This is a genomic window from Fodinibius halophilus (assembly GCF_011059105.1).
Taxonomy (GTDB): Bacteria; Bacteroidota; Rhodothermia; order Balneolales; family Balneolaceae; genus Fodinibius; species Fodinibius halophilus.
Map to the genome: position 1 here is coordinate 57,672 of NZ_JAALLS010000005.1, position 115,343 is coordinate 173,014.

The window sequence follows — 115,343 nt, forward strand, 5'->3', positions numbered from 1 at the left end:
GGCATTTAAATGCCGTTCAGCTATCTTCTTCTCTTGCCCCTGCTTTTGGTTGATAAAGTACCTGATCTTATTAATATCAGAATAACTGAACAGCATCAGACAGTTAGCCTGTAACCCATCGCGGCCTGCTCGCCCAATCTGCTGATAGTAGGACTCAATATTCTGCGGCATATCATGATGTATAACAAAGCGTACATCCGGCTTATTAATCCCCATTCCAAAAGCGACGGTCGCCACTATAATATCCACATCATCGCGAATAAAGGCTTCTTGATTCTTGCTACGCTGTCTTTCTGAAAGCCCTGCATGGTAGGAACGCACCGAAAAATTTTCAATCTCCAATTCTTGGGTCAACTCATCCACCTGCTTGCGCGAAAAACAATAAATGATGCCTGATTGATCTTCGTGCTGTTCTAAGAAAGTCAACACTTGATCCAATGGACGATGCTTGTCCTGGATTTCTACGAACAAATTCGTTCGGTTAAAACTGGCAATAAATGTTTCCGTTTCCTTTAGCTCCAAAGTCGCCTTGATATCTTCCTGTACCCGAGGCGTAGCGGTGGCTGTAAGACCGATAGCGACAGCATCAGGGAAATTTTTACGCACCTCGGCCAACTTTCGATACTCCGGACGAAAATCGTGCCCCCATTCCGAAATACAATGCGCTTCATCAATTGCGAAAACATCTATGTCAAGTGATTCAAGCAGCTTTTTTGTACGTGGCATCATCAATGTTTCCGGGGCGAGGTAAAGCAGTGAAACCTCCCCTCGCTTTATCAGGTCGATATTGTGCTGGTAGTCTTGCCGAGAAAGCGTACTATTGAGTTGGACAGCCGAAATATCATACTCCCGTAATTGCTCCACCTGGTCTTTCATCAAAGAAATAAGTGGAGAAACAACGATTGTAAGTCCGTCGAAAACAAGGGCAGGAATCTGATAGCACAGCGACTTTCCGCCACCGGTGGGCATAACAACCAAAGCGTCCTTTCTTTCCAATACATGATCTATTACTTCTTCCTGAAGGGGACGAAACTCTTTAAATCCAAAAACATTCTTGAGCGTCTCTCGAGCTTGTTGTATCATCAATTACAATTAAATATTAACGGGATATTTGAATCAAGAATACGATAAGTCGATTTTTATCTCAACTTTGAAACTACTTTTATCAGTTTTATTAGTAATATTTTATGAGATCATTAGTTGAGAGAATTTTGCCTGACTACCCTTACTAAAAAAAACCTTGCCGAATTTCACCTATTATTTTGGTGAGAATTTACTATTTTAAAATCAGGATTGAGCAGATAATTTATTTACAACTTAGATATGACCTCTTTTGTTATAAGGTCTACTGGCAAATATTTTGGGTATTTTTTCCCGTTTGCTTTTGCACGATGCCAGTACTACTTTCGTTAAAAGAATATGAACTAAATAGTTCGCTCACTCGTTTTACCGATTGAAACATAACCCTAAAACTACAAGAAGGTTCGATTTATATGGAGGGTAATTTCTCTAGCAAAGTTCGAGATGTTATTCAATTTAGTCGCGAAGAAGCATTGCGTCTTGGACACGATTATATCGGAACAGAACACCTCATCCTTGGAATTGTACGTCTTGGAGAAGGTGTCGCCGTCAAAATACTCAAAAATTTAAATTGTGATCTTTTCAAACTAAAGAAGACTGTTGAAGATACCGTGCGCGGAACAGGCGGTTCAGTAAAAGTGGGTAATATTCCACTTACCAAACAGGCTGAAAAAGTACTGCGCATTACCTATCTGGAAGCTAAGCTTTATAAAAGTGATACTATCGGCACGGAACATTTGTTGCTCTCGCTGTTGCGCGATGACGAAAATATCGCCGCACAAATCTTACAGCAATTCAACATTTCGTACGATGCCGTACGTGAAGAACTTGATCTAATTATTTCAGGAAAATCTTCGGATGACAAAAGTGCTGACTCACGCTCTGTTTCTGCCAGCCTATCTTCATCCAAAGGTTCACAATCCTCCGGAAGCTCTAGAGAAAAGAAAATGGAAAAATCAAAAACACCAGTACTCGATAACTTTGGCCGTGACTTAACACAATTAGCTGAAGATGGTAAGCTCGACCCAATTATTGGAAGAGATAAAGAAATTGAACGCGTAGCCCAGGTACTAAGCCGAAGAAAGAAAAACAACCCCGTACTTATTGGAGAACCCGGAGTTGGTAAAACAGCTATTGCCGAAGGACTGGCCTCGCGTATCATTGAAAGAAAGGTATCGCGGGTACTCTATGACAAACGAGTAATTGCTCTTGACCTTGCTGCCCTCGTTGCCGGTACCAAATATCGCGGACAGTTTGAAGAACGCATGAAAGCGGTAATGGGCGAGCTCGAAAAAACAAAGAATGTTATTCTCTTTATTGATGAACTCCATACTATTGTAGGTGCAGGTGGGGCAAGTGGTTCGCTAGATGCTTCTAATATGCTCAAGCCAGCACTGGCACGAGGCGAAGTTCAGGCTATTGGTGCAACAACGCTCAATGAATACCGCCAGCATATTGAAAAAGACGGGGCGCTTGAGCGTCGATTCCAGAAGATTATGGTCGACCCCACTACTCCTGAAGAAACTATTGAGATACTTAGCCAGATCAAGGATAAGTATGAGAGCCACCACAGCGTTGCTTATTCAGAGAAAGCCATCCAAGCATGCGTTAGCTTAACCGATCGCTATGTCACGGATCATTTCTTGCCCGACAAAGCTATTGATGCTCTCGATGAAGCCGGGGCTCGTGTCCACCTTTCCAATATCCATGTGCCGCAACACATCATCGATCTGGAAGAAAAGATCGAAGAAACCAGTGAAAAGAAAAACGGCATGGTTAAAAAACAGCGTTTTGAAGAGGCCGCACGTCTCCGTGATAAAGAGAAGCGCTTAAATGAAGAACTTGATGAAGCCCAGAAAAAATGGGAAAAAGAGTCGGAAGAAATCATTTATGATGTTGAAGAGAAAGATGTGGCTCATGTGGTAGGTATGATGAGTGGCGTTCCTGTCAGCAAAATAAATGAAAGTGAAAGCAAGAAGCTGGTCAAGATGAAGGAGGAACTCTCCAAGCAAATTATTGGCCAAAATGAAGCTATTGTTAAGCTTACAAAAGCAATTAAACGAACACGTGCAGGACTTAAAGATCCCACTCGACCAATCGGATCGTTTATATTCTTAGGTCCTACCGGAGTTGGTAAAACGGAAATGGCCAAAGTGCTAGCCGAATATCTCTTTGACAAAGAAGATGCTCTTATCCGTATTGACATGAGTGAATATATGGAGAAATTCTCCGTATCACGTCTTGTAGGTGCGCCTCCGGGTTATGTTGGATATGAAGAGGGCGGTATGCTTACGGAAAAAGTTCGTCGAAAACCATATAGTGTGGTTCTTCTCGATGAAATTGAGAAAGCCCATCCCGATGTCTTCAATATCCTGCTACAGGTTCTTGACGATGGTATTCTTACAGATAGCCTGGGACGTAAAGTTGACTTCCGAAATACCATTATCATCATGACATCCAATATTGGTGCTCGTGATATCCGCAACCTCGGAGAAGGTATTGGTTTCTCTACCGGAGATTCCAACTTTAGCTATGAACAGATGAAGTCAACAATACAAGATGCCCTTAAAAAGGTATTTAATCCTGAGTTCTTAAATCGTATTGATGATGTCATCACTTTCCGTGCACTCGAAAAAGAAGATATCTTCCAGATTATAGATATCCTATCTGACGATCTCTTCAAACGTATCCACAATCTCGGATACGAAGTCTCGGTTACGCAAGGTGCCAAAGACTTCTTAAGTGACAAAGGGTTTGACCAGAAGTACGGTGCTCGTCCGCTAAAACGTGCTATCCAAAAGTATGTTGAAGAGCCGCTTGCTGAAGAGCTACTTGAAGCCGATCATTCCGAAGGCTCAGAGATCAGAATCAAGATGAACAAGTCGCGAGACGGCTTAACCTTTGATTGGAATGAAACTGATGAGTCGACAACTTCGGACGACGGTAAAGAAGAAGCCAAGTCTTCAAAAGATGGGGCTTCTGATGACGATGAAGAATCGAAATCCGAAGCAAAAGCTTCTGAATAACTGTTTGGATAAACTTAAATAAACAAAAAGGCCTCCGTCAGGAGGCCTTTTTTATTGGTACATATTTTTTACCGACTGCTAAAAATCTGCTCGAATACGTACTCTTTTACTTCCTCCGTTCAGCTGATAGTTATCAGCCGACAACCGATCAATATCTGCATCTAGTCCTTTTATAAACCCAATGGAAGATCCGAGCTCTTCACTTGTTATCGATCTCTTTTTCAAATTTATACCACGAAATTCAACATTATTTAGAACGCCTGCGCTTTCGGAGTAACTTCCTGTGAGTGCTAAGATCAAGTTATCTTCAGGAAAATAATCAGCCAAGAACACAGGAGATCTGAAACTGGTAGCTCCAAGGCTTTCTCCACTCAACACATTGTGTACCATTACCCGTCCGCCGGAGTAAAGCGTAATATACTTGCTATCCGCTGAAAAAGATGCTCCAATCAAATTCTCATCAGCAGAAATAGTATTCAACTCATTGCCAAATCGATCCATAATAATTGCCTGGTCATCGGTACCCTGCTGTGCAGTAATAGCAACCATCACATCCCCATCATCTGTAAGTTTTATGCTCTTTATATAGCGGTCACTGCTATAAAAAATATCTTTAAAACGCCCATTGGTCATCTTTAATTTAACTTGTGAACCAAAATTATTACCCCTTTTTATTTTGGGACTGTAAATAATTACTGTCTTTTGATTAACACTGATAGCTACCTCAGAAATTTTCTCTCCCCCTTTGCTTTGTGAACTACTAGACATGTTAGCCGTTATATCTCCGGCTCGTCCATAGAAAGTGAAATTAGCAATATTATCCCGAAGTAAAACGTCTCCGTTATTGGCGAGATAAGTGGCAATTGAAGGGTCGTTATCTCCCAGACTTATAGTAGAGTATTCATCTAATTTTTGACCCCCAGAGCTATAAATACCAATATCCCCTTTTTTTCCATTTCGTTTCAGTATGCTAACAATAGAATGGTCCGGGGCAACACCCACCGCCTCATAACCATTAATAGTAGCACCGGATTCGAGGAACCGTATATTCGAGGATTTTATGACTACCTCTGAACCATCCAACACAAAAGTGGATGTAGAATTATTTGTGGTAGGTGATACAACCGAGAGATCAAGAGATTGCCCAAAAACTACTGCAGGCAACAAAACAAACATTAGCGTTCGAAAAATATGGGTAGCCATAAATCAATGTACATTTCATGTTAAAAATTTGACCTTTAAAGAACGCAATTATTTACCAGAGTTTCAGCAACGATCAACTATAATTCCATAATAATTATTTGTAGTTTTGCCCTACTCAAAATCTTAAAACCTGATTATGTTTTTCTCTGTTGTAATCCCTGTTTATAATCGGCCTGAAGAGGTTAATGAACTACTGGAAAGTCTTACTAAACAGACGTATAAAAATTTTGAGATACTGATCATTGAAGATGGCTCAGAAGAGCCCTGCAAAGATATTGTTTCCCAATATAAAAACACGCTTAATATCCGGTACTTTTATAAAGAAAATTCCGGACAGGGATTTAGTCGTAATTATGGTTTTGAGAGGGCAAAGGGCGATTATTTTATCGTATTCGATTCCGATTGCCTTATCCCTTCTCATTACTTCGAAACCGTAAATAGCTTTTTAAAAAAGCAGCCCCTTGATGCCTATGGCGGCCCGGACCGTGAACACGAAAGTTTTACACCCATACAAAAGGCCATAAGCTATGCCATGACCTCCCCCATTACTACCGGGGGCACCCGAGGAAATGAAAAACACCTGGGTACTTTTCATCCCCGTAGTTTTAATATGGGAATATCCCGTGAAGTCTATGAAGAGACCGGTGGATATCGCATTACCAGGATGGGCGAAGACATTGAGTTTAGCATTCGTATCATAGAACACGGTTTTACGACCGGTCTAATTCCGGATGCCTATGTTTACCATAAACGGCGCACTGATTTAGCACAATTTTTCCATCAGCTTCACTTTTTTGGCAGAGCCCGTATCAACATCAGTCGATTTTATCCATCAGAGTTAAAACCCATTCACACTTTACCTGCCCTTTTTACCGTAGCGACACTGGTGATGTTTAGCCTTCCATTTTGGGCTCCATCTCTATTCGAAATAGCAATACTTCCGTTCCTCGCACTGTTCATTTTAATTTTCGCACATGCATCAATAAAAAATAAAAGTGTAGAGATCGGACTACTCAGTTCCGTTGCTTCATTTATCCAGCTTACAGCCTATGGCATTGGTTTTATGGAGGAATTAGTTGTAAAACTAAGAGAGTAAATTCATTTCAATTTGAAATTGATTTGAGACTAGAAGACTCTTATATTTGACATCTTTCTGAAACACGGGGAGTAGCGCAGTCCGGTAGCGCATTCGCTTTGGGAGCGAAGGGTCGCAGGTTCAAATCCTGTCTCCCCGACAATATGTCTTTTGAGAAGATATATCATTATCAAAGGACAGACAGGAGCGCCCGTAGCTCAACTGGATAGAGCAACTCCCTTCTAAGGAGTAGGTTACAGGTTCGAGTCCTGTCGGGCGTGCTGAAGACGCCTTTATAATATGGCGACGTGGCCGAGTGGTCAGGCAGAGGTCTGCAAAACCTCCTACGGCGGTTCGATCCCGCCCGTCGCCTCTTCAAAACTAGATGCCGCGTTCGTCTAGGGGTTTAGGACGCCGCCCTGTCACGGCGGTAGCACGGGTTCGAATCCCGTACGCGGTACTCAAAATAAAAGCCTTTGCAAGTACTAACTTGCAAAGGCTTTTTTGTTTAGGTGATTACCTCTTTTGGGGAATCAACCAAACTGCCCTACCTGGTATTTTCCCGGAACGGTTCTAAAGACTTTATTGATCCTGTTCCAGGTATTTATCTGGGTAATAGCAATGGTCAAAGCTGCAATTTCTTGTTTGGAGAAAAAGCGCTGTAAGGGATTGAAAACATGGTCCTCAACCTCCCCGTCGATCGCATTCGTTACGGCCTCAGCAAAGGCTAGTACCACCCTCTCCTTGTCACTATAGAACGGACACTCTCTCCATGCGGGTAGTGAATGCAGCCGCAACTCCTCTTCTCCCAGTTCCAACGCTTCTTTATGGTGCATATCCAAACAAAAGGCACAGCTATTGACTTGCGAAACCCGGTACTTTACCAGCTCTAATAATTTCAAACTAAGGCCAGATTTTTTTAGTTGTTGTTCAATGTTATTTAAACTATTCATGAATGCTGGTGCTACATCTTGATATGAAATACGTTCTGTCATAATGCTATTTAAATAAATTGGAAATGTTAGTTTGCATAGGTAAGACGAAATAGAAACCTAAAACGTGACATAGATCAAAAATCACTATCTCCGTCTTTGGCAGCTATCTCCAATGCCAGTTTTTTTCTAAGCTCCATTCAATGATTTTTTTGAATGGAATATTGAATCAATCTTTTCTTTGGCTTGCTCGAGAGAATCTTCCAGTTTTACTCCCCCAAACTCATCATTACCGCTATAGATAAATGTGATTTCTTTTACGCCTATAAAACCAAAGGCGGTACGAATATGGGGTTCAAGATGATTCATTGATGCAAACCTCTCCCCTTTTCTATAACCGCTGTCTCCCGTCATGATCACCACAAACATTTCTTTATCTTCAACTAAAGGGGTATAAGGTTGAGCGGCATCCGGATCAAATAGGAACGTGCGGCCCACGCGTACAATATTATCTACATAGGCCTTAAGTACACTAGGCATACCAAAATTATACATGGGAACTCCCAGCAAATAGACATCAGCAGCTAAGAATTCATCTACAAAAAAATCACTTAGCTCAAGAGCTTGTCGCTGTTGTATAGACCGATCGGTTTTCGGGGTAAAGGCAGCGTCAATCCAGGGTAGGTCAACATGTGGAGGGGCTGTAGCATTTAAATCCCGGTAGTTAAGTTGGTAGGCGGGACATTCTTTCAGCCATTTATCCCTGAATAATTTTGATAACATCCGGGAATAGGATTGTTTTTTGCGAGGGCTACTGTCGATATGTAAAAGAGTTTTCATCGGTTGATATCTTTGGTTATAAATTGATATCAAAACCTACCTCTTCTCTTCATAAACCTCGTTGATCTATATCAATAAACTAACCAGATTTTTGCGATACCTTTTTTCGTATTCTGCTTAGGTGCTCGGGACTCACATTTAGATAGGAAGCTATTTCATATTGGGGCAAGCGATCCCAAAATTGGGGGTATTGGCTAATAAACTCAAGATACCGTTCTTCAGCATCCTTACTTAATAGGGAAAGCAGAACATTAAATAGTGTTACCATATGACGCTCGTTCATACAGCGATAGAAGTGTTCATACTTAGAGTCTTTCTCAAAAAGTGCCTGCAAGAAATTATAATCAACCTGGAGCAGCACAGAATCTTCAAGCGCCACGATATCCAGCTTAGCCGGTGTTTGATTGGTAAAGCTCTCAAAATCGGTAATCCACCAATCTTCAATGGCAAAATGCAGAATGTACTCTTTTCCTTCCTTATCTATATAGGAAGATTTTAGTGCTCCTTGACATACAAAAGAATCATACTTTACCACCCTACCCTGCTGATGCAGATATTGGCCTTTCCCTACTTTATGGGTCCTCAAATGAGATTTTAGCTCTGCTTTATCGTCCTTTGTTAAATGAATATACTTCGAAATATTATCAAAAATCAGATCGTACATTGGTTATATCCTATAGTTGGAATAAGATTCTCATATTTTGCGACTCTTGTTAACTATCACATAAACTATTACCTGATCTGACTGTGAGTGACTAATGATAAAATTTGCTTTCTCAAGAAGGTGCTTGACCTGATCAGCTGATAATCGAACTTTTTATAAGGGGGCTTTGCAAAACTAGTCACACCTTGTCATGCTGAACTTGTTTCAGCATCTCATATACAGTTATTAACCTTAAAACCGAGATCCTGAACTGAATTCAGGATGACATGCCGGGTTTTGCAAAGCTCCCTATAAACACTTTTTCTAGCTTTCAGGAACCTCCTGTTCATAAACTATGATTATGGACAAACACATAATCAGTTACATATTCAAAGAACACGGTCATAATCTTATCTTGGTCATTTTGGGCCGGAATAAACCAATTAACCCCGGTAAGTTCAGTTTTACACACTTGTATTCCTTGAACTGGTTTAATATCGTATTATCAGTTAAAAAGGTTATTTCTACCTTGCTGTAGCCTATCTTGAAATATTACCAATTGCCATATCTAACAGTGCATGCTGGATGCTAAGAAAATTGCCCATTTCTTTTTAATACTAATCCAATACACTAATTTTATACGCACACCGCCGGGCTCCTTTGATGATATGTTCTTCGCGATTCACTTCTACGTCTTCTCCCAAGACTTCCCGAAAAATACTCAGTTCTGCCCGGCAGAAACCCTGACATACTTCTGCCGCATCACAAATGGGACAATGATTTTCTACCAACAGGAACCCATCACCGGACTCCTCATATTCAGCCATATAGCCTTCATTACTGCGAATTTCGGCTAACTTTTTAACCCGCTTTTCTACCTCCTCAACTCCTTCAAGTTCTTCTTGGTATCGTTCTAAGGTTCTGCTTTCATTTGCAGCAATCACTTGATCCAGTGCCTCCTGACCCAGCGTTTGTCGCATCATATCAATTAAGTCGACAGTAAGATCTGCATGCGCATTAGGAAATCGATTGTGGCCTTTTTGAGTAAGCGACCACAACTGTTTGGGGCGTCCGCGGCCTTCTGCTACAGACTCTGACTTCACAAGCCCCTCCTTTTCCAGTTTCATGAGGTGGAAACGTGCACCCTCGACTGTAATATCCATCGAATTGGCAAGAGCCTTCACCGTTTTAGCTCCTTCTGTCTTCAGATACCAAACAGCTCGCTCGTGATCCGGTAGACTATTTTTCATAATAAACAAAGTATTTAATTGGTCAATTCATTAAAAGTACAAGTTTCACTGTCAAATCCAAACTACCTCCACTTAACATTCACGCTGACAACCATCAGAGAGTATTTGGTATTACCTATCAGAGGTATAAAAAATAGATATCATAATATTCCAAGTGTTTATTTTGTTTATTATCGAAAGTTCTTAGGTTAGCCAGTGAACTCGAACTAATACCTAAGATTATGACACATCAATTACCTACACTTTCATTTGAATACGATGCCCTGGAACCCTTCATCGATGCCGATACCATGCGTATCCATCACTCCAAACATCACCAGGGATATGTAAACAAGTTTAATAACGCCATCAAAGGCACAAAGTATGCCCACCAATCTATTGGCGACATCCTGACTTCTGCTTCGGTGTTGCCCACGGCTATTCGCAATAACGGCGGTGGACATTACAACCACAGCTTATTCTGGGATATACTGAGTCCTAATCCCCAGGAAAAGCCACAAGGCAAACTGGCCGAAGCTATTGAGAATGCTTTCGGATCGTTTGACTCATTTAAACAATCCTTTGCCGATGCGGCCGGCTCCCAATTTGGTTCCGGATGGGCCTGGCTGGTCGTTCGACGCGACAATAATAAGCTGGCCATCTCCTCTACTCCCAACCAAGATAATCCCCTTATGGATACGACAGAGATCCAGGGAACGCCCATCCTGGGAGTAGACGTCTGGGAGCATGCCTACTATCTCAACTACCAAAACAAACGGGGCGATTATCTTGATGCCTTCTGGAATGTGGTGGATTGGGAGGCCGTAGCTAAAAGATATGAACAGGCCAGCGAAACATCTTAGGATCAATTACTCCGGTATACTACAGCAACCTTCCGCGAACAAACAATGATTATTTAATTACAACCATTAAATCTTAACCCGATGAAAGTAGCCATTTTACTGGGCAGTACCAGGATGGGACGACAAACCCACAAAGCTGCTCACTACATCACCCAAGAACTCACAAATCGTAATATTGAAGCAGACCTTATTGACCTCGCTAAAAATCCCCTACCCGTTCTCAAAGAGCGGGTAGGCCACCATCCCGATCCTCCCGAAAATGGGGTGAAAATAAGTAACCGACTTGATAGGGCTGATGCCATTCTTTGGATATCACCGGAATATCACGGCAGTATTTCGGGTGGACTCAAAAACGCCATCGATTATTTCTGGAGCGAATTTCAGAAAAAGCCTATTGGAGCGGTCACCACTTCAGCCGGAGGGTTTGGAGGTATCAATGCTTCTCATCACCTGCAGCAGATCATCTTGAGTATTGGTGCCTTTCCAATGCCACAGAAACTGCTTATTCCACAAGTGCATGCAGCTTTTGATGATTCGTATGCCCTCAAAATGAAAAGGTAGTTGAATCCACCGATAGCTTCCTTGACGAATTTCTCTGGTTTGCCGATGCGATCTATCAGAAAAAGAATAAACATCACAACAAGGAGGTCGCATGAGTTCTTCCATCGATTTAGATAAGTATTTTCAGCGAATTAACTATGACGGATCTACTACCCATAGTCTGGCTACCCTAAAAGCTCTACAATACAGACATACGCAAGCCATTCCGTTTGAGAATCTCAATCCCCTGCTGGGAATCTCGGTCAACCTTGATCTGGAATCTCTGCAGGCCAAGATGGTTGATAACAAGCGGGGCGGTTATTGTTATGAGCAGAACCTGCTGTTTAAACATGTTCTGGAAGAGCTTGGATTCCAGGTAAAGGGATTATCAGCACGTATCCGCTGGCAAAAGGATGCGGATGAAATCACAGCCCGTACACATATGCTGCTGCAGGTCAATATTGATAATGACCGCTACCTGGTTGATGTTGGTTTTGGCAATTATACAATGACTGGTCCACTTAGGCTGGAAACGGAGATCATCCAAGAAACGCCCCACGAAGAAAGGCGACTAATCAAAGAGGGAGACATTTATACAATGCAGGTGCAACTAAAAGATAAGTGGGAACCGCTATACCGGTTCGACCTTCGCCCGACACATCTTGTGGACTATGAGCTCAAAAGCTGGTACCTGTCTAATAATCCCGGCTCCCATTATGTGACAGGGCTTACTGCTGCACGTCCAACCCCGAATGGGCGCTATACACTTAAAAATAACAGACTGTCATTTCATCATTTAGATGGTAATACAGAAAATAACTATCTAAATACGGTGGCTGAACTACAGTCAATTCTTGAGGATATCTTTCTGCTGGATCTGCCGGATCTGCCAACATTTGATTCAAAGTTTCTGCAGATTGTCAAACAGGAAAAGGAGGCAATATCAAGAATGTAAATAACCTCAATACCAAAGTTTCTTTGTTGCTGATTAACCATCACAACACCTGTAGTAATTACCCTTAGAACACTCCTTTTTTTATTACTGCAAAAAGAAAAAAGGACAATACACCAAATTCATTCAGTTGCTAATATTTGCACAATAGAAAACACAATCAAAAATAACCTTAAATCCATGCCTACACTACAACTAACTGTTCCAAAAAATGATTTAACCGACAATGAAAAATCACAATTAATTAACCGTCTAACTGAAACAGTGGGAAACTTCTATGAAAAAGAAAAGGACGAACAGATACAAGAATTTATAAACGTTCAAATCCGGGAGACTACCAAAAACGGCTATGCCATCGGTGGTGATATCATTGGATAAAACCCAGTCACTAGATAAACATCCCTCCTGCTTCGCGGCACTCCCTTCAAAGGGAGACTACCGCGTTCTTCCCCGATGGATGAGAATATTTTTAACCCTTTAGGTACTATGCCAACTTTAAACAGGAGATCCTGAACCTAGTTCAGGATGACAAGATTTTTAGTTTTTTTAAAATGGGGGTTCGGGGGAAAGCTTGGGAAAAGTTTTTTAGGATAATGACTAATCAGGAAGAGCAGTCCCTGTTTTAGAATTGTAGAAAGACCAAAATCTAGCTTTCCCCCGATACTTTTTTGGTTTTTTTGGGTAACAAAAAAAGAACAGAAGAGTTCTTGAAGGCATCCTCCGCCACTACGTTAAAACTTCGAGGCGCATAGCCGCACCTCCTTCGGTTCATACTCCCAGCTCTTTCACCGATAGAGCCACAAAAAAGACTTTTTCTTGCTCTTCAACGGCTGTCATCGCGAGTGAAGCGCAGCGATCTCCATAAAACAACTGGCTGATGTATGAAGGGGGGCTTTAGGTTTTACGCACACCTGCGCCTTCCAGCTTCGGTAAACCTATTCATCGAAATCCTTTCTCTGGCAGCCGGCGGATCTCGATAACAGATGGGGAAAAGAGCTCCCTCCTGGGGGCAATTCGTGGACTTCGAATTGGTCGGGAGGTGTATTATCTCCCGGGAATAGCTTTATGATGTTATAAGGGATATCCTTTTAGATACTACGCGATCCTTTTCAGGGAGATCCCTCGACTCCGCTCGGGATGACACTGCTTTTAATGGGGAAAGGAGTTCTCCTCCCTGCGCCGTAGGGAGGGATCAAGCGAGCACACCGAAACTTTCTTGATCTACGAAGCCATACCTGCACCTAAGGGTTTCGGCAGATTAGCACTTTAGCATAGTAGATAGTGCAGGTGTGGGGCAGCAAAGGGGGCTTTCGATACTTTTGCTCATACCATTCGCCGGACGACAACCCCAGTCGCCCGACGAGAGCTGGAAGCTCATCCCAAACACCCAGCCAACCAAAAAGTTTTCTTCTTTGCCCCGCTGAAAGGGACCATGGCAATTGGGCCGCCCCCAAAAGTTAAAGACATTAAGGTCCTTTTAACTATCTTTACTCCCGGAATGTTTTTATCATGTTGTAAGAAATAATAAACCCCGTGGATTATGGAGCAGGAACTAACATTTATCTGGGATCTCTTGGCAGCGCTGGGTATCGGTTTACTCATCGGTATTGAACGGGGCTGGAGCGGTCGTATGGAAGATGAGGGAGATCGCGTAGCAGGTATCCGCACCTTTAGCTTGGTCGGACTTCTCGGTGGGGTTTGGGCGAAATTAAGTAATATACTCGATGCGTGGACGTATGCTCTCGTTTTTCTGGGATTAACGGCTCTGATCATCACTTCATACATCACCGAAGTAAAGGTAGATAAAGAGAAAGATCTTGGGATAACTACGGAGGTAGCCCTGCTCCTTACGTTTTCACTTAGCACCTGGGCTGCTTTGGGTTATCACGGTTATGCACTCGGCGTAACGGTTGTGGCTGTTGCGCTACTCAGCTTAAAACCTACCCTGCATAAATGGCTCAAAATTATTGAAGTAAAAGAGATTTATGCTGCCGTCAAACTGTTGGTTATATCAGTAATTCTCCTCCCTCTGTTACCAAACAAGGGATATGGCCCCTGGGATACCATCAACCCGTATTGGATCTGGTGGATGGTTGTACTTATTTCGGGACTCTCTTTTATAGGATACATTCTCATTAAATATATCGGGGAGGATAAAGGCACAATATTGACAGCCATAACCGGGGGACTTGCTTCTTCGACGGCCGTGACCATTAGCCTGGCTCAGTTTGCCCGGCAACAAAAAAAGTCTGCCGGACAAATCTTTATTGCCGGAATCCTTGTAGCCTCTTCTATTATGTTTATTCGTGTAGGGATTGAAGTTGCAATTGTTAATAAAAGCATCTTGCATCCACTGTGGATTCCATTAACCGCGATGTTCCTGGCAAGTATAGGTGGTGGCCTTTGGCTATGGCGAGGGCATAGTAGTCCAGAAGAATCTCAACCCGATATTACCTTGAATAACCCTTTGCAACTTATGACTGCACTCCAATTTGGTTTGCTCCTGGGGCTCATTTTGTTGCTCACTTCCACAATGAAAGAATGGTATGGTGACCAAGGCATTTACCTGCTCAGTTTTCTTTCAGGCCTTATGGATGTAGATGCTATCACTCTTTCGCTTTCCAAAATGGCCCAAAACGGCACACCCCCTACCGTTGCTATATCCGGCATCATCATTGCTGTAATAAGTAACACTTTAGTAAAAGCAGGGCTTTTTACATTCTGGGCAGGCTTTCAAAAAAGTATCAAATTGATATGGTTCGTAACTTTAGTATCAGTAATTGGTGTTCTCTGTTTATTCCTAATCTAAAAAATGCATTCCCGGGTCCCGGATATTACCTAGACTTGCGTGTAGGAAAATACACCACATAAAATGTAAGTGAGTCACTTACGACGTCAATTCATAAAATAATGATATGTTGCAGTAACATATTAACCAAACTATTACCCTCATGAATAATTCATTCAACCATATACTTTTTCCTACTGATTTCTCAAAAAATGCAAACCGTGCCCTGCCCTTTGCTGCCGAAATAGCTCACCACGCCGGTGCTAAGCTTACGCTCTTTCACAGCACCCAGGAATCGATGGATATGCTGCCCAGCTTCGAGGGAAGTCGCGATAAGACTATCCAAGACACCTCAGACCTGTTTGAACGGCTCATAACTGATCTGCGTAAGAAAGAAGCGTATGCTGACCTGGATATATCCACTATATTACAATCAGGACAACCCACTACCAGTCTCATAAATAGGATAGAAGAAGAACAACCCGATCTTGTAGTAATGGGGACCAAAGGAGTTACAGGAGATCGAAATGCTGTCTTTGGCAGCGTTGCCTCCAGCGTTATAAAAAAATCAGCCAGCCCTGTATTAGCAATTCCCAACGGTTGCACCCTGGCGCAGATGGAGAAAATTATCTTTTCTACAGATTACAAAAGCGGAGACCTGGGAGCTCTAAAGCAAACCGCTGGATTTGCCAAACTTTTCAATGCTTCTGTGGATGTACTCCACGTTTCTGACCACCGAAACCTGGAAAGTGAGATAAAACATCGAGGATTTCGTGAACTCGTTAAAGAGCAAATCACATATCCGAACATTAATTTCCACTTGACTTATGAGTATGATTTCTTCCCTGGAGCTGCTGACTTTTTAATTGAGCATCCCAATTCCATGCTTGTAATGGTACGATACAAAAAGACATTCTGGGAAAAACTTACAAACCGCAATCACTCCAAAGAGATGGCCTTCTACTCAAAAGTACCACTCTTGGTATATGAGGCATCTACAGTTAAAGCTGATGAACTAATATCAGTGTAGCAATATGGTAATGAAGTGTTATACTCCCGGGCAGGTCATTTAAAGATCTACTTGGGAGTATCTCTTTTGCGAGCTAATGCATAAATGCCGGTTCCTTTGACGTTAGGCTCGTTGAGATCAAGCCACATAAGAGAGAGTCCAACAGGAAGGGTAAACAGGTAATAAACTGCCATAATAGGCAGTGCCCACAGTTTTATCCTGTTAAGCCAAAGCATTGGGTATTTGATGAGCATTTTCCATGCCATATGTCCCTTTTCACCGTAAGTGTAGGCAACATGCAGTGGTTCAAAACCCGCCGTTTTTAACTTCTCTTTAATATCCTCTTTTGAATACCCGGCACGAGCATGTTCATCCACAAAAGAATCGTCGCCATCAGCATCTTCTTCAGAGAAGATTGAGGGCGAGTGCATTAGAAAGTAGCCCTCCTCTTTCAAAGCATGCTGTATATTGGTCATTACTTTAACATCCTCTTCTATATGCTCGAGTACATCAATGCAGATTGCAAAGTTAAAGTCCCGATCATAATTGATATGCAACAGGTTTTCTTGCTGAAACTCAATACAACCTGCCGCTATATCCTCCTGAAAATAATGCTGCGAGTCTTCCAGATAATCGGCTTTTACATCAATCGCTTTTATCTTTACATGATCAAACTGTTGTAATATAAAACGATCATATTGCCCAAAGCCGGAGCCGGCATCAAGCAGCGTCCATCTTCCCTCGCGATCTAATGGTGTTCCGAACTTCCGCAATACGGCACGTACATACCAACTGCGAAGAAAAAACAGATCTAAAATCATATAAAAAAGTGTTCGTAAAAACCGGAACCGACGGATTATATCGGCAAACCGGTCTTTAACCGGATCGTAGGCAATGCGACTCATGTAATACTTAAATAATCTCTTTAATATTAGGTTTTTGTTGCTTTTCGTTGCGCTTCTGGATGAGTTCTCCCAAGAAACCGATAGAAAAAATCTGGGCCCCCAGTACCATAAGCATCACCCCCAGCAACAAAAGTGGACGATCGCCCAAGGGCTCTCCAAAAAATATTTTATCTATCGACAGGTATACATTGATAGCTCCCCCAAAGAATAAAAACAGAAAACCCAGGGTTCCAAAAAAGTGCATAGGACGCTGCAGGTATCGATTAACGAATAACAAGGTCAACAGATCCAGGAAACCGTGCATAAACCGCCCCATTCCAAATTTTGTGGTTCCATATTTTCGGGGATGGTGCTTCACTACTTTTTCACCAATATTATCATAGCCTTCCAGCTTGGCTAAAAATGGGATATAGCGGTGCAGTTCACCATAAAGGTAGATATGATCTACCACTTCGCGTCGGTATACTTTAAGCCCACAGTTAAAATCGTTAAGATTAATACCGGTAACCATAGAGGTAACGCGGTTAAAAAACCGTGACGGAACCGTTTTGGAGATCGGATCGTGCCGTTCCTTCTTCCAGCCACTGACAAGATCAAGCTGCTGCTCTTTAAGTTGCTGCAACATCTGGGGTATCTCAAAAGGATCATCCTGCAGGTCGGCATCCATTGTAGCGATATAGCGGCCCTTTGCTTTCTCAAAACCGGCTTGTAGCGCAGCACTTTTGCCATAATTGCGTTGCAAACGAATGCCAAATAAATTGGAATGGGTATCGGTAACTTGTTCAATTTCGTGCCACGACCGATCAGAAGAACCATCATCAATAAATATAATTTCAAAGGTATGTTGTTCGGCAAGGGCCTCCCTCACCTTCTCGGCCAGTTCCGCTATCGATTCCTCCTCATTATAGAGGGGAACCACAACGCTAAGTTCCACCTCTGATGTATTAGATTTTTGTTCAGGCAACGTTTTGTTACTTATTTTATGACAAAGAGTTAGAAATAATCAACCAGATCATGTATAATTAGCAATAAAGATACGCTTTTAGATCTCCTATGAAAAAACTTTATTACTCAATCGGTGAAGTTAGTGATATTACAGAAGTGGAAGCCCACGTTCTGCGCTACTGGGAAACCGTATTTAATGAACTCAATCCCAAAAAGAATAAAGCCGGCAACCGCATTTATAAAGAGGAAGATATTGAGACTGTTTTAAAGCTCAAAGAACTGATACAGGAGAAAAAATACAGTACCGAAGGCGCCCAGCAGGTACTTGAAAAAGGCGGGCTGGAAGATGAAGAAAAAATACCTGTGAGCGTTAAAAAAGATCTCAAAGAAATTCGTCTTTTCCTTAATAAACTCCTCGAGAAACTTTAGATACCTCTTTTCTTTTAGTGCGGCCTAACGATAAACAGCAAACAGTATTTAAAATCACTACAGACTTTAACAATGAATCTATCTGATGTTAAACTGGGACCGTTCCATTTATACAGTATTGAAACCGGTCGATTTCGTCTTGATGGCGGAGCTATGTTTGGGGTTGTTCCCAAAACATTATGGTCGCGATATATAGATGTTGATGACAATAACCGTATCAATATGGCGATGCGCTGCCTGCTCATAACTTCTGAAAATACCGACCGGGTTTACCTTATCGACAACGGTACAGGCACAAAATTTGATGATAAATTTGAATCTATCTACCAGATCGATCACGAACACAGCAACCTGTTAGGTTCTCTTGAACAGCACGGTTTTGAGCCGGAAGAGGTCACCGATATTATCTTTTCACACCTGCATTTCGATCATTGCGGTGGTACTACCTATTACGACGAACAGCACAATCTGAAGCATACGTTTCCCAATGCCCGGTACCATGTCACCAATAAGCACCTGCAAACGGCTACCGATCCTAATGCTCGGGAGAAAGCCAGTTTTCTGGACGATAATATAACTCCCATCAAAAACTGGGATAAGCTCAACCTGGTGGAAGAAAACCATACCTACGAAAAAGGCTTTGATGCCCTGCCGGTAAACGGGCATACCATCAGCCAACAGCTGCCGCGCATCACCGCGGATGGTAAAACAGTAGTCTTTATGGCCGACCTCATTCCCACGCACGTCCACCTGCCCCTTCCCTGGGTTATGGGATATGATATGTACCCCGTTAAAACATTAAACGAAAAAGAGCGTTACCTGAACATGGCTGTAGATGAAGGATGGTATCTGTTTCTGGAACACGATGCACAAGAAGAGCTTATCACAGCAAAAAAAGAAGAGGGTAAATATGCTGTTGATCAGCAACTCACCCTGGAAGACCTCGGGCACTAACAGATCCCCAGAAGAAATGACACGTTATTTTCAGCTGATGATGTTATAAGGTGCTAAATCTGTTATCTTTTATAATGGACACCGTACATATTCGTTTTAACAATCCGGTGCACGCCATATACGCCGGCGTTCATTAACTCATTGCTTCAATACCAGCACCATGAAATCGCCCTCGAAAGAGCCTACATACCAGATGATGCAACAGTACCTATCGGTACTAAAAAAACATTACCGCCAGCTGTTGCGCAAACAACGGCTCTCTGTGGCGCTCCTTTTCTTTGCTGTTCTTTTATTGGGATTTTTTATTGCCGGAATTACAGAACTGTTTTTTTATCTCCCGGCTCCAGTTAAAATAACGGTTGGACTGACCCTTCTTGTCCTCGCCTCAATAGCTGTTTACTTGCTTTACCACCGGCTGGAATCTCCCACTTTTAAACAGTTTTACCAGCGATTTTGCAGTACACACGCCTTGCCACAACTGAGTGATGCCCTGGATCTCTATCACGACTCTGAAAACAAAGATCGACCGCTGCAGCAGGCAGCAATAAAACAGAATACAGAGCAGCTCAATCCCGAAGAGGTAGAAGCGAAGATTAAGCATTTTTTGAAGCAGCACCCATCTTACAAATATTATCAATCGGGCATAGCGGGATTAGCCGGCACGCTCCTGCTGTTCATCACTCTCTCAACACTGCAACCCGGAGCTGTAAATAGGATGGCCCACGTTTGGATCAATTATACGCCCCCAAACCCCTATAGTTTTACCATAGAACCGGGAACCACCACTATTGAACAGGGAGAATCGATAATCCCAAGGATAATTTTTGAGGATGAAATTCCGGAAAACCTCAGCCTGGCTTTTAAAACGGATATCGAGAACGATTACCGAAAACGAGAAGCAACTCAGATCAACGAAAACCAAGCCTCTTTTGCACCTATTTCGCTGACGACCTCTGGTCGATACTATTTTAATATGGATGGGTTCAAAAGCCCCACACACCAAATTTCAGTACAACTACGGCCAAGACTTGAACAGCTTACGGTGCACATTATCCCTCCCTCTTATACCCGCCTCGATACCAGTTCGTACAGCTATCCTTTCTCACAAATTAAAGCGTACCAGGGATCTCGGCTGGCATTGAGCGCTACTACCAACAAGGCCATTTCAGAACTTGAAATCAGCCATAGTGCTCGTACTGATACAGTGCTGCACATTGACAATTCATCGGACTCACTTATCGTGCGCGACCAATGGGAAATCACACAGCCCGATACTGTATCCTTTAATATGGCTGACGAAGCGGGGCTTTCAAATAAAAACAAATTCCGATTTGTAGTTAATCCCCGCAGGGACCGCTCCCCCTTTGTTAACATTACAGCTCCTGAAAATAATATCCAGATGAAAACTGCTGAGGATATTCTCATTCAATATGAGGCTGGGGACGACTTTGGCTTAACTTCGGCCACGCTGAACTATGAGCTCCAACAAGCCTTTAAAAAAGAACCAGAACACGGTAGTATTTCGCTGGGACGGCCATCGATGAGTAAACAGGAACAGTACCGTTGGGCTATTCCTGAATTAAATCCTAAACCGCGGGATGTTATTACTTATTGGATAGAAGTTACCGACAATGACGGGTACAACGGGTATAAAACCGGTCGTTCGCAAAAAATGGTCATTAGCTTTCCTTCGATGACAGAGTATATGGATGAGCTGGAAACAGAAGAAGAAAAAGTGACTGAGTCTCTTGATGATATTTCAGAATCTTTTGAACAGATGGAACGGGAATACGATGAGTTCAAAGAAAAACTAAAAAAGAACCCGGAAACCAACTGGGAGCAAAAGAAACAGCTACAGCAAGTTGAGCAAGAACGGCAAAAAATTGATAAAAAGGTTGACGATCTCAATAAGAAGTTTGAACAGATTCGGGAAGAAATTGAAAAAAGTCATGCGATGTCGCCGGAAACCTTGAAAGCTTACGATGAGCTCCAAAAACTGATGAAGGAAATTAACAACCCGGAGCTACAAAAAGCATTAGAGGAGCTGCAAAAATCGTTGGGAGAGATGAGTCCCGATGAAATGCGGAAAGCATTGGAAAACTACGAGTTCAATGAAGAGATCTACAAGCAACGTATCAACAGGACCAAAGAACTGTTTAAGACGCTGAAGCTAAACAGCGACCTCGACAAGATGGCAAAATCACTGGAAGAGCTGGCCAAACAAGAGAAAGAAGTCAGTGAATCAGAGCAGTCGCCTGCAGAAGATCTGGAACAACAGAAAGCGATACAAGATGACTTTGAACAGCTCCGGGAGCAGCTCGAACAGCTTGATAAAAATGCTCCTGAAAAAACTAAAGACCGGGTGCAAAAGCTTAAAGAGACCTCTCAACAACGGATGGAGCAGACCAAACAGAAACTTCAGGAGAATATTGAAAAGCTCCAAAAACAGCAGCAAGCCCCAAAATCGGACCCCAAGACACGTCAGCAGCAACAAAATATTCAAAAGCAGATGCAACAGATGGCGCAGCAGATGCGATCTGCCAAACAACAGATGAGCCAACAGCGGAAAAAAGTTAATAGCCGGGCCTTGGAATATATTCTCTATTCCCTGATAAATTTATCTACGAACCAAGAAGAGTTGACCAGAGAAACAGAGAACCTACCCCCACGTTCACGGGCTTTTGTAACAAAAGCCCGTAAGGAAAAAAATATTTCTCAACAGTTTACTGTACTTTCTGATTCGTTATACAAACTCTCGTCGGAGATCCCCAGCTTTTCTAACCGGATCAATAAGAAGAAAGTGGAGATTGAAAACAAACTTAGTCGTGCAGTAAATACCCTGTCGGAGCGCGATAAATCGAATTCTATATACACGCAACGTCAATCCCTGGGAGGTATCAATGAACTCTCCTCCATGATTGCTTCCCTTTTGGAACAGCTCCAGAATCAGCAGAACGGTGGTTCAGGAGGCGGCATGAGCATGCAACAGATGATTGAGCAGATGCAAAAGATGTCGGGGCAACAGCAGAAGTTGAATCAACAGATTCAGAATATGATTAACGACATCCAGGGGAACCGCCTCAGTAAAGATCAGACGAAGCGCCTGAACCAACTTTCGAAGCAGCAAAACAGAATCCGAAAGCAGCTGAAGAAGATGCAACAAAGTGGCGAGTTGGAATCCGGAGACCGCGTTTTAAGTGAGCTCGAACGGATGTCGGACCAGATGGAAGATGCTATTAATGATCTGCGGGGAGGCCAACTGGATCAACAACTTATGCAACGGCAGCAAAATATTTTATCACGGATGCTGAGTGCGGAGAAGGCGGTGCAGGAACGCGGTAAGGAAGATCGTCGCGAGGCTACAACGGCCAAAGAGCAACAACAGTCGAGCTCGCCTGATATTACCCTTGAAGAACTGCAACAACGAATTCGCAAAATGCTCAATGACCCGAATCGCACGAAGTTTTCGGAAGACTATCAGCGTCTGATTGAACAATATTTTGAGCTTCTTGAGGAGCAGGAGAATGGTGTTATAAACTAAAAAAGTCCCTCTCTACAAATAAATCTTGTTCTAATAATTAAAACCTTACAGCTGACGGATAAATCCGTCGGCTGTGGCATCCTGTTCTTATTACCAAAATAATAACATAGATCCCATCACTAGTTACAGCAAAATATGTTGGCCGATTTGGCAAATCGTCCAACATGCTATCTCTTTTGGACTTCACTGCCACCTGCTAGGTCTGTCCTCAAAACGAGAAGTAGCAACTACTTTTTTTAGGGGTTTCATCAGGAAAATACCAAAGCATACCCCATTTAGTTTATACCTCAGCCAATATTTTTCTATTATGCTGGATAATACGTCTATAAGCCATCAACACCGCATCCGTAACAGAGGCATCCAATACTTCGGCTTTATCTTTGACGATATCTGCAGCATTTTGTGGAGCAAAACCATGGCCAACAACTCCTAGCCCCGGAATATCACCACTACTGTCCCCTATATAGGCCACCTCTTCGGGCTTTACATCTATAAGCTCACAGAGCCTTGTAATACCTGCTCCTTTATTGTTATTCTTTAAAATAATATTAATTGAAATCTCCGTCTTATGGACTTCAAACCGAGGGTAATGCTCTTCCACATATTCTTCAAAAAGGGGACACAGCTCATCAATAATTTCCGTATCCAGATGGATAATTCCGGCATCCATTTTTTTGGTAAACTCTATAACCATATCGGGATATTGAGGAATAATCTCCTGGTCGAGCCAATTTTTTAGATCTCTAATCTGTTTTTCAGCCTCTTCGTCAAAAGAGCTTAAAAATTCTACCCGGTTGTTTTCCAGCTCATATACCCCACCGCTCTCAAATACGCAGGGCAAGTCTACATGCAACCACTGGGCTACCGCCTCAACATACGGCATGGGGCGCCCCGAACATAATGTTAATGGAGGCACAGCCATATCTTGCCTGCTCTGTTCGTTAAGTCGCCGAACCTGAGCAAGCAGATCCCAATCCGGGGTCGTAAACGGCTCAGAAATACAGCCATCGATATCAGAAATAAAAAGTTTTATCATTATTTATAGTTTCAAAGTGACAAAGTCACATAGTTATAAGTTCAATTCTTATGTTTCAGACTTCTCATAAAACTGCTCAATATTCGCTCAATTTCTTGACTTAATTCGTACAATCTTTCTCTATTTTCTGCATCCCTATATTCCAAATTTTCAGAAATTTGAAGCTGAGTCTACAACTCAAACAACGATCCCATGAAGACCTTTAGAAACCTATTAAATTCATTATTCGAATTTTGGCCATAGCCTTCTGCAATATTTGATGGTATCGAAATTGCAGATCAACGAAGCTGAGAAACAAGTTTCTATTTCTCAATATTCAAATCACTCCACCACCCGATACTTGGGAAAGACCATCCCAATCAGTAAAAAGAGTAGCCCAATACCCGCCAACCACTGGTATTGATTTTTAAAATCGGCATACTCCTGGTTGGCAAATTCTCCTTGTTGCAGTTCATCCAGGCGGCCCAGAAAAGCATCAATACCAGACCCTCCACTTCGTATTTCATAGAATTCCCCGTTTCCATCTTCTGCAATAGATTGTAATACCTGTGGCTGTAGCTTCGATGTTACTACTTCGCCAGTCTCGTTGCGTTTATAGCCCAACAACGAACCGGAATCATTATAAAGAGGGATGGTAGTACCGGCATCAGTACCAATACCCAAGGTATATACCGACACATTCTGGTCTTGCAATTCCTGTAATGCCCCTTCGTACGATTCGCCGTGGTTTTCACCGTCAGAGATAATCATCAACACTTTGGCCGCCTTTGTTTTTTTATCCTCTTCAATAGAACCAAAGGCTTCGGAAGCCGTCTGCATAGCCGCACTGAAATTAGTAGAAGAAGAAGGCATCTGGTCGGTCTCCGCAATATTGAGAAACAGGCGGAGAGCAGAATAGTCTAGCGTCATTGGAGATTGCAAATACGCCTCACCCGTAAAAACAATGAGTCCAACTCTGTCGCCATCCAGGCGATCGATAAGGCGCGAAATTTCATACTTGGCCTTCTCCAGTCGGCTAGGTTTAACATCTTCGGCATTCATGCTCGCAGAGAGGTCCAAAGCAATAAGCAAGTCAACCCCCTGTCGCTTAACCTCGCGCACCTCAGTACCCAGCTTAGGGCCTGCAGCAGCTATCATCAAGAGAGCTATGCCGCCATAAATACTGGCATTTCGAATTCGTTTACCCAAAGGCCAAAAGCCAGATCGCAACTTTTCAAAAAGGTCAGCTCCAAAATACTTTTTCCTTTTTTCATCAAGCTGCTTGTTGTACCACCAGCTTGCCGCCAATAGTATGGGAATAATCAATAAAAACCATAAGTAGATGCCGTCCTGCCAAATCATAGATATCTGTGCTTAGAGATTTTTTATCAGACAGAGAATAATTAACTCGCAAAGATAAACCAAATTGCCCGAAAACTGAACTTTTTTACCTATAGAATAACACTGGTCTTGAAAATAGAAATGACACTCGTTATCACGCCATGCCCCGTTCTATGGAGGTTCGCCTTCGGGTAACAAAAAAGAAAAACATTGTTATTGCCAATCATCCTCCTGCCCCTCCTTCTGTTCCCATTGTCAGCTCTATCACAGCCATTGCCACAAGGGGGATCTTTTCTTGCTCTACCAACGTCTGTCATCGCGAGCGAAGCGTGGCGATCTCCCTGACATAGCTACTTGATACTTTTAAGGATATCCTTTAGATCCTACGCCATAAGGCTTCGGTGCACTTCGCGAACTAAGAAAGGGAGACTGCCGCGGCCTTCCGAAAAGCCACCGGAATCCCTCCCCGTAAAACGGGACACGGCGCAGTGACACTGCTTTTTTGGGTTTTTAAATCGGGGGATTCGGGGTTTAACGATTAACATCCCCCAAGCCCCCTTCAGATTACACCCAGTGCCTTTCATTTGGATAATACCCAAAGGGGGAAATTCTCTTGCTCATTTCACGGTTCCCAACCATCCGGCATAACGAATTCTGAGCGAAGAACAGAAGGCGACCAGGACCATTTAGTACCTGTGCTACGAAGCCATACCTACACCTAAGGGTTTCGGCAGATTACACCTTGGCATAGTAGTACCGGTGTATTCTCTTGGTGCCACCTCTCAACGCAACGGACCATTAGAATTATCCCATTCCGACAGCTGTCGGAACGTAACGATTTCAGAATTCTCAGCCGGCGACTTTCACCCCGTTTTGGGGTCGATTAAAAAACGGGAGAATACACAAAAAAATGCACCACAAAACGGTAAGAAATGCGTTCCAACGCAGAGCATTGGAACGAGATAGCAGGCAACTAAAAACCGTCAGCGGTTAGCCGGTGGTCCTCCATCATTTGACTTACTTTGTAAGTTTGTCACTTACTCTCTCCTTCTACAAGTACCAGTACAATATCCATCAAATTATTGCCCGATGGTCCTGTTTTCAATAGCGTACCCATCTGCTGGTGAAAATGATACGAATCATTATCCCCAAGATACTCCTCCGGCACTAGTCCATACTCTCGCGCACCAGGTACCGTATTTCCATCCACAATAGCCCCCGCCGCATCCGTAGGCCCATCAATACCATCCGTCCCCGCCGAAAGCCAACAGATCTCTTGCCGGCCCTCAATTTCCATAGCCCCACGTAACGCCAACTCCTGGTTCCGTCCGCCCTTCCCATCCCCTTGCACCGTCACCGTACTTTCCCCATAAAACACAAACAGCTTGCTGCCTGCTCCCCCATACCGCCTGACCTCAGCTGCTACCTGTTTTGCGACCTCCTCTACATCGGCATTAAAAGCCTCATCAGCGATATGCGTTTGTATACCTTCCTCCCCCGCTATTGCCCCGATCTTGTGAGCAAGACGAGAAGCCGAGCTTATAACATAAGAACTATGCCTTCTTAGAGATGCTCTATTTTGTTTCAACGTTTCCGGTACCTCCCCGGCAATCCCCTTCAAAATATGATCTTGCACCGGCGGGGGTAAATCTCCCCACAACCCATACCCTCGTACCACCTCATTAGCCTCCTCAAAAGTAGTGGAATCCGGCACGGTCGGTCCACTTCCAATATTCATTAATTCATCCCCCGGCACATCCGAAACAACGAGATTAATCAAGCGCACCGAATCATCCAGCCTCTTCAAAAGCTGCCCTCCTTTTATTCGCGAACAATGTTTCCGCACCGTATTAATCTCCCCAATAGTAGCCCCCGACCTATTTAACAGTTCAAAAGTAGTGGTGAGATCATCTATGGAGATCCCCTCTGCCGGCAGACACATCAGCGACGAAGTTCCCCCCGAAATAAGCGTTATCAGTATGGCATTTTCGGGCAGCCCTTTCACAAATTCAACAGCTTGCCTCCCCGCTTGCCAACTCTTGCTGTTTGGGGTAGGATGCGAAGCTTCCAGTACAATATCAGCGCTACATTCAGGTATAGTGCCATGGGCCAGGTAGATTACGAAACCTCTATTAATATATTCACCCAACACCTTATTTGCTGCCTTATACATCGGTACGGCCGCCTTCCCTACCGCAAACAGATAGATAGGGCGATTACGAATAGCATAACGCTCATCTGCTATTTTCAGCTCTCCATCCCTTAAAACCATGGCCTCTTCTACCGCACGGCCGGGAAAACAGAACTCCAGGCCTTGCAAAAATAACTCTTTTAGATATACTTTGGGATCCATTTTGAACTATTCCAATCAGCATTATGAGATGTTTCAAATTATAGAAGATTCCCAAGAAGATTGCTAATTCTAGCCCAATAAAGAAACCTCTCTCACATACCCCATTCGTAATAACAATTCTAACAGGCCCTGCTCCCAATTCTTTCCTCAGACCCTTCTGCAAGGAATTATCATTTCCCCTTTAGATACTACAAGAGCCAAAATATGAAATTCCTCAACTTCCTATTGTTGTACTCGGGGTGATATTGCTTTTAATAGGCTAAAAAATTAGGGAGGGACAAAATAGGATCTATTGCAGAGCTCAACTACGCTAAGACATTCGAAGGATATAAAAGTGGCTATCCTCCGCCTCTACCTTAAAACTTCGAGGCGCATAGCTGCACCTCCTTCGGTTTCCATTATTAGCCCTATCATCGTTAGAGGCGAAAAGAGGACTTTTTCTTGGTCGTTAGATGCTACGCGATCCGATACGTCAATCGCTCCTGTCCGCCTTCCCCAAGGAGGAGCACATGGAAAAACTTCTGTACAGGAGTTTAGGATGAAAGGTGATTTATCCGATTACTATTCTTAATAGTCGATTAGAAGTGAGAGATAATTGACCATCAGTTCAAAATTCAACACTCAGCCTTCTACATTGATCTTGGTTTCCAATCACCTAATCCCATCAATCAATTCACTTGCGACTCCAAATAATCAAACACCATCTGTACGCCCTCTTCTACAGAAATATTGGTAGTATCGATCTCAAGTTCCGGATTCTCAGGCTCTTCATAGGGATCACTGATGCCGGTAAAGTTATCGATCTCTCCTTTTCGAGCCTGCTCATAAAGCCCTTTGACGTCACGCTCTTCACAAACTTCTAATGGAGTTGAAATATGAACTACGGTAAAGTCTTCACACATATCACGGACAAAGTCGCGGGCATCCTGGTAGGGCGAAATAAAAGAGGCAACCACAAAAACGCCGTGTTTCTGTAGCAAGCTGGCAATAAAACCAACACGCTTCACATGGGCATCCCGCTCCTCTTTTGAAAAACCTGTTTTCGGAAATACCTCTCGCACCGCATCGCCATCCAGATGTTCCACTTCATATCCCTGCTCTTTTAGCCGGGCATATACCTCTTCTGATATCGTACTCTTTCCTGATCCCGATAGCCCCGTAAACCAAAGAACGGTGGGTTTCAGGTTCTTTTCTTGCTCTGCATTCATAGTTAAAAGTGTAAAGTTTTAAGTGTTAAGTTTCTTATCTATACTCTTAATTAAGCCTTGCATCATTGAAGAAAGTTCTTTCAATTCTTTGATCATCCGTAAACACAATTCCTTTTCAAGTATTTTTGTTTCCATTCCAATATAAAGCTGTGTTCTAAGCTCTGCTGCTGATCCTTTAGCAACGTTTAAAAAGTATCTAAATTCCTTATCAGATTGACGTTCTGCCCCTTCTGCAATATTTGAAGGTATTGAAATAGCTGATCTTAAAACCTGATTTTTAAATGCATAGTCGCTACAGTCAGTCAAGTAATTTGTAAGCTCAACAGACAACCTTGTCGACCTTTTCCAAACTTCTAAATCTTCAAATGATTGATAAGCCATAAAACTTAACACTTAAAACTTTACACTTTGGTCCTTAAGACCAACTATAAAAGAACCATTCTTCAAATTCTCCTTATTGTATGTTAGCGGTGAGGTATGTACGCCTTCTTTAGTTGAATAGCGATATACCGCATCTCCTGCCGCAACATCCCACTCCATTGTAGGCCCCATTCGCGGGTAGATATCCGCTTCCCCTTCGGCTACCATGCAAAATTTGAGGGAACTCCCGGCGGGAATAGTTTCTACCACATTTAAGCCTTTCTCTTTCAGCTGTTCAACAAGCTTTCCGGATCCGTGAGATCGGCTTTGCATTGCTATTAATTCATCACTTGCTTTACTGGCTTTAGAAATGATACGTTCCTGGGCTTTGGATCCCACTTGCTTAAAGGCGCCCTTCCCCTTTTCAGCATAGTATAAAGTTTCTTTATCGGGGACATACACCACGCCCAGTACCGGTACACCATCATCTATGAGGGCGATATTTACAGTAAATTCCCCATTCTTCTTAATAAACTCCTTGGTCCCGTCCAGGGGATCTACAATCCAGAAAGTATTCCACCCTTTTCGCTCTTCATAGGCAGGCACCCCGGACTCTTCCGATATAATGGGCGTATCGGGATCTAACTCTTTTAGAGCATCAACAATAATATGATGCGAAGCCAGGTCGGCCTTCGTAAGGGGCGAATCATCATCCTTTCGGCTGATTTCAACATCCTGGGAATCGTTATAAATCTCCAGCGTTGCTTCGCCGGCCTCTTGTGCAATTCCAATAATCTCTTTCAACATATTACTTCTATAATTTTTTATTTATGATATTCGTGACCTTTGTAAGATTACTTCTATAAAACAAAATCCTGAGCCGAATTCAGGATGACACCTGCACTATCCAAAGTTAACTGTTTTCTAAAAATTGTAACCCTTTCTAGCTACACCGTGGCGGGAGTGCAACTCCCTCGGAGCTAAAAGATGCATTTCGGTTCTTCGCTCCCCCGTCCTCGGTCGGCCGTCCTGCTATTACAACGGCCAGATTTGAGGCACCAAAGATATTGTAATTATGGCTACCATCAAATTTAATGGGAGACCAATCTTGGTGAAATCAGTGAACTTGTATCCGCCGGGACCATAAACCATCAGGTTGGTTTGATAGCCAATAGGCGTTGAGAAGCTGGCCGAAGCCGCCATGATAATCGTCATCACAAAGGGCATATAATCTACCCCATAGGATGCTGCCATAGAAATGGCAATGGGAAAAATTAATACTGCAGCTGCATTATTGGTAACCATCTCTGTTAATATCCATGTGGCCAGGTATACTCCTGCCAATGCTAAATAGGGACTTCCTTTTGCTAAGTGCAGGAATTCTTCTGCCAATACGGTCGCGGCACCGGTCACCTGAAGAGCGTTCCCCAACCCCAGCGAAGCTGCTATAACAAGTAACACCGACCAGTCGATATAATCTTTGGCAGTAGCCGTTCTGCAACAGCGGGTGGCGATCATCAGTCCCGCTGCCAAAAAAGAAGCCTGGAACATAGACAGTAAGCCGAAACCAACACTGGCAACCATTCCGCCTAAGATAGTCCATGCATATCCCGATCGTTCATAATCCGGTGGGCTGGAATCACTGATCCCGCTTATCAAATAATAATCGCTGGAGTTTTTATACTGATCCAAAAAGGTCGGGTGCGCTTCCAATAGCAGCGTATCACCGGTGTTTAACCGGATATCTCCCACCTTTTCTTTTATTCGCTCACCACTCCGTGAAACCGCGAGTACTACGGCATCATACTTATTGCGAAATCCACCTTTTTTAATCGTATTACCATTAACAGGATGGCTGGGCGAAACCACTGCTTCAATTAAAAGACGTTCGCGCCGCGATGAATTGAGCTTAAAGATCTGATCAGTGGCTGGTGTTAGTCCTTTAATCTGCTGCAGGTCGACAATAGAATCGACTACACCGGTAAAAATCAGACGATCTTCGGCTCGTAATTCTTGCTCGGGATCAACGGCAGCTATAATATGCTCCTCCCGATATATTTCTGCCAAAAACAGTTCCGGCAAATGGCGAAGCCCAGCTTCTTCGATCGTTTTACCGGGTAAAGGGCTATCCCCTTGAACAATCATTTCAATAGTATATTCGCGGGGATCCTTGAAGGTATCATATCCTGATCCGCGGGCAGGCAGTAGTTCATCCCCAAAAAGGGCCAGGTATAAAAAGCCGACGATAGCACAAGGAATGCCAATCAGGGCAGGTTCAAAAATACCAATCGTCTGTGTCGACACTTCTTCAATGAGTAAGCCATTAACAATAAGGTTAGTACTGGTGCCAATAAGGGTGCACGTGCCGCCAAGAATAGCCGCATAGCTTAAGGGAATAAGAAGTTTGGAAACCGCAACCTGGTTTTTACGGGCCCAGTCTTCCAAGGCGGGAATAAATGAGGCCACCACGGGAGTGTTATTCAGAAAAGCGCTGACCACCATAACCGGTGCCATTATTCGTATCTGGGTCCGGCGAATACTGTTAAACCTGCCCACAATAGTTTCTACCACATATTGAATGGCTCCGGTTTCTTTGAGTCCGGCCGCTACCACATACAGTGCTGCTACGGTAAGCATCCCCTGATTTGAGAAACCTACAAGGGCCTCCGACGCAGGTACAACCTGGCTTACAATAAGTGCTGTCAAACCGCCAATAAAGACCACATCAGCCGCTATGCGCGTACCAATGAGTAATACAATACAAGCTAAAATAACGGCTATTACCGTCCATCCGGCAAGGGTCATTATATAGTATTTTAGAGTCTCTGTTCTCTTGAGGCCAAAGAAAAAGAATTATAGACTGCTTTCAAATTGAGAATGATTAATAAGGAGAAGAGCTATAAAGGCATGTACTGCAGAGCGGCATTAACCCCATCCCAGCCCAGAGCATTGGAACGAGATAAAAAACGATCATCGGTCACCACTCACCAACCATTCAAAATCCAACATTCAACATTTGAAACCCAACATTGCCCCTTCCTATAACGGCCAAATTATAGGAACAAGAATAATTACTACCGCCCAAAGTACTAACTGCAGAGGAAATCCCACCTTAAAGAAATCAGTAAACTTGTAGTTACCCGGTCCATATACCATCAGGTTGGTCTGGTAGCCGATAGGAGTAAGCAGCGACATTGAAGCAGCAAGGGTGATTCCAATAAAGAGCGGACGTGCATCGAGCCCCTGGGTTTCGGCTATTGAGAGAGCAATGGGGAACATCAAGGCAACAGCACCATTATTAGTGATGAGTTCCGTCAGTATTACCGTAACGATGACAATCCCTGCAAGAACCGTTCGCGGCCCGTAAGCACTTGTAAGATCCAACAACCCCTGCCCAATAATTACAGCGGTACCACTCACTTCCATCGCCTTTCCCAGCCCCAGTGCAGAACCTATCACTATAAGTACAGTCCAATCAATAGATTTACGGGCTTCACCGGCCTCAATAACATTGAAGGCCATGAGTACTGCAGCTCCCAGCACCCCTGCCAGGGCGATATGCATAAATCCCATTACTACAGACCCGACAATACCAATCAGTACAGCAATAGAAATATATAAGTCTTTTCCACCGGGCCGTTCCTCTTTAATCTCGGAAATATCCCCCGGTGCTTCTCCCCCGGCTTCACTGGTAAGAAAAAAATCTTCAGTATCTTCATATGCGCCCCGGAATCCCCTTCCCGTATCCAAGAGTAACATATCACCGGGATGCAGTACAAACTCTCCCAAAGGTTGATCAATACGTTCTCCTTTTCTGCGCACACCCGTAACAGCAGCCCCAAATCGTTCTAATAGCTTTGCTTCACCTACTGAAGTTCCAACCAGTCGTGACCCCTCTTTAACAACGACTTGGTGTAGTTCACGATCTTTTTCGTTACGTCTTATCGTTCTGGGTGGTTGAAATGCCAGCCTTAACCCGGGATAACCGGTAATATTAGGCTTCTTAGCTGCAATACCGCCCTCAGCAGCATAAAAAAGGTGATCTCCTGAACGTAACTTTTCATCTTCAGGAACGGGAGCAATCTCTTGGTCTTTGCGATTTATACGCGAAAGATAAAAGCCAGGAAAAGCGGTAAGCCCGGCTTCTGAAACTTCTTTACCAATTACATCAGCACCATCGGTAATTTCGAGTTCTACCAACAGCTTTCGTTTTAATTCTTCCTGGATACGAATATCCCGGCGTGCAGGGGTCAGCTTAGGCGAAATAAAAACCAAATAAATGAGCCCGGATATCGCACAAGGCACTCCTACCCAAGCCAACTCAAAAAAGGAGAATCCCTCAAAACCATGATCCTGTAACAGTCCGTGCGTAATTAAGTTTGTGCTGGTTCCTATCAGTGTACACATCCCTCCTAAAATAGCAGCATATGATAGAGGCATTAACAATTTTGAAGCCGGGATATGTTTTTCTTTGGCCCAACTCCTTATCGCTGGGATCCCCATTGCCACAATGGGTGTATTATTAAGAAAGGCCGAATATGCTGATACACTGGGACAAAGTCGCAACAAAATGCGTTGTACACTTCTGGTTTCACTACCCAAAATAAATTCACTGGCCCGATCTAAGGCTCCACTTTTTCGAAGAGCTGCTCCTACCACATATAAACTGCCCAATGCAAACAAGGTGGTATTCCCAAACCCCAAGAAAGCCTCCTCCAAGCTTATGACTCCACTTGCAGTTACTAAACCCAAAGCCGTTAACAGCACGGCATCAGGACTCCAGAGGTCCACTGCCAATGCAATAAAGGCTAACGTTAATATTCCTAGTATTACAATCTGTTCAAATCCCATAAAAAGGAAAAGGGTACAATTTAATAGTATAAATGATTGGGTATGCTAAGCTTAGCAGCAGTTTGAAAGTCCTTCCAATATGCCGTCTCACTGATTGTCTATTATCGACAATAATAACTACCCTCAAATAAAAGAATTATCCGATGCTTTCAAACTTCTGTAAAAGCATTTTTTGAACGGTAAATAAGCTTCTCTACAGAACCTTATAATTCCAAGAGCAATGTTGTTAGCCTGTCCAGGTCGCGATGACATTACTTTTAAGGGACCTTTGCAAAACCAGGCAGTCATCCTGAATGTAATGAAGAATCTCCCTTCCAACGGCAGCAGATTGATACTGGAGATTCTTCGACAAGCTCAGAATGACGAAATCAAAGGTTTTGCAAAGCCCTCTTTTAAATAAATGGGAGAGAAAAATCCCCTCTTGAGTGTTCTGTTCCAAGGGGTGGGCTTCCGGCGATTGCCCGGAAGGTCGGGGTTGTTTGGAACAGGTGACTTACGTATCCCCTCCCCGACGCAGAGCATTGGAACGAGATAGCAGGAGACTGAAAAGCCGCAGTGGTCAACCGTCAGTTAACTTTACAGCCATTGCAAAGGAAAAAAAGTTAGAACTTTAGCCTGGCTTGAATTCCCACTTCACTGCGCGTATCCCCTTCAACCTGATTTAACCCACTGCCAATAACCTGTTTATCTTCATAAACAGTAATTCCAAACTTAGCCCAGAGTTCCAGGAAATCGAACGGTTCATAATTTAACAACGCATACATTCGCTGTCCCTTATCAAAAAGAGCCTGGCTAGCAAAAACGTAGAGCAGATCGTTTTCAAACTGGTATACCCTGGTGTCAAAACTTTCGGTATCAAACATTGACAGCCTCGCATCTAGCTGAAGGTTATCGCGAAGCTGAAATCGAATATCCTGGTAAATCAAATACCCAAGCTCCAGTTCTTCCCCCGCTTGCTTACTTTGCACCAGCTCTCCCCTGCTGCGCAATCGCACTTTGGGATTCACCTGGTATTCCAAATGCGCCCTGTAGGTACTTCGTCGTGATGAGCCAAGCCGCTGCTGTTTACGTCCAAAACGATCGGTTACTTCATATTCGTCATCTTCAATCTCACTGCGAAATTGCAAATAGAAATTAAGATTTGATGAAACCTCTACTTCCGCTTTTCCCAACCAATCGTATCCCTGAGTCGGCTGATTTGTACCAAAGCGTGCACTGGGGAACCGAAACTGATCGAAATACCCAAAAAGCGTTACTTTATCTCCAATCGTATGTTGTATGCCAAGATAAACTCCCTGTTCATTTTTGGGTTGCCCCGAAACCTCTCCAAATCCATTACCCAAAATAGACTGAAAATTTTTCTGATAATGTCGGTACGCTAAGGTCATTTCGGTATCTTCTCCTATGCCACTTTCTACACCTGTAATAAAACCCAACCCGCCATTTTCAGTTCGTGCCGCCTCCCCGAAAACAACAGCCGGTCCTAACAACAACGTATAATCGACTCCAAAAGCGGAATTTTCACGTCCCTCAAAATCATATTGTGCATATGCCCTGTCACTTGCTGCAATCACATGATCAAAAGTAGTTTTATAGCCCGTAGCCCCGACTATCCCAAAAGGAAACTCCATCTGGATGTGTCCACCATAGAGTTTATGTCCTAAATTATCCTCTTGTCGAAATTCATTGGCTGTTCTTTTATAGCCGTCCGTTCCGGGAAACCGGGTTGTGTCATCACTTATGACGCTGGCACTACGCCGTCGGTTTGAATAAAAACCCGTAAGCTGCAACTTACCCCCGTAGGTAACAGCCCCGCCCCGGTAAAAGTTTGTTTCCTGGGCCGAGGTATAGGGCTTAATTCCCCGACCATTTCTACTTACTGCTCCGATAACATCACTGCCTTTTCCAAAGGCTGCTCCGCTCCAAAGTACCAATCCCTGGCCAAAAGCAAGACTATAATCTCCGCCTACCAACATTTGTAGCTTCCCATTATCTTCCAGTGCTACATGCCAGCTACGGTGATCAAACTTGGTGGGACCCACCAGCTGCTCTCCAGGATCTTTTTCCTGCGTTAGATTTAAAGAAATATGGTCACTTTGGTAACCAAATCGTTGATAATACTTGATACGATTCCCCACATATCCCCCATCATCCGGGTGTTTATTATACCCTTCTGCCTTTTGAATATCCTGTTGATACCGAGAAAATGCCTGGAACCGCCCATCGGTCGTCCAATACCGGTAATCTGTAAATAGTGCCTTACTTAATTCTATGCCCCTGCCCGGTGTTACATAGGGTCGCATTTTTTCCAACGTAACACGCCCAATTCCAGAAACTTCATCCAGCTCATTTACCGTCTCGAACGGTTTAACAGAAGTGCGATAATCAATAATTGCCCGAGCCGTTTTCAGATTTAAACCCGGCACCTGTAATAAGGCATTAATACCAGCAGAATTAATATTCACCGGATTGGCCGCTAACTCTTGTAAAAGCTGTGTTAATTGTTCTGCATCTGCCCCCGAACTCTGGGGATCGAATACTTCCAGGGCCTCTTCCAGGTCATCCTGCACCTCCGATTGGGTAGAGTCTTGCTGTTGACCCTGTACTACCAAGGGTCCCAGAAACAGGAGTACGACTATAAAATAGAACCTTTGTTGCATCACCAGGAAATTTTAAAATCCAGGGCCGGACTATATCCCAATACCTGATTCTCGTGGCGCTGTACAGCAATATTAGCACTCCAGGAAGACATTACATATCCAATACCGGCAGTAAACGTCTGTGGAGAAGTGGTAACCCCGACCCGTCCCTTTAATCCACCAATAATAGCCATTTCTACCCCCGCACGATACGATATTGGGAACTGAACATCTTTATAAACATCAGCTGAAAAGAGCGCAATATCTGAAAGGTAATAAGACAACCCGATACTGAGATCACGAGGCAACTTTTCATTATTGCGAGAACCATAGGCAGGCTGATTAACATTGGTTGCTTTAGCCCCCAGCCATAAATCAGAAGTAATTGGTGCTGCCACCCCAACATCAACTCCCAGGGCCCCGGCAGAACCATTATTAATATCCTGAGCAACATGGCTGTAATTGAGGATGACACCGTAGTGGAACCCCATCAATTCGTTTTTATATCCCAGCCGAAGCCTATTTTCGTTAAAAAGATCAAACCCATAACGGTGGGCCCCGGCCCCAATCACTCCAAATTCAGTAGGATAAGTAACCGAAACAGCCATATCTGTGACCTCAGAAAATCCAAAATAGCGCACCCCGAAAAAGGCGGCATTGGGGTTCTCTTGCGACATCATCGCGGGATTGGCAAACATCGACCAGCTCGTTTCTTGTAATGCTGTTGTTGCTTGCCCCATAGCCAGTTCCCGGGCACCTATTACCGCTTGTGCTTTTAAATGCTTACCATAAGCATGGATAAACAGGTAGCATATAAAAACGATCAGTATATTCTTCGTGTTGAGTTTCTTCAGCTTTTGTATCATTGCTTACGTACAGTTGCCATATTTTTAAAACAAGATAGCTAAAATGAGTATTTCTCGTGTACTTTTCCTATTAAAAAAATATTATCTCTTTCTGGCCTTCGTGATACTGCCCTGTTTCGTACAAGCCCAGGAAGTTGAGGCCGAGGTATCCATAGATCGTAGCCAATTGAGCAGTACTTCGCTGAACTACCTGAATGATCTGCCGAATAAGATTGAGGTTTACATCAACGAATACAACTGGATCGACGCCGAGTTTCGAGAGCATGAGCGAATCAAGATGAATATTCAAATTACCCTGCTCAGCGTTGATAGTGACTTTAACTTTGAGGCTCAAATTGTTGTACAATCGCGTCGCCCCATTTATAATACAACTCAAGAAACCGTCCTGTTTATCTTTAATGACAGCAACTGGGGATTTACATACACGCCCAACAGCACCTTTATCCATGATGAGCTCCAATTTAACCGGCTTACCGGCCTCATCGACTTTTATATCTATACCGTTTTGGGATATGATTTTGATTCGTTCGAACCAATGAGCGGAACCCCTTACTTCAACCGGGCACAAAATATCATCTCGTTAGCCCAAAGTACTTCTGCAAGCGGATGGGCGCGAAGCAGTAATAACCGGCGTAATCGCGTACAACTTATCAACAACTTGCTAAGTGCTAATTATGAAGGATTTCGTACCGCAGTATACCAGTACCATCGCAAAGGACTTGACACCTTTGTCAACAATCCCCCAAAAGCCCGACAATATGTATTAGATTCCTTAGAAAAGATTCGACAGGCCCAACGAAAAACATCATCCAACCTCGTATTCGATACCTTCTTCAATGCCAAGTACCGCGAGATAGTCGCTATCTTTGAAGATGCCGACCCACAAGTTCGTCTCGAAGCCTATAACTTACTTTCAGATATTGATCAGGGACACCTTAGCGAATATCAAAAACTGCAATAAATACCCACAAATAGATAAAAGACTTTCTACTCTCTTTTTGATAACTTGCAACACTTTTTCATAACTATCTAGAATTAAAATAAACAGCAAACTCACAACTGAACATTTAAGCTCAGGTTTTGTATATTCTTCGCCTGATGATCTGAAACTTTTCCCATAATAACTGAAAATATTTTCATCGCATGAAATTTTACGTCTGTATAAAACAAGTTCCCGATGTTGATGCCCCCATCCAGATTAAGGATGGCAAACTTATCCAAGACACCGACCGCATGGTGCTCAATGCCTATGATGCTTCGGCTGTTGAAGAAGCACTGGTACTCAAAGAAGAGCACGGCGGCGAAGTGGAAGTAGTGCTCGTCGGGCCCGACAAGGCCAAAGAAACGATCCGAAAAGCACTGGCCATGGGAGCCGATAAAGCGACCCATATTGCTACCAGTGGTGACGAAGATTACGATTCTGCCACATACGCAAATATTTTAGCTACTTTCTTTTCTGATAAGGAGTACGATGTAATTTCATGTGGTAAACAGTCTCAGGATACTGATGCCGGGCTGGCAGGAAGTATGCTGGGCGAACACCTGGACCTGCCGTATGCAACGAATGCTGTAGGGCTTGAAGCCGAAGAAGGTACATTGGTAGTGAAACGTCAGGGCGATGCCGGACAAGAGATCATCGGCCTCCCTACTCCCTGCCTGGTAACATGCTCTAACGATATGAACGAGCCACGCATCCCCAGCCTTAAGGGCATTATGCAATCCAAACGTAAGCCGGTAGAAGATGTGGCACTCAGCGACTTGGATATTGATGAATCCAGCCTGCAGCCCAAAACCAAGGTAACCGGTCATATGGAGAAGCCGGAGCGCGAACCCGGTCAAAAGTTTGAAGGCGAACCAGAAGAGCTTGCTCAGAAGGTTGCCACCCTACTTGATGAAGAAGAAAACGTTATTTAATGAACAGCATATAATGAGCCCGATCTGCTTGTAGCTCATCCGTTGTTCCCCAAGAATTTAGAACGAAAAAACAATTTCCTACAATGAGTACTCTTTTAACCCATATTGCCATCAGCGACGGAAAAATTAAACGTTCTTCGCTGGAAGTATTATCCCACATGCGTCAACTTGCGGAAGCAAACCGTCATACTGCAGAAGCAGTTATTATCGATGCCGAAGCTTCTAACTATGTTGATGAAGTAAAGAAATACGGCCCTTCTACCATCTATACGGTTGAAGATCCGATTTTTGAAAATCATATGAATACTCCGCTCCTTAAAGCGTTAACCAAAGTGATGGACGAAGCGGAACCCTATATCTTCGGCTTCGGATCTACCGAAAGCACCAAAGATATTCTGGGTGCCCTAGCAGCAAATCAAGATGCGGCAGTACTCTCAGACGTTTCGGAATTTGAGCTTACCGATGAGGGGATTGAAGCAAAACGTCCCGTTATGGCGGCAAAGATTTTGTCTGACAATGTTGCTGAAGGAGATCGTATTTTAGTATCCGTACGTTCAGGTTCTTATGATCTGGATGAAGGGGATGCTGATGCCGATGTTGTAGATATCGATTTCAGTATAGACGACAGTGAAATCCAGGCCACACTCCGTGAAATTATCGGTGCTTCCGGCGATAAGATTGATCTCGCTGAAGCAGAAACAATTGTTGCTGCCGGTCGTGGTGCTAAAGATGAAGAAGGACAAGATCTGATTAATGAATTGGCTTCTGTGCTTAATGCCGGTATTGGCGCTTCTCGAGCTCTTACTGAGGCAGGTATTATGGACCCAAGCCTGCAGATTGGACAGACCGGGAAGGTTGTTTCCCCACAGCTATACATCGCTGTCGGTATTTCGGGGGCAATCCAACATGTTGCGGGTATGACCAACAGTAAAGTTATTGTTGCTATCAATAAGGACCCCGACGCTCCAATCTTCGATATTGCCGACTACGGTATCGTCGGCGACCTTTATAAGGTACTGCCACCCTTTATTGAAGAACTGAAAAAGATTAAGGGCTAACGAAATACACGAACTGCGCAATACGAAAATATTTCTCTCTACTGCGTACGCTGTTTGTATTTAATATCAGACTGTATCTAAAACTTAATTATTATGATGGACGAAAAGTTTGATTGTATTATTGTGGGAGCAGGTATTGCCGGCTTGGCAGCTGCGATGACGCTGGCCCGCAATAACATGAAGTTTCTACTTATCGAAAAAGGGGAATTTGCCGGGTCTAAAAATGTCTCCGGTGGCGTGCTCTGGGGACATGACCTCGCAAAGCTCGTTCCCGAATATTGGAAAGAGGAAGACGGAGGCTGGGAACGCTTTATCAACCACCGCCGCCTTACCTTCATGGACGACCAATCAACCTTTTCGGTCGATTTCAAATCATCTCACTTTAATGAACCTCCCTATTCCGGGGTTGTTGTGCTGCGTTCTAAATTCGATCGCTGGCTGGCCGGTAAGGTTCAGGAAGAGATCGACAAGAGCGATTATGCCATGGAATCGTTCATTGCTACCAATATCAAGGTGGATGAAATCCTGATGGAAGATGACAAAGCCGTGGGCATCCGTACGGGAGAAGAAGAGTTTCATGCCCACAGTGTCATCATTTCTGAAGGCGTCAACAATCTTCTGACCCGCCAGGTTGGCCTGCAGGATGATTATGTACCTGCCGACCATATGCTTACGGGCATTAAGGAAGTCATACGCTTTGATCAAAAGGTGCTGGAAGATCGCTTCCAACTCAATGGTCTCAGCGGTATGTCCAATGAGTTTGTGGGCTATGCCACCGACGGTGTTGAAGGCGGCGGTTTTCTCTACACCAACCGCGACACTATTTCGCTGGGATTGGTGGCCGGTATTAAAGATATGCGCGAAAAACAGAAAAGCCCCCATGATATACTCAACACTTTTAAAAGCCACCCGGTGATACAAGACACCATCAAAGGAGGCGAAGTTGTTGAATACTCGGCCCATGTGGTTTCTTCCGGTGATAAACGGGTCATGCCAAAAGAACTTTATAAGGATGGCGTTTTAATCTGTGGGGAGGCTGCTAACCTGTTAATGAATGCCGGCAAGGCAATACAAGGAATGGACTACGCCATGCGATCGGGAATCCTGGGAGCCGAAACCATCGTTAAAGCTAAGGAGCGCGACGATTATACCAGCAATACGCTTAAAGAGTATAAGCAGGCACTGGCTAAAAGCTATGTGATGAAGGATATTAATAATTTCCAGGATGCCGTGCATATGCTACACAATCCAAAGATGTTTAAAGATGTGCCGAACCTGATCTGCGACTTCGGACGCAAGTTCTTTACCATCGACAATGAGCCTACGAAGAAGTCACGTGAGATGATGGCCGAATCAATCAAAGAACACTCTTCGTACTGGGATCTGATCAAAATAGGACTTAAAGGAGCAAAATCATTATGAAACTACTCGATCTACCAAAACGCTTGGGCTTAGTTAGTTATCGCAACCAGGCTAAGTCAGAAATTAAGCCTCATATTAAAGTTGATACGGATATCTGTAACTCTACCTGTCCGCATAAGTGTACCACCTATGTGTGTCCGGCGAACTGCTATACTATGGATGATGAGGGCAAAGTGCATTTCCAGGTTGAAGACTGTATTGAATGTGGCACCTGTATGTATGCCTGTGACCAAGGGGCAGTAGACTGGAATTACCCGGATCCAGAGATTGGTCGTGGCGTCACCTGGAACTTTGGATAATATCTATCACGAGGTCGCAACGCAGAGCATTGCGACCAGATTAGGTAATTAAATAGTTTATCTGACTCCTACGCTCTGTGGTGGAACCAGTAAAAAAGATTGTAGATCGAGATAGCATCTCGATCTACGTACCTAATATTTAATATCATCGCCCCCACTAGCTATTATAAATAGACAATCTGGTTCCGATGGTCTACGCCGGTATCGGTACCCTTATCTCGTTCTTATGCCTTGTTCAACGAAGCTTTAGCATAGTTGGGCTCTGCGTCGGAACCAACGAAACCAATGTCATCCTGAACTTGTTTCAGGATCTCATTGAATAAGTTCGCGTAATATCTATAGTTCCAACGCTCTACGTTGGAACCAGAAACAATGTACACCTCATATATCCCTCTCCTTTGCTTTCTCAACAATTCACTTTATTTAATCCAAAGATTCTGAGTTTTATATCATTGCGACCAGATTAACATTTTAAAACCTAGCAGATAAATGAATTGATCGAGATGGCATCTCGATTTACATATTTTTTAATATCATTCCAGCCCCAACTAGCTATTATAAACAACCTAGTTCCGACGCAGAGCCTTGGAACCAGAGTCGCTTCAAAATAAAAAGGCTACCCTCCCGGGCAGCCTTTCTAACTTTAATAATATTTAAGAACTCGTCTTACTCTTTCTGTGGTTTTAGCTTAATCATAAGCTGTTTACCTTCTGCTGTTACATTCACTTCCTTCTCCCATTTCTGGTATCCGTCCGCTTCAATAACAACAGTATAATTACCGGCCTCGAGGGATTTAAACGCATACATGCCTTTATCTCCGGTAGTGGCTTTCTGATCGGCTCCTTGTAGCGTTACTTCAACACCGGAAAGAGCTTGACCGGTCGCTTTATCTACGACTTTACCATAGAGCTTACCATTTGCTTTTTCCTGAGCTGAAGCTTGATTACTAATCAACCCTACTCCTAAAACTAACATAAGCGCTGAAAAGAGAACTTTTTTCTTGAATAAATACATATCGTCTCTATAATTTTTTAATTAATCCTAATTAATGTTGTGAGCGGTTAATTTTGCTCATCAACGTTCAACAATACATACCAGAGACCTCTGTTTTTTGTTCCTCCTTCAACACTCTGTAATCCCTGTTTCATGTACTTCCCAACCTAAACTGTGCGACAAAAGCTTTTGTTATAAGGTCACCTTACTGCCGGCCAAGCCAAACACTATTAAGGCACAATTGTTTGCTGAAAAATTTTTATCTTTATGAAAAATTCCCAACCTATCATTGATATCATCTTATGAGCACCGACGTATTACAGAAGTCATCCGGCCTAAATTTTGAACTCTCCGAACAGCAGCAACTTATCAGAGACAGTATCAAAGATTTTGTAGAACGACATGTTGCCCCGAGTGTAAAAAAGCGAGATGCAAATAAGGAATTTCCCCACGATATCGTTAAAATGCTTGCTGAGCAAGGCTTTATGGGGATGGTTCACCCCGAAAAATATGGGGGCGGCGGCGTAGGACATGTCAGCTTTTGCCTGGCTATCGAAGAAATTGCCCGTTGGGATGCCTCCTTGGCCCTCACCGTAGCTTCGCATACCTCCCTGGGATCCGGACATATTGCCCTGGCAGCTAATGAATCCCAAAAAGAACAGTATTTAACCCCTTTGGCCAAAGGAGAAAAGTTAGGCGCATGGTGCTTAACCGAACCGGGTTCAGGAAGTGACGCTTCGGGGATGAAAACTACAGCGATAAAAAAAGATAACCACTGGGTACTGAATGGTACCAAGATATTTATTACCCAAGGATCGGTTGGAGATGTCTATGTGGTGCTCGCCAAAACGGATCCCGATAAGGGAACCAAAGGCATTAGTGCTTTTATTGTAGAAGGAGATTGGGATGGCGTACAGCCCGGTAAAGGGATGGAAAAGCTGGGAATGAAATCCAGTGATACTACGGAAGTGGTTTTTGAAGATGTGAAAGTGCCGGAAGAAAACCTGTTGGGCGAACTGGGTAAAGGATTTGTTGATACTATGAAAGTGCTTGACGGCGGACGTATTGGTATTGGGGCGCTCTCCGTTGGTATCGCTCGAGGAGCTCTTGAGGAATCAATGAAATACTCAGGAGAACGAAAACAGTTTGGCTCGCCTATCGGTGACTTCCAGGCTATTGAAACCAAACTGGCTAATATGGCTACCGAAATTGATGCAGCTCGCATGTTGGTCCACCGGGCTGCATGGCTCAAAGATCAGGGTAAGCCTTTTACCCAGGCCGTATCCAAAGCAAAACTTTTTGCTTCTGAACTTTCGGTTCGTGCTGCCAACGAGGCCGTTCAAATTCACGGGGGCTACGGCTATATCAAAGAATATCACGCAGAACGCCTTTTACGTGATGCCAAACTTATGACTATTGGCGAAGGCACCTCTGAGGTACAGCGGATGATTATTGCCCGTGAACTTAAAAAAGAGTTTTGGGGATAAAGATTATATATGAATAGTTATTGAATTTCATCCAGCATTAATTCCTGAAAATCATTAACTGTTCACCAAACTTCATTTACATTTATTGGCTAAGCACTTACCTTAGCTAAAAGAAAAAATGCACACAGAAAATTATTACCTCTATGGCCAGTAACAGCTTTAATATTGACGACCCTTTCCTTTTTGAATCTGAGCTCGGTGAAGATGATCGCATGATCATGGAAACTGCTCGTGAGTATGCTCAGTCTAAGCTTGAACCAAGGGCACTAAAAGGGAACCAGGAAGAATATTTTGATCCTGAAATTGCTAAAGAGATGGGCGACCTGGGACTGCTGGGTTCTTATCTTGATCCCAAGTATGGCGGAACCGGAGCCAGCCAAACCGCTTATGGACTCATCGCCCGAGAAGTGGAACGTGTTGACTCGGGTTACCGCTCTTTTATGTCGGTACAGTCTTCGCTGGTTATGCTGCCCATTAATGAGTTTGGTACAGAAGAACAAAAGGAACGGTTTCTGCCAAAATTAGCAACCGGTGAACTCATCGGGTGTTTCGGACTTACCGAACCTGATCACGGTTCAGATCCCGGATCCATGAGTACGACCGCAGTAAAAACAGACGGCGGCTGGATTCTCAATGGGGCTAAAATGTGGATCACCAACTCTCCTATTGCTGATGTGGGTATTGTCTGGGCAAAGGCTAAAGAAAGCAAAGATGATGACGGTGAAATTCGAGGCTTTATTGTAGAAAAAGATATGGACGGCTACAGCGCGCCGGCTACCAAACATAAAATGTCGCTCCGTGCTTCTGAAACCGGCGAAATGGTTTTTGAAGATGTATTTGTTCCCGATGAAAATGCATTCCCTGATATCCGCGGACTCAAAGGGCCTTTTACCTGCCTCAATAGTGCGCGTTATGGTATTGCCTGGGGAACAGTGGGTGCTGCTGAGTTTTGCTATCAGAAAGCTCGTCAATATGTGGGGGAACGCAAGCAGTTCGGACACCCTATTGCGGCTAATCAGCTTCCGCAAACAAAGCTGGCTAATATGCTGACCGATATCACCCAGATGCAACTACTGGCATGGAGGTTGGGTAAACTTAAAGATGAAGGCCGTTCTCATCACTCAATGGTATCGCTGGCCAAGCGTAATAACTGCGGTACGGCTCTTAAGATTGCCCGTATTGCTCGCGATATGCATGGCGCTAACGGTATCACCGGTGAATACCGGGTTATTCACCACGTAATGAACCTGGAATCCGTTAATACCTATGAAGGCACTTACGATATTCACGGCCTGATCTTGGGACGAGAAATTACCGATATCCAGGCTTTTGTACCGCGCGGTAATAACCTGCCGGAATAACTGCAGATGTAATTTAAGTCTTCTAGTATTTGCTATCCCCTGCCAGGGCTCTAAACCCTGGTGGGGTTTTTATTTCTTACCCCTCCTACTTGGAGCTCGGGTGGATTCGAATTGACAAGCCTGTTCCAAGGGGTGAGAAGAGATCCTGAAACAAGTTCAGGATGACATGAAATATAGTTACGAGTGTAGCGCTCGACTCATAAATCGAGCAAGGAAATAGCAACTTCTTAACTAGTGATTTAAGATAAGTTCTTCCATAGATTATTAAGAGTTGGGTTTTTACTCTTAATTAAATTTAACTTCCAAGATCGGTGCCAGTTTTTTAGTTGCTTTTCGCGAGCAATTGCTTCATTAATATTTGGGTACTTTTCATAATACAAGAGAATAGTACAATTATATTTGATAGTAAATTTTGAGCCCTGCCCATACTTGTGCTCAATTATTCTTTTATCTAATGTGCTACTAACTCCGATATATAAAACTGATTTCGACTTGTTTGTAAGAATATATACATAACCACACTTCCCTGATGAGTTTTTGTAGCCCATAAAATTATGTCTTTTAGAAGTAAGACTAATTTATGAGCTAAACCTTACAAATATAATCTATATGTCATCCTGAACCATGTACTGAGCTTGTCGAAGTATCTCTTTCAGGATCTCCGTCAATGTAAAATGAGAGACAAAAAACGGTAGCAACAGACCACAAAATACCGAATTAGATATCACGGGAGGCAAAATACGCTCTGTCTACCAACCAGCTAATAAATTGTAAGCCCCTATCGGTCCTCCGGGGATACCTCCTAGCTGCTTCTTAATCACCTAATCACTCAGGTTCTCAATTAGCTAATGTACTAGTCACTGTATCGCTCAATATACCACTGCACGGTCTCGCGCAGGCGCTCCTCAAAAGAGTGTTTTTTCTGCCAACCAAGCTCCTCTTTAATTTTTGAAGCATCAATCGCATAGCGGAAATCGTGACCGGGACGATCTTTTACGAACGTAATCAAGCTTTTAAAATCATCTGACGGAGCCTCCCCGACCTCTTCATTCAAGATATCGCAGATCTTCTTAACTAAATCGATATTTTTCCACTCGTTATCTCCGCCTACGATATAGGTTTCACCTGAACGACCATCCCGAAAAACGAGATCCAGGGCTGCACAATGGTCTCGAACATACAACCAATCCCGAACATTTTCCCCTTTGCCATAAACGGGTATATCATCATGATTCAAAGCCGTACGAATAACCGTTGGGATCAATTTCTCATCATGCTGGTGGGGACCAAAGTTATTGGAACAATTGGTCGTTACCACATTCATCCCGTAGGTATGATAGTAAGACCGGATAATAAAGTCACTGCCTGCCTTTGATGCAGAATAAGGAGAGTTCGGCGCATAAGCCGTCTCTTCCGAAAAAGCCCCTTCATCACCCAGCTCTCCATACACTTCATCGGTAGACACATGAAGAAATCTGTTTTGCTTCCAAGAGTTTTCATCTTCCTGCCACAACTGTCGGCACTCTTCCAATAAATTAAAAGTGCCCAGCACATTCGATTTAATGAAAGGCTCGGGTCCTTTTATCGAATTATCGACATGCGATTCAGCTGCCAGGTGGAAAACCGCTTCAGGCTTAAACTCTCTTACTACCTCTCTTACTGCATCACGATCAACAATATCTATTTTCTTAAATGTATAGCGATCTGAATCGCTGATAGCCGACAAATAAGTCAAGTCGGAAGCATAACTCAATTTATCGATATTCAAAAAATGACAGTTCGGATACTTTTCATGCAAATACAGCAATAGGTTAGACCCAATAAACCCGGCTCCTCCTGTAACAAGAATACGTTTATTCATTTAAAAGAGATCTTTATTTGCAATTTCTTTGAACCTCGGCTGATGCTGATCCTTCTCAGAAATCACAGGGTCATCAACCTGCCAATCGATATCGAGCTCAGGATCAGCCCAATAAAGGCCACGTTCTCCATCAGGAAAATAATAGTCGCTACACTTATAATAAACGAGTGCGTCTTCAGATAATACTGAAAATCCGTGAGCAAAACCCTTGGGGATAAAAAGCTGATTTTTAGCCTCACTGGAAAGCTCTGTGGCCGTGTACTCCCCAAAAGTATCAGAATCGCGCCGTAAATCAACGGCTACATCCAGGATTCTTCCTTGCATCACCATGATAAGCTTATCCTGCTGCTGTTCAATCTGGTAATGCAATCCCCGAACCGTACCCTGCTGAGATTTCGAAAGGTTATCCTGTACAAAATTTAGCTCTAATCCATGGGCTTTTAACAGTTCCTCGCGATAGGTTTCAAGAAAAAAACCTCGTTCATCCCGGTACACCTCAGGTTGCAAAAGCAGTACATCTGGGATCTTAGTTGCCGTAATCTTCATTCAATAATGCTTAGAATTGTTTAGTACTCTAGTTAATGTATCACCTATTTCACATCAAGCTGTTTCAGCAGCGAAGTAAGCCCCTCTTTCCAGTCTACCGGCTCCGATCCAAGTTCGTCTGCCAATTTTTGAGTATTCAGCTTTGAAAAAGAAGGACGCTCAGCTTCGGTAGCAAATACCGATGAGTCAACTGCCTCCAGGGTAATATCGATCTCGCTTAAGGTAAAAATTGTTTGGGCGAATTCGTACCAATTTATCAAACCCTTGGAACAGAGATGATAGGTACCTTTGGTATCCTTTTTCAAAAGAGCCAAACTTTTTTTTACGACCTCTTCCGTAAAGGTCGGGCTCCCCCACTGATCATCCACAACTTGTAGGCTGTCGCGTTCCTCCGCCAGTTTAAGCATCGTCTTCACAAAATTGCTCCCAAACTGTCCGCACAGCCAGGACACGCGAATAATCAGGTGATTTGCGGTAGTATTTCGAATAGCCTGCTCCCCCTCCCACTTTGTCTTGCCATACCAGTTTATGGGATCTGCGGGATGGTCCTCCGGATATCCCCGTGGACACTCCTGCTTATCAAGCTGAGAGCCCGGAAATACATAATCTGTAGAATAATGCACCAGTTTAAATTCCAACTGCTGGCTTAATTCCGCCAAATACAGCACAGCTTCCACATTAATTTTTTGAGCTTGTTTTCGATGTTTCTCAGCCCCATCAACATCGGTGTAGGCGGCACAATTGACTACCACATCCGGCTTTTGTTTCCTAAGCTCATCCGATACCTCCCGGTAGTGTGTAATATCAAGTTGAGAAGAAGTATAGCTTAATAGTTCGATATCATCAGTTTCATTCTGTGCTAAAAAGCTTTGCCACTCTTTGCCCAGCTGCCCGGTAGCTCCCAACAATAATAATTTCATGCTGTACTACTGCTTACAAGTTTATTAGCTCTCTTATATGACTTCGGCGTGCCGGCATCAGTCCACCAACCCTCCATTACAGAAAAGCGCATTTTATCTTCCTGGATATAATGATTATTGACATCGGTAATCTCCAGCTCTCCCCTGTCGGAAGGCTCCAAGGTGCGAATATAGTCAAAAACTTGAGCATCATACATATACATCCCGGTCACTGCTAAATTGCTCTTCGGCTGGTCCGGTTTTTCTTCGATGCCAATAATTTTATCTCCATCTACTTCAGCGACCCCAAACCGCTCTGGGTCTTCTACTTCTTTTAACAAGATCTGTGCCCCTTGCCCCGGATAAGAATTCACTGCTTCTTCCAGCGAAGTTTGAAAAATATTATCCCCTAAAATAACCGTCATACTGTCATCTCCTACAAAGTTTTCAGCCAACCCTAAAGCCTGGGCAATACCGCCTGCCTCATCTTGCACCTTATAGGTAAAACGACAACCAAAATCTTTGCCAGACCCCAAGAGGGTTACCACATCTCCCATGTGTTCGGTACCGGTAACAATCAGGATTTCATCAATCCCGACCCCCGTTAACTTTTCGATAGGGTAGTATATCATCGGCTTATTACCAATCGGTAATAAGTGTTTATTAGTAACCTTTGTGAGTGGATATAAACGGGAACCCGTGCCGCCAGCCAGTATAATGCCTTTCATTAAAGTATACCTAAGTTCATTAAGTTTTATTTAAATGTTCCGATAAGATGAATACTAATGATATTATTACCGTTTTAAAAAGTAGATTGACAAATTATTATTGAGATTTCTTAACAAAACCGCTGCTCAAAAACTCCAACAAGAGCTATACTCACATTTAATGCCCCATCTAACAATGGGCCCATATATCCGGAGCAACTACAGGTTTTGCAAAATCTTCTAAGAGATTATTAAATACCAACAAGATATGATCCATTCACTAAAAGACCGAAATATATTCCTTGTGGTCTTTATTGGAGGATTGCTCTGTCTTTTTTCGACCCAAACATTTGCCCAAAGCAAAACATGGGTTGGAACAACTGATGCCGATTGGCATAACCCTAATAACTGGAGCCCTTCCGGTGTACCATCCAGTAGTGCATCTGTGACTATTGAGCCCAATGGCGGAAATCCCTTTCCGGTTATCTCAAATTCTGATGTAACTGTAGCCGACATCCAAATATCGAACTACAGCGGAGGGCAGCTTACCGTTAACAATAATCAAACACTTACCATCACGAACGGCCTTGAAATAATATCCGGGGGAACTCTTTTTATTGAAAGCGGCGGCACGGTGCATCTAAGCGGCGGGGCCTTTTCAATGGATTACAGTAATACTCTGATCGATATCTCTACCGGTAGTTTTATCAGTGATGTTGATGTTACTATTAAAGGTAACGGCCTTAATGCAGGATCAGGAACTGTAACCTTTAATGGCAATTTTAATCTGCCAACCAGCAAAGTATTTAACACCGAAACAGCTGATGTCACTATAGCAGGTGTTTCAGAAATAAACGGTACCTATAACGGAGATGACGGGGACACCGTTTTTGATAATGATGTAGAGGTACGAAGCGGTGGAGTTATTAACCTCGATACCGGTACCATTACCTTTAACGGGCAGGGCTATGTTCGCAGTAACGGAACCCTTAATATGGGAAGTGGCACCGTTAACGTGAATACAAACTTAACGGCCGAAAGCAATGGTAACATCCATGTTGATGACGGAACCCTTAATGTGCAGGGAAATGCTAACTTTCAAAGCAACGGGAATTTATCAATTGATACGGGAACTGTAAACGTAACCGGCGATGCCTCTCTTGAAAGTGGCGGAGATTTTGATCTCAACACCGGCTCGTTCAACGTAGGGGGCGATGCCTCTTTTACCAATGGAGGTACTGTTAACGCCGGTGGTTCCGATATGAACCTGGAAGGGGACATAACAGTTCAGAGTGGTGGCGACTTTAATGCTGATACCAGTACGGTTGTTTTTAGTGGCGACTCTACGCAAACCATTAATACCAACGGGAATGACCTTAACTTTTATGATGTAGTGGTCGATTCCGGTTCAACGCTACAAACCGACGGCTCTTCAGAAAATACGATTACGATTGAAAATGACTTAACCATTGAAGAAGATGGCACTTTAATCGTAAATGATGACGACAATATTGACGTACAGGGGGACTTGAACAATAACGGTACTATTGACAGCGGCGACCCTTTTGTATACGAAATAACAACCCCCTCACTAACAGAAGTCCTGGTAGCGTACGACCAGAAAATGGATCCCACGACCTCAACCAACACTTCTAATTATTCCATCAATAAAGGGATCTCAATAACCAATGCTACCCTCAATGCGTCCGACTCTACCGTAACCTTAACAGTCACCCCTCAACTCACTGAAAATACCGAGTATACGCTTACCATAAATGATGTAGAGTCAGCTGACGGTGAAAAAATATCGCAGGACCATGTAAAACGTTTTACGGTCCTTATTGATATAACATATTACAGCAGAACAACCGGCCAATGGGATGCCCCCAACTCATGGTCTACCGACAGCCATACCGGACCGGCAGCCTCCAGCATACCCAATGCCCAGAACGGAGAAAAAGCAATTATTGGAAATAACCATACCATTACGCTGGGTTCTACGCAGGATATCAGTAACCTGGAGCAACTGGTGATAAACAGCACCGGCAATTTTCATATTGCCAGTGGCGATACCCTTATCACGAAGAATTTTGTGGTCGAGGGGGATGGCACCTTTGCACTCCAAAACGGGGGAACCTTACAAATAGGTGCCTCCGACGGTATTACTGCAGTTGGAAATAATAAAGGCAATATTCAAACCGGTACCCGACAATTTAATAATGCCGCAAATTATATTTATGACGGCAACAGTTTACAGCACACCGGGTCCGGGCTACCCCAAAATATTAATGATCTTCGTATCAATAACAGTTCAGGAGTGATCGCCACCGGAAATATTCAAACCAATGGCACCCTCTACCTGGAAAATGGTACACTTACCATTCCATCGGGACAAGGTATAATTGCAAACACCAAATCGATACAGAGTGGCAATTTAAAATTCACCCGTATTCTTTCGGGATCTCGAGGCTGGCGTATGCTTAGCTCACCAGTGGCAACCAATTATAATAACTTATTGGACGGCCTCATCACTCAAGGATATAATGGAGCACATTATGATGCTTCTACCGCCCCTTATGATACTTTGCAACCTAATGTATTGTACTATGATGAAACCCATCAGGGGACCGATAACCAGCGGTGGCGAGTCCCCAGCTCGGCCTCAACTTCGGTACCCTCAGGCTTGGGGCATAACGTATACCTTTTTGGGGATGTCTTTGGGGATAGTCGTTACAATGATACCCTCCCGGATACGATCTCTGTTGTTGGACAAGAAAATGAAGGAACCGGAAATAAAGTGAACCTCAATATCACACACACGGCCGCTGCAGATACCGGATGGAACTTGGTCGGAAATCCTTATGGGGCCTCTATAGACTGGGACAACAGTAGCGGATGGACGAAAACCAACGTGGATCAAACCATCTATGTATGGGATGCCAACTCCAGCTCATATAAAACCTGGAATGGTACAACCGGAAGCCTGGGAAATGGGCTCATCCCTCCTTTTCAGGCTTTTTGGATAAAAGCCAATGCTGATAATCCCGAACTTACCGTCACCCAGGATGCTAAAACTTTCGGGGGCAATTTTGTAGGCAAAGTGCCCGGTAGCGCTCCCCCCACTATAGAAATTGCATTGCAGCGCAATGGCACTAAAAACAGTATCCATTTCAGCTTTCACGAAAATGCACGAGTTGGAAAAGATCAGCTAGACGGATACTATCTGCAACCGCCCCCTGAAATTGGAACCTATTCAAAACTTTTCTCCATTGGTCGTAATCATAAGCAATTTTCAATCAATGCCTTGCCACTCAATTTTGGGGTCCCAATCGAAATTCCAATCAGTGCTGCTGTTTTCAAAAAAGGTCAAAAGGTTTCAAAAACAGTATCACTGAATATCGCCGAGGTTAAAGAATTACCCTATAGTTGGTCTGTCACCCTAATTGATCGTAAAACTGGCAAAGAGATCCCCCCTCAAAAAGGATTTACATATCAATTTCGCACCCCGGGTGCTCCTGCAAAGGCTAATACAGCAGATGAACAGATCCTCGAAAAAGAGTATCACATAATAGGCGAATCGGACCCCGCCAAAGCCCGATTTGCACTTCGTATCGACCCGGGCACAGCTGCTTCAGGACTCCCCAAGAAAATTGATCTCAAGCAAAACTACCCTAATCCCTTTAACCCGGAAACAACCATTCGGTTCACCCTGCCTATCCAAAATAAAGCTACGCTGGAAATCTATGATATCCTGGGTCGTAAAGTAGCTACTATCTTCAATGACAAATCATTCCAGGCCGGTTTACATAGTATCAATTGGGATGCTTCAAAAGTCGCAAGTGGCACATATATTTACAGACTAATAGTAGAGGACCGAGTCATCACTAAAAAAATGACTCTCATCAAATAATAGACGGTCTCACGCAACTATTATTTGAAATCTATCCAATCTAATAGAGTTTTTATTACGTAACTTTAATGAGAGTCAATGGGCCACTAACCCCAGCGCAGGCAATCTGTTAGTGTCTATTTGACAAAAATTTGGAAGCCATACCCAAATGCAGGCTGTATTCAATTAAAAAATTTTAATTGAATAGTAAAGCTTTTACATTACTGGTGTATAATAGTGCTAAAGGGTTACTAAATAATTACTTCCAGACGGCTTAATAAGAAGAAAGGTATTTGTAGGAAAGCCATTGAAAAAAAAAGGTTACATATTATGTATAACTATGGGTATCCTATTTTTGGGATTTTCTCCATTAAGGGCTCAGACTGCTGATGTCATTAAAGCATCAGGGGCTACCGAACTCTCAATTGATTCGGTTGCCACTCAAGGATTCACATCTATTGACGGACCCACAATTCGTGAAACGGTTTCCGGTCAACTGGCCGCGGGAGGAACTATTGCCTTAACTCTACCCGACGGTTTTGTATGGAACACTGGTTTAACCGGTAGTGACATAACTATCACTATTGAACCAACCGGAGCAGCCAATACGAAACTTCAGGTAGGTTTCACCTCCATCACCTCTTCGGCTGCAACATTTACCGTCGATCGCCAAAGCACCACTAATGGAAATGGTCAAGGCCCCGGCCGGGTAGAAATACAGGGTCTGCAACTACGACCAGACACCTTGGCTGTACCTTTTGAAAAACAGATTACTAATACCGGGTCTACCGGTCCCGATAAAAACTACGGTAATCTTAGTACAGCGGTTGGAGCTATTTCTCAGGTCAGTGTAGAAACTGCTTCTGATGGCAGCGGGCAAGTAGTCCCAAGCCAAGATATACTGGCCGGTGATTCATTTACTGTATATGCTATCGGTCGAGATGTGGGAGATAATTTCGTAGAAAACGTTAGTCTTGCAAATACCAGTGACTGGTCATTGGTTGGTGGTAACGGGAATATTCCCCAAACAGCCATCACCTCATCAAATGACCGTAAAAGTGCCACTTTTTCTTCTCAAACAACCGGTACCACCAAAATAAAAGCTGTATACAGCGAAGTTACCAATGTCACTTCTGATCTCATTACTATGCTCCCTCGACCTACTGATGCCGTTACCATCAATACTCAACCCTCTGGCACTGCCACTGCCGGCTCTGCGTTCAGTACCGCTCCAGTCATATATTTGCGCGACCAGTTCGGAAACAAAGTAACCACTGACAACAGTACACAGGTTACCGCAAGCATCGCTTCGGGTAATGGAACGCTATCCGGTACGCTCACGCGAACAGTTTCCGCTGGAGAAATTACGTTTACCGGACTGTCTGCTAATATTGCTAATACCATCACCTTGCAGTTTTCAAGTAGCGGGATAACATCTGCTACTTCTAACGCTATCGTTATTGAACCGGCAGCCGCATCCAACCTAACATACATTCAACAACCCACCAATACGGCTGAAAATAAAACCATTGATCCTCCGGTAGAGGTACAGCTATTAGATTCCTTTGGAAATAAAGTTCCACAAAGCGGAGTATCAGTAACTATCGGAAGCGAACCCTATTGGCACAACAGCACACTTTCAACCACCACAGATGGCAGTGGTATTGCTACTTTTAATGACCTAAACGTTGCCAATAAAACGGCTCCTGATACCGTACAACTTACAACCGATTTTTCCAACTCTTCGCCTGTTAGCAGTGACCCATTCACGATAATCAGTAAAAATGCCTTAGCCAAGTATAGCATTAAAACCACCTCCGATACCGATATCGGCACCCAACAAGCCGGAACGCCCTTTACCGTCAGGATTACAGCTCTTAACGGAAATGATAATCCCTTTACCTTTTCGGCGGATAGCACGCTTACCATTACTGCCGATAATACGTTGGAAGGCGACAGTTCTAATGTCACTATTTTAAATGGAAATAGCAGTATAGATACAACCCTGACATTTACTTCCACAGGAAGTACCCGTCTTTATGCTGATTCGAGTGAAACTATTTTTGGACGCAGTAACACCTTCAACGTTACTCCATCCGATTCAATTGATACAAATACAACCATTGTATCAGCAGATCCAGGCCAAATCACCGCTGACGGCAGTAGTAACGCTACCATCACCGTACAGATAAAAGATGAATTTGGAAACAATCTTGTAAGCGGCGGCGATACCGTTCAGTTGACAACTGATGCCGGCACCTTTAATGGCGGTGTACAAACAATCACAGCAAATGATAATGGTGATGGGACCTATAGCGCCGTTCTAACCGCTCCTACCACTGCCGGCACCACTGCTAATATAAATGCCACTGTAAATGGCCGATCAATTTCTGACCAAGCGGCTGTATCATTCGAAGCGGGAGAAATAACCGGATTTTCGTTTCAACTACCTCAAAATAGTGGTAGTCCTGCGACACAAACAGCAGGTGTCCCTTTTGATATTGATGTCAATGCCATCGATGCCAACGGTAACACTGTACCGGATTTCAATGGTTCGGTTACCTTTACCACTAACTCCAGCCTTACTACAGGTGGGACAGCCACTTTTTCAAACGGTCAGTTACTAAACCATTCGTTGACCCTTACAAAAGCTGATTCTAATGTTACAATTACGGCAACAGCTGATAACCTATATAACATTACAGGCACAAGTGCGAGCTTTATAATTCAGCCGAACAGTCCGGATGCTTCTAAATCCACATTGGTAGCTACGCCAAATGTTCTGCAAAATGATAACTCTTTTGAAACGGTCATTGCTGTTATACTCAATGACACCTACAATAATCGGGTTTACCAACAGCAAACGGTATCTCTAAATCTTACTCAGCTTGAAGAAAACAACAGCAGTTCTCCCGATGGAGTCGCAGAAGCTTCCCTGGCGAATGGGTCTAACATTCCTTTTAATAATTCAAAAGCGGTATATAGAGATACGCTTACGGCTACCACAACTATTGAAATTGTAGAAATTACGGGCGCCTTTGGTAACTCCCCTTCTACAACTATTGCCCAAACAGATACTGTTGATATTGTAGTCCCTAATACCTGGACGGCTGGCGCCGGGGGGCCCAGTGGCAATCGCACTGATTGGACCAACCCTGAAAATTGGTCCCAAAACCAGGTCCCTGACAGTACCGACTTTGTTATTATACCAAACATCAGTGACCTACCTATACTAGATTTAAATATTGATGTAGGCAGCCTCGAAATTCAATCAGGGGTTTCCCTAATCTTATTTGGAGGCAACGCCATTACCTTATCAGGCAACCTTAACATAGACGGAACGCTTGATATTGAAGATAACACCGAAATTGCCGTTGGTGGTGATTTTTTAGGCTCCGGCTCGTTTTCGGCCGGGCAATCTACCGATATTCTAATAGATGGCGATATTTATGTCCCCAGCTTCTTAGCCCGTACCTCCGGCTCACATATTACTCTGGCGGGTAGTACCCCACAGGTTATTTCATCCGCTAATATTCTTACCCAAAACCTGAATATCCAAAATGATGTCAATGTTAATTCGGCTAACGATCTAATTGACACCTCGGTATTAACTATCAATAGTGGTAAAACACTTGAACTTAACACCGGTGCAAATGATACACTCGATGTTTCCCAAGAAATAACAGGCGATGGAACTCTTCTCATCAATGACAATGCCATCGTCATGAGCGGAAACTTTAACCTACAAGATATAGATGCTTCACAAGGCACCGTTATTTTTGGGGTCCGCCCGGGCCAAGATCCCAGCAGCTCATCGCTGTCTGAACAACAGGTTTCGAATTTGGATCAGATGAAAAATGCGATAGTCAATAACAACTTTGGGGTCGAAACATTTGCTGATGTTGTTGTCGATGGTACCCTTACTCTGGAAAACGGCCCCCTTACTATCAGTTCGGGAAAAAGCCTGATTGCTCCAAACCAGGTGTACAACAACGGTAATTTAAAATTACAGCGGACCATAAGTTCACAACAGGGCTGGCTCATGATAAGCGCTCCCATCAATACCGATTTTACCGACTTTTTCTCGGGCTCAGACACACTTACTGTTCAGGGCATAACCGGATCTACATACCCTAGCCGACAACCAAACCTGCTCTACTATAACGAAACTATCCCGGGTACCGACAACCAGCGCTGGCGTGCTCCTTCTTCAATGAGCAGCTCGATACAAGATCCTGACTCTACAGGCCGAGGTTTCTTCTTCTATGTATTCGGAGATGTATCAAGCGACACTGATTATAATGATACACTTCCAGTAACACTGGAAGTCAGCGGCCAAGAGTATAAACATGCAAACAGCTCTTTCAACTTTAGCTCAGTAACATATACTGCAGCCGCAGATACCGGGTGGAACTTGGTAGGCAACCCCTGGGCCGCTACCCTGGACTGGGATGCTGCGGGCTGGACAAAAACCAATATTGACAATGCGGTTTATGTTTGGGATCCATCTACGAATAGCTATTTAACCTGGAACGGCATAGATGGTTCACTTAACGATGGACTTATCAAACCATTTCAGGCATTTTGGATTAAAGCCAATGGTGAGAGTCCCGTATTATCCATCGATAAATCAGTTAAAACTACGGGCGGAAACTACCATGGCAAATCTAAAAAGAAACCCGCTTCCATCGGTTTTCTTCTAGAGACGGATAGTCTTTCTAATGAAATGCATCTGACGTTAACCTCCGATGGGAGTCAAGGGTATGATCCCCGCGATGCCTACCGCCTGTTGCCCTTTAATACCGATACCTATCTTGAATTCTATACTACCCTTGAGGACGGAACTGAACTTGCTATCAATAACCTGGCCCGTAGTTTTGGCAAATCGGTTACGATACCACTTCACCTAGGAGGATATAAGAATGGAACACCCATTAATGGAGAGTATACGATATCTTGGCCCAACTTCGGTAAGGTTCCCGAGGCTTGGACCATAAAACTCATAGACCGTGAAAAGGATAAAAAGATTGATCTCCGAAAAAACACCTTTTACAGCTTCGACCTGTCTCAATCAAAAAAGAAAACCGTCTCAAAAAACACCCTAGAAAACTTCCGACTTACCAAAAAGTCTCCTGCTAAAAATAAAATGAAAAATGGATCCGGAGACAGCCGGTTTGCAATCCGAATAGAACCCGGTGCTGATGGTGCAGGTATCCCTGATGAGTACTCACTGGGTATAAACTATCCCAATCCATTTAGCGAATGGACCAAAATAAAATATAATACCCCTGTAGAAGGCAAAGTAAAACTACTCATTTATGACATCCTTGGCAGACGCGTAAAAACCCTCCTCAATGAACGCCGCAAAGCTGCCTACCACGAACTAAAATGGACACCAACTCAACTTGCCAGCGGGGTCTATATTTGTGTAATGCGGGCCGGCGGAAAACAGTTTACCAAGAAGCTGACATACTTCAAGTAGCATCAATATTAAAATTAACAAATAGTTATTAACTAATTATAACTATTTAGCAGGGCTCTGTTCTTTATATTAGTTACTAAATATACATATCAGGCCTATTACTTTCGTTGATGCAAATAAACAACAGTTTATACCAACGGTATTGGAATCATCTACTTTCTGGAACCCTGCTATTCTTTTTCATCCTATTTTTGGGTGAAACAGTTTTAGCACAATTTAATAACGGATACAACTTTCGAAAACGTATCCAGATCAACGATTCACAGGTTTCCGGCACACAGCCTCTCTCAAACTTTCCTACCCTCGTTAATATCACCAATACTGATTTAAGATCCGCAGCCAATGGGGGGTTCGTTGAAAACGGCAATGGTTTTGATATTATCTTTACCGCCGACGATGGGAGCACCCAACTGAATCATCAGCTGGAATCGTATGACGCTACGACCGGTGAAATAACCGCCTGGGTACAAGTTCCTGCTCTCGCAGCACAAAACAATACTTATATCTATGTCTATTATGGAAACACCAGTGTAAGTACAGATCCTTCGGTACCAACAACCTGGGATTCCAACTATCAAATGGTACAACATTTTAATAACAGTTTTCTGGATGCAACTGCTAATAACAACGACGGAACAAATAATGGCACTACCGATATAGCCGGTCAAATTTTGCGCGCCCGTGATTTTAATGGTTCTAACAATTTTGTTGAAGTTGGTGATGATCCATCCTTATCTATTACAAATCAGATTACGATTTCAATGTGGGTATATGGGGATACCTTCTCTAACACCCCGGACCTAGTAACAAAAGGGGATTACACCCAATCATATTCAACATGGATACGCAGCCAAGAAACTGTACGTTTTGCAATTAACAACAACTTTTTCACTAGTAATAGCACTATCAATGTAGGAACCTGGAATTACTTAACCTTTACCTACGACCAAAACCAGTGGAATATCTTTATTGATGGAGCCCAAGACGCCACTGGTAACTATACTGCCCCCATCAATGACCCCAATAACACCCCGCTCTTTATATCAACTGGCCCCCCTCCCAATGATTATCCCCTGGATGGACGCATAGACGAAGTTCGAATCTCAAACACGGCTCGTTCAGCGGATTGGATCGCCACCGAATACAATAACCAAAATAATCCGGGTAGTTTTCTCTCACTTGTTAACGACCCTTCGGAATTAAGTAATATTGAAAACCTGGCCAAAGCCTATAATGTAGGCTCTCCTCCCATTAATATTACATCAACATTGACCGTAGATGATTATGATGATGCCACTATACAAAGTGCAACCGTCCAGATAACCACGAATTATGCTACAAATGATGTGCTGGCATTTAGTGATCAAAATGGGATCACCGGCTCCTGGAATTCAGGATCGGGCACACTAACCCTCAGCGGAAATGCTACCCCGGCCGAATATGAAGCAGCATTACGTTCGGTAACTTTTGAAAACAGCAGTAGCTCACCCAGTCAGTCGCCCCGCACCATTGAGTTTAAAGTAAATGACGGTACTGATGATAGTAACGTGCAGAGCAGGCAAATCTACATCCCTTCTATTAATGATCTGTCAGCTGATATTAATAATGTTGTATTTCACTTTTCTGCATTAGATGTAGATGGAGATCTAGACACAAATGACCAACCTGCTGACAACACGTCCATAACCCCTTGGTCCGACCGATCTGTAAGTGCCGCCGGCAGTACCGATCTCTCTTTCAGCAACGGGACATCAGCCGAACAGGCATTATTTTTTGATAACAGTGCAGCAATGGGCGAGCGGGGAGGCTTACTGTACGACGGTACCGATGATTCGTATACCCGCAGTTCAGATAGTGAAATAAACATAGGTAACTTTAATCAAAAGTCATTCGCTGCAGTTTTTAGAACCGGTAACGACATATCAAGTGATCAGGTTATTTACGAGCAGGGAACCACAAATCGAGGGTACCTGATAGGGATATTTAATGGCCACCTCTATACTTATGCCTGGAACCACAACGGTTGGTCTGCCGGAGAACAGGATAAATCAATAGATTTGGGCCAAGTACAGCCCTATACCAGTTATATCGTTATTGCCAGCCACGATGCTACTGCAGGCTCACTGTCGAACCGAACTTGGTCGGCCAATGTTAACGGAGGCACAATCCAGGTTTTAAATAATACCGATATCCAACAATCTCATAATAGTGCTCCTGAAATAGCTGCCTCCAATGGAGCCTTAGACCCTGTAAATTTTCAGAGCGTAACTGGGGCAAACTTTGACGGCTACATAGCAGAATTTGTCTCTTGGAATCAATCACTTTCCAACGCTCTTTTTTCGGAAGTATTCAACATTCTCGACCAGCGATGGAGTAACGAAGCTCCTCAGCTTTCCAATATCGAAAGTAGCAGTGTCAGTTACACCGAGGGAGACCCGGCTACTTCTCTCACATCAACAATTACAATATCCGATAATGATAATACTGTACTTGACAGTGCCCGCGTTGTCATAAGCAACAACTTTGTGTCCTCCGAAGACGTCCTTTCTTTTACCGATGCCAATGGCATAACAGGCACCTACAACAGTTCCACCGGGGAACTGTTTCTAAGCGGTACCAGTTCACTCAGCAATTACCAGGCGGCATTGCAATCTATTACCTATGAAAATACGAATAATGTTGATCCCGCTACCAATAGCCGTACAATAAGTTTTACCGTATACGACTGGGACGACCCAAGCAATACCCTGACCAGAGACATTACCATCACCCCGATAAACAGCCTGCCCTCGCTAAGTAATATCGAGACTACTACCCTTACCTATACCGAAGGCGATGGAAATACTCCGGTAACCTCCTCTATTACAGTTAGTGATACGGACAACAGTTCCATGCAAAGTGCCACCATCCAAATTACCGCCAACTATTCGCAGGGAGAAGACCTCTTGGATTTTGTGGATGCAAACGGAATCACCAGCAGCTGGAACAGTTCAACAGGCACCCTTACTCTTTCAGGCAGTGCATCAACAGCTGATTACCAAACAGCATTACGAAATGTAACCTACAATAACCTGAGCGCAGTTCCATCCACCGACAATCGCACCGTCACCTTTACGGTAAATGATGGACTTGATCCAAGCAACAGTCAAAATCGTACCATATCAATAACCCCTACCAACGACATACCTGTACTTAACAATTTAGAATCAACGCTTCTTCAAGTTAAAGCCAGTGATCCGCCTGAACAAATCACCTCTGCTATTACCGTTGAGGATGCCGATGACCAAGATATTGAAAGTGCTACTATCCAGATATCTAACAACTACCTAAGCAGCGAAGACCAGCTCAACTTTACCGACATCCTGGGTATCAGTGGCAGCTGGAACTCCAGCACCGGTACGCTCACACTCACGGGAACTTCGAGCTTGAGTAACTATACCACAGCTTTGCGTTCCATAACGTATGATAATACCGCTTCGACCCCCTCTCCGGCAACACGTACCATTAGTTTTACCGTTAACGATGGGGATGCAAACAGCAGTACCGTAAGCCGAGATATCGCACTAAGTGCCGTGCGTTCCATTTCTGGATTACAGCTTTGGCTCAAAGGAGATGCCGGTGTTACTCTTAGTGGAAGTGATGTTACTACCTGGGAAGATCAAAGTGGAAATACCCGCCACTTCTCCTCTGCAGCAGCCTCTAACAAGCCCCAGTATGCTACCAATATAACCTCGCTTAATAATCAATCAGCTATTGAATTTGATGGCGGCGGCGACTTCCTTGAAGATGCTGACGGAGAAGCTTACATCAATGGACTAACAGAATATACCCTTTTCTTCGTTATCCAATCCGACCAAACCAATGTAAATCGCGGTTTTTGGGATACAGAAGACCCGGACAATCGAGATGAGGTTTTTACTATTCGATATGATGCAGCAGGTGCTAATGCCGGAGCTAACGATCTCATAAAAGCCGGTATTCTGGGTAACAGCCCCGACAACCAACTTGAAAGTTTTTCTGACATCCAAACCACCCAGGGGCAGATACTCTCCTATGACTGGAAAAGCAATGAAGAATACAACCTGGTCGTGGATGGGGTTCTCAATAATCCCAGCGCCATTAGTTCTCCCCCCACTGGTACTTTATCTAATGCTACCAAAGTGCTGGTTGGCCAAGGAGCTAAAGACGGAGCATCCCAAAGCTGGGATGGATATATCGCTGAAGTTATTTTATACGATCGTTTTTTAAGTGAAAACGAACGCGAATCCATAGAAGATTACTTGTCCGAGAAGTATAATATTTCTATCCGATTAATAGGCAAAGCTACCGGTGGCGAAAATATATCTGCCGACACTTATAGCTCGGGTACATATACCTCACTCTCGGGACCACGCCTGCGAGAAGATTTTCGAGGCGAACTCACCCAGGGTAATACCATTGTCTTTGAAGCACCCAGTGGGTTTGAATGGGATACCGGCGGTTCTAGCCCAAGCGTTAGCATCCAACCGGCCTATGGCAACAGTACTAACCTGGATATCTCTTTTACCAGCCGTACAGCCCAGCAAATTACCTTTACGGTAGACGCAGAGTCAAACTCACCCAGCAAACCCGGCGAGGCTCTATTCAGCGGGTTACGTATACGACCAACTACAGGTACCCTGCCCAATTCCGGTACTATTACCAACAGCGGCAGCACAGGGCCCGGGGGCACTACCAATTATGGAAACATCATTATGGTGCCTGGTGCCCCGGCATTACTAAATTATGTACAGTCTCCAACCGATAGTCCTGTCAATCAAGCAATTTCACCGGCTATTGCCATAGAAGTAACCGACCAGTTTGGTAATACCATTGAACAAAGTGGTACCAATATTTCAATTACACTAAGTTCGGGAGCAGGAAACCTCACAGGTACTACCACCCAAGCAACCAATGCTAATGGTCTTGTCTATTTTAATGATCTTAAAATAGATCAAACAGGTACAAAAAAATTAACCGTAAATTCTTCCGGTCTTCCGAACAATGAAAGCAGTGCTTTCGACATCAATATGCCGGGCGCCCTGGCAAGTTTTGAGATTGAAAAAGTTGGAGGCGGCATAATTCCACCACAAACAGCCGGCACTTCATTTGATATTAAGATATCCGCTATTGACGGTACCGGTTCTGTTGATACTGACTTTAACGGAAGTGTAGATATCTCTTCCAGCGGTATGTTAAGTGATGGCGGAGGCACCACCCCGTCATTTACAAATGGAGTACTCTCTTCACACGCTATTACAATCTCCAACACCGGAGACTTTACCATCACAGCCACGAACTCCAATGGCAGTGAAAATGGTACCAGCAACTCATTTACCGTTAATGCCGGTGCTGCCAACAAAACAACATCACTAATCTCAGCCAGCCCCACCTATATAGCTAATGATGGATCTTCAACATCAACCATAACCGTACAACTACGAGACTCTGAAGGAAATAACTTGCAATCCGGTGGCGAAAACGTTTCCCTTTCTACAAATGCCGGTTCGCTGGGCAGCGTCACCGATAATAGTGATGGCACATACACAGCTACTCTTACTTCGTCCACTAATAACGAAACAGCAACCATCACCGGAACCCTCAATAGCGAAACCATTACTGATAATGAAGAGGTAACCTTTACCCAATTTGATGCCATCTGGGAAGGAACACTGGGGGGCGACCCTTCAGCTGAACAATGGAGTAATGGGGCAAACTGGAACACAGGTACTGTTCCTCAAACCGGTGATGCGGTGCTAGTTCCTGCAGATCCTGCTGTCGGTAACCTGTACCCGGTAATTCAGAGTGCAGACCAGACCGTCAACGTATTGATTATTGAAAATGGAGCTGATGTAAGCGTTGGCGGCGGACAAACACTCACAGTAAATGACGATTTAAGTGGAGGCGGCGATATAAATGGAAGTAACAGTGCTAATCTTGAGGTCGGCGGCGACCTTACAATCCAGGATCTGCAAATTGGTAATGTTCTGCTCAACGGAACTTCATTACAGCAGGTAGAAAACACCAACCAGTTTACAAATCTCGAGATCGATAATTCCAACAATGTTGAAGTCAATCAAAATATATTCGTAGACGGCACCCTCACCCTAACAGCCGGCAACCTTATTATACCATCAGGGTATAACTTAATTGCCAACGACCAATCGGTAACATCAGGTGCCCTTACATTTAAAAGAGCTCTCACAGGGGTCGAAGGTTGGCGTATGATATCCTCCCCGGTAGCCTCTACCTATAGCGACCTCCTCGACGGCACTATTACCCAGGGATACTCAGGAGCATTTTACGATGCCGATGTAGCTCCCCATGATACCCTTCAACCCAACGTGCTTTGGTATGACGAAACCCACCAAGGTACCGACAATCAGCGGTGGCGGGCCCCTGCCAGTGCATCCCAATCATTAACAGAAGCCAGAGGATTATTTGTTTACATTTTTGGGGATGTTCAAAACGATAGCCGCTACAACGAAGAATTGCCCGACACCCTCGAAGTTACAGGCACCGAATTCAATGGCAACGGAAGCGAAGTTGATTTCGGAATTACCTATACGGCTACGGCCGATACCGGTTGGAATTTAGTAGGTAACCCATATGGAGCCACTCTTGATTGGGATGAAAAAGCAACATGGACAAAAACCAATGTTAATCAAACTATTTATGTTTGGGATCCCAATGCTAATGGCGGCAATGGAAACTTTCTTACCTGGAACGGGCAAATTGGCTCACTCGGCAGCGGTCTCATTGCCCCATTCCAGGCATTCTGGGTTAAAGCCAGCGGCACCACTCCATCCTTGACAGTTTCAGAACAAAACAAAACAACAGATGGGATTTTCAGAAGGAAAGAACAAATACAAAACCCCCTGCCCAAACTCACTTTTAAACTTGAAGCCGAACAACTGCGAGGCATCCAGCAGAAAGTTTACATGATGTTTGATGATAATGCCAAACGTGGGCTGGATAAAAAAGATGGCTACCGTATGTTCCCCTTCGGGCAAAATTTTTTAGAGTTGTACTTTAAAAAAAGTAATGGGGCACAGCTTAGTATCGAAAATCTCCCCCGCGATTTTGACCACCGGTATGAACTAGCTATGCAAGTAGGTGGCATAACAGAAGGCAAACCACTAGACGGTAACCTTAGCCTATCCTGGCCAACAATAGAAAATATCCCGTCAGAATGGATGCTCAAACTAAAAGATAATCTGACCGGCAAAGAAGTTAACCTACGCAAACAATCGTTCTACTCTTTTCACCATCAGGGGCAGAACTCAAAACAAAAAGCGCGTATTGCCAAAAACGTTAATACCACCCCCGATAAGCCCATAGTACTGCTCGACCCTTTGGCACGTTCTAACAAGCCCATCTCAAAAGAAAAATCAACTGGTAATAACAGCCGCTTCACGTTGATAATTACCACAAAAGAAATTGAAGCAAAGATTCCCAGTAAATTCAAGCTCAAACAAAATTACCCCAATCCTTTTAATCCCGAAACAAAAATTGAGTTTGGATTACCCGAAAAAAGTAGAGCCACCATTGAGATATACGATATCTTGGGACGACGTATTGTTACCTTAGCAAGAGATAAAACATATCCCGCAGGATTTCATACCATTTCCTGGACCCCTAATAACCTGGCCAGCGGGGTCTACTTATACCGAATTCGTACAGAGCAACGTGCTATCACCAAAAAGATGACCTATATAAAATAATTTAATCTTTATTATTGACTTCTAATGAAGATTCTGTTCTAACAATGTTATAGTTAAATGTGGATTGGAGTCTACCATACCGCATGTACTAATAAACGTCTCGCTACATTTCTCTAAAAATTATGGGAAACTTTGTAACATCTTGCACGTTCACTACTCTTGTTAATAGGGACAGTCGTATAATCATCTACAGACAATATGAATGACTACTCTGATATAATATTTTTGATGGGAGCAATGATTGTATTTTCAATGCTCACTGTACAAACTTTTCATTTATTTCAAATGAACAACCAAGTAAAAATAAATGGAGAAGTAGAGTACAATGCTATTGCCGTTGCACAAGACCAGGTTGATAAATTACGGTGGGCTCGAAATGAAACCGAATTTGATACACTTAGATCCCAATATCCAAAAACGGTACGGGTACCTGTTCAAAACGAATCAATGAATTACAATGTAGGCATCGATGTAAATCAAACTACAATTCCGAACTCAAATGTTGATACGCGGAAGATTACTATTGAAGTAACAAATAAGTATATGAAAAACAGGCCCAATGCAGCTGACGGTTCTCGGTCTGTGAAACTAGAGTTTCTTAAAAGCTTTGAAAATTAAATAGGTTAATAAAACTATGAATGCCGGAATAACAACCAGTTTTATCGTTGGAGGCTTGCTTCTGTTGGCCATGCTACAGTTTAGTGGCAAGGTGTTCCAAAATTCTGCCGAAATCACCCTCGACATGAACAACAAGAACCAGGTCGTCACCATACGACATATGTTAGAGCACGATTTCAGTCGTATCGGTCTTGGTACGAACAGTAGTATAAATAGTTTTTCTCCCCCCAATAGAATTAACTTTACTGCAGATATTGCAGGGAATGGACCGCGAACTATTGTCTGGAACTTTCAAGAAAATGCACCTGTCAATAGTACTTCTAACCCAAATGACCGTAAACTAATACGAACAGGGCCTGTTGACAGCACTCCCGGTAATGCGAACACACAATTTGCAGTAGTTGATTTTTCTATTACTGCATTTAGTGATCATATTGGGAAAGATACTACTACAACTACAAACGATATTAAAAGCATTCTTGTGGAAGTCGTTTATGAATCACCTGAAGCTATTGCACGAGATGCTAATGAAGCGCATTATTCAAGATCTACCTGGCGTAAACTGTTTGTGCCTGGCAACTTAAATTTTTAATCCAATAATCCTACTGTTATGGGACGTGGACTTTTAATTTTAGTATCCGGATTTGTACTCATTGTTGGACTGGTCCAAAAATCTATATTAGATAGCCTGGAATATCTTCCAGAACGAACCACGGAGTACCACCAAGAGATGACCGCCCAAAATATATCCAGTAGCTTTATGGAATATGCTATTACAGAACTAGACAATGACCAAGACTGGGATAACGGGTTTTCATCTAATGACTACATGGGAGCTGAGGTCGACCTCTATGTATTTGATTATGATGACTTTACTTCCGGCCTACCCCCTATTGCACAAAATAACAGTATCCAAAATTGGGACGAATATACCATATTACTGGTTTCCAGGACAAAAACTGAACATGCAATAGCTATTACCGAAGCAGGAATCACAAAAGATGCCTTCTCAAGATATACCTACTTTACCGACGAAGAACCCAATAGCATCCGATTTTATGATGCTGATGTCTTTGACGGCCCCGTTCATACCAACGATACTATGCGCATTGCTGGTAACCCCACCTTCAGAGGAGAAGTAACGAGCCCATACCAGTGGATAGGTGATGATCAAAATAGTCATCCCAAACTTTTAGATGATCACAATTTTCATGCTAAAAAACGGGAAATGCCTTCCGAGAAAAACCTTGATCACCTCAAGAATAAAGGGCTAACTAATGGACTACGATTTGACAACCAAGAGGTATGGGTTGAATTTAAAAATGATGGGACCGTAGATATTAAAACTCGTAATACCGGCTCGTCACTTGGTGATGAAGAAAATTGGAGCTCTCCACAGAACTATGACCTACAGAACACTAATGGAGTTATCTCTTCTTCTGAAAAAGTATTTACCAAAGGTACGGTAAAAGGACAGGCTACGCTCCATTCTGAAAAAAATGTCGAAATAATGGGGGATATCTATTACAATACCGACCCGAGTCAAGACTCCACATCCACCGACCTCCTTGGTATTGTTAGTGAAGAGGAAGTAATTGTGGACTATGGAGCAGAAACAGATCATGGCACAAAAGATCTTGAAATAAATGCCTCCATAATGGCTTTGGGAAAGTCCTTTAAAGTTGAAGGACACGATTATGGCTCACCAAAGGGGACTCTAAAGTTAAATGGTGGTATCCAACAAATTATGCGGGGTCCAGTAGGCATGTTTAATCAATATGGAATCAGCTCCGGATTTAGTAAAGAATACTCATATGATGACCGCTTAGCCCGTTTAATTCCCCCCTTCTATCCCCGAGAAAGTGTATATTCAAAACTATACTGGCGAGAACGACCCTTAGAATACTTATAACTCTCACCTAACTATTTGAGATAAACCACTCTATACACGATGAAAAATACGTTATTCAAGTACCTATCATCTGTACTATTTCTTTTTATTACAATAGTTTTTACGGCAAATGCTCAAACGGAAGTTACTTTTAAACTCAACCTCCAGCCACAGCTTGAAGATAGTACATTTATTCCCGGGAGAGATAGAGTTTACCTAAAAGGAAACATCTTTCCCCTCTCAAATACCAAAAATACCTATCTCAAAGATGTAGCCCCCATCGACAGTGTTTATGAAACAACAGTCAATTTTTCAGCCCGTAATGATGGGAAAGCCCTGAAATATAACTTTTTTATTTATACCCCGGATAAACTAAAAAAAGAGCATCGAACGCGATCTTTAAAATTACAGGGAAAAAAAATGGAGTTGTCCCCCATCCACTTCGACTCCTTTGCCTGGTAGATTTTCCCTTATTTATTAATTCCTTCCTCTTGGCCTAAAATATAAATATGGAAATATTATAATTTTTTAATATTTTACATAGTACCTTATACTAAAGAAAAAAACTATGGTAGGTTACGGTGAGCTCTTACAGACAATGGGGGCAATGATCATTTTTTCGATGATTTTGCTCAGTGCAAACAGTATGATCCAGCGAAACACCCTAATTCAAGTTGAGGGTGAACTGGAGCAAGAAGTTATTGCCTTAGCTCAAGATATTATTGAAGAAGGGCGTACCAAAGAGTTTGATGAACGAAGCCAGGGAGCCGCCCCTCCTGCAAAAATTCCGGGTGATTTTTCCTCCCCTTCATCGCTGGGTACTGATGCTACAACAAATACTTCTGCAAATGTAGAAAATGATGATACCAACAGCGACGGAACTATAAAGCGCTCGGAGTTTGATGACTTTGACGATTATGATGGCTGGAAGGATGAAATCGAAACCGAACACGGGAAATTTAATATTGAAGCCAAAGTTTTTTACGCTGATCCCTCAACCTATGACTATTCCGGCTCGCGCACCACTTTCAAAAAAATGCAGGTTGAAATAACAAGTAAATTTTTAACAAACAGTTCTAACGAACGAACAGTTTACAAGCTGGAATATATAAGAAACTATTATGCTGATTAATTGAAGGGAGGTTTATGAATTTTGGTTTAATCACAAGCTATGTTGTAGGGGGTATTATCTTGATAGGTATTCTCTCAATGACCCTTTCTGTATCTAATAACTCCACGGAAATGACATTAACATCTGTTACACGGGAAAAAGCTTCAGGGATTGTAGAAATAATAGAACATGACATCCAAAAAATTGGGTACAACAGAACTGAAAAAACGGATCCCATTATTGTAGCTGCTGACAGTAACCTCATTCAATTTCGCAGTAATATTGACAACAGTACTGATAACTCTGTTGAATTGGTAACATGGCACTTTACCACAACCTCGATTACCAGCAGCAAAAATCCCAATGATTATATCTTAATGCGTTCTGTGAAAAACCTTAGTACGGGTACTATTGAAAACACCCCCATTAAATTGGGAGTTACCAATTTCAATATTAAATATCTGGATGAATACGGTGAACCCGTCAGTAATCACATGTCTACCCCCGTTACCGGATCGGATCTGGAGGAGATACGTCAACTCTACATACAGCTAATTGTTGAAAGTAAATCCAAGGTATATAAATTTAATAAAGACGACGGCAGATACGTAACAAGTATCTGGGAAAAACGTTTTTCACCCGGCAATTTGGAATCCAATTAAAAAAGAGGAGCTATTATGGGACGAGCAATGCTAATTATCTGTGCAGGGTTATTTATAGCCTTAGGTATAGTTTCTGTAAGCACTTCGGAGCAAGGAAAAACGATGACTGAAAATGCCGTTGTCTATGCTAATGAAACCAAGGCCTTGAATGCTGCTCATACCGCTATTCAAATTGCCATGCAAAAATTAAATGAAAACAACGGTAAAAAGTGGGCAAAAGATCATAATTCTTCAAACCCATGGATAACAACTATTGACGGGGCAAGAACAACACTTTACATCGATTATATGCATGAAGCTAGCAACTACTGGGACCCCGATTCTCTCCGACTAGTATCTAAAGCAGAAACCATTTTTGAAGATAGCGCAACTACTACAAAATATGAAGGCCAGGTGACTAGTGTCTATCTGAAGGCCCCTTTTAGCAATCTCGTACCCGAATTCGAATCTGCTCTCACCATTGCAACAGACCAGGTGGCACCCTTTAGTGCGGGAGGGAGTGCTTCAATATCCGGAGACGCTCCTTCGGGAAGTGGTTGTGAAGATAAGCCTGTAATGACTATTGCCGACCAGGCGGGCGGAAGTATGGATAGTACCAGTTATGCCAGTGAAATGAACGATATTGAAACTACCGGCAGCCCCAAAGTAAAAGTTGATAAAAACCTAAACTATCAACCTACAGATGAACTTATCGCACGTCTAGAGGATTCTCCGGATAGAGTGAATGTCGGGAAAGATTATAAAGACTCATTAGGTACTGCTCATAATCCGGGAGTATTTTTTATTGAAGATGGAACTAACCTTACAGGCAAACAAAGCTCTGGCTATGGAATTATTGTGGTGAAATCCGGTGCTCAAATGCAATATGACGGTGAACTAAAAGTAGCCGGTAATTTTGAATTTAACGGCCTCGTTATCTTTGAAAATGCTTACGACTTTCAAGGCAAAGGAACCCCCACTGTTAATGGTTCTGTACTTATAGGCAACACCGAAGATTATGAAGATGATATTGATGTTGATATTAGCGGTAATATTCATATGCAGTACGACTGTCGGGCAGAAGAATATGCACAGATGGCTGCCGCCGATGCGGTGGACCAGTATAAGTATACCCGTGTTGTGACTTTACAACAAACCCAATCAATAAAAGAGTAAAATTCTCTCATTTCATTTTTAAGATTCCCTTATTAAGCTTAAGATTTACTAATGCAGAGGAACCTCTCCTCTGCATTTTTTATTTTAATGTACAAATACAGAGAAGCGGCTAAAAAATCTAATGCAGGGTTTTATTCGTATAGTAGTAAGAGAAACCAAACCCCAACTTTCAGCGGATCAACAAAGCTAATGAAACAATTAATTCGAGCTTTTGGGTTCTTACTTTTTTTCTCTTTTTCTATGGCCTTTCCTCTGGCTGCACAAAACGATGGCTCTGACGTATCTGTCACTGTTTCCACCAGTATTATCAGCTCTATTGAGATGGTCACCCTACAGTCAATGAGGCTCAGAGAAACACAGGTAGAAAATGAACGCATCATCATTAATCCGCAGACCAGTAATGATGCCGGCAAAATGGTGGCTATGGGGACCCCCAATTCTGATATTAGAATCAGCTATCTTCAACAACGTGAAATCACCCAGGCAAATGGTAGTGAGAATCTTATATTCAACTACGAGGTAGCTGCCAATCAACAAGACGACCAGGCCACCGCAGAAATACTGGATAATGAAAACCGGGATTTTGTATTCAATGAAGAGGGACAACTATACCTTTGGATTGGTGGGAGCGTTGACATTTCAACTGCCACGCCGGGTAACTACCAGGGAGAATTCACCTTAGAAATTGAATATATCTAATGGGAAATCGAATAACAGCCATATCATTAATACTCATATTTGCCATTACTATTGGTAGTAGAGCGCAAGAAATAGACTTTGGCGACTATGGCAACTATACTCTCACAGTAGACGAACTTAATAATAATGACCTTGAATTTGGTCAAGTAATAAGTGGCAGTGGACTTCATTCTATAGGTATAAACAATGCAAAAGTAATTTCCATTACCGGAGTAGAATATATTGATGTCATCGTTGATGTAACCGGTGCAAACAGTCTCTACCTCAATGGGAACCCGGGAAATGCCGGGGACAGTCAAAAATCGATCCCGTTTACTCTTAAAGCAGCCTATGCTAATAACCAGGGTACCCCTACTATAGGGCAGGCAAAATTCATTACCGGTATTACCAATAATTCGTTTATTAAACAGTTTCCTATCCTGGAACGGCAACATCAGCCCCCGGGCCCTCCTCCTACTCCACCAACCAATGCCTTTGATCAGGCTCAAGTAGAAGAAACAGCCTATCTCTATTTATATGGAGATATCAACGTAGGCAATGTTGATGCAGGAACTTACTCCAGTACTATTGATATAACCGTTAACTATGACTAGCATTTTAAACACAATAAAAACAGGCAGCTTACCTTTTTGGGCACTATTGCTAGTTTTACTATTTCCCTGTTACAGTAATGGGCAGTTTATTGACCTTACCCTGGAAATTAGCCCCAGAATTTCTGCCCAAACAGAACAATTTCTCGATTTTGGAACTATCACTACCAACAGTGGGCAAAAAACCATAGAGTTCGGCAGTCCTGATATGGGTATTTTCAGTATTACAGCGCTGGAAAATCAAACATTGTTATTACAGATTGATATGCCTGCCGAGCTTCGCCACAACGATCCTTCGGTTACAGATGTCGTTCCCATCAGTTTATTTAGCCGTTATGGATATTCGAGGCAAAACTTCCAGGAATCTTTACCGCTGCAAAATGAAATAGGGAATATAAGAGTAGAACCTAACCCTGCCCCCTCTCCATGGAATACGCTTTACCTGTTCATTTACGGCTCTGTTAATATTGGAAATATTTCCGACGGAATGTATTCAAGCAATATTAGCCTGAATGTAGAATATATTTAAGATTTAGCTAAATCTTCTACACGTTGAGTGGTTAAAACAGCTATTATGTCATTGATCTTGCGTTAGAATCTTGTAAAGCCCGGTAAATTGATATGAGCTGGAGACAGATCAACACTAACTACCATCGCAAGATCCCGCCCGGATTGAAGTCCGGAATAACACAGAAGGCAATGTGTTATCTCATAGCCATTAAACCCAACCGCTAAACGGGTTTGCAAAACACATTTCTTAGAATTTTATAATTAAATGTATCACGATCTTCTTTTTATCTTTTGTAAAGAAATAGGCTGGCTTTTACACAAAAGAGCATTCGGGGTTTAATATAATCCGGTTTTGCTTTTTTCGTATTTCAGAATAGAACACATAGAATATTATAAGCTATTAACCCAAATTAGAAGCCTCTTAATTAATAGAACTTAATTTTAAATGACTTTCGAGTTATTTAATTTGAGGCAAGAGAAAGAAAAGACTTACTCCTAAACAAAATATCACTCTTATGAAACGCACAATCTCACTACTTTCGGCTTTAGCTTTCGTTTTGGTATTTGTTGGAAGTGCTTTTGCACAACCTACCCAAGCCGTTACTACCACAGCAAATGTTCAAGCTCAAATAAATATAACTAAGAACGCCGATGTTGATTTCGGTAGTATTCAGGCAACCTCCAACCCAGACTTGGTACCAAACGGTTCAAATACCGACGTTGGAGCGGGGGCAACTTTAGGTAAATTGTCTGTAACTTCTGCTAATACTTCTCAACAATTAGTTGTAAGTTGGAATCAGGCAACAGTTACTTTAGATGATGGTTCTTCAAATACTATTACTTATACTCCTGCTGTTACTGCAAATAGCAGCGATGATGCTAGTGCTTCCTCTACTGTTTCCAATGGTACGGCCAATTCTAATACAAGCACTAGTAGCAGTGGGGAACTTTACATTTACATTGGTGGTGATCTTGGTTCTTTAAGTGGCCAAACAGCTGGAACATATACAGCAGCAAATGGCTCAGGTAACTTGGTCTTTACTGTTAATTACCAATAAGATTGTTTAATTACTTTCAAACATTCTTATTTATTCTTTTAAGGCTTCAAGTAAGTGCACACTTGAAGCCTTTTTTTTAGATGTTAACTTTATCTATATTATGAAAGACATTGCAGGAATCAACCTTACCATTTTATGAATTCATTTATGCAAGATGTGCTACAAAAAAAGCTTATCGCTTTCATACTTCTTTTTTGTGGGTTAACATTTCAGTCTCATGCACAGGTTAGTATAGCACCAACATCGTTATACTTTTCCTCCCAGGAACGGTTTAGTTCCCTTACTGTAAGTAATGGAGGGCAACAAGCTCAAGAAATATCTATTTCAACTAAATTTGGGTATCCAGCAACTGTTAAAAAAGGAGTCTCAATTGTGAATGACTCTGTTCTTGCTGAAAAAAAATCGATGGGGGAATGGGTAAAAATATTTCCGAAAAACTTTACCTTACAGCCTCAACAGCGTCAAACGGTTCGTTTTGTGGTACGACCTCCCAAAAACCTTAGCCAAGGTGGTTACTGGACACGAGTACAAATTAAATCAAACGCTGTATCTCCTCCTATTGAATCAGTGGAAGAAGATCAAATTGGTGCTCAAATAAATATTGTATTAAACCAAGGTATTCCGGCCTATTATTTTACTTCGAACGCCCAAACGGGAATCAACGTAGATTCTATTGATTTTGAATATTTAGATGAACAAGCTGATACAGGTCAAGTTTTGATCAGTATGAAACAAACGGGGGATGCCCCCTTCATAGGATCTATCATTTTAAAGTTAGTTGATCAAAATGGTGATGCTGTTTATCAAAATTATTCAACTAATTCCGTTTATTCTTCATTAACACGGAGTTATAATATTGACCTTTCCGATATTGAACCCGGCAATTATACTATATCAGGCCGAATTATCTCTGAGAGACGTGACGTAAACCAAGAAAATTTATTACAAATAGAACCGGTTAACTTTGAAAAAAAGATAGTGATTGAGTGACACTGTGGCGCATTATAACAAAATTCATCGGTGGGGTAACAGCTATACTACTGTTTGCCATAGGTCCGCTGGCTCAAGCTCAAAATCAGGCCTCTGAAGCCACAGAGGTTTTTCTCTCTTTTCAATATGAAGGAGTCGTCAGTGTTTATGTTACAAGTTATTATAAAGATGGAGAATTCTTTCTGCCGGTTAATGAGTTATTTAATCAGCTGAAAATACAGCATGAGGTTAACCAGGGTGACCTCACAATATCCGGTAATTATTTAGGCAAAAAATCATATCTCTTAGATTTTAAAAATTTAGTTGCAAGCGCCGGTGGTACTGAAATACAGCTTCAGCAAGATGATTTTTTCATCAAAGAGATCGACTATTTTATACGACCGGAACTCTTTAAGAGGTTATTTGGCCTTTCCTTTGAGACCGACTTCAATAACCTTACGCTTGATCTCAAAACCAACGATAAGATGCCTGTCGTTGCACAGTACGAACGAGAACAGCAGCGTCAGCGGTTAAGTGATCAGGATCCTTTATATGATCAGAGCTACTATCCCCTGCGCTATGGCCGTAACTATGCAGCCATAGACGGTTCTTTTTTGGATTATAACTTCTCAGGTGTATACACCAATAACTCACAGTTATTTACTTTCAGCAATGCTCTTGGAGCAGAACTGGCAGGTGGAGACATTCAGGGTAGTGTATTTGGGTCCCTGTCGGAACAACAAACGTCTTTTACGACATCCAACCTACGTTGGCGTTATGTACAACGGAATAATAACCTTTTCAGCAGTGGTATACTTGGCCAGACCAATACAGAAGGGATCAGAGGCCGAGCTATTACGGGTTTTAAAATATCAAATAAACCGGTTGAACCACGTCTGTTGTTCGATCGCTATATCATTGATGGGAACGTGCCTCCCCAATCAGAGGTAGAGCTGTACCTTAACAACAGACTCATAGACTTTCAGGAAGCTGACCAAACAGGGAACTACCGTTTTATTGTACCCTTGACATATGGAAGCACAAATTATTCACTTCGAATTTATACGCCGTCCGGTCAAACGGTTGAACGATCGAGCCGTATTCAAATCCCTTTTGATTTTGTCCCTAAGGGAAAAGTTGACTATGTACTTAGCGGCGGTCGGTTACAGAATAACCTTGTCGGTACAACTACACGGGGGTATACAGGAGCAGCATCAGTTTCTGCCGGTGTTTCAAACTGGCTTACTGCCCAAGTATCCTCAGAATACCTCACTGCTTACCACACAGGTATGCCTGCCTTTACCGGTACCTTGAATGCACGATTATTTTCGAATTACCTGGTAAGTGCCAGTGCAAATTCTGAAAACTTTTATCGTTTAACTTCAAGTGTCGTATACGGGAGTGGAGCCAGCTGGAATATCTCTTACAACTATAATCCGGGAAATAGCCAGCTATATAATATCGGTGGTGGAAAGCATCAATTGCGAGCAAGCCTTTTTACCCCTTTTCAAATTGGTATTATTCCACTTAATATGAGATGGAGTACCAGCTATAGAGATAATAATTTTAACCGAATTTATCGGTACCGGGCCGACTTGAGCTCTCGTATTGGCCGTCTTAATATACGTGTGGGCTATCAAGATCAGCAATCCGGCGCTATCTCTTTTGCCCCCTCCTTTTCTTCCCAACTCACCAATTCTTACACCTATTCTATTGGTAGATCCCAGGATATCCCTAAACTATTGCGGGGTATGTTCATACGGGGACAGCTAACCTACCTGCCGGGAGTTGATCAGTTTGAAGAAGTTGAATTTCAGTTATCACGTGAACTCTTTCGCACTGGTCGTATTCAATTTACGTATGGTCATAACTTCTTAGGAGACTTTAATTCGCTGAGTCTAAACCTGACCATTGATTTTAATAAAGTACGCAGTAATTCCACGACACGGTTTACCAACGCAAACTATTCAGCTACACAAAATATACGTGGATCCATCGGCTATGACCCCGGCGCCGGGCAATTATTGTTAAATAACCGGCAACAAGTTGGCCAGTCGGCAGCTGCAGTACGCCTTTTTATAGACAGTAACAACGATGGTACCTATCAGGAAGATACTGACCAGGTAATTGATGAGCCGGCAGTACGCCTCAATAGATCGGGCGGGCGTAACTTTGTAAAAAATGGAGTTAACTACGTTACACAGCTCCTTCCCTATTATCGATACGACCTGGAAATAAATAAAGGGGCCATAAGTAACCCCTTGCTTGTCCCTGAAGTTGAAAATTTCTCCATTGTTACCGATCCCAACCAATATAAAACCATTAACATACCCTTTTATCAATCAGGGGTAATATCCGGCAATGTTGAACAACAAAAGGATACTGTTACCACTTCGTTAAGTGGAGTTAGATTATACCTGGAATCAAAAAAAGATCAATCCAATGGGCGCGACCCGTTTAGCAAAGAGATCCGTACTTTTTCTGACGGTTCCTTTTATGCCTATGAAATACCCCCGGGTAAATACAACCTCTACATCGATCCCAGCCAGCTCGACTTTCTAAATTCGGTGTCACGTCCCGATACCATGGAAATTAAGATAAAGGCATTGGCCCAGGGCGACTTTAAAGATGGTCTTAACTTCTTGGTCACTAAAGAGAAAAGTCGAGAAGAAACCCAAGAAGACACATTGATGAGCAAAAGGTCCAATAACCTGCCACAAGTTGATGGAACGCATAGCCTCAACAATCAAGAGCTGGAATACCAGATACAGTTAGCCAGTTTTGAAACGTTAGAAAAAGCAAAAAGAGTAGCATTGCAAGCAAGCCAACAGCTTGGAGGAGCATTTTGTGTAATTAAAAATTCTTCAACCAACTTATATGCGATTCGCAACACCTCTTTACTGACTCAAAACCAAGCTGTAGAAACGATTCTTTCTTATCATAAAAAGAATTACAAAAGCGCTGCTATTGTTGTTTTAAAGAATAAAAAGAGCTACTCCAATACTAACAATAGGCAAGAAGAATTTATACAAATTGGTGCATTTAATTCGCACAAAAAAGCAGAACAGTTCGCAGAGAAATCTTCACGAGATTTAAATAAAGAAACAGCCCTCACCTATCATCAAAAATCGAATCTCTATAAAGTCTATCTTAACGAGGGGTATCAAGATGGACAAGATTTGCGTGTACAGCTGGCAAGTATAAAAAATGGCGGTGGATTTAATGATGCCTATATCAATGAACGGGGTAATATCCAGATAGCTGCCTTTAACAAACAAACGAAGGCCAAAGCATATGCAGCAGCCATGTCACAAGTGCTCGAAGAAAATGTTTCGTATTACCACGATCAAGAGAACAAGCACTTTAATGTCTACATCGATAAAGAATTTAAAAACATACGATCTAAGAGAGCACTTTTAAAACGTATTAAAAGTCAATCTTCTATATACAAAGATGCCTTTATTGCATCGATGAATAGTAAGAATATTGTTAATATCAGTAGTCAAGACCGAATGAGATTTACTTACCAGGTTTATATAAGAAATACACAGTCAACTGGTAAATCATACCTGGCTTCTCTTATTGATTCTAACGAGAATATTGCTATTCAGTCTGATAACAATAATTTAATTATTTTTGATCAAGTATCATCATGGAGCCAAGCCCAGGAAATGCAACATAAGCTTTTAAAAAAAGATAAGGCTTGTCATCCGATCATTATTCTCATAGAAGAATAAACAAATTACCGTTGGTATCAACCGATCTTTAACCGGTAGAACATTATAAATATTCTATCGTAGTACTGATCTCTCCCTTATACATACCAGACTCTAACTCGCCCCGAGAGAACCCCAGAAGTGACAACTGAGATGTGTTTGAACCAGATTGTTTGATATTTTGAATGATATCCATTGAAATTTTATTGCCCTTCGAATTTTCCAAGGTAATAACTTCCGATGTTTCAATAAGCGCTTTATCCTTATCCAGTCCTCTCAGTTTTAAAGATCCGACTTCGGAACCATATCTTTCTGATAGGGTTACTTTTTCTTTATTCACCGTTTCTATACTGTTCCCTTTTACTACATTAACACTTACTCTCATTGTGGCTTTTGCAGCTTGTCCAAAAGAAATGCTAACTGTTGCTGCTAAGAATAAAGACAATATGAATAGACGCTTAAACATGATGGGGACCTTTTTGTTTTTGTACTAACTCTGACAACAATATATTAAAAATTTCTAATATTAATAAATCTTAATGTATATTAGTTGTTTCTAATGTTCAGTATGTGGTTCTATAAACCATAGGGCCTATTTTACAAATATTAGAATATAAGGGAGGGTGACTATTCCACATAAAAAAGCCCCAAACCTAAAAGGTTTGGGGCTCGAAAACGATCTATGGACTTGCTATCAGAGAACCATACCCAATGGGTTTTCTAACATCCCCTTCAAGGTGTTCAAGAATTTAGCAGCACTTACCCCATCTACAATGCGATGATCGCTGGAAAGCGTTACTTTCATCCGTTTTCCGGGCACCACTTCCCCATCTTCTACCACAGGAACTTCCCGAATGGCTCCAACGGCTAAAATACATGCGTTGGGGGGATTGATAATTGCAGTAAATTCTTCAATTCCGAACATCCCGAGGTTACTAACGGTAAAGGTGCTGCCTTCCATCTCTTCGGGCTGTAAGCTGCGATCTTTGGCCCTCTCAATAAGGTCACGACCTTCGGCCGCTATCTGTTGTAACCCTTTTTGATCTGTGTTATCAATCACCGGAGTTACCAGTCCTTCATCGATACCCACGGCAACTGCAATATTCACATTACCGTGCTCAATGATTCTATCTTCCTGCCAAGAGCTGTTGATATCAGGATGCTGGCGAAGGGCCGTAGCACATGCTTTCACAACAATGTCGTTAAAGCTGATCTTTGTATCGCTGACCTCATTGATCTGCTTGCGAGCATCCCAAACGGGTTGCATATCAATATCAATGGTTTCGTAGAAGTGCGGACTGCTGAACTTACTTTCAGAAAGACGTCGCGCTATCGTTTTACGCATTTGGCTAACACGGTGTTCAGTATCTTCCCGTGAAACAGTAGCTGCTGCAGCCGGTGCTCGTGAAGGTTCATACGATTCAATATCTCGTTTTATGATACGTCCGTGCGGACCCGAACCTTTCACATTCGACAGGGAAATGCCCTGCTCTTCGGCCATTTTTCGTGCCAGAGGTGATGCCTTAATACGGCCATCATCGGCCTGACCATTATCATTATTGTCCAGCTCGTTAAATACAGGATCATATTCCTCATCATCCTTTTCGTCTGCCTTTGTTTCAACATCATCTGCAGTGCTGCTCTCATCAGCTGATCCCCCACCAGATTCTGCTTCTTCGAGAAGATCACTGATATCCTCATCTTCTTCTCCGATAATTGCCATAATATTACCGAGCGGAACCGCATCTCCCTCATCAGCTAAAATCTTTAGGATAGTACCGGCATCAAATACCTCAACTTCCATTGTTGCCTTATCGGTTTCCACCTCAGCAATAATGTCACCGGATTCTACGTCATCACCTTCTTCCACGTTCCACTTAGCAATAACGCCTTCTTCCATCGTATCGCTAAGTTTGGGCATTTCAACCTTAATTGCCATAGTAACAGTTCTTAAATTTAATAGTTTGAATTACTTGCGATAAGTAACAGTATTAATTGCATCGATAACCTGATCGGGGCTGGGAAGCCACTCATCAAATAGATTTTTTGCAAAAGGAGCATTGGTATCAGGCAGTGTTACCCGTTGCACCGGTGCATCCAGGTAATCAAAAGCTTCGCGCTGGATTAAATAGCCCACTTCTGCGGCCAACCCACCAAAAGGATGGGCCTCATCAACAATTACACAACGATTGGTCTTTTGGATTGACTTTACAATGGTTTCTATATCCAACGGCTTAACAGTACGCGGATCAATAATCTCTACATCCACTCCTTCTTTATCTAGCTGTTGGGCTGCTTGTTTGGCAACATGATACATTTTACCATGAGCTACAACCGTTACATCACTGCCTTCGCGCTTTACTTTTGCTTTACCGATGGGGATTGTAAAATCATCCTCTTCCGGTACCTCGCCTTTTAAACCGTACATCTGCTCCGACTCCATAAAAAGGACCGGGTTATCATCTCGTATTGCAGATTTCAACAGTCCTTTGGCATCAGCCGGCTCGGAGGTATAAATAACTTTAAGTCCCGGGAAGTGTGCATACATTGCATCATACGAAACAGAGTGTGTTGCACTTAACTGCCCGGCAGAAGCATTTGGACCACGAAATACGATGGGTACATTTACTTGTCCGCCCGTCATATATTTGGCTTTCGAAGCGTGGTTAATAATCTGATCAGCAGCCAGTACCGCAAAGTTAAAGGTCATAAACTCCACAATGGGTCGCAGACCGTTCATTGCAGCTCCTACCCCAATCCCCGCAAAACCAAGCTCCGAAATAGGAGTATCAATCATCCGCTTCGATCCATATTTATCGAGCAGACCTTCTGTCACCTTATAAGCTCCGTCGTATTCAGCGACTTCTTCGCCCATTACAAAAATATCTTCATCCTGGGCCATCTCTTCATCAATTGCAGCCCGTATTGCTTCTCTGAATTGTAACTCAGCCATTTCTATGTAATTATTTCAAAATTTGTCGATTCGTAGTTAATCAGCATTCAATCTTAGGTGTGGAAAGGGTAATCATCTTCCACAAACATGTGATCATACAATGCTTCTTTTTCGGGATAGTCACTTTCCTCAGCAAATTCAATTGCATCCATAACCTTATCTTCTACCCCGTTTTTGATCTCTTCTACCTTGTCTTCATCAATAATATCCTCATCCAACAAGTAGTTTTTGATACGTTCTACCGGATCAAGCTTTTCATATTCTTCGAGCTCTTCCTTGCTACGATACTTCATGGGATCAGACATAGAGTGCCCGCGATAACGATATGTGCGAATCTCAATGAACCAAGGTTCAGAGTTTTCACGAATATCAGCGGCAATCTCTTTCATCTTTTCGTAGACGGTAAATACATCCATACCGTTCAGAACCATCTTCTTCATATCAAAACCATCAGCCCTGTCAACGATCTCGCCCGTTGAATGTCGGTGTACTGCTGTTCCCATGGCATAGCCGTTATTTTCTACCGCGTAGATACAAGGCAGCTTCCAGTTTTGGCTCATATTCATGGTCTCATGTAAAACTCCCTGTGGAACGGCACCATCACCAAGGAAACAAGCGGTTACGCGGCCATTTTGCTTGTATTTATTAGCAAAAGCGATTCCTCCACCAAGAGGAATATGCCCACCAACAATACCATAACCGCCCCAGAAGTGTTCTTCTACATTGGCAAAGTGCATTGAGCCGCCCTTACCATTTGAGCAGCCCGTTTCTTTTCCATAAAGCTCAGCCATACCCTCTTTGGGTGAAACACCACGAACTAATCCCCAGCCATGGTCACGGTAAGCAGTAATAATATCGTCGTCATCATTTAAAGCATAAGCTGTTCCTGTTGAAATAGCCTCCTGCCCCATGTAAAGATGAAGAAAACCACCGAACTTCCCTTTTTGATACATCTGCATAGCACGTTCTTCGAAACGACGCTGCAGGTACATCTGCTCAAACATATCTATGACATCATCATCAGAAAGCCCGAGCTCGTCGTGTTTTTTGTCAGTAGGATCAGGCAGTTCGGTACTGCGGATAATCTCTCCGTTAGTACGGATCCCTGTTCCCGTTGGGGTAAAAGTAACTTCTTCTGTTTTTTCCTTTTTATCAGCCATAATATCTATCTACAGCAAGTTGCTGTTACAACGTTTCAATTGAAATTTCAAAAAAATCAGAGTCCGGAAATATACCTAAAATAATCGAAGATTACAGGTATTCCCTTACTCCAAATGTTTGGTAATTATTGACGGTAACTGATCAAACATCTCATTCAGCTTTTCTGGCTTACGCCCTCCTGCCGTAGCAAGGTTGGGCTGTCCGCCACCGCCACCGCCAAGCATCTGCCCGAGCTCTCCGACGAGAGCACCGGCCTGTATACCTTTTTCCTGGATTAGATCATCCGTAATGGCAGCCATCACATATACTTTTCCCTCGTCCATATCTTTAGCTCCAAGCACAGTAATAGTACCATCTTTGCTCTTCTCCCGGGATTCATAACCGAGCTGTTTCAGCAGATCCATATCAGCATTGGGGACCACCCCGGACACCAGCTTGATGCCGCTATCCAGCTCAGAAGCATTATTTAATAGCTCGTTCAATTTTGAAGCACTTTGTTGATGCTGCAGGCGTTCAACTTCTTTTTCCAGCTCTTTCCGTTCTTCAATAAGCTGGTGAATGTCACGCACTAAATCTTGGCTCTGCCCCAATTCAGACTGAATATCTTGAACAAGTTCTTGCTCGGAACGCAGGTACTGGTCTACACTTTTACCCACCTTGGCTTCGATACGGCGAATTCCGGCAGCTGCCGATGATTCACCCAGAAATCGAAAATAACCGATCTCACCGGTAGCATCCACATGCGTACCACCACAAAGCTCCATGGAGTAGTCAGAGTCAAAGGTAATAACCCGTACCCTATCGCCGTATTTTTCTCCAAATAACATTGTTGCCCCACGCTCTTTAGCCTCATCAATAGGCACATTGCGGTCTTCTTTTTTGGTGATGTTTTGCTGAATACGATCGTTTACGATCTCTTCAATTCTATTGAGCTGTTTTGGGGTAATTTGCTCAAAGTGTGAGAAATCGAACCGCAGGTGGTTTTCATCCACGAGCGAACCTTTTTGCTGCACATGATCTCCCAGCACCTCTTTAAGTGCTGCATGTGCCAAGTGCGTAGCCGAATGGTGCTTTCTGATCTCCTTACGACGCTCCCCATCAACCATCGCTTCCCACTCCCCACTGGGATCCTCGGGAAGTTGATCAACAAAATGGATGTACCCATCGGCCGACTTTTGAACATCAAGTACGCGCAAATGCTCATCGCCATTACTGATAATTCCTGTATCGGCAACTTGCCCCCCACTTTTAGCATAAAATGGGGTCTTATCCAGTATGATCGCATTTTTCTCCTCATCTTTACGAAGAGCCTTAATACGACTTTGGACAGATATGGAATCATATCCAAAAAACTGGAATTCATCAGTTTCGGTTACCGTAATCCAATCAGCGTTTCCACTTTGGTCTACATCAAACTGACCGGCCGCACGCGCGCGCTCTTTCTGCTCCTGCATCCGTTTATTAAACCCTTCTTCGTCAACATCAACACCACGCTCACGAGCCATCAACTGGGTAAGATCGATTGGAAAACCGTAGGTGTCATGCAGTTTAAAGGCATCTTCACCTGAAATTTCATCTTTCCCTTCAATCATCTCATTAAAGAGTTCGATACCCTGCCCTAAGGTATTCAGAAAGCTTTTTTCTTCAGAGCGTACAACATTTTCCACATAATCTTCTTGTTGGATCAGCACTGGAAACACCTCCTCAAACTGCTTGGCTAAGGTCGGTACCAGTTTATGAAAGAAGGGTTCTTTTAGATCCAACTTATCCCAACCATAGCGAATTGCGCGCCGTAGGATACGTCGTACAACATAACCGCGCCCGTCATTGCCGGGCGAAGCTCCATCCGCGATAGAAAAACTAACGGCCCGAATATGATCGGCGATCACGCGCATGGCAATATCCGTTTCTTCATCCTGCCCATAGGTGACATCAGCTAGTTCGCCAATTTTGCTGAGCAGAGGCTCAAAAAGGTCGGTATCGTAATTTGATTTCTTATCCTGGAGAACGGCACAAATACGCTCGAATCCCATGCCGGTATCGACATGCTGGGCGGGTAGCTTTTCAAGAGAACCATCGGCCTGGCGATTAAACTGGATAAATACGAGATTCCAGATCTCCATCACCCGCGGATCATCCATATTTACTAATTCTGCTCCATCCAACTTTTGGCGCTCCTCATCAGGGCGAATATCCACATGTACTTCAGAACAAGGACCACAAGGTCCGGTACTGCCCATCTCCCAAAAGTTATCTGTTTTATCAAATTTAAGAATATGATCCGGGTTAATGGATGTCTCTTCTTTCCAAAGCTCGATAGATTCCTGGTCTACCGGAGTACCGTCACTTTCATCCCCTTTAAAAACAGTTGCATATAACCGATCCGGCTCTAGCCCCCATTCATCTACCAAGAGTTCCCAGGCCCAGCGAATGGCTTCACGTTTAAAGTAATCACCGAACGACCAATTCCCGAGCATCTCAAAAAGAGTGTGATGGTAGGTATCATGGCCAACTTCCTCGAGGTCATTATGCTTACCGCTCACCCGAATACAGCGCTGGGTATCCACTGCTCGCTGCCATATTTCTCCATCTTCTTTATACCCGGGTTGTTCGCCCATAAATATAGGCTTAAACTGGTTCATTCCGGCATTGGTAAACAATAGTGTGGGATCGTTTTGCGGAACAACCGGTGCACTTGGAACATGCAGGTGTTCTTTCTTTTTAAAGAAATCAAAAAACTCCTGTCGAATTTCAGCAGAACTCTTATGGGACATCGAACATTAATTCTTGGTTATGGATTCTTTGGACGGTTGAAAATAGCAAAAATTCCCGTTGAACTCACCTTTAAAAGCCTGCTAATCTTTTAGTCCTAAAAATACCAGCGAACCGTCATTTTTCGTCTGTTTGTATACCCCTTAATATATTGTAGAAGAGTGAATTAAGTTAAAGCATAATTCAAGAAAAGTACCGGCACAACTTATCAATAGCTATCTATCAGCTCTTATCACCTTTCGGCAAGACAGCATAAATAATAAAAAGGGAATAGACTATGAATCTATTCCCTTTAGCCATTCAGCAAAATGTAATGAAACTGTTTAACACAGTTTCCTATCAAAGATCATTTAATAAACCTCTACAAAGGTACGGGGCGAGGGCTTAACATATCGCTTCATATCTCTGTCGTCCCATTCAGTAGGTTTTTTACCCGCGGCCGGTTCTCTCAGATCAAGGTATTGGTGAAGTCCTTTTTGGGCGAGCGCTGTGTAAATACCCCGTTCCATTCCTTTAAGACCACAGATATACATTAAGGTGTTTTCTTTCTCCAGCAACGGCTCCAAAAGCTCACTATTATCCCACAAGGCTGTCTGTACATATTTTTTGGAACCATCTTCGCGCCGGTCTTCACGAGAAACTCGTGGCAGGTAATGGAAGTTGTCTTTCTCTTCATCCAGCGATTCAAAATAGTTGGGATATAGCAGATCCGTGCGATAAGGGCAACCAAAAACGAGTACGATCTCATTTTCGAACCCGGCATCTATAAGCTCTTTAATCATACCGCGATACGGGGCTATGCCCGTGCCGGTAGCAAAGAAGATATAGTTAAAATCATGGGCATTCTCGGGAAGTAAAAAACGACGTCCACTGGGGCCGGTCATTTTAACGGTATCCCCGGGAGATAAATCAGCCAAATAATTAGAACAGACTCCTAAATACAGCGAATTATCATCCAGCTCCTCTATGGTCCGTTTTACTGTGGTTGAAACCAGGTTTGACTCTCCGCCCTCCCCTTCTGTTGGCGAAGACACCGAATACAGGCGTAATTTATAATCACGGCCTTTTTCATTTTTTCCCGGGGGTAAAATACCGATAGACTGCCCTACCCGAACGTGATTTTCAAGCTCCGTGCCCCCAATATCAAAGGTCATATGCCGTACATAGTTAGGACTGCTCGCCTTGGAACAAATCCTATTTTCAACAACAGGCACTTCAACAGGTTCGCGTGGGGTATAAATATTTAATTCAACTTCCGGAAGCTTAATCTCGGACATAACGTAGAGAAAAAATCTTATTTAGAACTAATTTAAATGGCATTGAAGTTGTAAAGCTTCTGCCAAATAAACAACCTGAAAGTGAAATATTTTTTAAATCTAATACAGTACAGCACACACACTAATTTCAAATAAAACAATGCCCCTGCGTTCAACAGAGGCACTGTATCGGCTTTGTTCTTAGGGGAACGTTGTCTCTCTTTATAATTTTGTAAACCGCAAAAGTTGCATTTAAAGCAGCTTTAGTGTCGCTGACCAAAGCCCGGTATCGTTGATATAAGTTGGCGGCAGGTCAACGCTAATCACCACTTCGGGATCCGGGATGGCACAGAAAGCGATGTCTCATTTAAGAACCATTAAATCCAACCGCTAAACGGGTTGTTTAGATCTGTAGCATAAACATCAGCCTGCATTAGATTGTGGGTAGATTGATAAAAGCGGTTAAAGCTAAAAGCAGTTACTGCTATTTCTGTTTCCAAAATTCTCCCATTAAAATCTATTGTGTAAATCCGGCTCATTCCTAACACACTTCTGCTTCTAACTTTTATGGCTCTTCCATCGGGCATCCATAGGGCTTCCTGTTCCTGGATTGTATTATGGGTTAGTTGCCGCACACGTTTTGTGTTTGGGTATACAATAAACAACTCTTCTTTTCCCTTTCTATTACTGGTAAATACGACCTTCATTCCGTCGGGAGACCAATCCGGAAAATAGTCTGAGCTAGGGCTATTCGTAATATTTTGCTGTTGATTCCCCTCCGCACCCATCACATATATCTCCTTATTGCCGTCTCTTCGGCTTGTAAAAGCGATATGCTCTCCATCAGGTGCCCAGTCAGGCTCGTTATCTAAACCAGCATCCGTTAACTGTTTAAGCTTTCTGGTTCCAGTATCGAGACTCCAAATATTTCCCTCTAAACTAAATGTTACCAGTGGGTCTTTATTGATCCCGAGCACAGAAATATTGCTACTTCTTATCTTTTTGAAGCTATGTTGTGCATTCTTAATTTCGTATAGCAACACTCTTTCCAGACTGTTATGAGCATAGAGAATGTGACCAGTTCTCTTCCCCAACTTTCCGTTGCATTGCACTTGTATAGTAAGATGTGCAAGCTGATCTGCATGCACTCGTACCGATGGTGAGGGCGTAAGCATTGAACAGTTCGTTGAGCGATCGACAAATCCCAAAGAATAGCCCCCCTCTTCTAAAAGATCGATTGTATAATTTATATCTTTTACCTCTTCTCCATTTTTATATAACACTGTTATCTCAACAGCCCCACCAGTGGCCGATGTTATTTCTGTATTATAGGATAGATTATATACCCAAAATATAATTAGAGATACCAGCAAAAGGGATGTACCCAAAGATTTGATGAATTTTGACATAACAAAGAGACTTCATATTCTTGTTTTTATAACCTCATTTGTTAGTCATACACAAAACCGCCCCGGGTACCCCCAATGGCAGGCCATCATTTTTTAAAAGAAATGCAATAGTGCTAGAATCGGGGCTCTTTGAAATTACCACAGCATACAGCCCCTACTTGGCAAAATACTATACTACCGAATAAGTAATTCCAGGATTATAAAGAAGAGAGAATCACAACGTCATTAAAACCAGTTTCTTACTGATTACTGATATGGTGGCGAATCAGTTCTTCTATAGACGGAAGCTCACCACCTTGCTGCTCAACAAAAGCTTTGGCCTCTCGAGTAGAAACCCCGGTATCTTTTAACCGAATTAGTTCTTCAGTTGTTATATCAGTATACCCTAAATCATGTAAATTGCTGGTAAAATAGGCCGTTACATCATGTTGGCGCAACTCAATAAGGTCCTCGATGGTTAGGTTGTACCCCAGCTCTTTCATCATAGCAGCAAAAGTGCTGGAAACATCATTTTGTTGTAATCTCACAACTTCATCTAACGTAAGGTCGGTGTAACCGAGATCCCGGATTCGCAAGGTATAGGTTGCCGTAACCCCCTGCTCACGCAGTTCAATAAGGTCTTCTTTACTCAGATCGGTATACCCCATCTCTTCCATCCAGGCACCCATCCCTTGTAACAGCTCTTCGTCAGGCTGGTTAACCCAGTTCTGAAAAGTGGTTACAGAATCGCCTACCGATGGTGAATTTGTACTAACCCCAAAATAGTTAACACCGGCATAGAGTAAAAAGCTACCTAAAAAACCAGCAAGCAGTATCTTTCTTATCCATCCCGGAGATGATAATCCAAACTGGAATAACCCGTTTGTTCGATCTTTTTTGACAACCGGACGAGATAAAATCTCACCCTGCTCTAACGATTTGAGCTCCTCTTTAAGTTTCTGAAACTTAGCAGCCATAACATATTAAGTTTTTCATTACAGGAATCTGTAATCTTTATGTACGGGCATTTAGGAGAAAAGATTCATCTCTTTTTAAATTATGAGGCCATATCAAAGGACCGATTTAGCTCTGAAAACGTAATAGGTTTAGAGAGGAATTCTATATAATCACTGGATTCGATCTGATCCATATGTAATTTATCGGTGTTACCAGAGATATAAATGACAGGGGTATCCAACTTTTCGCGTATTTGTGACATAGCCTCAATGCCGTTGATATCTCCCTGCAAGCGGATATCCATTAAAATAATATCAGGTTCATGTTCAAAAGCGGCAGTAATGGCATCCTCGCCTGAGCTTACTTTATCTACTACCTCATGCCCCATATTCCCGACCATGCGTTCTATAAGCATAGATATAATAAGCTCATCTTCTACAATCAAAACTTTTTTTGTTTCCATACAACAAAAACGGTCCAAACAAATAGTTCCAGTTAACAGTTTGTGAATGCAAGAGTAATAAAACTGATGGGTGTTACAAAATGAGATTAACTTTTTTTTACCCTTTCACACTATATTGACCTCTATTAGAAATAATTAACGGTTTTTTTTGATACCCTGTTGGAATACCGATCACACACATATAGCGTTTTTAAAAAATAATATTCCTTTTCTTTCGCCTTACTTCTAATATTTACAACTTAGCAGCCCATTAAAAGTTTTATAAATGATTTTATTCTGGCCTCATCGGAATTTGTGGTTGCGAAAAATTTATCTATAATTCGAGAAAGAAATAATTATTAAAAATAAGTTGAGATGGATGCCGAGACTTTAACAATGGTTTTTTTCATCGGGGGTATTGTACTGATGATTATCGAGACCATTATTCCGGGCGGAGTTTCTTTTTTTCTAGGTGTTAGTGGCCTTATTGTAGGAGCTCTTCGCTGGTTTGGAATACTCGATGATCCTACCACATCAATTATCACTTGGCTTTTTACTTCGGTTGCACTTATCCTCGCCATGCGCCCACTATTAATGAAATATTGGGGTGGTGATAGCAGCTACAAGCTAGCTGATGAAGATGTAGAAGCTATGGATGAAGTGGTCGAAGTTATTGAGCCGGTAAATGCCGATGATAATTCCGGGCGTATACGATTCCAGGGAATCTCGTGGAAAGCCCAAACTTTAGAAGGGGAAATTTCTGCCGGACAAAAAGCTAAAATCCGTTATCGTAATAACGTAACCTGGATTGTAGAACCGGTCGACGAAATTGAACAGTAAAATTTCAGACTCACACATATCTTTGAAACTTAATTAAGCTAATAGTGCCATGTGGACAACCTTACTAATTATTATAGCCCTTGGCGTCTTTGTTTTCACAAAGGTGTTTATCATCGTTGAGATGCGCGAAGAAGTTATTCAGGAGCGTTTGGGCAAATATATCAAAACCCTTAAACCGGGACTTCATTTTTTAATTCCTTTTGTGGATCGCCCTGCTTATCGCCAAGAGATGCGCGAGCAGGTTATTGATGTCCCCAGCCAGACCTGTATCACCAAAGATAATATTGAGGTAGAGGTTGACGGCTTGGTCTATGTTAAGGTTATGGATTCCTATAAAGCCAGCTACGGCATCGGTAATTATAAACTGGCAGCCATTAACCTGGCACAGACCACCATGCGTAGCGAAATCGGTAAAATTACGCTGGATGATACCTTTTCGGAACGCGAACAGATGAATGAAAATATTGTTCGAGAAATTGATAAAGCTTCCGACCCATGGGGTATTAAAGTGCTACGCTACGAAATCCGAAATATTCGCCCGTCTGACAACCTCATTCACACTCTTGAAAAACAGATGGAGGCTGAACGGGACAAGCGGGCAGAGATTACCGAATCTACCGGTACGCGTGATTTCAAAATTAATGAATCGCAAGGTGAACGGAAGGAAGCCATTCTATTATCTGAAGCTAAACGACAAAAACGTATTAATGAAGCTAAAGGTAAGGCTAAAGAGATTGAACTTATTGCCAAAGCAACTTCAAAAGGAATTAAGCGTGTTTCTGAAGCCATTGCCAAACCAGGTGGAGACTTAGCTGTTAAAACAAAACTCATTGAACAGTTTATCGGTCAGCTGGGTAATGTTATTGAACGTTCAAATGTATCGGTACTGCCTACCGAAACTGCAAATCTAAAAACATTCTTCGAAGGGGTTGGAAAGGTCAGTGACCATACGCCCACTTCAACAACCAACGCTAAGGGAGGCGCACAATGATTGAATTAATTAGCCAAGGTGTACTCGGACTTTTAAGTATTTATATTTTATTCAAATTTGTACAATCTATTCAGTTAGTGCCTACCCAAAAGGCCTATATTGTTGAGCGGTTGGGAAAGTACCACAAAACGTTAGGGCCCGGTTTCCACGCTCTCGTACCCTTTTTCGATCAAGTGCGATACAAACAAGATCTGCGTGAGGAAACCATTGAAGTACAGCCCCAAGAGTGCTTCACCAAAGATAACGTAAAAGTAGAAGTGGACGGTGTTATTTACCTGGCAGTGATAGATCCGGTTAATGCCAGTTATGGCGTAACGGACTATCGTTTTGCAGCGGTACAGCTTGCTCAAACTACCACCCGCTCCATTATCGGTACCATGGACCTGGATGATACGTTTGAAGATCGTGCCATTATCAATAAAGAAGTAGTCGACGTACTTAGCGAAATGGAAAAAGCATGGGGTATTCGTGTGCTTCGGTATGAGATCAAAAACATCTACACTCCAAAGACGATCCAAAATGCCATGGAGCGCCAGATGACTGCTGAGCGAGAGCGAAGAGCTACCATTGCCAAGTCGGAAGGGATTATGCAATCCACTATTAATGATGCTGAAGGTGAGAAGAAAGAGATTATCAACGTCTCGGAAGGTGAAATGCAGCGTCAAATTAACGAAGCCGAAGGGGTGGCTCAAGAGATTGAATCACTGGCTGAAGCCACCGCCATTTCTATTGAAGAGATTGCCGATGCCCTTTCTCATGATAAAGGAAAAGAAGCAATGCAGATGCGATTGGCTGAAAAGTATATCAGTCAGCTTTCTAAACTGGCCAGTGATAAAAATGATGTTATCATCCCTAAGGATGTAACCAATTACGATGCTATCATGCATGGACTCTCGCTTGATAAAATTTCTATCGTCCCCGAAGAAAACGAGCTAGACCAGTCTTAAATAAATGGATTAATAAATTTATTCTTTTATAAAAACTCTATTACTCCTAAAGCCCAGCCATAATTGGTTGGGCTTTTTTGTTAAAAGAAGGCTTTGCAAAACTAGTCACATCTTGTCATGCTGAACCATGTACTGAGTTTATCAGCAGAAGCTTTAGCATAGGTTGACTTGTCGAAGTATCTCTTTCAGCATCTCATATACAGTTATTAGCATTGAAACCGAGATCTTGAACTGATTACTACTACGCCAAGGTGTAATCTGCCGAAACCCTTAGGTGTAGGTATGGCTTCGTAGCACAGGTCCAGGATGACATGCCGGGGTTTGCTACGCTCCNGAAACCGAGATCTTGAACTGATTACTACTACGCCAAGGTGTAATCTGCCGAAACCCTTAGGTGTAGGTATGGCTTCGTAGCACAGGTCCAGGATGACATGCCGGGGTTTGCTACGCTCCCTAAAAGGAGGTAACAAATAAAAATTAGAGTTATAAGAAATTGCTCTCGGGCTACGAGATCATCGCTTGCACATCAAACTGTCCCCAGTACCAAATGATGATTGCAAATACGACTAATAAGACGAACCAAGTTGCAAGAGCAATGCGAGATGCTTTGGTTGCCTTTTTCTCTTCCCACCAACCTCGAGGACGAACGCCCTGAATTAAAAAAGTTGAAATACCTGCCAAGTTAATACAGATCAGGTTTGTTAAGGTTAAGATACCTGCCCCAATAGCAAGTTGTATATAACCGGCCCCAAGCAGTAATCCTACATCCACAAGCGGCGGCAGTAACGCTACCGCCACCATTACTCCTACAATTGCAGCCGGTACTCCCCGTGTGAATGCTAACACTCCGGCACTTCCTGCAGCAAGAGCAATAATAATATGCTTTAGATTTACCATTGTTCGACTTAGTAACTCCTCGGAACCGGGATCAACGGTAAGTATCAACCCCATTACAAATGCAACAGCCAAAGCTACTGCCAATCCTGCTGCATTGGCTTTTAATGAGCGCCAACCCAGCTCAACATCCCCCAGCGTAGCTGCCAGTGCAAGTGCTACATTGGGAGCAAGCAACGGCGCAATCACCATTGCGCCAATGATCGTAGCAACGTCATCCAATATTAACCCAATACCTGCAACTAAGGTAGAAAGAACGACCATTGCCAGATACACCGGCGTCAATTCTGAACCTGACGTTACATCAGCATATAATTCTTCACGACTTATCCGGGCAGGAACGTCATCCTCTTCTGCACTCTCCTGCTCTTCCTCGTTGATCTCAGGCTGAGGCAATGTAGCCTCTACCGAAAACAGCATGATCCTAAAATCTTCTTCATTCCCAAACTGTTTACTCAGTGTGTCCGAAATGGTTTCTGTTTGATCCATATTCACCAACATCCGGAGAATGCCCCGGCCGTCATCAATCGTGTCGGACCACACTCCCATAATATTTTCTTCGTCAACTGTTTTTCGCGCCTCTGTTAACGCCTCGGCGGGAGCGATCACTTCAATCATTCGTAGATTCATGAGAAATATCTGTATTAGGTGAAATCCACAATTATTTAATACAACTGAAAGGTAATAATTAATAATCCATAGTGAAGCACAAAACACGCTCCAGATAAATAACTTACCGAAATATTCTATCCCCTATTGGCTTTTTTCAATCAGCCTTAGCCAATCTAAACCATCTGCATAATTTTTTATACAGTCATTCATTTCAGTTTAAAACCGCATATAGTTATCCTAACGGCCTTTTTATCAAAAAATCATGTCACTGCCATCCTTATATATCACTATCAAAACAAGCAGGCTCTCAGATTTAAGTAAAATTTACATCCGACGATAAGTACACCTGACTAGTAGGGTATAACTAACATGCGTTCAATGTATCTCTGCACTAAAGGCTAACTATATAAAAATAAAACTATGGTGAATAGAAAAATATCAATCTTAACATTAATCTTTGTTTTTCTCATTGGTACAAAGATTTCATTTTCGCAAAGCAATTGGGAACCAGAAACAAACATAACCGGTTATATCTCGACCGAAGTTAATTACTTTGACGAGCTGGATGGATATGATTTAAATTATTCTGCAGCAGTCTCAGAAGCAGGTATTTTAATATCATATCAGGTCAAATCCAATTTTAGGATAAAAGGGGTATTTGTTTATCGTCCCAAATTTGAAATTGACCAGATGCTTAATGAGGCTTTCGGTGAACTCACCTTCTCAGAAGAGGCTAAGTTTAAAGCCGGTCGATTTTTGCTGCCGTTAAGCCCCAGTAATACTTATTATTATGCACCTGTTAATACCAGTGCAACGCTACCTATATTGGTAACCAATCACGAGTTCTATCCCGTTACTATTGATGGTGCGTCCCTTAATGGATCAATCGGATCAGAATTCAAAGTCAATTATGATGTCTTTGCCGGTGGTTTTAATAACTCAACCTGGCTAAGAACCGGTGCTGTTCGTTTTTTCGGGGATGAAGTAAATTACTTCAAAAAACAAATTAACAGTTCTGCTACATTAGATCCCTCATACAATAAAACCTACAACTTTGGGTATGGTGGTAGAGTAGGTTTTTCCTATAAATCAAATGTTGATGTTGGTTTTAGTGCATTCAAACCTAATGATCAGGATGTTCCACTACTCGTTAACGTTCCGGCCGGTGTTGTTGGGCCAGATCCCGCACAAATAGTTCAAGAAAGTAAATTTGAAAAATTCAGCTACGGGGTTAACGTAAAGTTACAGTATAACAACACAAAGCTAGTAGGAGAATACTGGTATTCTGACCTCAAAATAGACGGCTCTGATACCGACTTGGAAGGGGGTTTTGTCGAGTTAAACCATCGCATCAATAAGGTTACTCCTTATATAAGATATGAGGATCAAAAAACCGCCGATGTTGACTACAAACGATATACCGCAGGAATTAACTACAAGCCAAGCTTTAGAAAGACATTTAAGCTTGAATACTTGCGCTATGACCACTCTAGTGACCCTATCAATGGTTTTGTAGGTACATTAATTTATTCATTCTAAAGGTTATAAGAAGATGAAAAACATTATAACAACATTATTGGGCGTTTTCTTGATTGCCTTTGCTACAGAAGCTACGGCTCAGTCATATAAGGTGATCGTAAATAGCGCTAACAGTACAGAATCGATATCTAAGAAAAATTTATCTGAAATATTTCTTAAAAATAAAACTAAATGGGATGATGGGTCATCCATCAGTCCGGTTGATTTGAAATCTAGTTCCGCAACACGGAAGGCATTTTCAAATGACGTTCTTGGCAGAGATGTTGGTGCCATAAGAAGTTATTGGCAGCAAGCAGCTTTTTCCGGAAAAGGAACAGCTCCCGTCGAGCGCTCAAGTGATGCCGAAGTTATCACTTTTGTCAAAAATAATCCCGGAGCCGTTGGTTATATATCCGAATCAACTGATGCATCCGGTGTAAAAGTGTTGACCATTAATTAACACATTAGTATAAGCGAGTCATAAGAAATGGATACCTGTTTTTATGGCTCGCATTTTTATAAGGAGGAATTAAAAAACTAAAATTCAGCAAAACATGCGTTTTTAGTAGTAGGGTATAAAAAATTCAACTTGTCGAACAATGAATATATTCAATCACATAAAACTCAGGTATAAAATTCTTGTTTTCCCTACCATATTTATTATGGTTGTAGGTGCGATATTTTATACCACTCGGTGGAGTAATGAAACGATCAAAAAGGAACTGAATACGGTTCAGTATTCTTATATCCCGTATAATGACCTCACTAATCGCATGAGCTCAACTCAAGCGGCTATTGAGAAATCGTTCCAGGATGCGGTAGCGGCAAAAGATAAAGCCATGGTTGAAAAGACAACCAAATTGGCTACGCAGTTTAGGCAGCTGGCCGATAGTGCAAAATCGATAAAAGCGGATAACGATTATACACTGCTCAACAATACGATTCAGTCGTTTAATGATTATTACAGCCAAGGTGTTAAAGCCTCCGAAATGATGATTACACAAGATTTTTCGGAAGAGGTCAGTAATAATGTGCAGGCCATGATTGCCGAGCAAAAAAAGCTCAAAAAACTGCTAAATAAAGCATCTAGCCTGGAAGTTAATACTGCGTTTGACAATGCTCACCAGCAGTTAGCCGATCTAAAGGGAACAATTAATAAAGTGCTCTTAATTAGTCTAGGGCTATTTATAGGATTTTCTTTGTTGCTTTCGCACGCTATTGCCGGGGCAATACGCAGAATGGTAAAACGAATTAAAGAACTTGCTGATGGAGATTTAAGTATCCACATTTCTGAAAAAGATCTGAATCGAAAAGATGAAATTGGTGATATTTCAAAAGCTCTACATAGTCTAGTTGCTCAACTTAAAAATGTGATAAAGGGTGTGCAGCGCGAATCCAGTGAAATATCAAATATAAGTGAACAACTCGAAGCTACATCCAACCAGTTGGCCCGCGGATCCAATGAACAAGCTGAGTTCGTGGATGAGATATCCAGTACGATGGAAGAAGTATCGACTAATATTACCCAAAATGCCGAAAATGCTCAGCAAACGAATGTTATTTCCCGCAACGCTAATGAACAACTAAAAGAAGTAGGGAAAAAATCGAAAAAAGCTATTGAGGCTAACGAAACCATCACCAATAGAATTAATCAGATTAATGAAATAGCTTCGCAAACCAATATCCTGGCGCTTAATGCAGCTATTGAAGCAGCACGGGCCGGGGAAGCAGGCAAAGGGTTTGCCGTGGTAGCCAAGGAGGTTCAGGTACTGGCCGAGAAAAGCAAGAACGTTGGCGATGAAATTGTAGAACTTACTAATGATGCCTACGAACTTTCATCAGAAGCCGGCGAAGTAATGTTCGAAACGATTCCCAAAATTAAAGAGACATCCGATTTGGTAAAGGAAATTTCTATTGCCAGTGATGAACAAAGCCAGGGAGCTAATGAGGTCAACCAATCCATACAACAGTTAAATACCCTTTCACAGCAAAGTGCAGCTTCCAGTGAAGAGTTGGCTTCTTCAGCAGAACAGCTTATGAACCAATCAAACCGTTTGAAGCAATCCATCTCTTATTATCATATGGATGATGAAGATCTACAACAGCAATCACCGAATCCACAATCGTTTAGCGGGAATAATACAAACGGAAATGGAAACGGTCAAAAAGCTCAAAATGGAATGCACGCTGAAGATTTTACCCTATAAATTAGATTAGATCCTTAGTAACCATCCCTCAGGTTCTCTGTATCTAAATTTATTTGAACGCTATTGAATCCATACACATAGGCAATGTGTATGGATTTTTTATTGCCCCTTCTCGGAGATCTCCAAAAATGTTTCATACTTCCTGGAGTGGTATAGATTCATCTATACCATTTGTCCCATCGTTGCCAAAGCTTCTTACTCCCTATGGCACTATTTTAGGCATTGCTGTCATAGAACTTAAGAGGTTGACAATTCGTTTAGTATTTGAATGTAATGACTAATACATGACACTTCCCCTCTGTGCCCCCCCTATCCGGGGCAGTAACCAGCGTTGATCTGTCCACCGCCATATCAACCAAAATCCTGAGGGAAGGCCAGTCCACTACATGCGTAATAGTATCCTTTTACAACCCGAGTAATATATATTTAAGCCTTTCAATAATAGTCGGGAAGCTCAACTCTCATCAGGTCAGACTTTTAATCTGATCCATTGCAGAGAGTGACAACATCTTACAGATCAAATTGATGTTGAAATTTTACCTACCTGATAAATTACCATAAATAGTCACAGAGAGTTACTGATCTCCTCCCTAATTCAAACCTATCATCCAAAAAGTAGTAACAATAACGGAGAGCATGGGCAAATAACATCACAACGTATAAAACTGATCAATAAAATACCCCTTCCGTTTAAGAAATTAATATATCACTCCGATAACAATAAAAATTATGCCTGCTAGGTAACCCAAAAAAAGGGTAAATGCTGGCTGCTTATTGAAGGTGTTTAAAAACATTCAGGTGTATAATTTTAAAAAAGGGGTTCTATGTGGAGTAATACTGGGTTAAAAACCAAAATAACAACTTTGACTACCGGAATACTGGTAGCTTCCGGGATAATGATCATCGTTGTAGGACTGTATTTATTGAACAATTCTATAATGAAAGAAAAGAAAACCCAAACCAAGGAACTGGTTAGGGTGGGACTGTCAACTCTGGAACATTATTATAAAATGGAGCAATCTGGTGAGTTAAATCGCCAGGAAGCTCAGAAAATGGCAAAAGAAGCTATTAAAACCATGCGGTTTGGAGATAAGGGGAAAGATTATTTTTGGATTAATGATTTTCATCCCAAGATGGTCATGCATCCGTTTCGCCCCGACTTGGACGGAAAGGATTTATCATCTGTAACAGATCCCAACGGCGTCAACATCTTCATCGAAGTTGTACGAGTCAGTGAAGAATCAGGGGGTGGATTTGTCCCATATCAGTGGCAGTATTATGACGATGAGGACAGGATTGAACCGAAGCTTTCCTATGTTTCTGAATTTGCTCCCTGGGGTTGGATCATTGGTACTGGTGTATATATCGATGATGTTAAATCAACGGTATGGTCTGCTGGATTTTTCTTAATGATAATTTCGCTTGTAGCAATTGGCCTTGGCACAGGTGCAACCGTTTTATTTTCTCGCAATCTAAGTGACCGACTGAAAGAGACCTCTTCACACATATCTTCGGTGTCGGATCAGGTTGCTTCAGCATCTTATCAAGTTTCCGGTGCTAGTCAATCGTTGGCAGAAGGCGCTAGTGAGCAAGCTTCAAGCATACAGGAAACTTCGGCCTCTCATGAGGAATTAGAGGTAATGACGAAACAAAATTCCAAAAATGCCCAAAAGGCGAATGACCTAATGGATATGACGAAGGAATTATTGACTCAAACGCTGGATGAAATGGAGCGGATGAGCAAACAGATTTCATTAATAAGTGACTCGGCCAATCAGACGGCAGCCATTGTAAAAACGATTGATGAAATTGCCTTCCAAACTAATCTACTGGCTTTAAATGCTGCTGTAGAGGCTGCCCGGGCCGGTGATGCCGGTAAAGGGTTTGCAGTCGTCGCTGAAGAAGTAAGGTCACTGGCAAAAAGAAGTTCGAAGGCTGCAAGTGAGACTACCGTATTGATAGAAGAATCTCAAGAGAATGCTGAATCCGGGGTAATAGTGACAGAATCACTTGCAGAATCTGTAGAAAATGTTGCAGAAAATGTTGAACAGGTAGCCACCCTGGTTACGGATATAGCAACAGCATCTCAAGAACAGACAACGGGATTGAGTCAGGTTAACACGGCTGTAATGAAAATTGACACGGTGGTACAGGCTAACGCTGCCAATGCAGAAGAAACGGCAAGTGCCAGTGAAGAGCTTTCATCTCGGTCTAACGAGTTGAAAGCCATGGTTTCTAATCTCAGAGAAATTATAACGGGAACGCAATCAAATGAGCCTACAAGTACTAGCAGGTACAATAGTGGGCCTAATATGAATAATGGCTCTGAATCTAAGAATAATCGTCATACGGAAACGAATGGTTCAAGGAGTTCAGAAAAACAACCAGCCTTAAGCTAATCAATACTTAGGGCAACCCTACTCAACTTTAAGATAACTATATAAATAATTTTGGAGAACAAGATGAAACGTACACGATCAAACCATCGACTTATACAAGCCCTGTGTGTGATTATTTTTGGAGTTTGTGCAACAGGATTACCATTTAACAGTGCCTTAGCACAAGACACAAGTATTTCTTTTTCAGGATTTGTAAAATCCGATATCTATTCGGATACAAGAAATACTGTATCCGCACGAGATGGGCAATTTTTACTCTTTCCAGAGAATAAAGAGTTCAATGCGAACGGAACAGATATTAACAAAAACACTCAGTTTAATATGATTGCCCTGCAAACCCGAGTTCAAGCCCGGATAAGTGGTCCAAAGGCGTTTGGGGCAAAAACATCGGGAATGGTAGAAGCAGCCTTTTTTGGTTCTACAGAGGCCAATATAAATACGCTAAGACTGCGTCATGCCTGGCTCAAGCTTGATTGGACTAAAACCAGTCTAATTGTTGGCCAAACATGGCATCCTTTGTTTGTAACACGATCATTCCCGGGAACGGTATCGTTTTCTACCGGCGTACCTTTCCAGCCATTTTCACGAAATCCTCAAATAAGGTTGACGCATAAGGAAGGTATCTTTACCGGAATCTTGGCAGCTATGTCGCAACGAGACTTCTCCGGGCCAGGTGGTACTGCTTCGCTTCGTAATGCTGTGGTACCAAACCTGCATGCCCAGGTACAGGTTGGTACAGACGATATCTCAGGAGGAGTAGGAGTAGATTTTAAACGTTTAGACATAGATGCCCAAAAATATAATCCCGTAAACAGTTACTCTTATTTCGGCTTTTTTCACCTGCCAGTAAGTATTTTCACCAGTAAAAGTTATATTCTATATGGAGAAAATATGCAGGACCAATTAATGCTGGGGGGAGTAGCACGTGAGGCTACCGGCGGAAACAATAACTACAACCTTCTGCCTTACAAAACGATCAGTTTGTGGCATGACCTTACGACTGGTTTTCGAGGAGATCCTAACAAAATAACGTATGAGATAGGCTTGTTTACCGGATACTCCAAAAACCTGGGAACCGATCAAAATAATATTGTTACTATCCCAGGTTTTGTCCGTGGTGCAGACGTAGATTACCTCTATCGAATTGCGCCAAGAGTTCAAGCTCAATCAGGATCAATTCGATTTTCAGTTGAAGCAGATATTACCGCAGCAGCATACGGAAGTATTGAATCTGATGGCACCGTGACCAATTCAGACCCAGTAACGAACCTGCGCCTGTTAATAGGAGCCTGGTTATTTTTCTAATTGATTACAAAAAGAGGTAACCAAATTCGTAATGGAATTTATTGCTGACATATAGAAGAACTCAATCAAAGAGTTTTTACTATAGCATTCTACCTCGTGCCCGGCAATAATAGATAGTTAGGACTAAGAAATTTCAGCTCAGTTTATAAGAATCCATACACATGGGAATGTGTATGGATTTTTTTATTGCCCCCTCTCGGAGATCTCCAAAAATGTTTTACACTTCCTAGAGTGGTATAGATTCATCTATACTATTTGTCACATCGTTGCCAAAGCTGTTACCCCTTTGCCAACCCAAACAAAAAAAAGCCCAACCACTTGGTGGTTGAGCTTGATAATATTGTGGAGGTGCGGGGAGTCGAACCCCGGTCCGAAATGGTATATCGTTCAAGCATCTACATGCTTATTTGCCGTTTAAAATTCGCCTGAAGCATCGCCCGGCAACTGGCAACTTCAGACTAGCCTGTTAAAGTTTTACGCAGGTTCGACAGACAGCGAAACCTACGCTATCCTATCATAATCGGCGCTCCTTTCAGCACTGATAGGCAAGAAGCTGAAGGAACGGCTAAGCTGCGTTACGCAGCTAAGCTATAAGAATAGTTGTTGTCAACTATGTTTAATGCAGAATGATTATTTACGAGTGTCATTGCGAAAACTCGGCATGCAGCCTGCGATTCTACTCACTCCGTCGAATCCGGTACACCCCCAAATTGTGAAAGAACGTTTTTCTTTCTCAGCGTTAACTAAGATAACAAATTACTAACGGTTTATCATACTGTTTATTACCCTCAGACCAAACAACATTCAGGATACAAGATACCGGAGGTTGGAAGTTGGATGTTAGAGGCTGGAAGCTAGATATTGGATGCCGGATGAGCAGTTTAACGTATTTTTTGCTCTTATTGTTGGGTGTGTAAACTGAACTCTGTCCGGGCTGCGTTCTTTTCATGGTTATGGATAATTCCGGTGCCCTCCATATCCTTCTACTATGTTATCTTTTACTACTTTCATAGACCTCAAATCTGTGATCCTGTTTCATATAGCTCAAATGGGGAAGTAGTAAACTCATTATATGAATACTAATAACCAATTCTCTTGATTACTGCCAGATATCCAGCATCTAGTCTCTAGCCCCCCTACACTACCTTAAATAACCAACTCTCCGGCAGGCGGACGCAAGTTATAGTCCGAACTCATCACCTGTCCATAAGCCCCGGCATTGGCAAGCAATACCACATCTCCTTCCTCTGATTCCGGGAACCTCCGGTCGATCCCCAGCTTATCGCCCGACTCACAGATAGGTCCAACGATATTCACCGTCTGTACCAGCGGCTCATCCAGCTTATCCAGGTTTACAATAGTATGTCGAGCCCCATACAGTGCCGGACGTATAAAGGAGTTCATCCCTGTTTCTACCCCTATGTAACGCACATCGCCTTTCCCTTTCAGCTGCGTAATCTTGGTCAGTAATACACCCGCAGTCGCCACTAAAAAACGACCCGGTTCTACCCAGAGTTCATATTCGGGGTGGGCCTCTTTAAATTGTTCGAGATAAGCTGCCACCTCACGGATATCCAAGCTTGCCTGGGTCTCATTCTCCTGAATTCCAAAACCGCCACCAAGATCAAGAATTTGAACACCCCCTAGCTCCTCAGCCACTTCATGCAGAATTATTCCAACGTCTTTCCATGAATGGGGATCTTTGATACCGCTGCCAATATGGGCATGGAGGCCCTTCACCGAAATATCATATTGTTCGATAAGGTCCGCCACCTCCGGAATTTCAAAGCGTGGAATCCCAAACTTCGAATGTACGCCCCCGGTTTTCACATGCTTATGATGACCGTGCCCATGCCCGGGATCAATCCGCAAGAACACCTCTTCACCCTCAAACAGTTTTGGCCAGTGCTGTAGGGGGTAAATATTATCCAGTGTTACGTGTACTCCAAGCTCTAATCCTCGCTCATACTCCTCTTTGGGAGCAAAGTTTGGGGTAAATAAAATCTCATCCCGATCAATACCGGGGAACAGCTCAATTACCTTCTCTACTTCACCGATAGAAACACACTCGAACCCAAGATCAAGCTCATTAACAGCATGTAATAGTTCTTCGTTATCATTGGCTTTCATCGCATACAACGAACGATCTACAGCATCAATATCCTTAATAAAACCAGCATACTTTTGAAGCGTCTCCCGATCATATACATACACAGAATCTTGTTCCTCCATCAGTGAAAGTAACTCCTCGCGCTTTCGCTTCCACCAGGCATCTTTGGTATGCTCCTCTGGTTGAGTCTCTTCCATCAGCTTCGGCCATGTACCGCCAAAAGACTGCTGGTTTCCAGACTGTAAAATTAACTGTTCATGCAGCTGTCGAAGTAACCGGTCTACCTGATCGCTTTCCACCACAAAGGTAAAGTTAAGATCATTCGCAGCCTGGCTCACCAGATAAACCTGATGTTCCTCAAAAACCTCAAAGGATGTTCCCAGCTGGTGCAAAATCGTACGAATTTTGCGTCCCATCAGGCTCACTGCCGATACCGACTCAATTACCTCAACCTTGCAATATTCACTGAGCTCCTGCTCAAACTGGTCGCGCACATCCTCAAAATGATCGTTTAAGCCCGGATCCAGTGATACCGTCACATTCGACTGGGAAGTTGATACCAAATCAATAGATAGGCCATGCTCTTTAAAGACCTCAAAAGCATCTGCCAAGAACCCCACCTGTTGCCACATGCCCAGCGAATCCATACTTACCAAGATAATATCGTGGCGAACCGAAATTGCTTTTACCAATGCCTCATTATCAGCTGCATCGCTCGAAATAACGGTCCCTGGCAGTTCCGGCTTCTGGGTGCAACGCACATTTATGGGGATGTTATGCTTCCGTGCCGGCATAATGCTTCGCGGATGTAATACCTTAGCCCCATTGGTTGCAATTTCCTGGGCCTCTTCATAACTGAGGTGGTTAAGCAACCGCGCCGATGGTACCGTGTGTGGATTTGCCGAAAACATGCCCGGTACATCCGTCCATATCTCCAGGTGATCTGCCCCAATATTTGCTGCAAAATAGGCAGCCGACACATCCGACCCACCGCGTCCCAGCGTCACCGTTTTGCCTTCATCATCGCTACCAATAAATCCTTGTGTTACCACTAATGAACCGGCTTCATTTACCTTTTTTTGTACCCGGGGCTCATACTCAGATGAGCTCACCGCGGATAATACCTGTGCGCGCTCCGAAACATTTTTTTGCGGTACTGCTTTAATAAGATCGCGGGCATCCATCCAGACTGCCGCACCAATTTCTTGCTCCAAGTACGCAGCACCTAACTTCGTTGCCATCAGCTCGCCCATCGCCAACAAACGGGCCTGCACCCGGTGGCTGGATTCTCCAATGAGCTCAATTCCTTTAACAATATGCTCTAATTCTTCAAAATCGTCCTGCAGTAATTCCTCTGCTGAAAGACCTAGGGTTGATGCTAACCGTTGATGTTGCTCTTTAATACGCTCAACAAGCTCTGTCGCCTCTCCTTGAGGGGCACTAGCAATAATATCTTCCAGCAAATTTGAAATTCCGCTCAAGGCAGAATGTACAATACATACCGAATACCCTTCAGATTTTCGTTTTTGTATAACCGAAACAATGTTCTTCCAATTTTCGTGAGAAGAAACGCTGGTTCCACCAAACTTTAATACAATCCAGTTCGAACTTTCTTTAGTCATCTTTAATTCTATCAACTTAAACATTATCGGTTAGTGCCAAATGGCAAGCGATAAGATAATAATCTCATAATCACTTTGTCGATAAAAAATATTTAACATTCGCTTCTGATTTTAAGCGACATTATTCTTTTATTCTCACATTCATCTAAACAAATAATCAAGACGTGAAACGACACTTCGTATTAATAGCTCTACTTCTCTTTCCATTATTAACGCTCGCCCAACAAGACGCCAGCATCAGTGGTTATATTTCGGATGCTGAAACCGGTGAAACATTAATATCCGCGAACTTTGCCATTGCCAACTCGTCTAAGGGTACCTCAAGCAATACCTCAGGGTATTATACGCTCACCGATATTGAACCGGGTACTTATACCGTGGTGGCTACCTATATTGGCTATCAACGATATGAAAAACAGATCGAACTTACCCCCGGCGAAAACCTTCGGTTAGATATCAAGTTGAAGCCGGAAGGCTATCAGCTCGATGAAGTGGTTGTCACCTCAAAAAAAGAGCAAGACGAAAAACGCGATATCGGTCTTGCACAAGTAGAAACTGAATTTATTAAAAAGGTGCCCACAGCATTCCAGGCAGATGTTTTTCGCTCGCTACAGCTGTTACCCGGTGTTAAGGCGGCCTCCGACTTCTCTAGTGGGTTGTATATTCGTGGTGGCAGTCCCGACCAAACACTAATTCTGCTCGACCGTACTACTGTTTATAACCCCTCTCACTTTTTCGGCTTCTTCTCCACCTTTAATCCCGATGCGGTAAAAGATGTACGCCTGTATAAAGGTGGGTACCCTGCTAAATATGGAGGACGACTGGGATCTGTACTCACCATCTTTAATAAAGATGGAAACCGTAACGAATTCAAAGGAACCGTTTCGTTAGGATTACTGGCCTCTCGGGCCATGGTAGAAGGCCCCTTTAAAAATGGGTCCTATATGTTCGCCGTACGCCGTTCTACCCTGGAACCGGTATTGGCAGTTCTTCGCAAAAATGTTGATAACATTCCGAATAGTTTTTACTTCCTGGATATCAATGGAAAAGTAAATTACGATTTAAATGCCAACAACAAGTTGTCACTGGCGTTTTATTCCGGCATTGACGACCTCAGCTTCCCCTTTGCCAACGATGCAAATATTAGTCTCAATTATGGGAACCAAACCCTTAGCACTAACTGGACGCATATTTTTTCTGACAAGCTGTTTAGCAATTTCACGCTTACCGGCTCACGGTACTTTAACTATCCCTCCTTTAATGTTGCCTCCACTCCTTTTGAGCGCTCTAACAATATCTATGACTTTTCTTTAAAAGGAGATTTTGAATACTTGCCCAACAACAGCCATGAGGTGTCTACCGGTTTCTGGACGGGCGTAATGACGCTCAAACTCCAAGATACATTTGACGAGCAAGATACCTTTAGTTCTCGAATTCACACGCAATATGGCTCATGGTACCTGCAGGATAAATGGAACCTTTCTGAGCAATGGAGCATGACGCCCGGCATACGCCTCAACGCCTTTAGTGAAGGCAATTACCTCAGGGTAGAGCCCCGGTTTTCCCTTGAATACAAGCCAACCGATCGCATCCGCTTGCAAGCTGCTTATGGACGATATAACCAGTTTTTAACACTCATATCCAATGAGGCCTTCTCCGGTTTTGATGTCTGGCTCACTACCGATAACGGCGTACCCCCATCCTACGGCGATCAGTATGTGCTGGGGGCCAAAACCATCCCCTGGAAAGGATATGGGCTGGACTTCGAAATATACTACCGATCCATGGAAGATCTGTTTGAGCTGGACCCTTTTCTACCCGATCAGGCCGGGCTACCGTACCAGGATATATTCCGATTTGGCAAAGGGTATGCCTATGGTGCAGAACTGTTTTTTGAACGCCGCGTAGGCCAACTTACCGGCTTCATGGGCTACACTTTTAGCCTGACCCGCCGCAAATATCCCAACTTTAATGAACCACTTGCAGCGAACGGGCAACCGCGATTTTACCCTCCCAAGTATGATCGAATCCATGACCTGAATGTGGTACTGGAGTACAAAATTGATAAACGTTGGTCCGCAACCGCTTCATTTAATTACTCTACCGGCCAGGCATATACCAAACCACTGGGGCGTACAGCAGCCTTTGATTTTCCGACCTCTGGCAATCCTCTTAACCAACTTATTGTAGGGCGTGTTAATGCCTCACGGCTGCCCGATTATCACCGGCTGGATCTGAGCTTTAGCCGTACCGGCACCTTTTTTGATCTTGGAGAAGCCGAATGGCAGTTACAATTAATAAATGCCTACTCGCGACGTAATGTTTGGTTCTATAACTACGATCTCGAAAAGAATCCTGCTCAACGAAAAGAAGTTACACTTTTACCCATTTTACCAACAATCACCTATAGCATCGATTTTTAAGACATGAAGAAGTTATCACTCTTATTTTTTGCAATAATACTACTATCTGGTTGTGCGCTCTATGAACAAGACAGCTATCAAGAGAACTATGTTGTAGAGTCTTACCTGGTTGCAGGAGATGAACTGCCGAAGGTTAGACTTTCGACCACCTCTCCCATTAGTAAAAAGTACAAATTTGAAGACAATACTGTTAGCAATGCCAATGTAGAAGTTCGGCGTTTAACCCCCGATTCATCCGTCGCAGAAACCTATGCTTACCTGGAGCAAGAAAGCGGCATATATAAACCACAAAATAGCATTACCGTCCAAGATCATCAGCTGTATGGGCTCCATATTACCACTGATAAGGGAGATGAAATAACAGCTACCACCTTTGTGCCGGGTAATTTTAAAACGGTTAACGAACTGCAAGAGGAGTATATGTACCAGGGCTCACAGCAGATTGAAGTAATAACCACCCCCAGCCAATACCTTACCAATCGACAAGCTTATTATATTTTTACCGTCAACGCTGTCAATCCCGATACCGCAAGTTTAACTCCCTTTTATATGGACCAGGTACTAAATGGGGATTCCGAAATTGAAGACTTTTACATCAATTCTTCAGGTATTATCAACGAAAAGAATTATGACCGAAACGAAAATAATAACATCCAGTTAACTGTTCCCTGGCTGGCCATTGCATTTTATGATACCAATAATGTTGTGGCCAATGCCATTGACAATAATATGTATGACTTTCTGCGCTCTCAAGACGTGCAAACCGGAGGAAGCACCTTATCCCCTGGAGAAATCCAAAATATCAATTATAACATCAGCGGTGGAATTGGTATTTTCGGCAGTATGGCAAGTGATACAAACCAAGTTGTAATTTCAAAACCCGATCAATCCAACGGATCATGAATCTGCGGAATACGCTTACTATTTTGGTGTTAGGATTGTTCATGGCAGGGAACCTACCTGCGGTACAAGCCCAAGATGCTGATGCTTTTAAGCTGGCCCGAATTAAATACCGGGGTGGCGGCGATTGGTATAACGATCCCTCTTCGCTCAGTAATCTTGCGAAGTTCAGCACGCAACAAATTCCTATCGGTATCAATCCTGATTATGATGATATCCCGATTGGTAGTCCCGATCTGTTTGAGTACCCTTTTGCCTTTATAACCGGCCATGGCACTATTACTATCAACCAGTCTGAAGCCGCCAATCTACGAAAGTATCTGGAGAATGGCGGATTTCTCTACATTGATGATGATTATGGTCTTGATGACCACTTCCGACAAATAATTAAGAAAGTATTCCCTGATGAAAAGTTAGTAGAAATCCCCTTTGATCATCCGATCTATCATCAGGTGTTTGATTTCCCAAATGGACTGCCAAAGATTCATAAACATGATGGCAAACCACCAAAAGGGTTTGGCGTATTTCGCGACGGTCGGCTTGTGCTTTTCTACACCTACGAATCGAACCTGGCCGATGGCTGGGCCAATCCCAAAGTTCATAAAGATCCGGAACCTATTCGGCAGAAGGCACTACAGATGGGTACAAATATACTCGTTTATGCCTTAACCTTTGGTCGTTAAAAAAAACTCTCTCCCAGAAGGCTTTTGCGACTTTCCAATGAGGTGTAATTTACTGATATTAAGTACACATATATTTTCAACACTAAAATATAATTATGATCATACCAGTTGCTAGCGATCATGCAGGATATGAGGCCAAAGAAAAAGTTAAAAAAATACTAGAAGATCTCGACCACATGCCTGTTGATTTTGGTACCCACTCCGATGAATCCGTCGACTATCCGGATTATGCTATTCAAGTAGCAGATAAAGTTGATGGCGGCGAACACGCCCTTGGCATCTTGGTTTGCGGGTCAGGACAAGGCATGTGCATGACGGCCAATAAGTTTAAAAATGTACGTGCCGCTCTTGTATATGATGAAAATTCAGCCAGAATGACTCGCCAGCATAATAACGCAAATGTATTATGCCTTCCCGGACGCAGGTTAGACAACAAAGAACTAAAGAAAATTATTACAACCTGGGTTGACACAGAATTTGACGGCGGGCGCCATGAACGAAGAGTTAATAAAATCCACGATTTAACCGAAAACAAATAGTATTCCATGAAATCACTCTCGGAACAAGACCCCACTATTTTTGACCTGCTCTCGGAAGAGAAAAAACGCCAAAATAATAATTTAGAACTTATCGCATCCGAAAATTTTGCTTCTCGTGCGGTCATGGAAGCAATGGGTTCAACCCTTACTAATAAGTATGCCGAAGGGCTGCCGGGCAAACGCTATTATGGAGGCTGTGAAGTTGTTGACAAGGTTGAGAAGATAGCTCAAGAACGTGCCAAAGAACTATTTGATGCCGAATGGGTTAATGTACAACCCCATTCCGGTGCCCAAGCCAATGCTGCAGTGTATCTTAGCTTCATGGAACCGGGAGAAACATTACTGGGCTTAGATCTTTCACACGGCGGCCACCTTACACATGGATCGCATGTGAACTTTTCCGGAATTCTATACAACTCCGAGTTCTATGGAGTCGACAAAGAAACCGGCCATATCGACATGGATGAAGTACGAAAAAAGGCAAAAGAGGTACAGCCCAAACTTATTTCCATTGGGGCCTCAGCTTATCCTCGCGATCTGGATTACAAAGCATTTCGTGAAATTGCCGATGAAGTAGGCGCCTACTTGTGGATGGATATGGCACACACCGCAGGCCTTATTGCAACAGGATTACTGAATAACCCACTCCCCCACTGTCATGTTGTAACTACCACCACTCATAAAACATTACGCGGCCCTCGTGGTGGTATGATACTATTGGGAGAAGACGGTAAGAATACTCTGGGTGTTGAAGCACGAAAATCCGGACGTACCAAGCAATGGAGCGAAGTATTAGACTCAGCGGTATTCCCCGGAACGCAAGGCGGTCCCCTGATGCATGTAATAGCAGCAAAAGCCGTTTCTTTTGAAGAGGCCTTACGCGATGATTTTACCGACTACCAAAAGCAAGTTCAGGAGAACACTCAGGTGATGGGCGAAACCTTTTCCAAAATGGGATATAACCTGGTAAGCGGTGGAACCGACAACCATCTCATCCTTATCGACCTGCGAAACAAAGGCTTAACAGGAAAAATAGCCGAAGAATCCCTCGAAGAAGCTAAAATTACACTGAACAAAAACATGGTACCCTTCGATACCGAAAGTCCATTTGTAACTTCCGGTATCCGTATAGGATCACCAGCTATGACAACCCGTGGATTTGGGAAAGAAGAGTTTAAGCGCGTTGCCCAGCTTATAGATCAGGTACTACAAGATCCGGAAAACGAGGCTGTTATTGAAAAAACGAAGCACGAAGTTGAAGAGATGTGTGATCGTTTCCCACTTTATGATTTTGTAACAGCCTAATCTACTTTGTGTGATCTGTCGATTCTGAGGAATCTTCATCAAGCTCTTTCTCAGAATCTTCAGTCGCATTTCGGAACTCACTTATTCCCTGTCCAATACCGCGGGCTAGCTCAGGTATCTTTCTGGCACCAAAGAATAAAATAATTACAACAAGAATGATGAGAATTTCCGGTGCTCCAAAATTCATGGTAATGTACGTTTACTGAAAATTAAGAGTTCTTTGACTGTTTTATATAAGTTGCCAGAAAATATTGTCAATTCAAACAAATTCTGCTGATTATCAACTATGTTGAAATCGAAGAATCGATACGGAAAAAATAAAAATTATACGCTTTTTTTCTTACATTCATAGTTCTTTTGACCTAATCAATTATTGCAGTGCAGAAACGTGAAATTATGACCGAAGATCCACCGAAGGCAACATCGCCAAAGGACCGGACCGCCAACATGTCTTTTCTAGACCACCTCGAAGAATTGCGGTGGCGGATCATAAAAGGTCTATCAGGAGTAGGCATTGGTATTATCATCGCATTCTTTTTAGGAGATTTTCTTGTTGACGAAGTAATGCTTGGGCCTACCCAATCCGACTTTTTTGTTTACAAGCTTCTGGGTATTGAGGCCATTGACCTCACTATTCAAAGCCGTAAATTACCCGGCCAGTTTTTTACTTACTGGGGTACCCTCATCGTCTTTGGCATTATCGTGGGCTCTCCCCTCTTTTTCTACCAGGTTTGGTCTTTTGTTGAGCCTGCAATGGACCGGGCTGAGAAGTGGAAATCAGTAGGTCATACTATTTTCATTACTTTCTTCTTTTTGTTGGGCGTAGCTTTCGGCTATTTCATTCTTGTGCCATTTGCTCTACAGTTTTTTAGTCAGTTTCAAATTTCCGATGCTATCCACAACGATTTCGATATCAACGAATACTTTAGCTCATTAACAATGTGGGTGCTCTCCTGTGGGTTCATTTTCCAGTTACCGGTTATTAGCTATTTTTTATCCAAATTTGGACTTCTTACCCCCGAATTTTTAAAAACCTACCGGCGGCACGCTATTATTACCTGCTTTATCCTTTCAGCTTTCCTGACTCCCCCCGACCCTGTTTCACAGGTTCTTATTGCGATCCCCCTGATACTACTGTTCCAGCTTTCTATTTGGATTAGCGGCATTGGTGTTAGGAAGCGCAACAAATCACTGGAAAAAGCGTTTGGTAATGGATAAAAAAACTAGAAGATCGCAAGTTTTTTGTTTTTAACTCTTAACAAATGCAGTATTTTTAACTACTTGCATAGTTTTTTGCAGATCCCAATCAATAAAATAGATTACACCATTTTGTAATCTATTTTCAGAATCGTCACTAAATTAGTTAAATAAAATTCAACGTTACAAAGAAGAATTCAATGCGGTTATTTAATAGAACTTTCTTATTGATCACAACATTCTGCGCAATACTTTTTTTACAAGGTTGTGGAGATGAAAAAAATCCGTTCCAGGTAACTTTCAATGCCCCAGAACCATATGACCTATCTAAAGCTGATAGTTCCTATACAACGGAAGATGGTTTAAAAGTCTACATTATTAAAGAAGGGGTTGGGGACTTCAAAACGAACATCAAGAGTCAAATTGCCGTTTATTATACAGGACGTAAAATTGAAAATGGAAGCATAGGTGAGATCTTTGATACCACCTATAAAAATGAAAGAACTACTCCCGGTATTCTACGAAATCTGACCCCAACAGACAAAAAAGGACCGAGTGGACCAATATCCCCCCTTATTGAAGGATTTCGAAGAGCTTTACTTGACATGCGCGAAGGCGGAAAACGAGTAGTCATCATACCGCCTTCCTTGGGTTATGGAGATGCTCAAGAAGGGACAAGTGGCTATAACTTGCGGAATGATACCTTACGTTTTGATATTGAGCTAGAAGAAATTCTATAACTCAAGATATATAGGTTCTTGGAATCTTAGGGTTTATACTAGTCAATATTTCATAGGGAATGGTGCCCACCTTTTGGGCCCATTCCTTTGCTGTATTTCCTTGGAACAACAGTTCAACCTTTTCTCCCACAGAATATTGATCGCTACGTAGGTAGACCATACAAAAATTCATAGTGATATTGCCAACAACGTCATACCTTTTTCCCCCAATTAGAACAGTAAGATTGCCCGATAGATTGCGTTTAATACCATCCTCATAACCGACAGGGATAACTCCTATATATCCATCTTGGGGAGCTTGCCACTCGGCACCATAACTAATTGCATCCGTTGCCTGAATCTTTTTCACCTGTACTAACCTGGATTTCCACGTTAGAGCTGGCTGAATGCCTTCTATAACAGAATCACCCGGTGCATAACCATACATACCAATGCCTAAACGCACCATACTGAACTGGTCAAAATCATAAAAAACAGTTCCCCCGGTATTGGCAATATGAATCGTTAATTCTTGATTAAGATAAGATCGTATTTTTTTTACCAATTTATATTGCCGAATCACACGCTCTGAACCGGCTGTATCGGCCGTAGCAAGATGGCTATAAACCCCGGTACAAAAAAGATCTGCATTGTTATCAACTAGCTCTGCGACTGTTTCCACTTGTTCCGGAAGAAACCCCAGTCTTCCCATACCGGTATCAAAATTTAAATGATATGAAGTCCCAGCCGGTAGCCAATCAAAGTGTTCGATAGCACTTACTGTAGCTGTTAAATTATGCACGCGATATTCTGTCACAAACCTTTTTTCCGGAACGGCAAAAACCAAGATCGGCTTTGATATCCCATGCTCGCGTAATTCAATACCTTCCTCGATATCATTAACAGCAAAAGCATCAACCTGAGGCTGAATATATTCCGCTACTTCTGTGGCTCCATGTCCATAAGCATCCGCCTTT

At 42.7% G+C, this 115,343-nt stretch carries 89 protein-coding genes, 4 tRNA genes and 1 other RNA gene (2 of these 94 cut by a window edge); 55 read left to right on the top strand and 39 right to left on the bottom strand.

Annotated features, from left to right (window positions below):
• Positions 1-1,083 carry the 5' portion of a DNA helicase RecQ gene (gene recQ, locus G3569_RS05355; protein ID WP_165266838.1) on the bottom strand. The gene continues 1,119 nt to the left of window position 1, outside the view, so the window shows 1,083 of its 2,202 coding nt (coding positions 1-1,083); it begins with the start codon at positions 1,081-1,083; the stop codon falls past the left edge of the window.
• Between the two features lie 410 nt (positions 1,084-1,493).
• On the opposite strand from recQ, the gene G3569_RS05360 reads away from it, so the two are divergent.
• Entirely contained in the window at positions 1,494-4,106 is a 2,613-nt protein-coding gene (locus tag G3569_RS05360) for an ATP-dependent Clp protease ATP-binding subunit (protein WP_165266840.1), read from the top strand.
• 78 nt (positions 4,107-4,184) lie between these two features.
• Here the strand turns inward: G3569_RS05360 and G3569_RS05365 are convergent, their stop codons facing one another.
• Positions 4,185-5,309: a hypothetical protein gene (locus G3569_RS05365; protein WP_165266842.1), complete on the bottom strand. Its 1,125-nt coding sequence runs from the start codon at positions 5,307-5,309 to the stop codon at positions 4,185-4,187.
• Between the two features lie 136 nt (positions 5,310-5,445).
• On the opposite strand from G3569_RS05365, the gene G3569_RS05370 reads away from it, so the two are divergent.
• The 5 genes from G3569_RS05370 to G3569_RS05390 all read left to right on the top strand — a co-directional run bounded on the left by G3569_RS05370 (position 5,446) and on the right by G3569_RS05390 (position 6,844).
• A complete protein-coding gene (locus G3569_RS05370; protein WP_165266844.1) occupies positions 5,446-6,405 on the top strand; it encodes a glycosyltransferase family 2 protein in 960 nt (319 codons plus the stop codon).
• Between the two features lie 65 nt (positions 6,406-6,470).
• A tRNA-Pro gene (locus tag G3569_RS05375) sits at positions 6,471-6,544 on the top strand.
• 47 nt (positions 6,545-6,591) lie between these two features.
• Positions 6,592-6,665 (top strand) — tRNA-Arg (locus tag G3569_RS05380).
• Between the two features lie 21 nt (positions 6,666-6,686).
• Positions 6,687-6,757: transfer RNA gene (locus tag G3569_RS05385), tRNA-Cys, on the top strand.
• Positions 6,758-6,771: 14 nt separating this feature from the next.
• Positions 6,772-6,844 (top strand) — tRNA-Asp (locus G3569_RS05390).
• 73 nt (positions 6,845-6,917) lie between these two features.
• Here the strand turns inward: G3569_RS05390 and G3569_RS05395 are convergent.
• The 4 genes from G3569_RS05395 to G3569_RS05410 form a co-directional block, all read right to left on the bottom strand.
• The gene (locus G3569_RS05395; RefSeq protein WP_165266846.1) at positions 6,918-7,379 is read right to left on the bottom strand and encodes a carboxymuconolactone decarboxylase family protein; all 462 of its coding nucleotides are present in this window, start codon (positions 7,377-7,379) and stop codon (positions 6,918-6,920) included.
• 126 nt (positions 7,380-7,505) lie between these two features.
• On the bottom strand, positions 7,506-8,156 hold the full coding sequence (locus G3569_RS05400; RefSeq protein ID WP_165266848.1) for an FMN-dependent NADH-azoreductase: 651 nt from the start codon (positions 8,154-8,156) through the stop codon (positions 7,506-7,508).
• 79 nt (positions 8,157-8,235) lie between these two features.
• The gene (locus G3569_RS05405) at positions 8,236-8,820 is read right to left on the bottom strand and encodes a Crp/Fnr family transcriptional regulator (protein WP_165266850.1); all 585 of its coding nucleotides are present in this window, start codon (positions 8,818-8,820) and stop codon (positions 8,236-8,238) included.
• Between the two features lie 596 nt (positions 8,821-9,416).
• Positions 9,417-10,049, bottom strand: a complete 633-nt coding sequence (locus tag G3569_RS05410; protein WP_165266852.1) for a helix-turn-helix transcriptional regulator — start codon at positions 10,047-10,049, stop codon at positions 9,417-9,419.
• Between the two features lie 221 nt (positions 10,050-10,270).
• On the opposite strand from G3569_RS05410, the gene G3569_RS05415 reads away from it, so the two are divergent.
• The 6 genes from G3569_RS05415 (at position 10,271) to G3569_RS05440 (ending at position 16,201) form a co-directional block, all read left to right on the top strand.
• Positions 10,271-10,891, top strand: coding sequence for a superoxide dismutase (locus tag G3569_RS05415; RefSeq protein ID WP_205720044.1), 621 nt, complete (start codon positions 10,271-10,273; stop codon positions 10,889-10,891).
• Between the two features lie 81 nt (positions 10,892-10,972).
• Positions 10,973-11,452 carry an NADPH-dependent FMN reductase gene (locus G3569_RS05420; protein ID WP_205720045.1) on the top strand — a complete coding sequence of 160 codons (480 nt, stop codon included), beginning with the start codon at positions 10,973-10,975 and terminating at the stop codon, positions 11,450-11,452.
• 91 nt (positions 11,453-11,543) lie between these two features.
• Entirely contained in the window at positions 11,544-12,386 is an 843-nt protein-coding gene (locus G3569_RS05425; RefSeq protein WP_165266854.1) for an arylamine N-acetyltransferase family protein, read from the top strand.
• A 177-nt stretch (positions 12,387-12,563) separates the two neighbouring features.
• Positions 12,564-12,761: a tautomerase family protein gene (locus G3569_RS05430; protein WP_165266856.1), complete on the top strand. Its 198-nt coding sequence runs from the start codon at positions 12,564-12,566 to the stop codon at positions 12,759-12,761.
• 1,162 nt (positions 12,762-13,923) lie between these two features.
• A complete protein-coding gene (locus G3569_RS05435; RefSeq protein WP_165266858.1) occupies positions 13,924-15,192 on the top strand; it encodes an MgtC/SapB family protein in 1,269 nt (422 codons plus the stop codon).
• 142 nt (positions 15,193-15,334) lie between these two features.
• The gene (locus G3569_RS05440) at positions 15,335-16,201 is read left to right on the top strand and encodes a universal stress protein (protein WP_165266860.1); all 867 of its coding nucleotides are present in this window, start codon (positions 15,335-15,337) and stop codon (positions 16,199-16,201) included.
• Positions 16,202-16,248: 47 nt separating this feature from the next.
• Here G3569_RS05440 and G3569_RS05445 read toward each other — a convergent pair whose 3' ends face one another.
• Both G3569_RS05445 and G3569_RS05450 read right to left on the bottom strand, forming a co-directional pair.
• Positions 16,249-17,085 (bottom strand): class I SAM-dependent methyltransferase, encoded by an 837-nt coding sequence (locus G3569_RS05445; protein ID WP_165266862.1) that lies wholly within the window; start codon positions 17,083-17,085, stop codon positions 16,249-16,251.
• Between the two features lie 7 nt (positions 17,086-17,092).
• Complete coding sequence (locus tag G3569_RS05450; protein WP_205720046.1) at positions 17,093-18,049, bottom strand: glycosyltransferase family 2 protein; 957 nt, start codon at positions 18,047-18,049, stop codon at positions 17,093-17,095.
• A gap of 89 nt (positions 18,050-18,138) precedes the next feature.
• Between G3569_RS05450 and G3569_RS05455 the strand changes: the two genes are divergently transcribed.
• The 3 genes from G3569_RS05455 (at position 18,139) to G3569_RS05465 (ending at position 22,954) form a co-directional block, all read left to right on the top strand.
• Positions 18,139-18,459, top strand: coding sequence for a MerR family transcriptional regulator (locus G3569_RS05455; protein WP_165266864.1), 321 nt, complete (start codon positions 18,139-18,141; stop codon positions 18,457-18,459).
• Between the two features lie 72 nt (positions 18,460-18,531).
• Complete coding sequence (locus G3569_RS05460) at positions 18,532-19,413, top strand: MBL fold metallo-hydrolase (protein WP_165266866.1); 882 nt, start codon at positions 18,532-18,534, stop codon at positions 19,411-19,413.
• Between the two features lie 160 nt (positions 19,414-19,573).
• Positions 19,574-22,954: a DUF4175 family protein gene (locus tag G3569_RS05465; RefSeq protein ID WP_165266868.1), complete on the top strand. Its 3,381-nt coding sequence runs from the start codon at positions 19,574-19,576 to the stop codon at positions 22,952-22,954.
• Positions 22,955-23,234: 280 nt separating this feature from the next.
• Here the strand turns inward: G3569_RS05465 and G3569_RS05470 are convergent, their stop codons facing one another.
• The 3 genes from G3569_RS05470 to G3569_RS05480 form a co-directional block, all read right to left on the bottom strand.
• Positions 23,235-23,990 carry an HAD hydrolase family protein gene (locus tag G3569_RS05470; protein ID WP_165266870.1) on the bottom strand — a complete coding sequence of 252 codons (756 nt, stop codon included), beginning with the start codon at positions 23,988-23,990 and terminating at the stop codon, positions 23,235-23,237.
• A gap of 170 nt (positions 23,991-24,160) precedes the next feature.
• Complete coding sequence (locus G3569_RS18895; RefSeq protein WP_165267031.1) at positions 24,161-24,262, bottom strand: four helix bundle protein; 102 nt, start codon at positions 24,260-24,262, stop codon at positions 24,161-24,163.
• Positions 24,263-24,311: 49 nt separating this feature from the next.
• Positions 24,312-25,331 (bottom strand): VWA domain-containing protein, encoded by a 1,020-nt coding sequence (locus G3569_RS05480; protein WP_165266872.1) that lies wholly within the window; start codon positions 25,329-25,331, stop codon positions 24,312-24,314.
• Positions 25,332-25,471: 140 nt separating this feature from the next.
• Between G3569_RS05480 and G3569_RS05485 the strand changes: the two genes are divergently transcribed.
• Positions 25,472-25,660, top strand: coding sequence for a hypothetical protein (locus G3569_RS05485; RefSeq protein WP_165266874.1), 189 nt, complete (start codon positions 25,472-25,474; stop codon positions 25,658-25,660).
• A gap of 683 nt (positions 25,661-26,343) precedes the next feature.
• Here the strand turns inward: G3569_RS05485 and G3569_RS05490 are convergent.
• From G3569_RS05490 to G3569_RS05515, 6 genes are all read right to left on the bottom strand, one after another.
• Positions 26,344-27,663, bottom strand: a complete 1,320-nt coding sequence (locus tag G3569_RS05490; protein ID WP_165266876.1) for a glycerate kinase type-2 family protein — start codon at positions 27,661-27,663, stop codon at positions 26,344-26,346.
• Between the two features lie 668 nt (positions 27,664-28,331).
• Positions 28,332-28,871: an adenylyl-sulfate kinase gene (gene cysC / locus G3569_RS05495; protein ID WP_165266878.1), complete on the bottom strand. Its 540-nt coding sequence runs from the start codon at positions 28,869-28,871 to the stop codon at positions 28,332-28,334.
• A gap of 18 nt (positions 28,872-28,889) precedes the next feature.
• Positions 28,890-29,252 carry a four helix bundle protein gene (locus G3569_RS05500; protein WP_165266880.1) on the bottom strand — a complete coding sequence of 121 codons (363 nt, stop codon included), beginning with the start codon at positions 29,250-29,252 and terminating at the stop codon, positions 28,890-28,892.
• A 12-nt stretch (positions 29,253-29,264) separates the two neighbouring features.
• A complete protein-coding gene (gene cysQ / locus G3569_RS05505) occupies positions 29,265-30,038 on the bottom strand; it encodes a 3'(2'),5'-bisphosphate nucleotidase CysQ (protein ID WP_165266882.1) in 774 nt (257 codons plus the stop codon).
• Between the two features lie 228 nt (positions 30,039-30,266).
• A complete protein-coding gene (locus G3569_RS05510) occupies positions 30,267-32,036 on the bottom strand; it encodes an SLC13 family permease (RefSeq protein WP_165266884.1) in 1,770 nt (589 codons plus the stop codon).
• Positions 32,037-32,270: 234 nt separating this feature from the next.
• Complete coding sequence (locus G3569_RS05515; protein ID WP_165266886.1) at positions 32,271-34,082, bottom strand: SLC13 family permease; 1,812 nt, start codon at positions 34,080-34,082, stop codon at positions 32,271-32,273.
• A 268-nt stretch (positions 34,083-34,350) separates the two neighbouring features.
• Between G3569_RS05515 and G3569_RS18740 the strand changes: the two genes are divergently transcribed.
• Entirely contained in the window at positions 34,351-34,482 is a 132-nt protein-coding gene (locus tag G3569_RS18740) for a hypothetical protein (RefSeq protein ID WP_276611304.1), read from the top strand.
• A 202-nt stretch (positions 34,483-34,684) separates the two neighbouring features.
• Here G3569_RS18740 and G3569_RS05520 read toward each other — a convergent pair whose 3' ends face one another.
• Both G3569_RS05520 and G3569_RS05525 read right to left on the bottom strand, forming a co-directional pair.
• Complete coding sequence (locus G3569_RS05520) at positions 34,685-36,742, bottom strand: helix-hairpin-helix domain-containing protein (RefSeq protein ID WP_165266888.1); 2,058 nt, start codon at positions 36,740-36,742, stop codon at positions 34,685-34,687.
• A complete protein-coding gene (locus tag G3569_RS05525) occupies positions 36,742-37,587 on the bottom strand; it encodes a PorV/PorQ family protein (protein WP_165266890.1) in 846 nt (281 codons plus the stop codon). Before G3569_RS05525 ends, G3569_RS05520 begins: the two co-directional genes overlap by 1 nt.
• A gap of 43 nt (positions 37,588-37,630) precedes the next feature.
• Here G3569_RS05525 and porD point away from each other — a divergent pair, with 43 nt between their 5' ends.
• The 5 genes from porD to G3569_RS05550 all read left to right on the top strand — a co-directional run bounded on the left by porD (position 37,631) and on the right by G3569_RS05550 (position 42,280).
• Positions 37,631-38,548 carry a type IX secretion system protein PorD gene (gene porD, locus G3569_RS05530; protein ID WP_165266892.1) on the top strand — a complete coding sequence of 306 codons (918 nt, stop codon included), beginning with the start codon at positions 37,631-37,633 and terminating at the stop codon, positions 38,546-38,548.
• Positions 38,549-38,730: 182 nt separating this feature from the next.
• Positions 38,731-39,501: an electron transfer flavoprotein subunit beta/FixA family protein gene (locus G3569_RS05535; RefSeq protein ID WP_165266894.1), complete on the top strand. Its 771-nt coding sequence runs from the start codon at positions 38,731-38,733 to the stop codon at positions 39,499-39,501.
• An 83-nt stretch (positions 39,502-39,584) separates the two neighbouring features.
• Positions 39,585-40,559, top strand: a complete 975-nt coding sequence (locus tag G3569_RS05540; protein ID WP_165266896.1) for an electron transfer flavoprotein subunit alpha/FixB family protein — start codon at positions 39,585-39,587, stop codon at positions 40,557-40,559.
• Between the two features lie 93 nt (positions 40,560-40,652).
• Positions 40,653-41,981 (top strand): FAD-dependent oxidoreductase, encoded by a 1,329-nt coding sequence (locus G3569_RS05545; protein ID WP_165266898.1) that lies wholly within the window; start codon positions 40,653-40,655, stop codon positions 41,979-41,981.
• Entirely contained in the window at positions 41,978-42,280 is a 303-nt protein-coding gene (locus G3569_RS05550; RefSeq protein WP_165266900.1) for a ferredoxin family protein, read from the top strand. The genes G3569_RS05545 and G3569_RS05550 overlap by 4 nt, the downstream gene beginning before the upstream one ends.
• Before the next feature lie 666 nt (positions 42,281-42,946).
• Here G3569_RS05550 and G3569_RS05555 read toward each other — a convergent pair.
• Entirely contained in the window at positions 42,947-43,294 is a 348-nt protein-coding gene (locus tag G3569_RS05555; RefSeq protein ID WP_165266902.1) for a carboxypeptidase regulatory-like domain-containing protein, read from the bottom strand.
• A gap of 281 nt (positions 43,295-43,575) precedes the next feature.
• Between G3569_RS05555 and G3569_RS05560 the strand changes: the two genes are divergently transcribed.
• Entirely contained in the window at positions 43,576-44,760 is a 1,185-nt protein-coding gene (locus G3569_RS05560; RefSeq protein WP_165266904.1) for an acyl-CoA dehydrogenase family protein, read from the top strand.
• Positions 44,761-44,903: 143 nt separating this feature from the next.
• Positions 44,904-46,121, top strand: coding sequence for an acyl-CoA dehydrogenase (locus G3569_RS05565; protein ID WP_165266906.1), 1,218 nt, complete (start codon positions 44,904-44,906; stop codon positions 46,119-46,121).
• Positions 46,122-46,360: 239 nt separating this feature from the next.
• On the opposite strand, the gene G3569_RS05570 is transcribed toward G3569_RS05565, so the two are convergent.
• The 5 genes from G3569_RS05570 to G3569_RS05590 form a co-directional block, all read right to left on the bottom strand.
• Positions 46,361-46,669 carry a GIY-YIG nuclease family protein gene (locus tag G3569_RS05570; protein ID WP_165266908.1) on the bottom strand — a complete coding sequence of 103 codons (309 nt, stop codon included), beginning with the start codon at positions 46,667-46,669 and terminating at the stop codon, positions 46,361-46,363.
• Between the two features lie 305 nt (positions 46,670-46,974).
• Positions 46,975-47,982 (bottom strand): dTDP-glucose 4,6-dehydratase, encoded by a 1,008-nt coding sequence (gene rfbB / locus G3569_RS05575; RefSeq protein ID WP_165266910.1) that lies wholly within the window; start codon positions 47,980-47,982, stop codon positions 46,975-46,977.
• On the bottom strand, positions 47,983-48,528 hold the full coding sequence (rfbC, locus tag G3569_RS05580) for a dTDP-4-dehydrorhamnose 3,5-epimerase (RefSeq protein ID WP_165266912.1): 546 nt from the start codon (positions 48,526-48,528) through the stop codon (positions 47,983-47,985).
• A 44-nt stretch (positions 48,529-48,572) separates the two neighbouring features.
• Positions 48,573-49,448 (bottom strand): dTDP-4-dehydrorhamnose reductase, encoded by an 876-nt coding sequence (rfbD, locus tag G3569_RS05585; protein WP_165266914.1) that lies wholly within the window; start codon positions 49,446-49,448, stop codon positions 48,573-48,575.
• Entirely contained in the window at positions 49,445-50,155 is a 711-nt protein-coding gene (locus G3569_RS05590) for a sugar phosphate nucleotidyltransferase (protein WP_165266916.1), read from the bottom strand. The genes rfbD and G3569_RS05590 overlap by 4 nt, the downstream gene beginning before the upstream one ends.
• Before the next feature lie 247 nt (positions 50,156-50,402).
• Between G3569_RS05590 and G3569_RS05595 the strand changes: the two genes are divergently transcribed.
• The 16 genes from G3569_RS05595 to G3569_RS05670 all read left to right on the top strand — a co-directional run bounded on the left by G3569_RS05595 (position 50,403) and on the right by G3569_RS05670 (position 80,247).
• Entirely contained in the window at positions 50,403-54,044 is a 3,642-nt protein-coding gene (locus G3569_RS05595; protein ID WP_165266918.1) for a DUF8693 domain-containing protein, read from the top strand.
• A gap of 319 nt (positions 54,045-54,363) precedes the next feature.
• Positions 54,364-59,505 carry an invasin domain 3-containing protein gene (locus tag G3569_RS05600; protein ID WP_165266920.1) on the top strand — a complete coding sequence of 1,714 codons (5,142 nt, stop codon included), beginning with the start codon at positions 54,364-54,366 and terminating at the stop codon, positions 59,503-59,505.
• Positions 59,506-59,615: 110 nt separating this feature from the next.
• On the top strand, positions 59,616-67,247 hold the full coding sequence (locus tag G3569_RS05605) for a DUF2341 domain-containing protein (protein WP_165266922.1): 7,632 nt from the start codon (positions 59,616-59,618) through the stop codon (positions 67,245-67,247).
• A 198-nt stretch (positions 67,248-67,445) separates the two neighbouring features.
• On the top strand, positions 67,446-67,865 hold the full coding sequence (locus G3569_RS05610) for a hypothetical protein (RefSeq protein WP_165266924.1): 420 nt from the start codon (positions 67,446-67,448) through the stop codon (positions 67,863-67,865).
• Positions 67,866-67,881: 16 nt separating this feature from the next.
• Entirely contained in the window at positions 67,882-68,457 is a 576-nt protein-coding gene (locus G3569_RS05615) for a hypothetical protein (RefSeq protein ID WP_165266926.1), read from the top strand.
• An 18-nt stretch (positions 68,458-68,475) separates the two neighbouring features.
• Positions 68,476-69,777, top strand: coding sequence for a DUF4900 domain-containing protein (locus tag G3569_RS05620; RefSeq protein WP_165266928.1), 1,302 nt, complete (start codon positions 68,476-68,478; stop codon positions 69,775-69,777).
• Between the two features lie 39 nt (positions 69,778-69,816).
• Entirely contained in the window at positions 69,817-70,218 is a 402-nt protein-coding gene (locus G3569_RS05625; RefSeq protein ID WP_165266930.1) for a hypothetical protein, read from the top strand.
• A gap of 106 nt (positions 70,219-70,324) precedes the next feature.
• The gene (locus tag G3569_RS05630) at positions 70,325-70,888 is read left to right on the top strand and encodes a type IV pilus modification PilV family protein (RefSeq protein ID WP_165266932.1); all 564 of its coding nucleotides are present in this window, start codon (positions 70,325-70,327) and stop codon (positions 70,886-70,888) included.
• A 14-nt stretch (positions 70,889-70,902) separates the two neighbouring features.
• Complete coding sequence (locus tag G3569_RS05635; protein ID WP_165266934.1) at positions 70,903-71,529, top strand: hypothetical protein; 627 nt, start codon at positions 70,903-70,905, stop codon at positions 71,527-71,529.
• A gap of 15 nt (positions 71,530-71,544) precedes the next feature.
• On the top strand, positions 71,545-72,684 hold the full coding sequence (locus G3569_RS05640; RefSeq protein WP_165266936.1) for a hypothetical protein: 1,140 nt from the start codon (positions 71,545-71,547) through the stop codon (positions 72,682-72,684).
• Positions 72,685-72,873: 189 nt separating this feature from the next.
• The gene (locus G3569_RS05645) at positions 72,874-73,383 is read left to right on the top strand and encodes a hypothetical protein (RefSeq protein WP_165266938.1); all 510 of its coding nucleotides are present in this window, start codon (positions 72,874-72,876) and stop codon (positions 73,381-73,383) included.
• A complete protein-coding gene (locus tag G3569_RS05650) occupies positions 73,383-73,976 on the top strand; it encodes a hypothetical protein (RefSeq protein WP_165266940.1) in 594 nt (197 codons plus the stop codon). The genes G3569_RS05645 and G3569_RS05650 overlap by 1 nt, the downstream gene beginning before the upstream one ends.
• A complete protein-coding gene (locus tag G3569_RS05655; RefSeq protein ID WP_165266942.1) occupies positions 73,969-74,502 on the top strand; it encodes a hypothetical protein in 534 nt (177 codons plus the stop codon). The genes G3569_RS05650 and G3569_RS05655 overlap by 8 nt, the downstream gene beginning before the upstream one ends.
• A gap of 496 nt (positions 74,503-74,998) precedes the next feature.
• Positions 74,999-75,541 (top strand): hypothetical protein, encoded by a 543-nt coding sequence (locus G3569_RS05660; RefSeq protein ID WP_165266944.1) that lies wholly within the window; start codon positions 74,999-75,001, stop codon positions 75,539-75,541.
• A 135-nt stretch (positions 75,542-75,676) separates the two neighbouring features.
• Positions 75,677-76,531 (top strand): fimbrial biogenesis chaperone, encoded by an 855-nt coding sequence (locus G3569_RS05665; RefSeq protein ID WP_165266946.1) that lies wholly within the window; start codon positions 75,677-75,679, stop codon positions 76,529-76,531.
• Complete coding sequence (locus tag G3569_RS05670; protein ID WP_165266948.1) at positions 76,528-80,247, top strand: fimbria/pilus outer membrane usher protein; 3,720 nt, start codon at positions 76,528-76,530, stop codon at positions 80,245-80,247. Before G3569_RS05665 ends, G3569_RS05670 begins: the two co-directional genes overlap by 4 nt.
• Before the next feature lie 43 nt (positions 80,248-80,290).
• Here the strand turns inward: G3569_RS05670 and G3569_RS05675 are convergent, their stop codons facing one another.
• From G3569_RS05675 to G3569_RS05715, 9 genes are all read right to left on the bottom strand, one after another.
• Positions 80,291-80,692 carry a hypothetical protein gene (locus G3569_RS05675; RefSeq protein ID WP_165266950.1) on the bottom strand — a complete coding sequence of 134 codons (402 nt, stop codon included), beginning with the start codon at positions 80,690-80,692 and terminating at the stop codon, positions 80,291-80,293.
• 228 nt (positions 80,693-80,920) lie between these two features.
• Positions 80,921-82,165, bottom strand: a complete 1,245-nt coding sequence (locus G3569_RS05680) for a pyruvate dehydrogenase complex dihydrolipoamide acetyltransferase (protein WP_165266952.1) — start codon at positions 82,163-82,165, stop codon at positions 80,921-80,923.
• A gap of 30 nt (positions 82,166-82,195) precedes the next feature.
• The gene (locus G3569_RS05685; RefSeq protein WP_165266954.1) at positions 82,196-83,179 is read right to left on the bottom strand and encodes a pyruvate dehydrogenase complex E1 component subunit beta; all 984 of its coding nucleotides are present in this window, start codon (positions 83,177-83,179) and stop codon (positions 82,196-82,198) included.
• A gap of 53 nt (positions 83,180-83,232) precedes the next feature.
• Complete coding sequence (pdhA, locus tag G3569_RS05690) at positions 83,233-84,339, bottom strand: pyruvate dehydrogenase (acetyl-transferring) E1 component subunit alpha (protein ID WP_165266956.1); 1,107 nt, start codon at positions 84,337-84,339, stop codon at positions 83,233-83,235.
• A 105-nt stretch (positions 84,340-84,444) separates the two neighbouring features.
• Entirely contained in the window at positions 84,445-87,114 is a 2,670-nt protein-coding gene (alaS, locus tag G3569_RS05695) for an alanine--tRNA ligase (RefSeq protein ID WP_165266958.1), read from the bottom strand.
• A gap of 348 nt (positions 87,115-87,462) precedes the next feature.
• Positions 87,463-88,389, bottom strand: coding sequence for a ferredoxin reductase domain-containing protein (locus tag G3569_RS05700; protein ID WP_165266960.1), 927 nt, complete (start codon positions 88,387-88,389; stop codon positions 87,463-87,465).
• A gap of 356 nt (positions 88,390-88,745) precedes the next feature.
• The gene (locus G3569_RS05705) at positions 88,746-89,777 is read right to left on the bottom strand and encodes a TolB family protein (RefSeq protein WP_165266962.1); all 1,032 of its coding nucleotides are present in this window, start codon (positions 89,775-89,777) and stop codon (positions 88,746-88,748) included.
• Positions 89,778-90,016: 239 nt separating this feature from the next.
• The gene (locus tag G3569_RS05710) at positions 90,017-90,733 is read right to left on the bottom strand and encodes a DUF885 domain-containing protein (RefSeq protein ID WP_165266964.1); all 717 of its coding nucleotides are present in this window, start codon (positions 90,731-90,733) and stop codon (positions 90,017-90,019) included.
• 80 nt (positions 90,734-90,813) lie between these two features.
• A complete protein-coding gene (locus G3569_RS05715; protein ID WP_165266966.1) occupies positions 90,814-91,176 on the bottom strand; it encodes a response regulator in 363 nt (120 codons plus the stop codon).
• 354 nt (positions 91,177-91,530) lie between these two features.
• On the opposite strand from G3569_RS05715, the gene G3569_RS05720 reads away from it, so the two are divergent.
• The 3 genes from G3569_RS05720 to G3569_RS05730 are packed head-to-tail and all read left to right on the top strand — an operon-like array spanning position 91,531 to position 93,933.
• On the top strand, positions 91,531-91,995 hold the full coding sequence (locus G3569_RS05720; RefSeq protein ID WP_165266968.1) for an NfeD family protein: 465 nt from the start codon (positions 91,531-91,533) through the stop codon (positions 91,993-91,995).
• A gap of 49 nt (positions 91,996-92,044) precedes the next feature.
• Complete coding sequence (locus G3569_RS05725) at positions 92,045-92,986, top strand: SPFH domain-containing protein (protein WP_165266970.1); 942 nt, start codon at positions 92,045-92,047, stop codon at positions 92,984-92,986.
• On the top strand, positions 92,983-93,933 hold the full coding sequence (locus G3569_RS05730) for an SPFH domain-containing protein (RefSeq protein ID WP_165266972.1): 951 nt from the start codon (positions 92,983-92,985) through the stop codon (positions 93,931-93,933). The genes G3569_RS05725 and G3569_RS05730 overlap by 4 nt, the downstream gene beginning before the upstream one ends.
• 504 nt (positions 93,934-94,437) lie before the next feature.
• Here G3569_RS05730 and G3569_RS05735 read toward each other — a convergent pair.
• On the bottom strand, positions 94,438-95,457 hold the full coding sequence (locus G3569_RS05735) for a TIGR00341 family protein (RefSeq protein ID WP_165266974.1): 1,020 nt from the start codon (positions 95,455-95,457) through the stop codon (positions 94,438-94,440).
• Between the two features lie 402 nt (positions 95,458-95,859).
• On the opposite strand from G3569_RS05735, the gene G3569_RS05740 reads away from it, so the two are divergent.
• The 5 genes from G3569_RS05740 (at position 95,860) to G3569_RS05760 (ending at position 102,868) form a co-directional block, all read left to right on the top strand.
• Complete coding sequence (locus tag G3569_RS05740; protein WP_165266976.1) at positions 95,860-96,978, top strand: hypothetical protein; 1,119 nt, start codon at positions 95,860-95,862, stop codon at positions 96,976-96,978.
• A gap of 13 nt (positions 96,979-96,991) precedes the next feature.
• Positions 96,992-97,417, top strand: coding sequence for a substrate-binding domain-containing protein (locus G3569_RS05745; RefSeq protein WP_165266978.1), 426 nt, complete (start codon positions 96,992-96,994; stop codon positions 97,415-97,417).
• A 139-nt stretch (positions 97,418-97,556) separates the two neighbouring features.
• Complete coding sequence (locus G3569_RS05750; RefSeq protein WP_165266980.1) at positions 97,557-99,164, top strand: methyl-accepting chemotaxis protein; 1,608 nt, start codon at positions 97,557-97,559, stop codon at positions 99,162-99,164.
• Between the two features lie 938 nt (positions 99,165-100,102).
• The gene (locus G3569_RS05755; RefSeq protein ID WP_165266982.1) at positions 100,103-101,563 is read left to right on the top strand and encodes a methyl-accepting chemotaxis protein; all 1,461 of its coding nucleotides are present in this window, start codon (positions 100,103-100,105) and stop codon (positions 101,561-101,563) included.
• 63 nt (positions 101,564-101,626) lie between these two features.
• Positions 101,627-102,868: a hypothetical protein gene (locus G3569_RS05760; RefSeq protein WP_165266984.1), complete on the top strand. Its 1,242-nt coding sequence runs from the start codon at positions 101,627-101,629 to the stop codon at positions 102,866-102,868.
• A 340-nt stretch (positions 102,869-103,208) separates the two neighbouring features.
• Here the strand turns inward: G3569_RS05760 and ssrA are convergent.
• Both ssrA and G3569_RS05770 read right to left on the bottom strand, forming a co-directional pair.
• Positions 103,209-103,575: a transfer-messenger RNA gene (gene ssrA, locus G3569_RS05765) on the bottom strand.
• Positions 103,576-104,014: 439 nt separating this feature from the next.
• Complete coding sequence (locus G3569_RS05770) at positions 104,015-106,600, bottom strand: bifunctional aspartate kinase/diaminopimelate decarboxylase (RefSeq protein ID WP_165266986.1); 2,586 nt, start codon at positions 106,598-106,600, stop codon at positions 104,015-104,017.
• Positions 106,601-106,764: 164 nt separating this feature from the next.
• On the opposite strand from G3569_RS05770, the gene G3569_RS05775 reads away from it, so the two are divergent.
• The 5 genes from G3569_RS05775 to glyA all read left to right on the top strand — a co-directional run bounded on the left by G3569_RS05775 (position 106,765) and on the right by glyA (position 112,450).
• Complete coding sequence (locus tag G3569_RS05775; protein ID WP_350356549.1) at positions 106,765-109,023, top strand: TonB-dependent receptor; 2,259 nt, start codon at positions 106,765-106,767, stop codon at positions 109,021-109,023.
• 3 nt (positions 109,024-109,026) lie between these two features.
• Positions 109,027-109,926 (top strand): DUF4249 family protein, encoded by a 900-nt coding sequence (locus G3569_RS05780; RefSeq protein WP_165266988.1) that lies wholly within the window; start codon positions 109,027-109,029, stop codon positions 109,924-109,926.
• Positions 109,923-110,606, top strand: coding sequence for a DUF4159 domain-containing protein (locus G3569_RS05785; protein WP_165266990.1), 684 nt, complete (start codon positions 109,923-109,925; stop codon positions 110,604-110,606). The genes G3569_RS05780 and G3569_RS05785 overlap by 4 nt, the downstream gene beginning before the upstream one ends.
• Positions 110,607-110,701: 95 nt before the next feature.
• Entirely contained in the window at positions 110,702-111,145 is a 444-nt protein-coding gene (rpiB, locus tag G3569_RS05790) for a ribose 5-phosphate isomerase B (RefSeq protein WP_165266992.1), read from the top strand.
• A 6-nt stretch (positions 111,146-111,151) separates the two neighbouring features.
• The gene (gene glyA, locus G3569_RS05795) at positions 111,152-112,450 is read left to right on the top strand and encodes a serine hydroxymethyltransferase (RefSeq protein WP_165266994.1); all 1,299 of its coding nucleotides are present in this window, start codon (positions 111,152-111,154) and stop codon (positions 112,448-112,450) included.
• A 1-nt stretch (position 112,451) separates the two neighbouring features.
• Here the strand turns inward: glyA and G3569_RS05800 are convergent, their stop codons facing one another.
• Complete coding sequence (locus G3569_RS05800; RefSeq protein WP_165266996.1) at positions 112,452-112,637, bottom strand: Sec-independent protein translocase subunit TatA/TatB; 186 nt, start codon at positions 112,635-112,637, stop codon at positions 112,452-112,454.
• A 191-nt stretch (positions 112,638-112,828) separates the two neighbouring features.
• Between G3569_RS05800 and tatC the strand changes: the two genes are divergently transcribed.
• On the top strand, positions 112,829-113,668 hold the full coding sequence (tatC, locus tag G3569_RS05805; RefSeq protein ID WP_350356550.1) for a twin-arginine translocase subunit TatC: 840 nt from the start codon (positions 112,829-112,831) through the stop codon (positions 113,666-113,668).
• Positions 113,669-113,847: 179 nt separating this feature from the next.
• Complete coding sequence (locus G3569_RS05810) at positions 113,848-114,387, top strand: FKBP-type peptidyl-prolyl cis-trans isomerase (RefSeq protein ID WP_165266998.1); 540 nt, start codon at positions 113,848-113,850, stop codon at positions 114,385-114,387.
• A 1-nt stretch (position 114,388) separates the two neighbouring features.
• Here the strand turns inward: G3569_RS05810 and alr are convergent, their stop codons facing one another.
• On the bottom strand, positions 114,389-115,343 hold the 3' portion of the coding sequence (gene alr, locus G3569_RS05815; protein ID WP_165267000.1) for an alanine racemase. 110 nt of this gene lie beyond the right edge of the window; 955 of the gene's 1,065 nt are visible here — the last part of the coding sequence; the start codon falls outside the window, past its right edge; the stop codon is at positions 114,389-114,391.

Excerpts from the sequence above, each read along its gene's own strand:
- rfbD (WP_165266914.1), bottom strand. The coding sequence starts at position 49,448 with ATGAAATTATTATTGTTGGGAGCTACCGGGCAGCTGGGCAAAGAGTGG.
- G3569_RS05620 (WP_165266928.1), top strand. The coding sequence starts at position 68,476 with ATGGGACGTGGACTTTTAATTTTAGTATCCGGATTTGTACTCATTGTT.
- G3569_RS05710 (WP_165266964.1), bottom strand. The coding sequence starts at position 90,733 with ATGGCTGCTAAGTTTCAGAAACTTAAAGAGGAGCTCAAATCGTTAGAG.
- G3569_RS05770 (WP_165266986.1), bottom strand. The coding sequence starts at position 106,600 with ATGACTAAAGAAAGTTCGAACTGGATTGTATTAAAGTTTGGTGGAACC.
- rfbC (WP_165266912.1), bottom strand. The coding sequence starts at position 48,528 with ATGAAGATTACGGCAACTAAGATCCCAGATGTACTGCTTTTGCAACCT.
- G3569_RS05500 (WP_165266880.1), bottom strand. The coding sequence starts at position 29,252 with ATGGCTTATCAATCATTTGAAGATTTAGAAGTTTGGAAAAGGTCGACA.
- G3569_RS05715 (WP_165266966.1), bottom strand. The coding sequence starts at position 91,176 with ATGGAAACAAAAAAAGTTTTGATTGTAGAAGATGAGCTTATTATATCT.
- G3569_RS05490 (WP_165266876.1), bottom strand. The coding sequence starts at position 27,663 with ATGGATCCCAAAGTATATCTAAAAGAGTTATTTTTGCAAGGCCTGGAG.
- G3569_RS05460 (WP_165266866.1), top strand. The coding sequence starts at position 18,532 with ATGAATCTATCTGATGTTAAACTGGGACCGTTCCATTTATACAGTATT.
- G3569_RS05415 (WP_205720044.1), top strand. The coding sequence starts at position 10,271 with ATGACACATCAATTACCTACACTTTCATTTGAATACGATGCCCTGGAA.
- rpiB (WP_165266992.1), top strand. The coding sequence starts at position 110,702 with ATGATCATACCAGTTGCTAGCGATCATGCAGGATATGAGGCCAAAGAA.
- G3569_RS05485 (WP_165266874.1), top strand. The coding sequence starts at position 25,472 with ATGCCCCGTTCTATGGAGGTTCGCCTTCGGGTAACAAAAAAGAAAAAC.
- G3569_RS05420 (WP_205720045.1), top strand. The coding sequence starts at position 10,973 with ATGAAAGTAGCCATTTTACTGGGCAGTACCAGGATGGGACGACAAACC.
- G3569_RS05595 (WP_165266918.1), top strand. The coding sequence starts at position 50,403 with ATGATCCATTCACTAAAAGACCGAAATATATTCCTTGTGGTCTTTATT.
- cysQ (WP_165266882.1), bottom strand. The coding sequence starts at position 30,038 with ATGTTGAAAGAGATTATTGGAATTGCACAAGAGGCCGGCGAAGCAACG.
- G3569_RS05640 (WP_165266936.1), top strand. The coding sequence starts at position 71,545 with ATGGGACGAGCAATGCTAATTATCTGTGCAGGGTTATTTATAGCCTTA.
- G3569_RS05535 (WP_165266894.1), top strand. The coding sequence starts at position 38,731 with ATGAAATTTTACGTCTGTATAAAACAAGTTCCCGATGTTGATGCCCCC.
- G3569_RS05440 (WP_165266860.1), top strand. The coding sequence starts at position 15,335 with ATGAATAATTCATTCAACCATATACTTTTTCCTACTGATTTCTCAAAA.
- G3569_RS05400 (WP_165266848.1), bottom strand. The coding sequence starts at position 8,156 with ATGAAAACTCTTTTACATATCGACAGTAGCCCTCGCAAAAAACAATCC.
- G3569_RS05725 (WP_165266970.1), top strand. The coding sequence starts at position 92,045 with ATGTGGACAACCTTACTAATTATTATAGCCCTTGGCGTCTTTGTTTTC.
- alaS (WP_165266958.1), bottom strand. The coding sequence starts at position 87,114 with ATGTCCCATAAGAGTTCTGCTGAAATTCGACAGGAGTTTTTTGATTTC.
- G3569_RS05455 (WP_165266864.1), top strand. The coding sequence starts at position 18,139 with ATGAAAAAACTTTATTACTCAATCGGTGAAGTTAGTGATATTACAGAA.
- G3569_RS05740 (WP_165266976.1), top strand. The coding sequence starts at position 95,860 with ATGGTGAATAGAAAAATATCAATCTTAACATTAATCTTTGTTTTTCTC.
- G3569_RS05625 (WP_165266930.1), top strand. The coding sequence starts at position 69,817 with ATGAAAAATACGTTATTCAAGTACCTATCATCTGTACTATTTCTTTTT.
- G3569_RS05395 (WP_165266846.1), bottom strand. The coding sequence starts at position 7,379 with ATGACAGAACGTATTTCATATCAAGATGTAGCACCAGCATTCATGAAT.
- G3569_RS05705 (WP_165266962.1), bottom strand. The coding sequence starts at position 89,777 with ATGTCAAAATTCATCAAATCTTTGGGTACATCCCTTTTGCTGGTATCT.
- G3569_RS05445 (WP_165266862.1), bottom strand. The coding sequence starts at position 17,085 with ATGAGTCGCATTGCCTACGATCCGGTTAAAGACCGGTTTGCCGATATA.
- pdhA (WP_165266956.1), bottom strand. The coding sequence starts at position 84,339 with ATGGCTGATAAAAAGGAAAAAACAGAAGAAGTTACTTTTACCCCAACG.
- G3569_RS05750 (WP_165266980.1), top strand. The coding sequence starts at position 97,557 with ATGAATATATTCAATCACATAAAACTCAGGTATAAAATTCTTGTTTTC.
- G3569_RS05755 (WP_165266982.1), top strand. The coding sequence starts at position 100,103 with ATGAAAGAAAAGAAAACCCAAACCAAGGAACTGGTTAGGGTGGGACTG.
- G3569_RS05515 (WP_165266886.1), bottom strand. The coding sequence starts at position 34,082 with ATGGGATTTGAACAGATTGTAATACTAGGAATATTAACGTTAGCCTTT.
- G3569_RS05720 (WP_165266968.1), top strand. The coding sequence starts at position 91,531 with ATGGATGCCGAGACTTTAACAATGGTTTTTTTCATCGGGGGTATTGTA.
- G3569_RS05660 (WP_165266944.1), top strand. The coding sequence starts at position 74,999 with ATGAAACGCACAATCTCACTACTTTCGGCTTTAGCTTTCGTTTTGGTA.
- G3569_RS05360 (WP_165266840.1), top strand. The coding sequence starts at position 1,494 with ATGGAGGGTAATTTCTCTAGCAAAGTTCGAGATGTTATTCAATTTAGT.
- G3569_RS05615 (WP_165266926.1), top strand. The coding sequence starts at position 67,882 with ATGAATGCCGGAATAACAACCAGTTTTATCGTTGGAGGCTTGCTTCTG.
- G3569_RS05570 (WP_165266908.1), bottom strand. The coding sequence starts at position 46,669 with ATGGGCTACAAAAACTCATCAGGGAAGTGTGGTTATGTATATATTCTT.
- G3569_RS05730 (WP_165266972.1), top strand. The coding sequence starts at position 92,983 with ATGATTGAATTAATTAGCCAAGGTGTACTCGGACTTTTAAGTATTTAT.
- G3569_RS05540 (WP_165266896.1), top strand. The coding sequence starts at position 39,585 with ATGAGTACTCTTTTAACCCATATTGCCATCAGCGACGGAAAAATTAAA.
- G3569_RS05510 (WP_165266884.1), bottom strand. The coding sequence starts at position 32,036 with ATGACCCTTGCCGGATGGACGGTAATAGCCGTTATTTTAGCTTGTATT.
- G3569_RS05425 (WP_165266854.1), top strand. The coding sequence starts at position 11,544 with ATGAGTTCTTCCATCGATTTAGATAAGTATTTTCAGCGAATTAACTAT.
- G3569_RS05525 (WP_165266890.1), bottom strand. The coding sequence starts at position 37,587 with ATGATACAAAAGCTGAAGAAACTCAACACGAAGAATATACTGATCGTT.
- G3569_RS05605 (WP_165266922.1), top strand. The coding sequence starts at position 59,616 with ATGCAAATAAACAACAGTTTATACCAACGGTATTGGAATCATCTACTT.
- G3569_RS05645 (WP_165266938.1), top strand. The coding sequence starts at position 72,874 with ATGAAACAATTAATTCGAGCTTTTGGGTTCTTACTTTTTTTCTCTTTT.
- G3569_RS05680 (WP_165266952.1), bottom strand. The coding sequence starts at position 82,165 with ATGGCAATTAAGGTTGAAATGCCCAAACTTAGCGATACGATGGAAGAA.
- G3569_RS05405 (WP_165266850.1), bottom strand. The coding sequence starts at position 8,820 with ATGTACGATCTGATTTTTGATAATATTTCGAAGTATATTCATTTAACA.
- G3569_RS05810 (WP_165266998.1), top strand. The coding sequence starts at position 113,848 with ATGCGGTTATTTAATAGAACTTTCTTATTGATCACAACATTCTGCGCA.
- G3569_RS05675 (WP_165266950.1), bottom strand. The coding sequence starts at position 80,692 with ATGTTTAAGCGTCTATTCATATTGTCTTTATTCTTAGCAGCAACAGTT.
- G3569_RS05590 (WP_165266916.1), bottom strand. The coding sequence starts at position 50,155 with ATGAAAGGCATTATACTGGCTGGCGGCACGGGTTCCCGTTTATATCCA.
- G3569_RS05410 (WP_165266852.1), bottom strand. The coding sequence starts at position 10,049 with ATGAAAAATAGTCTACCGGATCACGAGCGAGCTGTTTGGTATCTGAAG.
- G3569_RS05520 (WP_165266888.1), bottom strand. The coding sequence starts at position 36,742 with ATGCAACAAAGGTTCTATTTTATAGTCGTACTCCTGTTTCTGGGACCC.
- rfbB (WP_165266910.1), bottom strand. The coding sequence starts at position 47,982 with ATGAATAAACGTATTCTTGTTACAGGAGGAGCCGGGTTTATTGGGTCT.
- G3569_RS05470 (WP_165266870.1), bottom strand. The coding sequence starts at position 23,990 with ATGATAAAACTTTTTATTTCTGATATCGATGGCTGTATTTCTGAGCCG.
- glyA (WP_165266994.1), top strand. The coding sequence starts at position 111,152 with ATGAAATCACTCTCGGAACAAGACCCCACTATTTTTGACCTGCTCTCG.
- G3569_RS05560 (WP_165266904.1), top strand. The coding sequence starts at position 43,576 with ATGAGCACCGACGTATTACAGAAGTCATCCGGCCTAAATTTTGAACTC.
- G3569_RS05685 (WP_165266954.1), bottom strand. The coding sequence starts at position 83,179 with ATGGCTGAGTTACAATTCAGAGAAGCAATACGGGCTGCAATTGATGAA.
- G3569_RS05465 (WP_165266868.1), top strand. The coding sequence starts at position 19,574 with ATGAAATCGCCCTCGAAAGAGCCTACATACCAGATGATGCAACAGTAC.
- G3569_RS05785 (WP_165266990.1), top strand. The coding sequence starts at position 109,923 with ATGAATCTGCGGAATACGCTTACTATTTTGGTGTTAGGATTGTTCATG.
- G3569_RS05635 (WP_165266934.1), top strand. The coding sequence starts at position 70,903 with ATGAATTTTGGTTTAATCACAAGCTATGTTGTAGGGGGTATTATCTTG.
- cysC (WP_165266878.1), bottom strand. The coding sequence starts at position 28,871 with ATGAATGCAGAGCAAGAAAAGAACCTGAAACCCACCGTTCTTTGGTTT.
- G3569_RS05600 (WP_165266920.1), top strand. The coding sequence starts at position 54,364 with ATGGGTATCCTATTTTTGGGATTTTCTCCATTAAGGGCTCAGACTGCT.
- G3569_RS05800 (WP_165266996.1), bottom strand. The coding sequence starts at position 112,637 with ATGAATTTTGGAGCACCGGAAATTCTCATCATTCTTGTTGTAATTATT.
- G3569_RS05435 (WP_165266858.1), top strand. The coding sequence starts at position 13,924 with ATGGAGCAGGAACTAACATTTATCTGGGATCTCTTGGCAGCGCTGGGT.
- G3569_RS05655 (WP_165266942.1), top strand. The coding sequence starts at position 73,969 with ATGACTAGCATTTTAAACACAATAAAAACAGGCAGCTTACCTTTTTGG.
- porD (WP_165266892.1), top strand. The coding sequence starts at position 37,631 with ATGAGTATTTCTCGTGTACTTTTCCTATTAAAAAAATATTATCTCTTT.
- G3569_RS05480 (WP_165266872.1), bottom strand. The coding sequence starts at position 25,331 with ATGATTTGGCAGGACGGCATCTACTTATGGTTTTTATTGATTATTCCC.
- G3569_RS05555 (WP_165266902.1), bottom strand. The coding sequence starts at position 43,294 with ATGTATTTATTCAAGAAAAAAGTTCTCTTTTCAGCGCTTATGTTAGTT.
- G3569_RS05760 (WP_165266984.1), top strand. The coding sequence starts at position 101,627 with ATGAAACGTACACGATCAAACCATCGACTTATACAAGCCCTGTGTGTG.
- G3569_RS05780 (WP_165266988.1), top strand. The coding sequence starts at position 109,027 with ATGAAGAAGTTATCACTCTTATTTTTTGCAATAATACTACTATCTGGT.
- G3569_RS05650 (WP_165266940.1), top strand. The coding sequence starts at position 73,383 with ATGGGAAATCGAATAACAGCCATATCATTAATACTCATATTTGCCATT.
- G3569_RS05700 (WP_165266960.1), bottom strand. The coding sequence starts at position 88,389 with ATGTCCGAGATTAAGCTTCCGGAAGTTGAATTAAATATTTATACCCCA.
- G3569_RS05545 (WP_165266898.1), top strand. The coding sequence starts at position 40,653 with ATGATGGACGAAAAGTTTGATTGTATTATTGTGGGAGCAGGTATTGCC.
- G3569_RS05365 (WP_165266842.1), bottom strand. The coding sequence starts at position 5,309 with ATGGCTACCCATATTTTTCGAACGCTAATGTTTGTTTTGTTGCCTGCA.
- G3569_RS05665 (WP_165266946.1), top strand. The coding sequence starts at position 75,677 with ATGAATTCATTTATGCAAGATGTGCTACAAAAAAAGCTTATCGCTTTC.
- G3569_RS05565 (WP_165266906.1), top strand. The coding sequence starts at position 44,904 with ATGGCCAGTAACAGCTTTAATATTGACGACCCTTTCCTTTTTGAATCT.
- G3569_RS05370 (WP_165266844.1), top strand. The coding sequence starts at position 5,446 with ATGTTTTTCTCTGTTGTAATCCCTGTTTATAATCGGCCTGAAGAGGTT.
- G3569_RS05735 (WP_165266974.1), bottom strand. The coding sequence starts at position 95,457 with ATGAATCTACGAATGATTGAAGTGATCGCTCCCGCCGAGGCGTTAACA.
- G3569_RS05745 (WP_165266978.1), top strand. The coding sequence starts at position 96,992 with ATGAAAAACATTATAACAACATTATTGGGCGTTTTCTTGATTGCCTTT.
- G3569_RS05610 (WP_165266924.1), top strand. The coding sequence starts at position 67,446 with ATGAATGACTACTCTGATATAATATTTTTGATGGGAGCAATGATTGTA.
- G3569_RS05430 (WP_165266856.1), top strand. The coding sequence starts at position 12,564 with ATGCCTACACTACAACTAACTGTTCCAAAAAATGATTTAACCGACAAT.
- G3569_RS05630 (WP_165266932.1), top strand. The coding sequence starts at position 70,325 with ATGGTAGGTTACGGTGAGCTCTTACAGACAATGGGGGCAATGATCATT.
- G3569_RS05550 (WP_165266900.1), top strand. The coding sequence starts at position 41,978 with ATGAAACTACTCGATCTACCAAAACGCTTGGGCTTAGTTAGTTATCGC.